Origin of the sequence: Nocardioides okcheonensis (assembly GCF_020991065.1) — a bacterium.
Taxonomy (GTDB): Bacteria; Actinomycetota; Actinomycetes; order Propionibacteriales; family Nocardioidaceae; genus Nocardioides; species Nocardioides okcheonensis.
In genome coordinates this window covers 3,952,511-4,065,006 of sequence record NZ_CP087710.1, presented here as the reverse complement: position 1 = coordinate 4,065,006, position 112,496 = coordinate 3,952,511, and the positions used below count along the sequence as shown (strand labels likewise).

Annotated in this window: 110 protein-coding genes, 1 tRNA gene and 1 pseudogene (2 of these 112 running past the window's edge); 48 read left to right on the top strand and 64 right to left on the bottom strand. The window is 73.5% G+C overall.

What is annotated here, in order from left to right; all coding sequences use genetic code 11:
* The 7 genes from LN652_RS19775 to LN652_RS19745 form a co-directional block, all read left to right on the top strand.
* Positions 1–137 carry the final stretch of a hypothetical protein gene (locus LN652_RS19775; RefSeq protein WP_230442295.1) on the top strand. Its footprint begins 169 nt before the window's first position, so the window shows 137 of its 306 coding nt (coding positions 170–306); its start codon lies off the left edge, out of view; it ends in the stop codon at positions 135–137.
* Positions 138–191: 54 nt separating this feature from the next.
* A complete protein-coding gene (locus LN652_RS19770; protein ID WP_230442294.1) occupies positions 192–722 on the top strand; it encodes a DoxX family membrane protein in 531 nt (176 codons plus the stop codon).
* A gap of 18 nt (positions 723–740) precedes the next feature.
* Positions 741–2,039, top strand: coding sequence for a 3-phosphoshikimate 1-carboxyvinyltransferase (gene aroA / locus LN652_RS19765; protein WP_230442293.1), 1,299 nt, complete (start codon positions 741–743; stop codon positions 2,037–2,039).
* Positions 2,036–3,040, top strand: a complete 1,005-nt coding sequence (gene rsgA / locus LN652_RS19760; protein WP_230442292.1) for a ribosome small subunit-dependent GTPase A — start codon at positions 2,036–2,038, stop codon at positions 3,038–3,040. Before aroA ends, rsgA begins: the two co-directional genes overlap by 4 nt.
* A 19-nt stretch (positions 3,041–3,059) precedes the next feature.
* Positions 3,060–3,959, top strand: coding sequence for an inositol monophosphatase family protein (locus LN652_RS19755; RefSeq protein WP_230442291.1), 900 nt, complete (start codon positions 3,060–3,062; stop codon positions 3,957–3,959).
* 96 nt (positions 3,960–4,055) lie between these two features.
* Positions 4,056–4,487 (top strand): CBS domain-containing protein, encoded by a 432-nt coding sequence (locus tag LN652_RS19750; RefSeq protein ID WP_230442290.1) that lies wholly within the window; start codon positions 4,056–4,058, stop codon positions 4,485–4,487.
* A gap of 76 nt (positions 4,488–4,563) precedes the next feature.
* Positions 4,564–4,905, top strand: a complete 342-nt coding sequence (locus LN652_RS19745; protein ID WP_230444778.1) for an FKBP-type peptidyl-prolyl cis-trans isomerase — start codon at positions 4,564–4,566, stop codon at positions 4,903–4,905.
* Between the two features lie 21 nt (positions 4,906–4,926).
* Here the strand turns inward: LN652_RS19745 and LN652_RS19740 are convergent, their stop codons facing one another.
* Complete coding sequence (locus LN652_RS19740; protein WP_230442289.1) at positions 4,927–5,616, bottom strand: response regulator; 690 nt, start codon at positions 5,614–5,616, stop codon at positions 4,927–4,929.
* Positions 5,613–6,800: a histidine kinase gene (locus LN652_RS19735; RefSeq protein WP_230442288.1), complete on the bottom strand. Its 1,188-nt coding sequence runs from the start codon at positions 6,798–6,800 to the stop codon at positions 5,613–5,615. The genes LN652_RS19740 and LN652_RS19735 overlap by 4 nt, the downstream gene beginning before the upstream one ends.
* A 139-nt stretch (positions 6,801–6,939) precedes the next feature.
* Here LN652_RS19735 and LN652_RS19730 point away from each other — a divergent pair, with 139 nt between their 5' ends.
* Both LN652_RS19730 and LN652_RS19725 read left to right on the top strand, forming a co-directional pair.
* A complete protein-coding gene (locus tag LN652_RS19730; RefSeq protein ID WP_230442287.1) occupies positions 6,940–7,836 on the top strand; it encodes an ABC transporter ATP-binding protein in 897 nt (298 codons plus the stop codon).
* Positions 7,833–8,642, top strand: a complete 810-nt coding sequence (locus tag LN652_RS19725; protein WP_230442286.1) for a hypothetical protein — start codon at positions 7,833–7,835, stop codon at positions 8,640–8,642. The genes LN652_RS19730 and LN652_RS19725 overlap by 4 nt, the downstream gene beginning before the upstream one ends.
* Positions 8,643–8,648: 6 nt before the next feature.
* Here LN652_RS19725 and LN652_RS19720 read toward each other — a convergent pair whose 3' ends face one another.
* Together LN652_RS19720 and LN652_RS19715 are read right to left on the bottom strand one after the other, a co-directional pair.
* A complete protein-coding gene (locus tag LN652_RS19720) occupies positions 8,649–8,894 on the bottom strand; it encodes an RNA-binding S4 domain-containing protein (protein ID WP_230442285.1) in 246 nt (81 codons plus the stop codon).
* Between the two features lie 4 nt (positions 8,895–8,898).
* Positions 8,899–10,197 (bottom strand): DUF445 domain-containing protein, encoded by a 1,299-nt coding sequence (locus tag LN652_RS19715; RefSeq protein ID WP_230442284.1) that lies wholly within the window; start codon positions 10,195–10,197, stop codon positions 8,899–8,901.
* 53 nt (positions 10,198–10,250) lie between these two features.
* Between LN652_RS19715 and LN652_RS19710 the strand changes: the two genes are divergently transcribed.
* Together LN652_RS19710 and LN652_RS19705 are read left to right on the top strand one after the other, a co-directional pair.
* Positions 10,251–10,646: an adenylyltransferase/cytidyltransferase family protein gene (locus LN652_RS19710; RefSeq protein ID WP_230442283.1), complete on the top strand. Its 396-nt coding sequence runs from the start codon at positions 10,251–10,253 to the stop codon at positions 10,644–10,646.
* A 62-nt stretch (positions 10,647–10,708) separates the two neighbouring features.
* Complete coding sequence (locus LN652_RS19705; RefSeq protein ID WP_230442282.1) at positions 10,709–12,295, top strand: MXAN_6640 family putative metalloprotease; 1,587 nt, start codon at positions 10,709–10,711, stop codon at positions 12,293–12,295.
* 12 nt (positions 12,296–12,307) lie between these two features.
* Here LN652_RS19705 and LN652_RS19700 read toward each other — a convergent pair whose 3' ends face one another.
* A complete protein-coding gene (locus LN652_RS19700) occupies positions 12,308–12,913 on the bottom strand; it encodes a TetR/AcrR family transcriptional regulator (RefSeq protein WP_230442281.1) in 606 nt (201 codons plus the stop codon).
* 40 nt (positions 12,914–12,953) lie between these two features.
* Between LN652_RS19700 and LN652_RS19695 the strand changes: the two genes are divergently transcribed.
* From LN652_RS19695 to LN652_RS19675, 5 genes are read left to right on the top strand one after another with little or no spacing between them, the layout of a single operon-like run.
* On the top strand, positions 12,954–14,207 hold the full coding sequence (locus tag LN652_RS19695; protein WP_230442280.1) for an acyl-CoA dehydrogenase family protein: 1,254 nt from the start codon (positions 12,954–12,956) through the stop codon (positions 14,205–14,207).
* Positions 14,204–14,974, top strand: coding sequence for an SDR family NAD(P)-dependent oxidoreductase (locus tag LN652_RS19690; RefSeq protein WP_230442279.1), 771 nt, complete (start codon positions 14,204–14,206; stop codon positions 14,972–14,974). Before LN652_RS19695 ends, LN652_RS19690 begins: the two co-directional genes overlap by 4 nt.
* Entirely contained in the window at positions 14,971–16,041 is a 1,071-nt protein-coding gene (locus tag LN652_RS19685) for a phosphotransferase family protein (RefSeq protein ID WP_230442278.1), read from the top strand. Before LN652_RS19690 ends, LN652_RS19685 begins: the two co-directional genes overlap by 4 nt.
* Positions 16,038–16,706 carry a histidine phosphatase family protein gene (locus LN652_RS19680; protein ID WP_230442277.1) on the top strand — a complete coding sequence of 223 codons (669 nt, stop codon included), beginning with the start codon at positions 16,038–16,040 and terminating at the stop codon, positions 16,704–16,706. The genes LN652_RS19685 and LN652_RS19680 overlap by 4 nt, the downstream gene beginning before the upstream one ends.
* A 9-nt stretch (positions 16,707–16,715) precedes the next feature.
* Entirely contained in the window at positions 16,716–17,459 is a 744-nt protein-coding gene (locus LN652_RS19675) for an SDR family oxidoreductase (RefSeq protein WP_230442276.1), read from the top strand.
* 9 nt (positions 17,460–17,468) lie between these two features.
* Here LN652_RS19675 and LN652_RS19670 read toward each other — a convergent pair whose 3' ends face one another.
* A complete protein-coding gene (locus LN652_RS19670; RefSeq protein WP_230442275.1) occupies positions 17,469–17,690 on the bottom strand; it encodes a hypothetical protein in 222 nt (73 codons plus the stop codon).
* A gap of 91 nt (positions 17,691–17,781) precedes the next feature.
* On the opposite strand from LN652_RS19670, the gene LN652_RS19665 reads away from it, so the two are divergent.
* Both LN652_RS19665 and LN652_RS19660 read left to right on the top strand, forming a co-directional pair.
* A complete protein-coding gene (locus LN652_RS19665) occupies positions 17,782–18,558 on the top strand; it encodes a phosphotransferase enzyme family protein (RefSeq protein WP_230442274.1) in 777 nt (258 codons plus the stop codon).
* A 22-nt stretch (positions 18,559–18,580) separates the two neighbouring features.
* Positions 18,581–19,102: an SGNH/GDSL hydrolase family protein gene (locus tag LN652_RS19660; RefSeq protein WP_230442273.1), complete on the top strand. Its 522-nt coding sequence runs from the start codon at positions 18,581–18,583 to the stop codon at positions 19,100–19,102.
* Positions 19,103–19,285: 183 nt separating this feature from the next.
* Here the strand turns inward: LN652_RS19660 and LN652_RS19655 are convergent, their stop codons facing one another.
* Positions 19,286–20,494, bottom strand: a complete 1,209-nt coding sequence (locus tag LN652_RS19655) for an IS30 family transposase (protein ID WP_230442272.1) — start codon at positions 20,492–20,494, stop codon at positions 19,286–19,288.
* Positions 20,495–20,736: 242 nt separating this feature from the next.
* On the opposite strand from LN652_RS19655, the gene LN652_RS19650 reads away from it, so the two are divergent.
* Positions 20,737–21,015 carry a hypothetical protein gene (locus LN652_RS19650; protein ID WP_230442271.1) on the top strand — a complete coding sequence of 93 codons (279 nt, stop codon included), beginning with the start codon at positions 20,737–20,739 and terminating at the stop codon, positions 21,013–21,015.
* A 47-nt stretch (positions 21,016–21,062) separates the two neighbouring features.
* Here the strand turns inward: LN652_RS19650 and LN652_RS19645 are convergent, their stop codons facing one another.
* From LN652_RS19645 to LN652_RS19635, 3 genes are all read right to left on the bottom strand, one after another.
* Positions 21,063–22,316 (bottom strand): HNH endonuclease signature motif containing protein, encoded by a 1,254-nt coding sequence (locus LN652_RS19645; protein WP_230442270.1) that lies wholly within the window; start codon positions 22,314–22,316, stop codon positions 21,063–21,065.
* A 378-nt stretch (positions 22,317–22,694) separates the two neighbouring features.
* Positions 22,695–23,165 (bottom strand): DUF5709 domain-containing protein, encoded by a 471-nt coding sequence (locus LN652_RS19640; RefSeq protein ID WP_230442269.1) that lies wholly within the window; start codon positions 23,163–23,165, stop codon positions 22,695–22,697.
* 88 nt (positions 23,166–23,253) lie between these two features.
* A complete protein-coding gene (locus LN652_RS19635) occupies positions 23,254–25,368 on the bottom strand; it encodes a DEAD/DEAH box helicase (RefSeq protein WP_230442268.1) in 2,115 nt (704 codons plus the stop codon).
* Positions 25,369–25,594: 226 nt separating this feature from the next.
* On the opposite strand from LN652_RS19635, the gene LN652_RS19630 reads away from it, so the two are divergent.
* The gene (locus tag LN652_RS19630) at positions 25,595–26,224 is read left to right on the top strand and encodes a TetR/AcrR family transcriptional regulator (RefSeq protein ID WP_230442267.1); all 630 of its coding nucleotides are present in this window, start codon (positions 25,595–25,597) and stop codon (positions 26,222–26,224) included.
* Here the strand turns inward: LN652_RS19630 and paaI are convergent.
* From paaI to paaA, 6 genes are read right to left on the bottom strand one after another with little or no spacing between them, the layout of a single operon-like run.
* A complete protein-coding gene (gene paaI / locus LN652_RS19625; protein ID WP_230442266.1) occupies positions 26,193–26,639 on the bottom strand; it encodes a hydroxyphenylacetyl-CoA thioesterase PaaI in 447 nt (148 codons plus the stop codon). The genes LN652_RS19630 and paaI overlap by 32 nt on opposite strands.
* Positions 26,640–26,648: 9 nt before the next feature.
* Positions 26,649–27,698, bottom strand: a complete 1,050-nt coding sequence (gene paaE, locus LN652_RS19620; RefSeq protein WP_230442265.1) for a 1,2-phenylacetyl-CoA epoxidase subunit PaaE — start codon at positions 27,696–27,698, stop codon at positions 26,649–26,651.
* A gap of 2 nt (positions 27,699–27,700) precedes the next feature.
* Entirely contained in the window at positions 27,701–28,204 is a 504-nt protein-coding gene (gene paaD, locus LN652_RS19615) for a 1,2-phenylacetyl-CoA epoxidase subunit PaaD (protein ID WP_230442264.1), read from the bottom strand.
* A gap of 2 nt (positions 28,205–28,206) precedes the next feature.
* A complete protein-coding gene (paaC, locus tag LN652_RS19610; protein WP_230442263.1) occupies positions 28,207–29,145 on the bottom strand; it encodes a 1,2-phenylacetyl-CoA epoxidase subunit PaaC in 939 nt (312 codons plus the stop codon).
* Between the two features lie 8 nt (positions 29,146–29,153).
* Positions 29,154–29,516, bottom strand: a complete 363-nt coding sequence (paaB, locus tag LN652_RS19605) for a 1,2-phenylacetyl-CoA epoxidase subunit PaaB (protein ID WP_456238069.1) — start codon at positions 29,514–29,516, stop codon at positions 29,154–29,156.
* Positions 29,513–30,484, bottom strand: a complete 972-nt coding sequence (gene paaA / locus LN652_RS19600; RefSeq protein WP_230442262.1) for a 1,2-phenylacetyl-CoA epoxidase subunit PaaA — start codon at positions 30,482–30,484, stop codon at positions 29,513–29,515. The genes paaB and paaA overlap by 4 nt, the downstream gene beginning before the upstream one ends.
* Positions 30,485–30,611: 127 nt before the next feature.
* Here paaA and paaZ point away from each other — a divergent pair, with 127 nt between their 5' ends.
* Complete coding sequence (paaZ, locus tag LN652_RS19595) at positions 30,612–32,642, top strand: phenylacetic acid degradation bifunctional protein PaaZ (protein WP_230442261.1); 2,031 nt, start codon at positions 30,612–30,614, stop codon at positions 32,640–32,642.
* Positions 32,643–32,688: 46 nt separating this feature from the next.
* Here the strand turns inward: paaZ and LN652_RS19590 are convergent, their stop codons facing one another.
* Together LN652_RS19590 and LN652_RS19585 are read right to left on the bottom strand one after the other, a co-directional pair.
* Positions 32,689–33,345 (bottom strand): SDR family oxidoreductase, encoded by a 657-nt coding sequence (locus LN652_RS19590; protein WP_230442260.1) that lies wholly within the window; start codon positions 33,343–33,345, stop codon positions 32,689–32,691.
* 21 nt (positions 33,346–33,366) lie between these two features.
* Complete coding sequence (locus LN652_RS19585) at positions 33,367–33,606, bottom strand: hypothetical protein (RefSeq protein WP_230442259.1); 240 nt, start codon at positions 33,604–33,606, stop codon at positions 33,367–33,369.
* 111 nt (positions 33,607–33,717) lie between these two features.
* On the opposite strand from LN652_RS19585, the gene LN652_RS19580 reads away from it, so the two are divergent.
* Positions 33,718–34,704 (top strand): LLM class F420-dependent oxidoreductase, encoded by a 987-nt coding sequence (locus LN652_RS19580; protein WP_230442258.1) that lies wholly within the window; start codon positions 33,718–33,720, stop codon positions 34,702–34,704.
* A gap of 3 nt (positions 34,705–34,707) precedes the next feature.
* Here LN652_RS19580 and LN652_RS19575 read toward each other — a convergent pair whose 3' ends face one another.
* From LN652_RS19575 to LN652_RS19560, 4 genes are all read right to left on the bottom strand, one after another.
* Complete coding sequence (locus tag LN652_RS19575; protein ID WP_230442257.1) at positions 34,708–35,583, bottom strand: AfsR/SARP family transcriptional regulator; 876 nt, start codon at positions 35,581–35,583, stop codon at positions 34,708–34,710.
* Between the two features lie 137 nt (positions 35,584–35,720).
* The gene (locus LN652_RS19570) at positions 35,721–37,067 is read right to left on the bottom strand and encodes a sensor histidine kinase (RefSeq protein ID WP_230442256.1); all 1,347 of its coding nucleotides are present in this window, start codon (positions 37,065–37,067) and stop codon (positions 35,721–35,723) included.
* On the bottom strand, positions 37,064–37,693 hold the full coding sequence (locus LN652_RS19565; RefSeq protein WP_230442255.1) for a response regulator transcription factor: 630 nt from the start codon (positions 37,691–37,693) through the stop codon (positions 37,064–37,066). Before LN652_RS19565 ends, LN652_RS19570 begins: the two co-directional genes overlap by 4 nt.
* A gap of 311 nt (positions 37,694–38,004) precedes the next feature.
* Complete coding sequence (locus tag LN652_RS19560; protein WP_230442254.1) at positions 38,005–43,440, bottom strand: peroxidase family protein; 5,436 nt, start codon at positions 43,438–43,440, stop codon at positions 38,005–38,007.
* Positions 43,441–43,635: 195 nt separating this feature from the next.
* On the opposite strand from LN652_RS19560, the gene LN652_RS19555 reads away from it, so the two are divergent.
* Together LN652_RS19555 and LN652_RS19550 are read left to right on the top strand one after the other, a co-directional pair.
* Positions 43,636–45,192 (top strand): multicopper oxidase family protein, encoded by a 1,557-nt coding sequence (locus LN652_RS19555; RefSeq protein ID WP_230442253.1) that lies wholly within the window; start codon positions 43,636–43,638, stop codon positions 45,190–45,192.
* A gap of 1 nt (position 45,193) precedes the next feature.
* On the top strand, positions 45,194–45,751 hold the full coding sequence (locus LN652_RS19550) for a hypothetical protein (protein ID WP_230442252.1): 558 nt from the start codon (positions 45,194–45,196) through the stop codon (positions 45,749–45,751).
* A 3-nt stretch (positions 45,752–45,754) separates the two neighbouring features.
* Here LN652_RS19550 and LN652_RS19545 read toward each other — a convergent pair whose 3' ends face one another.
* On the bottom strand, positions 45,755–46,777 hold the full coding sequence (locus LN652_RS19545) for an LLM class flavin-dependent oxidoreductase (protein WP_230442251.1): 1,023 nt from the start codon (positions 46,775–46,777) through the stop codon (positions 45,755–45,757).
* Between the two features lie 7 nt (positions 46,778–46,784).
* Positions 46,785–47,732: a cation diffusion facilitator family transporter gene (locus LN652_RS19540; protein WP_230442250.1), complete on the bottom strand. Its 948-nt coding sequence runs from the start codon at positions 47,730–47,732 to the stop codon at positions 46,785–46,787.
* Between the two features lie 180 nt (positions 47,733–47,912).
* Between LN652_RS19540 and LN652_RS19535 the strand changes: the two genes are divergently transcribed.
* Entirely contained in the window at positions 47,913–48,593 is a 681-nt protein-coding gene (locus tag LN652_RS19535) for a GntR family transcriptional regulator (RefSeq protein WP_230442249.1), read from the top strand.
* The gene (locus LN652_RS19530) at positions 48,590–49,630 is read left to right on the top strand and encodes a 1-aminocyclopropane-1-carboxylate deaminase (protein WP_230442248.1); all 1,041 of its coding nucleotides are present in this window, start codon (positions 48,590–48,592) and stop codon (positions 49,628–49,630) included. Before LN652_RS19535 ends, LN652_RS19530 begins: the two co-directional genes overlap by 4 nt.
* A 21-nt stretch (positions 49,631–49,651) precedes the next feature.
* Here LN652_RS19530 and LN652_RS19525 read toward each other — a convergent pair whose 3' ends face one another.
* Positions 49,652–50,341 carry an aspartate/glutamate racemase family protein gene (locus tag LN652_RS19525; protein ID WP_230442247.1) on the bottom strand — a complete coding sequence of 230 codons (690 nt, stop codon included), beginning with the start codon at positions 50,339–50,341 and terminating at the stop codon, positions 49,652–49,654.
* Between the two features lie 60 nt (positions 50,342–50,401).
* On the opposite strand from LN652_RS19525, the gene LN652_RS19520 reads away from it, so the two are divergent.
* The 4 genes from LN652_RS19520 (at position 50,402) to LN652_RS19505 (ending at position 54,250) form a co-directional block, all read left to right on the top strand.
* Positions 50,402–51,004: a GNAT family N-acetyltransferase gene (locus LN652_RS19520; protein WP_230442246.1), complete on the top strand. Its 603-nt coding sequence runs from the start codon at positions 50,402–50,404 to the stop codon at positions 51,002–51,004.
* Positions 51,005–51,085: 81 nt separating this feature from the next.
* Positions 51,086–53,743, top strand: coding sequence for an FAD/NAD(P)-binding protein (locus tag LN652_RS19515; protein WP_230442245.1), 2,658 nt, complete (start codon positions 51,086–51,088; stop codon positions 53,741–53,743).
* The gene (locus LN652_RS19510; RefSeq protein ID WP_230442244.1) at positions 53,740–53,898 is read left to right on the top strand and encodes a hypothetical protein; all 159 of its coding nucleotides are present in this window, start codon (positions 53,740–53,742) and stop codon (positions 53,896–53,898) included. The genes LN652_RS19515 and LN652_RS19510 overlap by 4 nt, the downstream gene beginning before the upstream one ends.
* A 10-nt stretch (positions 53,899–53,908) precedes the next feature.
* The gene (locus LN652_RS19505; protein WP_230442243.1) at positions 53,909–54,250 is read left to right on the top strand and encodes a DUF2200 domain-containing protein; all 342 of its coding nucleotides are present in this window, start codon (positions 53,909–53,911) and stop codon (positions 54,248–54,250) included.
* 10 nt (positions 54,251–54,260) lie between these two features.
* On the opposite strand, the gene LN652_RS19500 is transcribed toward LN652_RS19505, so the two are convergent.
* Together LN652_RS19500 and LN652_RS19495 are read right to left on the bottom strand one after the other, a co-directional pair.
* Positions 54,261–54,791, bottom strand: a complete 531-nt coding sequence (locus tag LN652_RS19500; RefSeq protein ID WP_230442242.1) for a DUF5994 family protein — start codon at positions 54,789–54,791, stop codon at positions 54,261–54,263.
* 67 nt (positions 54,792–54,858) lie between these two features.
* A complete protein-coding gene (locus tag LN652_RS19495) occupies positions 54,859–55,755 on the bottom strand; it encodes a LysR family transcriptional regulator (protein WP_230442241.1) in 897 nt (298 codons plus the stop codon).
* Positions 55,756–55,838: 83 nt separating this feature from the next.
* Between LN652_RS19495 and LN652_RS19490 the strand changes: the two genes are divergently transcribed.
* The 4 genes from LN652_RS19490 to LN652_RS19475 all read left to right on the top strand — a co-directional run bounded on the left by LN652_RS19490 (position 55,839) and on the right by LN652_RS19475 (position 59,053).
* Positions 55,839–56,726 (top strand): EamA family transporter, encoded by an 888-nt coding sequence (locus tag LN652_RS19490; RefSeq protein WP_230442240.1) that lies wholly within the window; start codon positions 55,839–55,841, stop codon positions 56,724–56,726.
* A gap of 98 nt (positions 56,727–56,824) precedes the next feature.
* Complete coding sequence (locus LN652_RS19485) at positions 56,825–57,433, top strand: sulfite oxidase-like oxidoreductase (RefSeq protein ID WP_230442239.1); 609 nt, start codon at positions 56,825–56,827, stop codon at positions 57,431–57,433.
* Between the two features lies 1 nt (position 57,434).
* Complete coding sequence (locus tag LN652_RS19480) at positions 57,435–58,136, top strand: FAD-binding oxidoreductase (protein WP_230442238.1); 702 nt, start codon at positions 57,435–57,437, stop codon at positions 58,134–58,136.
* Positions 58,137–58,144: 8 nt separating this feature from the next.
* A complete protein-coding gene (locus LN652_RS19475; protein WP_230442237.1) occupies positions 58,145–59,053 on the top strand; it encodes a PfkB family carbohydrate kinase in 909 nt (302 codons plus the stop codon).
* A gap of 50 nt (positions 59,054–59,103) precedes the next feature.
* Here the strand turns inward: LN652_RS19475 and LN652_RS19470 are convergent, their stop codons facing one another.
* The gene (locus tag LN652_RS19470) at positions 59,104–62,484 is read right to left on the bottom strand and encodes an AfsR/SARP family transcriptional regulator (RefSeq protein ID WP_230442236.1); all 3,381 of its coding nucleotides are present in this window, start codon (positions 62,482–62,484) and stop codon (positions 59,104–59,106) included.
* 131 nt (positions 62,485–62,615) lie between these two features.
* Here LN652_RS19470 and LN652_RS19465 point away from each other — a divergent pair, with 131 nt between their 5' ends.
* Complete coding sequence (locus tag LN652_RS19465; RefSeq protein ID WP_230442235.1) at positions 62,616–63,296, top strand: hemerythrin domain-containing protein; 681 nt, start codon at positions 62,616–62,618, stop codon at positions 63,294–63,296.
* 68 nt (positions 63,297–63,364) lie between these two features.
* On the opposite strand, the gene LN652_RS19460 is transcribed toward LN652_RS19465, so the two are convergent.
* From LN652_RS19460 to LN652_RS19435, 6 genes are all read right to left on the bottom strand, one after another.
* A tRNA-Met gene (locus tag LN652_RS19460) sits at positions 63,365–63,438 on the bottom strand.
* Positions 63,439–63,504: 66 nt separating this feature from the next.
* The gene (locus LN652_RS19455; protein ID WP_230442234.1) at positions 63,505–66,453 is read right to left on the bottom strand and encodes a UPF0182 family membrane protein; all 2,949 of its coding nucleotides are present in this window, start codon (positions 66,451–66,453) and stop codon (positions 63,505–63,507) included.
* A gap of 11 nt (positions 66,454–66,464) precedes the next feature.
* Positions 66,465–67,034 carry a PPA1309 family protein gene (locus LN652_RS19450; protein WP_230442233.1) on the bottom strand — a complete coding sequence of 190 codons (570 nt, stop codon included), beginning with the start codon at positions 67,032–67,034 and terminating at the stop codon, positions 66,465–66,467.
* Positions 67,034–68,083 (bottom strand): YlbL family protein, encoded by a 1,050-nt coding sequence (locus LN652_RS19445; protein ID WP_230442232.1) that lies wholly within the window; start codon positions 68,081–68,083, stop codon positions 67,034–67,036. The genes LN652_RS19450 and LN652_RS19445 overlap by 1 nt, the downstream gene beginning before the upstream one ends.
* A gap of 27 nt (positions 68,084–68,110) precedes the next feature.
* Positions 68,111–68,371, bottom strand: a complete 261-nt coding sequence (locus LN652_RS19440) for a hypothetical protein (protein WP_230442231.1) — start codon at positions 68,369–68,371, stop codon at positions 68,111–68,113.
* A gap of 42 nt (positions 68,372–68,413) precedes the next feature.
* Positions 68,414–68,839: a molybdenum cofactor biosynthesis protein MoaE gene (locus tag LN652_RS19435; RefSeq protein ID WP_230442230.1), complete on the bottom strand. Its 426-nt coding sequence runs from the start codon at positions 68,837–68,839 to the stop codon at positions 68,414–68,416.
* A gap of 62 nt (positions 68,840–68,901) precedes the next feature.
* On the opposite strand from LN652_RS19435, the gene LN652_RS19430 reads away from it, so the two are divergent.
* Positions 68,902–70,227, top strand: a complete 1,326-nt coding sequence (locus LN652_RS19430; protein WP_230442229.1) for a zinc-dependent metalloprotease — start codon at positions 68,902–68,904, stop codon at positions 70,225–70,227.
* A gap of 17 nt (positions 70,228–70,244) precedes the next feature.
* Complete coding sequence (locus LN652_RS19425) at positions 70,245–70,793, top strand: NUDIX hydrolase (RefSeq protein WP_230442228.1); 549 nt, start codon at positions 70,245–70,247, stop codon at positions 70,791–70,793.
* Here the strand turns inward: LN652_RS19425 and LN652_RS19420 are convergent.
* Genes LN652_RS19420 through LN652_RS19410 form a run of 3 tightly spaced genes read right to left on the bottom strand, consistent with a single transcriptional unit; the run spans position 70,778 to position 73,203 of the window.
* Positions 70,778–71,317 carry a M48 metallopeptidase family protein gene (locus tag LN652_RS19420; protein ID WP_230442227.1) on the bottom strand — a complete coding sequence of 180 codons (540 nt, stop codon included), beginning with the start codon at positions 71,315–71,317 and terminating at the stop codon, positions 70,778–70,780. The two genes, LN652_RS19425 and LN652_RS19420, sit on opposite strands and share 16 nt — an antisense overlap.
* Positions 71,318–71,366: 49 nt before the next feature.
* On the bottom strand, positions 71,367–72,392 hold the full coding sequence (locus LN652_RS19415; protein ID WP_230442226.1) for a PHP domain-containing protein: 1,026 nt from the start codon (positions 72,390–72,392) through the stop codon (positions 71,367–71,369).
* A gap of 4 nt (positions 72,393–72,396) precedes the next feature.
* A complete protein-coding gene (locus tag LN652_RS19410; RefSeq protein WP_230442225.1) occupies positions 72,397–73,203 on the bottom strand; it encodes an enoyl-CoA hydratase/isomerase family protein in 807 nt (268 codons plus the stop codon).
* Positions 73,204–73,394: 191 nt separating this feature from the next.
* On the opposite strand from LN652_RS19410, the gene LN652_RS19405 reads away from it, so the two are divergent.
* Together LN652_RS19405 and LN652_RS19400 are read left to right on the top strand one after the other, a co-directional pair.
* Positions 73,395–73,553 carry a DUF5679 domain-containing protein gene (locus LN652_RS19405; protein ID WP_090969683.1) on the top strand — a complete coding sequence of 53 codons (159 nt, stop codon included), beginning with the start codon at positions 73,395–73,397 and terminating at the stop codon, positions 73,551–73,553.
* Positions 73,554–73,679: 126 nt separating this feature from the next.
* A complete protein-coding gene (locus LN652_RS19400) occupies positions 73,680–74,183 on the top strand; it encodes a hypothetical protein (RefSeq protein ID WP_230442224.1) in 504 nt (167 codons plus the stop codon).
* Positions 74,184–74,202: 19 nt separating this feature from the next.
* Here LN652_RS19400 and LN652_RS19395 read toward each other — a convergent pair whose 3' ends face one another.
* From LN652_RS19395 to LN652_RS19375, 5 genes are all read right to left on the bottom strand, one after another.
* Positions 74,203–74,370, bottom strand: a complete 168-nt coding sequence (locus LN652_RS19395) for a hypothetical protein (protein ID WP_230442223.1) — start codon at positions 74,368–74,370, stop codon at positions 74,203–74,205.
* 130 nt (positions 74,371–74,500) lie between these two features.
* A complete protein-coding gene (locus LN652_RS19390; protein ID WP_230442222.1) occupies positions 74,501–74,695 on the bottom strand; it encodes a hypothetical protein in 195 nt (64 codons plus the stop codon).
* Positions 74,696–74,748: 53 nt separating this feature from the next.
* Complete coding sequence (locus tag LN652_RS19385; RefSeq protein WP_230442221.1) at positions 74,749–75,099, bottom strand: WhiB family transcriptional regulator; 351 nt, start codon at positions 75,097–75,099, stop codon at positions 74,749–74,751.
* Between the two features lie 130 nt (positions 75,100–75,229).
* Positions 75,230–75,412, bottom strand: coding sequence for a hypothetical protein (locus LN652_RS19380; protein ID WP_230442220.1), 183 nt, complete (start codon positions 75,410–75,412; stop codon positions 75,230–75,232).
* Between the two features lie 159 nt (positions 75,413–75,571).
* Positions 75,572–77,614 carry an ATP-dependent DNA helicase UvrD2 gene (locus LN652_RS19375; protein WP_230442219.1) on the bottom strand — a complete coding sequence of 681 codons (2,043 nt, stop codon included), beginning with the start codon at positions 77,612–77,614 and terminating at the stop codon, positions 75,572–75,574.
* A gap of 118 nt (positions 77,615–77,732) precedes the next feature.
* Here LN652_RS19375 and LN652_RS19370 point away from each other — a divergent pair, with 118 nt between their 5' ends.
* A complete protein-coding gene (locus LN652_RS19370; RefSeq protein ID WP_230442218.1) occupies positions 77,733–77,978 on the top strand; it encodes a mycoredoxin in 246 nt (81 codons plus the stop codon).
* Positions 77,979–78,010: 32 nt separating this feature from the next.
* Entirely contained in the window at positions 78,011–78,478 is a 468-nt protein-coding gene (locus LN652_RS19365; RefSeq protein WP_230442217.1) for a hypothetical protein, read from the top strand.
* A 3-nt stretch (positions 78,479–78,481) separates the two neighbouring features.
* Here the strand turns inward: LN652_RS19365 and nudC are convergent, their stop codons facing one another.
* Positions 78,482–79,405, bottom strand: coding sequence for an NAD(+) diphosphatase (nudC, locus tag LN652_RS19360; RefSeq protein WP_230442216.1), 924 nt, complete (start codon positions 79,403–79,405; stop codon positions 78,482–78,484).
* Between the two features lie 62 nt (positions 79,406–79,467).
* On the opposite strand from nudC, the gene aztD reads away from it, so the two are divergent.
* Positions 79,468–80,715, top strand: a complete 1,248-nt coding sequence (gene aztD / locus LN652_RS19355) for a zinc metallochaperone AztD (protein ID WP_230442215.1) — start codon at positions 79,468–79,470, stop codon at positions 80,713–80,715.
* 18 nt (positions 80,716–80,733) lie between these two features.
* Entirely contained in the window at positions 80,734–81,444 is a 711-nt protein-coding gene (gene deoD / locus LN652_RS19350; protein ID WP_230442214.1) for a purine-nucleoside phosphorylase, read from the top strand.
* A 261-nt stretch (positions 81,445–81,705) separates the two neighbouring features.
* On the opposite strand, the gene LN652_RS19345 is transcribed toward deoD, so the two are convergent.
* From LN652_RS19345 to LN652_RS19310, 8 genes and pseudogenes are all read right to left on the bottom strand, one after another.
* Positions 81,706–84,948, bottom strand: a complete 3,243-nt coding sequence (locus LN652_RS19345; RefSeq protein ID WP_230442213.1) for an ATP-dependent DNA helicase — start codon at positions 84,946–84,948, stop codon at positions 81,706–81,708.
* Positions 84,945–88,178 carry an ATP-dependent helicase gene (locus tag LN652_RS19340; RefSeq protein ID WP_230442212.1) on the bottom strand — a complete coding sequence of 1,078 codons (3,234 nt, stop codon included), beginning with the start codon at positions 88,176–88,178 and terminating at the stop codon, positions 84,945–84,947. Before LN652_RS19340 ends, LN652_RS19345 begins: the two co-directional genes overlap by 4 nt.
* Before the next feature lie 77 nt (positions 88,179–88,255).
* Complete coding sequence (bar, locus tag LN652_RS19335) at positions 88,256–89,362, bottom strand: barbiturase (RefSeq protein WP_230442211.1); 1,107 nt, start codon at positions 89,360–89,362, stop codon at positions 88,256–88,258.
* Positions 89,363–89,413: 51 nt separating this feature from the next.
* Entirely contained in the window at positions 89,414–90,361 is a 948-nt protein-coding gene (locus LN652_RS19330) for a carbamate kinase (RefSeq protein ID WP_230442210.1), read from the bottom strand.
* Between the two features lie 85 nt (positions 90,362–90,446).
* A pseudogene (locus LN652_RS19325) lies at positions 90,447–91,141 on the bottom strand (SDR family oxidoreductase).
* 21 nt (positions 91,142–91,162) lie between these two features.
* On the bottom strand, positions 91,163–92,455 hold the full coding sequence (locus LN652_RS19320; protein WP_329958445.1) for an ArsB/NhaD family transporter: 1,293 nt from the start codon (positions 92,453–92,455) through the stop codon (positions 91,163–91,165).
* On the bottom strand, positions 92,452–92,937 hold the full coding sequence (locus LN652_RS19315) for a TrkA C-terminal domain-containing protein (RefSeq protein ID WP_230442209.1): 486 nt from the start codon (positions 92,935–92,937) through the stop codon (positions 92,452–92,454). The genes LN652_RS19320 and LN652_RS19315 overlap by 4 nt, the downstream gene beginning before the upstream one ends.
* Positions 92,934–93,485, bottom strand: coding sequence for a hypothetical protein (locus LN652_RS19310; RefSeq protein ID WP_230442208.1), 552 nt, complete (start codon positions 93,483–93,485; stop codon positions 92,934–92,936). The genes LN652_RS19315 and LN652_RS19310 overlap by 4 nt, the downstream gene beginning before the upstream one ends.
* 86 nt (positions 93,486–93,571) lie before the next feature.
* Between LN652_RS19310 and LN652_RS19305 the strand changes: the two genes are divergently transcribed.
* Together LN652_RS19305 and LN652_RS19300 are read left to right on the top strand one after the other, a co-directional pair.
* Complete coding sequence (locus tag LN652_RS19305; protein WP_230442207.1) at positions 93,572–94,537, top strand: sensor histidine kinase; 966 nt, start codon at positions 93,572–93,574, stop codon at positions 94,535–94,537.
* Positions 94,534–95,178 (top strand): response regulator, encoded by a 645-nt coding sequence (locus tag LN652_RS19300; protein ID WP_230442206.1) that lies wholly within the window; start codon positions 94,534–94,536, stop codon positions 95,176–95,178. The genes LN652_RS19305 and LN652_RS19300 overlap by 4 nt, the downstream gene beginning before the upstream one ends.
* Here the strand turns inward: LN652_RS19300 and LN652_RS19295 are convergent.
* From LN652_RS19295 to LN652_RS19240, 12 genes are all read right to left on the bottom strand, one after another.
* The gene (locus LN652_RS19295) at positions 95,165–96,010 is read right to left on the bottom strand and encodes a hypothetical protein (protein WP_230442205.1); all 846 of its coding nucleotides are present in this window, start codon (positions 96,008–96,010) and stop codon (positions 95,165–95,167) included. The genes LN652_RS19300 and LN652_RS19295 overlap by 14 nt on opposite strands.
* Before the next feature lie 115 nt (positions 96,011–96,125).
* Complete coding sequence (locus tag LN652_RS19290; protein WP_230442204.1) at positions 96,126–96,365, bottom strand: hypothetical protein; 240 nt, start codon at positions 96,363–96,365, stop codon at positions 96,126–96,128.
* A 70-nt stretch (positions 96,366–96,435) separates the two neighbouring features.
* On the bottom strand, positions 96,436–97,116 hold the full coding sequence (locus LN652_RS19285; protein ID WP_230442203.1) for an SDR family oxidoreductase: 681 nt from the start codon (positions 97,114–97,116) through the stop codon (positions 96,436–96,438).
* A gap of 1 nt (position 97,117) precedes the next feature.
* The gene (locus tag LN652_RS19280) at positions 97,118–99,127 is read right to left on the bottom strand and encodes a hydantoinase B/oxoprolinase family protein (RefSeq protein ID WP_230442202.1); all 2,010 of its coding nucleotides are present in this window, start codon (positions 99,125–99,127) and stop codon (positions 97,118–97,120) included.
* Complete coding sequence (locus tag LN652_RS19275) at positions 99,124–101,223, bottom strand: hydantoinase/oxoprolinase family protein (RefSeq protein ID WP_230442201.1); 2,100 nt, start codon at positions 101,221–101,223, stop codon at positions 99,124–99,126. The genes LN652_RS19280 and LN652_RS19275 overlap by 4 nt, the downstream gene beginning before the upstream one ends.
* A gap of 85 nt (positions 101,224–101,308) precedes the next feature.
* Positions 101,309–101,827 (bottom strand): hypothetical protein, encoded by a 519-nt coding sequence (locus tag LN652_RS19270; RefSeq protein WP_230442200.1) that lies wholly within the window; start codon positions 101,825–101,827, stop codon positions 101,309–101,311.
* A gap of 467 nt (positions 101,828–102,294) precedes the next feature.
* Entirely contained in the window at positions 102,295–103,686 is a 1,392-nt protein-coding gene (locus LN652_RS19265) for an amidase (protein WP_230442199.1), read from the bottom strand.
* Positions 103,683–104,324: an SRPBCC family protein gene (locus tag LN652_RS19260; protein WP_230442198.1), complete on the bottom strand. Its 642-nt coding sequence runs from the start codon at positions 104,322–104,324 to the stop codon at positions 103,683–103,685. Before LN652_RS19260 ends, LN652_RS19265 begins: the two co-directional genes overlap by 4 nt.
* A 143-nt stretch (positions 104,325–104,467) precedes the next feature.
* The gene (gene cutA / locus LN652_RS19255; RefSeq protein ID WP_230442197.1) at positions 104,468–106,855 is read right to left on the bottom strand and encodes an aerobic carbon-monoxide dehydrogenase large subunit; all 2,388 of its coding nucleotides are present in this window, start codon (positions 106,853–106,855) and stop codon (positions 104,468–104,470) included.
* A complete protein-coding gene (locus tag LN652_RS19250) occupies positions 106,852–107,376 on the bottom strand; it encodes a (2Fe-2S)-binding protein (RefSeq protein ID WP_230442196.1) in 525 nt (174 codons plus the stop codon). The genes cutA and LN652_RS19250 overlap by 4 nt, the downstream gene beginning before the upstream one ends.
* Positions 107,373–108,239 carry an FAD binding domain-containing protein gene (locus LN652_RS19245; RefSeq protein WP_230442195.1) on the bottom strand — a complete coding sequence of 289 codons (867 nt, stop codon included), beginning with the start codon at positions 108,237–108,239 and terminating at the stop codon, positions 107,373–107,375. The genes LN652_RS19250 and LN652_RS19245 overlap by 4 nt, the downstream gene beginning before the upstream one ends.
* Complete coding sequence (locus LN652_RS19240) at positions 108,236–109,660, bottom strand: uracil-xanthine permease family protein (protein WP_230442194.1); 1,425 nt, start codon at positions 109,658–109,660, stop codon at positions 108,236–108,238. The genes LN652_RS19245 and LN652_RS19240 overlap by 4 nt, the downstream gene beginning before the upstream one ends.
* A gap of 162 nt (positions 109,661–109,822) precedes the next feature.
* On the opposite strand from LN652_RS19240, the gene LN652_RS19235 reads away from it, so the two are divergent.
* Both LN652_RS19235 and LN652_RS19230 read left to right on the top strand, forming a co-directional pair.
* On the top strand, positions 109,823–110,365 hold the full coding sequence (locus LN652_RS19235; RefSeq protein ID WP_230442193.1) for a GNAT family N-acetyltransferase: 543 nt from the start codon (positions 109,823–109,825) through the stop codon (positions 110,363–110,365).
* Entirely contained in the window at positions 110,362–110,811 is a 450-nt protein-coding gene (locus LN652_RS19230; protein WP_230442192.1) for a GNAT family N-acetyltransferase, read from the top strand. The genes LN652_RS19235 and LN652_RS19230 overlap by 4 nt, the downstream gene beginning before the upstream one ends.
* 199 nt (positions 110,812–111,010) lie before the next feature.
* Here LN652_RS19230 and LN652_RS19225 read toward each other — a convergent pair whose 3' ends face one another.
* Positions 111,011–112,267, bottom strand: coding sequence for a PucR family transcriptional regulator (locus LN652_RS19225; protein WP_230442191.1), 1,257 nt, complete (start codon positions 112,265–112,267; stop codon positions 111,011–111,013).
* An 80-nt stretch (positions 112,268–112,347) separates the two neighbouring features.
* On the opposite strand from LN652_RS19225, the gene LN652_RS19220 reads away from it, so the two are divergent.
* Positions 112,348–112,496, top strand: partial view of an oxamate carbamoyltransferase subunit AllH family protein gene (locus LN652_RS19220; protein ID WP_230444775.1) — the beginning only. It continues 625 nt past the right edge of the window; the window shows 149 of its 774 coding nt (coding positions 1–149); it begins with the start codon at positions 112,348–112,350; its stop codon lies off the right edge, out of view.

The following is a 112,496-nucleotide window of genomic DNA, read 5'->3' as shown; positions in this document are numbered from 1 at the left end:
GCGCGGTGGCGGGCGGGTCGGGGCCGGTCGGGTTCAGCATGCTGGCGCTCCCCGGGGCCACCGTCACCGCCACCGTCACGCCGGCCGCCGACGACCCCGACCCGGCCAACAACACCTGGCGCGCGGTCCTCGACTGACCTCTACCCCTGCGGACGGGGCGACCTCCCCCGGCGATCGTGTAGACAAGGGACATGACGATCACCCGGTTGCTCGCCCGTCCCATGCTGGCCTCCACCTTCGTCGTCGGAGGGATCAACGCCCTGCGCAACTCCGAGGCGCACGCCGTCAAGGCGAAGAAGGTGACCGACAAGGTCGTCCCGATGGCCCAGCAGGCCGCGCCCGGCGCCCCGATCCCCACCGACGCCACGACCCTGGTCCGGATCAACGCGGGCGTGCAGATCCTCGCCGCGGCCGCCCTCGCCACGGGCCGCGCACCCCGGGTGAGCGCCACGGTGCTCGCCGCCTCCCTCGTCCCCACCACCCTCGCCGGCCACCGGTTCTGGGAGGAGACCGACCCGAAGGCCAAGGCCGCGCAGCGCCTGCAGTTCATCAAGAACACCTCCATCCTCGGCGGGCTGCTGCTCGCCGGCGTCGACACCGATGGCCAGCCCGGCCTGGCCTGGCGGGCGCGGCGGGCCGCCGCCGACGTGCGCCGTGAGGCCAAGCAGGTCGCCAAGGACGCGCGCCGCGAGGCGAAACTGGCCAAGGCCCAGCTCTCCTGACCTCGATAGGGTGCGCGGGTGAGTGAGCCCGCACCGCCCCTCGACCCCTGGCCGGCCCCCCGGCCCGTCGCGCCGGTCGACCGCGTCGTCTCGCTGCCCGGCAGCAAGTCGCTGACCAACCGGGCGCTGCTGCTCGCCGCGCTCGCCGACGGCCCCAGCGTCGTACGTCGTCCGCTGCGCTCGCGCGACACGCTGCTCATGGCCGCCGCGCTGGGCTCGCTCGGCACCGGCGTCGAGGACCGTGACGGCGACTGGCAGGTCACCCCACAGGCGTGGGACCGCGACGCCGACGTCGACTGCGGCCTGGCCGGCACGGTGATGCGGTTCGTGCCGCCGGTCGTCGGGCTGGCCCGCGGCACGGTGCGCTTCGACGGCGACCCGCACATGCGGCTGCGCCCGGTCGGGCCGATGCTCGCCGCGCTCACCGCGCTCGGGGTCGACGTCGCCGACGGCGGCCGCGGCGCCCTGCCCTTCGACGTCCGCGGTGCGGGGTCCGTCCCCGGCGGCACCGTGACGATCGACGCCAGCGCGTCGTCGCAGTTCGTCTCGGCGCTGCTCCTCGCCGGCGCCCGCTACGACCGCGGCGTCGACGTGCGCCACGTCGGCAAGCCGGTGCCCTCGCTCCCGCACATCGAGATGACGGTGCAGATGCTGCGCCGCCACGGCGTGGAGGTCGACGACGCCGACGCCAACCGCTGGGCGGTCGCCCCGGGGCCCGTGGCCGCCGTGGACCACCACATCGAGCCGGACCTCTCCAACGCCGCACCGTTCCTCGCGCTCGGCGCGGCGACCGGGGGCCGCGTGACGGTCCGGGACTGGCCCGCCGAGACCACCCAGCCCGGCGACGAGCTGCGCGAGGTCCTCACCCTCATGGGGTGCGAGGTCGTGCACCGCGACGGCGACCTCACCGTCTCCGGCCCCGACCGGCTGCAGGGCGTCGACCTCGACCTGCACGACGTCGGCGAGCTCACCCCCGCGATCGCCGCGCTCTGCGCGCTCGCCGACTCCCCGTCACACCTGCGCGGGGTGGCCCACATCCGGGGCCACGAGACCGACCGGCTGACCGCGCTCGCGACCGAGCTGGGCCGGCTGGGGGCGGACGTCACCGAGCACGACGACGGCCTCACGATCCGCCCCGCTCCCCTGCACGGGGCGACGTTCCGCACCTACGCCGACCACCGGATGGCGCACGCCGGGGTGATCCTCGGCCTCGCCGTCGACGACGTGCTGGTCGAGGACGTCGCCACCACCGCCAAGACCTTCCCCGACTTCGCGGCGGCGTGGAGCCTGGCCGTGCACGGTGGTGCGGGGTCGTGAGCGGCCGCTACTCCGAGCACGACCACGAGCACTACGAGCGCCCCCGCCGGCGCACCCGCCCCCGCACCAAGGACCGTCCGACCTACGCCGACGCCGTCGACGCCCGGGTGGTGACCGTCGACCGCGGCCGGTTCACCCTGCTGCTCGAGGGTCGCCGGGTGATGGCGATGAAGTCGCGTCCGCTGGGCCGCAAGGGCGTCGTGGTGGGCGACCGGGTGCGCGTGGTCGGCGACACGAGCGGCGCCGACGGCTCCCTCGCGCGGATCGTCGAGGTGGTCGAGCGGACCACCACCCTGCGCCGCACCGCCGACGACGACGACCCCGTCGAGCGGGTCATCGTCTCCAACGCCGACCAGCTCGTCGTGGTGACCGCGCTCGCCGACCCCGAGCCGCGCCCCCGGCTGATCGACCGCGCGCTCGTCGCGGCCTACGACGCCGGCATGTCGCCGCTGCTCTGCATGACCAAGTCCGACCTCGCCGACCCCGAGACCCTCCTGTCGACCTACCGCTCGCTGGGGGTGCCGTGGGTCGTCACCCGGCTCAGGGGCGAGGGGGCGGGCGACCTCGCCGAGCTCCGCGAGCGGCTCAGCGGTCGCACCAGCGTCATGGTCGGGCACAGCGGCGTCGGCAAGTCCACCCTCGTCAACGCGCTCGTGCCCGACGCGCACCGCGAGGTCGGCATCGTCAACGCCGTCACCGGTCGGGGCCGGCACACCTCCACCAGCGCGTACCTCCTCGAGCTCCCCGGCGCCGACGGGTGGATCATCGACACCCCCGGCATCCGCTCCTTCGGCCTCGCGCACGTGCAGCCGGAGAACCTCATCGAGGCGTTCCCCGACCTCGACGAGATGACCGAGACCTGCCCGCGCGGCTGCACCCACGGCGCCGGCGAGCCCGAGTGCGGACTCGACGAGGCGGTCGCGGCGGGCGAGGCCGATCCCGACCGCGTGGAGTCGTTCCGCCGGCTGCTCGCCGCGCGCGAGGGCGCGACCGACTGGTGACTGCGAATAACCTGTCGCCATGCCCCTCTCCGGTTCGGCTCGATCCGATGACCACACCGACGACCTGAGGCTCGCGCACCTGCTCGCCGACGACGCCGACTCGCTCACCCAGGCACGCTTCAAGGCGCTCGACCTGCACGTGATGAGCAAGCCCGACCTCACCCCCGTCACCGACGCGGACCAGGCCGTCGAGGAGGGCATCCGCCGCACCCTCTCGCGGGTCCGCTCGCGCGACGCCGTCGTCGGCGAGGAGCAGGGCACCACCGGCCACAGCCAGCGGCGCTGGATCGTCGACCCGATCGACGGCACCAAGAACTTCGTCCGCGGCGTCCCGGTGTGGGCCACCCTGATCGCCCTCGCCGTCGACGACGAGGTCGTCCTCGGCGTGGTCTCGGCGCCGCAGCTCCAGCGCCGCTGGTGGGCGTCGGCCGGCAACGGCGCGTGGACCGGCCGCTCGCTGCTCAAGGCGACCCGGTGCGAGGTCTCCGACGTGCGCCGCCTCGAGGACGCCTCCCTCAGCTACTCCTCGCTCTCGGGCTGGGACGAGCGCGACCGGCTCGACGACTTCGTCTCGCTCTCGCGCCGCTGCTGGCGCACCCGCGCCTACGGCGACTTCTGGTCCTACATGCTGCTGGCCGAGGGCGCGGTCGACCTGGCCGCCGAGCCCGAGCTCGCGCTCTACGACATGGCGGCGCTCGACGTCATCGTGCGCGAGGCGGGCGGACGCTTCACCTCCCTCGACGGCACCGACGGGCCCTGGGGCGGCAACGCGCTCGCGTCCAACGGCCACCTCCACGAGGCGGCGCTGTCGTTCCTCGGCACGACCGACGACGACGGCTCCGACCCCGACGTGCCGCGGCGCGGACCCGGGTCGGTGAGCAGCCTGCGCGCCCGGCAGGCGCCGCCCGTCCTCGACTGAGGCCCGCTCCTCCGGCCCCTGTCGCGCCGGCCCACGCCTCGCTACGGTGGGACACCGGCCGGACCGCCGACCGGGACACGGAGGAAGGCGGAGACGATGAAGATCAGCGACGTGATCCACGCCAAGCCCACCCAGGACGTGGTGACCATCAGTCCGGACGCGACCGTGCGCGAGCTGGTCGCCCTGCTGCACGAGCACAACGTCGGCGCCCTCGTGGTGAGCGACGACGGGGCCACCGTCAGCGGCATCGTGAGCGAGCGCGACGTCGTGCGGCGCCTGCACTCCGACGAGGCCGTCCTCGACGCCGCGGTGCGCGACATCATGACCGCCGACGTGCGCACCTGCGCGGCCGGCGACGCGCTCACCGACCTGATGCAGACCATGACCGCCCACCGCATCCGGCACGTCCCGGTGGTGGCCGACGGACGCCTGACCGGCATCATCTCCATCGGGGACGTGGTCAAGAACCGCATCGGCGAGCTCGAGTTCGAGCGCGACCAGCTCGACAGCTACGTCCACCAGACCTGACCGCCCGACCCGATCGCCGGGTCGGCACCCAACGATTGGAGCAAGCGTGAGCGAGAAGCCCGACGTCGACCCGCACATGGGCGAGGTGCCCGCCGACCTCGAGGTCACCGACCTCGTGGAGGGCGACGGCGCCGAGGCCACCTCCGGGTCGACCGTCTCGGTCCACTACGTGGGCGTGGCCCACTCCAGCGGCGAGGAGTTCGACGCCTCCTACAACCGGGGCACCCCGCTGCAGTTCCGCCTCGGCATCGGCCAGGTCATCTCCGGCTGGGACACCGGCGTCCAGGGCATGAAGGTCGGCGGCCGCCGCCGCCTCGTCATCCCGCCGCACCTGGGCTACGGCGACCGCGGCGCCGGCGGCGTGATCAAGCCGGGCGAGACCCTGATCTTCGTGGTCGACCTGCTCGAGGTCCGCTGACCCCGAGCCCGACCCCGCGCCTCACTGCTGGGCGTCGTGGACCAGGATCGCGACCTGCACCCGGTTCTCGACGCCCAGCTTGGTGAACAACCGTCCGACGTGGGTCTTCACCGTCGGCACCCCCATGAACAGCTCCGCGGCGATCTCGGCGTTGCTGAGGCCGCGGGCCACCCCGTCAGCCACCTCGCGCTCGCGCTCGGTGAGCACCGCCAGGACGTCGCGGGCCTCGCTCGCCCGGTCGCGCACGTCCCCGGCCGGCTCGGCGCGGGTCACCGCGGCGATCAGCTGGGCGGTGACGCTGGGCGACAGCATCGGCTGGCCGGACGCGACCGCGCGGATCGCCTCGACCAGTCGGGCCGGCGGCGTGTCCTTGAGCAGGAAGCCGGCGGCGCCCGTGCGCAGCGCACGCAGCACCATGTCGTCGGTGTCGAACGTGGTCAGCACGATGATCTTGAGGTCGGGGTGCGCGGCCAGCAGCTCCTCGGTGGCGCTGAGCCCGTCGCGCACCGGCATCCGGATGTCCATCAGCACGACGTCGGCGCCCGACGCCGGCACGACGGTGAGCGCCTCCTCGCCGTCGCCCGCCTCGGCGACCACCCGGATCCCCGACCCGCCGCCGAGCATCATGCCCAGGGCCGCGCGCACCATCGGGTCGTCGTCGACGACCGCGAGCGAGATCTGCGCCGTGCCGTCTCCCGAGGTGCCGCTCACGAGTCCCACGGTATCCATGCCCGCACGGCGTAGCCGCCGGTGGGCTCGACGCCGTGGCTGATCCGGCCGCCGGCCAGCGCCGCCCGCTCGGCGAGGCCGATCAGGCCCAGGCCCGACGCGGGCAGGCCGGACCCGCGGGGCCGCGCGACGGGCGCCGCGTTGCGCACCTCGATGCTCAACCCGTCGGCGGGCGTGCCCGCGAGGTCGACGGTCACCGTCGTCCCGGCCGCGTGCTTGCGCACGTTGGTGAGGGCCTCCTGCACGATCCGGTAGGCCGTGCGCCCGGTCGCGGCCGGCACCTCCCCCCCGACCCGGTCGGTGAGGCGTACGCGCATCCCGCCGCCCGCCTCCTCGGCCACCAGGCCGGCCACCGCCTCGATGCCCGGCTGCGGTCGCTCGGGCAACCCGTCGGTCGGCCGGGCCGGGTCGCGCAGCACGCCGAGCACCGCGCGCAGGTCCGACAGCGCCCGGTGGGCGTTCTCCTCGATCGAGCGGGCGGCCGTGGCCTGCTCCTCGGCGGACAGGTCGGAGCGATAGCTGAGCGTCCCCGCGTTCATCGCCACCAGCGAGATCCGGTGGGCGAGCACGTCGTGCATCTCCCGGGCGATCCGGGTGCGCTCGGCGGCCTGCGCCTGCGCCACCCGCGCCTGCTGCTCGCGCTCGGCGGTGAGGGCCCGGTCGCGGTAGGACTCCACGAGCTGGCGCTGGGAGCCCATCGCGTTGCCGGTGGCGACGAGGATGCCGTTGACCAGCACCCCGAAGGCGAGGGCCACCCACAGCGGCAGGGCGTCCTCGGAGATGCCGACGCGCTCCTGGACCACGCCGGACAGGATGCTCAGCGGGACGACCAGCGCCAGCAACCGCCAGCGGCGGTGGGAGGCCAACGACCCCACCACCCACGAGGCGGGACCCGCGCTGGCGGCCGAGACGCAGCCGAAGGCGGTCACCACCAGGGCGATCGTCGCGGGGTACCGGTGGCGCCACCGGACGAGCACGAACGACACCAGCCCCAGCGCGGGGTCGCCCCACAGGAACCACGTCATGGCGGCGCCGGAGGCGCGCTCGGTCGCGCTGACCAGCGGCGCGCCCCACACCAGCGCGCTGATCACGAGGGCGAGGACGTAGCGCCAGGTCGAGCCCCACCGGCCGACGCGGGGCGCGAGGTCGTCCTGTCGGCGCGGCATGCCCCGAGCGTAGGACCCGCGTGACCCGGTCGACGTCCGACCCGGGTATCGCGGGGCACCCCGAGGTCGATACCCCGGTCGGACACCGGCGACCCCTGCGCCCGATGTGGTCGACCTCCCGGCCGAGCAGGCTGGAGCCATGATCACAGTCGAGAACCTCACCAAGCGCTACGGCGGGTTCACCGCCGTGGACGGCATCTCGTTCGAGGTGCGACCCGGCAGCGTCGTCGGCTTCCTCGGACCCAACGGAGCCGGCAAGTCCACCGCCATGCGGATGATGACCGGGCTGACCCCGGCGACGTCCGGGCGCTCCACCATCCTGGGCCAGCCCTACCGCGAGCTGCACAACCCGGGCCGGCAGGTCGGCGTCATGCTCGACGCCTCGGCCCAGCACCCCGGCCGCACCGGGCGGGAGGTGCTGCGGGTCGCCGCCGTGTCGGTCGGCGTGGGCAAGCAGCGCGTCGACGAGGTGCTGTCGCTGGTCGGCCTGACCGACGAGGAGGCCGGCCGCCGGGTCCGCAACTACTCCCTCGGCATGCGCCAGCGCCTCGGCCTCGCGGCCGCGCTGCTCGGGGAGCCGCAGGTCCTGATCCTCGACGAGCCGGCCAACGGCCTCGACCCGCAGGGCATCCACTGGATGCGCGGGCTGCTGCGCACCTTCGCCGACGGCGGCGGCACCGTGCTGCTGTCGAGCCACCTCCTGCACGAGGTGCAGATCGTCGCCGACGACCTGGTCATGATCGGCCGCGGCCGGATCGTGGCGATGGGCTCCAAGGAGGAGCTCCTCAGTCGGGGCGGCACCACCGTCCACTCCACCGACGACGCCCGCCTCGCGGGCCTCCTCGAGCAGGCCGGGGTTGCGTTCTCCCGCACCGGCAACGGGCTCGTGGTCGACGCCGAGGCCGCCGTGGTCGGCAAGGTCGCGGCCGCCGAGCAGGTCGTGCTCCTCGAGCTGCGCTCCGGCGGCTCCGAGGGCCTCGAGGAGATGTTCCTGGGCCTCACGGCCGCCACCTCTCGCGAAGGAGACGCAGCATGAGCACCGACGTCACCACCACCACCGCACCCGCCGTCGGCGGCTCCGCCGGCGGCCAGCACACGCCGACGCCCCTCGAGGGCCGCCCGGGCGTGCCGTTCGGCCGCACGCTGCGCGCCGAGCTGCGCAAGATGGTCGACACGCGGGCCGGGTTCTGGATGATCGTCGTGATGACCGCGCTCGCCGCGATCATCCTGGTCGCGGTCGTCCTCTGGGGCTCGGCCGAGGACTCGTCGTTCAACGGTCTGCTCCAGCTCTCCACGCTGCCGCTGGCCATGGTCCTGCCGATCCTCGGCGTGATGGCCGCGACCGCCGAGTGGTCGCAGCGCACCGGCCTGGTGACCTTCACCCTCGAGCCGCGGCGCGGACGCGTCGTGCTGGCCAAGGCGCTCGCGAGCCTCGCGTTCGCGGCCGTCGTGCTCGCGTTCGCCTTCGTCGCCTCGGCCCTCGTCAACGTGGTCGCCGGCACCGGCGAGTGGGACCTCCCCCTCGCGGCCGGCGCGGGCATCACCCTCGCCCTGATGCTCTACGTCCTGCAGGGCGTCGCGTTCGGCCTGCTGTTCCTCAACACGCCGATCGCCATCGTGGCCGTCCTGGTGCTGCCCAGCGTGTGGAGCATCGCCACCACGCTGATCTCGAGCCTCGAGGACGCCGGCGCGTGGCTCAACCTGGACCGCGTCACCGTCCCGCTGTTCGCCGGCGAGATGGGCGGCCAGGACTGGGCGCAGCTCGCCACCGGCGTCGCGGCGTGGGTGCTGCTGCCGCTGGCGGTCGGCACCTACCGGGTGCTCAACCGCGAGGTGAAGTAGCGACTGTCACCAGGGGACGTCGACCTCGACGTCCCCGGTGGCCACCCGGGCCGCCAGCCCGCCCAGCGTGACGACGTCACCGGGGGCGAGCTGGCGGCCCCGGCGCGTCTCGACCTCCCCGTTGACCTGCACCGCCCCGTCGGCGAGCACCGGCTTGGCCTCCGCGCCGGTCTCCACCAGGTTGGCCAGCTTGAGGAACTGGCCGAGCCGGATGGACTCGTCGCGGATCGGGACGTCGATGGGCTCGGGCATGGGATCAGTGAACCAGCAGGCTCAGCGCGTGGATCAGCACGCCCACGAGACCACCGACGATCGTGCCGTTGATCCGGATGAACTGCAGGTCCCGCCCGACGTGCAGCTCGATGCGGCGCGCCGCCTCCTTGCCGTCCCAGCGCTCGATGGTGTGGGTGATCACCGTGGTCAGCTCGGCGCCGTAGCGGCCGATGAGGAAGACGGCGCTGTCGGCGGCGTAGCGGTCCAGCCGCTCGCGCAGCGCCGGCTCCTCGCGCAGCCGCTGGGAGAACGCGTTGAGCTCGGCCAGGAGGCGTACGCGCACCGCGCCGTCGCGGTCGCGGACCGACGCGAGCAGCGCCGCGCGCATCGCCTTCCACAGCGAGATGGCGGTCGTCACCACCTGCGGGTGGTCGAGCAGACGCTCCTTGAGCGCCTCGGCCCGAGCGCGGGTCTGGTCGTCGTGGAGCAGGTCGGTCGCGAGCTGGCCGAGCATCGAGTCGAGGGCCTCGCGCGCGCGGTGGTGCGGGTCGTGGCGGATGTCCTCGAGCCACGCGAGCGCCTGGACGTGCAGCCGCGAGGTGACCGCGTCGTTGAGCTTGGGTGGCGCCCACCACGGCGCGCGCTCCTCCAGGACGCTGGAGAACGTGTCGGGGTTCTCCATCAGCCAGCGGTGCATCTCGTCGAGCGCGAGGTCGACGAGCCCGTGGTGCAGGTCGTCGCGCAGCACCTCCATCAGCATCGTCCCGAGCAGCGGCGAGATCGGCTCCTCGCGGAACCGCGGCACCAGTGCGTGCGTGACCAGGTCGGCGACGTGCTCGTCGCGGACCTTGTCCAGCGCGATCGCTGCGACGTCCGAGGCCTCGTCGACCACCCGGCGGGCGTTGGCGGGGTCGGCGAGCCAGTCGCCGACCCGGGCCGAGATCGTCGCGGCCGCGACCCGCTCGCGGATGATCTCCTCCTGCAGGAAGTTCTCCCCCACGAACTCCTCGAGGCCCTTGCCGAGCTCGTCCTTGCGCTTGGGCACCAGCGCGGTGTGCGGGATCGGCAGCCCCAGCGGGTGCTTGAAGAGCGCGGTCACCGCGAACCAGTCGGCGATGGCGCCCACCATCGACGCCTCCGCGCCGGCGTTGACGAAGCCCCAGAAGCCGTCGCGGCCGAGCGTGGCGACGTAGACGCACGCGGCGAGCACGAGCAGCCCCACGGCGAGCGTGCGCATCTGCCGCAGGCCGCGCCGGCGTGCCTCGTCTGCCCCCGGGTCCGGGGTGAGGAGCGGGACGGGACCGGTGCGGCTCGCGGGAGCGGTGGTCGGGCTGGCGGTCATGCGGGACATCCTCCCCCAGACCACGTGACGCGCCGCGTGCCAGAATGCGCCGCATGCCTCGCACCGTCATCACCTTCGGGACGTTCGACGTGTTCCACGTCGGGCACCTCCGCGTGCTCGAGCGGGCCGCGGCCCTCGGTGACCGGCTGGTCGTGGGCGTCTCCGCCGACGCGCTCAACGAGCGCAAGAAGGGGCGCGTCCCGGTCTTCAGCGAGCGCGAGCGGCTCGCCATCGTCGGCGCGCTCAAGGTGGTCGACGCGGTCTTCGTCGAGGAGAGCCTGGAGCAGAAGCGCGACTACATCGTCGAGCACGGCGCGGACGTGCTCGTCATGGGCGACGACTGGGCCGGGAAGTTCGACGAGTTCGGCGACGTCTGCGAGGTGGTCTACCTCGAGCGGACGCCGGCGATCTCGACCACCGCGATCATCGAGCACATCGCCGATCTCTGAGCGTCCCGGGGCCCGCCCGCTGGGTTAGGGTCTGACGCGAGATGACAACCAAGAGGACACACATGCGCAGAATCGTCACCACCGCCGTGGTCGTCGCCCTGTGGGGCGGTGCGGCGCTGTCTGCGCCGGCCGTGGCAGCCGACCACACCCGCCCCGCCGGCCGCCCCGGTGCGCCCTCGGTGCCGACCCCGGCCGAGGCGCTGGAGCTCACCCCCGAGCGGGCGCTGCCGACCCTCGAGGACGAGGCCACCCCGGGCGAGGCGCTCGCCACCGCCCGCCGGGTGCTCGGCGGCGACGCGCTGCCGCGCGACCCCTCCCCGACGATCGCGCTGCGCGACCTCTGGATGAAGAAGGACCGCCTCAGCGGCCAGCAGCGCCGGGTCGCCGAGAGCATCCTCGCCCGCCCCACCGACGGCGCCGCCGACAACCAGGGCTTCGGCTACACCGTCCCCGAGGCCGCGCCGCTGTGCAACGCCCGCCTGTGCGTCCACTACGTGCCGACCGGCACCGACGCCCCGCCGTCGGTCGACTGGGTCGCCCAGAACCTCGCGGTGATGGACTCCGTCTGGACCCAGGAGGTCGACCAGCTCGGCTACCGCGCCCCGCTGGCCGACGGCGCCCGCGGCGGCTCGCCGCTGTTCGACGTCTACCTCAAGGACCTCGGCGGCGACATCTACGGCTTCTGCGCCGGTGAGTCCAAGGTCAAGCGCCGCACCGCGTCGGGCTACTGCGTGCTCGACAACGACTTCGCCGCCTCCCAGTTCCCCAACGGCACCCCGACCGACAACCTGACGGTCACCGCCGCCCACGAGTTCTTCCACGCCGTCCAGTACGCCTACGACTACGCCGAGGACCCGTGGATGATGGAGTCCACGGCCACCTGGATGGAGGAGCGGATCGCGACGGCGGTCGACGACAACCGCCAGTACCTCCCCTGGAGCCAGATCTACGCGCCGTACCTCCCGCTCGACCTGTTCAGCCGCAACGAGGGCTACCAGTACGGCAACTGGGTCTTCTGGGAGTACCTCTCCACGCTCTACGGCAACGACATCGTGCACAAGGCGTGGTCGCAGGCCGGCTCGCTGAAGTCGGACGGCGGGAAGAACAGCATCGCCGCGCTGCAGAAGGTGCTGAGGAAGAAGGGCGGGCTGACCAAGGTCTACGCCAGGTTCGCCGCCGGCAACCTCACGCCGGCCGCCACCTACCCCGAGGGCGCGGCGTACCCGACCCCGAAGGTCCGCGGCGGCAAGGCGCTGAGCAAGAAGAAGCGCACCAAGCGGTTCAGCACCCGGATCAACCACCTCGCGTCCGCCTCCTACGTCTACGCCCCCGGCAAGGGCCTGGGCGCGAAGAAGTGGCGGCTGCAGGTCGCCGTCAACGGCCCGGTCAAGGCCACCTCGCCGGCCGCGGTCGTCGTCGTGCACCGCACCAACGGCAAGCGCCAGGTCAAGATCGTCAAGCTCAACCGCGCCGGCGACGGCCGGATGAAGGTGAAGTTCGGCGGGAAGCAGGTCGCCGCGGTGTCGGTGACCCTGGTCAACGCCTCCACCCGCTACCGCTGCGGCAGGAACACCGTGCTCGCGTGCAAGGGCCTGCCGCTGGACGACAAGGCGCGCTTCACCGTGACGGGGCGCGTCGTCAAGCGCTGACGCGCACGGCCCTCACGGCCTGAGGGCCAGCAGGGCGTGGAGCGCCGCGACGCACTCCGCGACCAGCACGGACACCGGGACCGGGCGTTCGCCGGTCGGCACTGCCGACCAGGTGAGCGCCCGGTCCTCCGTGTAGGCCCACCAGGCGCGGACGACGTCGCGCTGCCGCTCGGGGACGCCGAGCGCCGCGACGACCCGCTCGGTGCTGACGTCGCGCACCGACTCCATCACCTCGCCCACCCGCGGGTCGGCGACGGCGTGGCCGTGCACCAGCGCGAGGTAGAACCCGCGCCGCCGCTCGATCTGCTCGACCATCCGCCGGGTCGTCGCCACCACCTGCTCCTCGGGCGGGAGCGTCGGGTCGGGCGCCGTGTTGCGCAGCATCCGACGACCGGCCGCGGCGATGCACGCGAGGTAGAAGTCCGTCTTGGTCGGGAAGTAGTGGAACAGCAGCCCGCGGGAGATGCCGGCCTCCGCCGCGACGTCGTCGAGCGAGAGGTCCTGGATCGGCTTCTCGACGATCATCGCCAGGCCGATGCCGACAAGCTGGCGGCGGCGGTCCTGCGCCGAGAGCCGGCGACGGACGGGGACCGCGGGCTCGGCATCGACGTCGGACACACTGTTGAGCATTGCTCAACAGTGTGCCAAGGTCAATGACATGGACTTCTCGCTCTCCCCCCGCGCCGCCGACCTCCGCGACCGCGTGCGCACGTTCGTGACCGACGAGGTCGAGCCGGTCGAGGCCGAGGTGCACGCCCGCACCACCCGGCTGCGCGAGTCCGGCGGCGACCACTGGACCCCCGACCCGGTGATCGCCGAGCTCCAGGCGAAGGCGCGCGCGCAGGGACTGTGGAACCTGTTCCTCCCCGCCGAGCACGCCGGGCGCTACGCCGCCCACTTCGGCACCGACGGCGGCGCGGGGCTCAGCAACGTCGACTACGCCCCGGTCGCCGAGGCGATGGGGCGCTCCTTCCTCGCTCCCCTGGTCTTCAACTCCAACGCCCCCGACACGGGCAACATGGAGGTGCTGCTCCGTTACGGCACCGAGGAGCAGAAGGCGCAGTGGCTCGAGCCGCTGCTGCGCGCTGAGATCCGCAGCGCGTTCTGCATGACCGAGCCGGACGTGGCCTCCTCCGACGCGACCAACATGGCCGCGACCGCCCACCTCGACGGCGACGAGGTCGTCATCAACGGTCGCAAGTGGTGGTCGACGGGCGTCGGCAACCCCGACTGCAAGGTGCTGGTCTTCATGGGGCTCTCCGACCCCGACGCCGACCGGCACTCGCGGCACACGATGGTGCTCGTCCCCCGCGACGCCCCGGGCGTGACGGTCGAGCGGATGCTCACCACGATGGGCTACTACGACGAGCCGCTCGGCCACGGCGAGGTGTCCTTCGACGACGTGCGCGTGCCGGCGTCCCACATCCTGCTCGGCCCCGGTCGGGCGTTCGAGATCGCCCAGGGCCGGCTCGGCCCCGGCCGCGTCCACCACTGCATGCGCGCCATCGGTCTCGCCGAGCGCGCGCTCGAGCTGGCGTGCGCCCGCGCGGTGTCGCGCACCGCGTTCGGCAAGCCGATCGCCAACCTCGGCGGCAACCGCGAGCGGATCGCCGACGCCCGGATCGCGATCAACCGCTCGCGCCTGCTGGTCATGCACGCCGCGTGGCTGCTCGACCAGGGCATGAGCCGGGAGGCGTACTCCGCCGTGAGCGAGATCAAGGTCGAGGTGCCGAACATGGCGCTCGACGTCATCGACACCGCGATCCAGCTGCACGGCGGCGCCGGCGTCTCCGACGACTTCCCGCTCGCCAACGCGTGGGTCGGCGCGCGCACGCTGCGCCTGGCCGACGGGCCGGACGAGGTGCACCGCAACGTGGTCGCCAAGATCGAGCTCGGGAAGCACACCTCGTGAGCCGCCGGGTCCTGGTCACCGGGGCGGCCTCCGGCCTCGGCGCGGCGCTGACCGCGGCGTTCCGCGACCGCGGCGACGAGGTGCTCGCGACCGACCGCGTCGCCGGCGACGGCGTCGACCTCCGCCTCGACATCACGTCCGACGACGACTGGCAGGCGGCGGTCGCCGCGGTGCGCGAGCGCTGGGGCGGCCTCGACGTGCTGGTCAACAACGCCGGCGTGGCCGGCGGCGGGCGGGTCGACGTCTGCACGCTCGACGAGTGGCAGTGGATCACCGACATCAACCTGTTCGGCGCCGTGCGCGGCACGCGCGCCTTCGTGCCGCTGCTCAAGGAGCAGGGCTCCGGCCACCTGGTCAACGTCGCCTCCCTCGCCGGGCTCGTGCACCCGGCCGGGATGGCGTCCTACAACGCCGTCAAGGCGGCGGTGGTCGCCTTCACCGAGACCTGCGGCCACGAGCTCGCGGGCTGGGGCATCCGCGCCAGCGTGGTGTGCCCGTCGTACTTCCGGACCAACCTGATGGACTCGATGCAGGGCTCGGACGCGCTCGTCGGCCAGGTCGTCGGCGGGCTGGTCGAGCGGTCCCGGGTCACCGCCGAGGAGGTCGCGGCGTCCGTGCTCGCCGGGATCGAGGCCGGGGACGCCGTCATCGTGCCCGACGAGGCCGCGCGCCAGGCGTTCCGCCTCAAGTGGGCCGACCGCCCCGGCTACGACGCGGTGATGCGCGACCAGGCCGCCAAGCTGGAGGCCCTCGGGGGCGAGCGGTGACCGCCGTCCCGGGCGCGCGCGAGGTGCGCGAGGAGGACGCCTTCGACGTGGCGCGCGTCGCCGCGTGGCTGCGTACCCACGCCGACGACGCCACCGGCCTCGAGGGCGACCCCGAGGTCCGCCAGTTCACCGGCGGCGCCTCCAACCTGACCTACCTGCTGCGCTATCCGTCCGGGCGCGACCTCATCGTGCGCCGCGCCCCGCGCGGCACCAAGGCCCGCGGCGCGCACGACATGCACCGCGAGCACCTCATCCAGTCCCGGCTGGCGCCGGTCTTCGACTACGTCGCGCCGATGGTCGCGTTCTGCGAGGACCCCGACGTGATGGGGGCGGACTTCTACGCGATGGACCGCGTCGAGGGCGTGATCCCGCGCAGCGAGTGGCCCGACGACGTCCCGCTCACGCCCGAGCAGGCCCGCGCGCTGTGCCTGCACGCCGTCGACGTGCTGGCCGAGCTGCACGGCATCGACCCGGACGCGGCCGGCCTCGCCGACCTCGGCAGGGGGGACGGCTACGTCCGCCGCCAGGTCGAGGGCTGGTCGCGGCGCTACCGCGACGCCCGCACCGAGGACGTGCCCGACCTCGAGCAGGTGATGGCGTGGCTCGACGCGCACCAGCCCGACGACGTCGCGACCTGCGTGATCCACAACGACTTCAAGCTCGACAACCTGGTGCTCGACCCCGACGACGTGACCCGCGTCGTCGGCGTCCTCGACTGGGAGATGGCCACCCTCGGCGACCCGCTGATGGACCTCGCCGGGTCGATGGCCTACTGGGTGCAGGCCGACGACCCGGAGGACTTCCAGATGGTCCGCCGGGTGCCGACCCACCTGCCGGGGATGCTCACCCGCGACGAGCTCGTCGCGGCCTACGCCGAGCGCACCGGCCGGTCGGTCACCCCCGAGCAGTGGCGCTTCTACGAGGTGTTCGGCCTCTTCCGGCTCGCGGTGATCGCCCAGCAGATCTACTACCGGTTCTTCCACGGCCAGACGACGAACGAGATGTACGCGCTCTTCGGCCCGGCCGTCCGGATCGTCGGTCGCCGGCTCGACGGGCTGGTCGGGTGAGCAGCATCCTGCTGGTCCGGCACGGCCAGGCGTCCTTCGGCGCGGCCGACTACGACCAGCTGTCCGACACCGGGCACGAGCAGTCCCGCGTGCTCGGTCGCGCGCTCGCCGCCCGAGGCGTCTCCCCCGACCTGGTCGTGACCGGACGGATGCGCCGCCACGCCCAGACCGCCGACGGCGTCCTCGCGGGAGCCAGCTGGGACGCGGGCGTCGACGTCGACGCCGGGTGGGACGAGTTCGACCACCTGCAGGTGCTCGCCGTCCACGACCGGCCGTCGTCGGCGGAGGGCGAGTCCGAGAAGGCTGCCTTCCAGCGCTGGTTCGAGGAGGCCACGCTGCGGTGGACCTCCGGCGACCACGACGACGCCTACGACGAGTCCTTCGGGGCCTTCACCTCCCGCGTCTCGGCAGCGCTCACCGGGCTCGCCGAGCGGCTCGGCCGGAGGGGGACGGCCGTCGTGCTCACCAGCGGTGGACCGGTCGCCTGGGCGTGCGCGTCGCTGCTCGCCGACGACGCCGACGCCCGCACCGCCCTGTGGCTGCGGCTCAACCCGGTCTCGGTCAACACCGGCACGTCCACCGTCGTGCGCGGCTCCCGCGGGACCACCCTCGTGTCCTTCAACGCCCACGACCACCTCTCCCCCGACCTCGTGACCTACCGCTAGGAACACCCCATGTCGACGACCCTGATCACCGGCGCCAGCAGCGGCCTCGGCGCGGAGATGGCGCGCCAGCTCGCCGCCCGCGGCCACGACCTCGCGCTCTGCGCCCGCCGCACCGACCGCCTCGAGGAGCTCTGCGCCGAGATCCTCGGCGCCCACCCCGACGTGCGCGTCGCCGTGCGCGCGCTCGACGTCACCGACCACGACGCGGTGTTCCGGGTCTTCGACGAGTTCCGCGACGAGCTCGGCGGCCTCGACCGGGTCGTCGTCAACGCCGGCCTCGGCAAGGGCCAGCCGCTCGGCACGGGCCGCTTCGACGCCAACCGGCAGACGGCCGAGACCAACGTGATCGGGGCGCTCGCGCAGACCGAGGCCGCAGCGGCGATCTTCCGCGCCCAGGGGCACGGGCACCTGGTGATGGTGTCGTCGTTCTCCGCGCTGCGTGGCATGCCGCGCAACATCACGACGTACGCCGCCACCAAGGCCGCTGTCGCGCACCTCGCGGAGGGCTTCCGCGCCGACGTGCACGGCACGCCGATCAAGGTGACGGTGCTCTACCCCGGCTACATCGAGTCCGAGATGTCCGGGACGTCGGCCCGTACGCCGCTCATGGTGTCGACCGAGAAGGGCGTGCGGTCAATGGTCGAGGCGATCGAGAAGCAGAAGGCGTCGGCCGTCGTCCCGGCCTGGCCGTGGGTGCCGCTCGGGTTCGTGGTCAAGCGGCTGCCGGTGGGCCTGCTGCGCCGGATGGCCTGAGGCCGGACCTCAGCCCCGGCGCACCAGTCCGGCTGCGGCCGCGGTGATCCACGCGGCGACCGACAGGCACAGCAGCGCGCTGCCGATCGAGAGCCAGCGCCACCCGCCGTCCATGTCGGCGGCCACGGACGCCGAGCTGAGGCCGGACAGCAGCATCGCGGCCGCCAGCACCTTCGCCATCGTGGCGGTCATGCCGCCTCGCGGGTTCACCCTGCTCCAGTCCCAGCTCACGGGCGCGACTCTCGCACACGGGAGCCTGCGACGGGTCGTACTCGCCGGGAACTCGCGTGCCCTGCCGGCGCGGACGGGCTACGTTCCGGACATGGCTCCCACCGACGACGCCGTCAGCCGGGCACTGCGCCCCGTCGACCTCGAGGGCGGTGTGGTCACCCGCCCGGCGTCGGCCTGGACGCCGACGGTGCACGCGTTCCTCCGGCACCTGCGCGGCCGGGGCGTCACCTGCGTGCCCGAGCCGCTGGGGATCTCCGGCGACGTCGAGACGCTGCGCGAGATCGAGGGCGAGTCGGGCGGCGACGGGTGGCGGCACCAGCACTCGGAGGCCGGGCTGCGGTCGGCGGCACGGCTGCTGCGGACGATCCACGACGCGTCGGCGGGCTGGGAGCCGCCAGCGGGCGCGGTCTTCGGCGCACCCCACGTCGACCCGGGGACCGAGCCGACGGTCTGGTGCCACGGCGACGTCGGGCCGTGGAACATGGTGTGGCGCGACGGCGAGGCCGTCGGCCTGATCGACTGGGACTTCCTGCACCGCGGGCCGCGCCTCGACGACGTGGCGTACGCGCTGCAGTGGTTCACGCCGACCCGCGACGACGAGATGGCCCTGACCTGGCACCACTTCCCGTCGGTCCCCGACCGCGCCGACCGGGTCCGCGTCTTCCTCGACGCCTACGGTGACGGCCTGCCCGCCTTCGACGTCGCGGAGACGGTCGCGACCCGGATGGAGGCGACGATGGCGCTGGAGCTCTCGCTGGCCGAGGCCGGCGTCGAGCCGCAGCGCACCTGGGTCGCGGACGGGAGCCAGGAGTGGGCGGCCGGTGAGGTCCGGTGGGTGCGCGAGAACGCCCACCTGCTCCGCCCGTGAGCGGCCCGGTAGCGTGACGCGCGTGCGCATCGTGCTCGTGGGCGACAGCCATCTGGCACGGGTCCGCCGCGACCTCTCGGTGCTGGGCCCCGACGTCCGGAACGCAGCGGTGGGTGGCGCGTCCGTCCGGCACCTCCCCGGCCAGGCGGCCTCAGCCGGTCTCACCGCCGACGACGTGGTCGTCGTCTCGGTCGGCACCAACGACGCCGCGCCGTGGAAGCAGGTCCCGCTGACGTCGTTCGTGGGCGCCCTCGACGACTTCACGCGGTCCGTGCCCTGTCGACGGATCGTGTACGTCGCGCCCCCGGGTGTCGACGAGGCGCGCCTGACCGGGACGCATGACCGGACGAACGCCGTCATCGATGCGTACCGGGACGCCGCCCTGGCCGTCCTCCGCGATGTCGCCGCGCAGGTCGTGCACGCGGAGCGGCTCATCGAGCCCCTCGGCGCGCGTGCGTTCGTCGACGACGGACTGCACCTCAGCGGAGCGGGCTACCGGGTCGTGCTGCCCGCGATCGCCGAGCTCGCCCGCCCGACGGCGTGAGGTGAGGGACCGCGAGCGTCGTGGCTCGCGGTCGCGCTCCACGCGAGCCCCCCGTTCGGTCACACGTGTCCGACTTGATGCCCTCCGTCCAGCAGTTCTAGGGCCAGATCTCGGACACGTGTGCGACGCTCGCCCACCGTTGCCGCACGTGCGGCGGTTCTCGCCCTCGAAGTTGCGGCGGATTCAGCCGGTGGTCGCAACACCAGGCGGTTCGGACTCTCCGGACAGTAGCGCGTCGAGGGTTTCGGCAGGAGTGCGCCACTTCAGGGTCTTGCGTGGTCGGCGGTTCAGTTGAGCGGCGATGTTGTCGAGCATCCCGGGGCCGTAGAAACTCAGGTCGGCGCCCTTGGGCAGGTACTGACGCAGGAGCCCGTTGGTGTTCTCGTTGCTGCCTCGCTGCCAGGGCGAGTGTGGGTCGCAGAAGTAGATGTCGAGTCCGGTCGCCTCGGCGATCTGGACGTGGTTGGCCATCTCGCTGCCCTGGTCCCAGGTCAGCGAGACTCGCAGCTGCTCAGGCAGCGTCGCCATCTTCGCGACCATCGCTTCCTGCACGATGTCGGCGCTGTGGCCGCCAGGCAGGTGGAGCAGCATCACGAACCGGGTTGTCCGTTCGACCAGCGTGCCCACCGCCGACCCCGACTGGGCCGAGCCGAGGATCAGGTCGCCTTCCCAGTGCCCGGGCACAGCGCGGTCCTCGACCTCGGCGGGGCGTTCGCTGATCATCACCATCTCGGCGAACCGTTCGCGCCGCTGGTCACTCTTGCGGTGGGGCTTGCGTACGGTCCTGCCGGTGCGCAGGTGCTTGGCCAGCTCGCGCTTGAGCGCACCGCGGCTCTGGACGTAGAGCGACTGGTAGATCGTCTCGTGCGACACCCACATCTCCGGATCGTCGGGGAAGTCCTCGCGCAGTCGTCGGGCGATCTGCTCGGGACTGTGGTCATCGACCAGTCTGGACTGCACCTCGTCGCGCAGCCGGTCGTTGGTCGCCAGCCGCGCCTGTTTCGGGCGCAGAGCCTGGCGATCGGCATCGGCCTGTGCCGTCGATGCCCGGTACTCCAGCCGACGTCGGGCGGGGCGTTTGCCATGGTGCTGGACGCGTCGCAGCTCGCGACTGATCGTCGAGGGCGAGCGATCGAGCTCTCGCACTCCTGCACCGAGCACGCGTAGCAGCGCGATCTCCTCGCGCTCGGCGAACGACAAGCTCCTCGAGCGACGACCCGAGCCGATCGGGGGCATCACGCCGCCACGCTCGTTGAACCACCTGTTGCCCGTCCTGCGCGTCACATTCACAGCCACCGCAGCATCTTCGTGCGACGAACCTCGACGAATCTCAGCCCAGAACCGGGCAACCGTCTCGGCCGGCGGCCTCGGCCGCCCTCCACGTGCCTGCATACCAACACCTCGATGATCAGGTGTTGCGATCACCCACTGAACCCAAGTGCCGATGCAGGGCCACATCCGCCGCACATGCGCTGAAGGGGGCTGCTCGCCCTGGGACGGCACAGCGGTCGGCCACTCTGCCAACGACCGCACTCACCTCGGCAGATCCGGTCGAGCTGATCGCGGCAGATCCGGGCGAGCGTAGCCGCCCTCAACGCGGCATGTGCGGACGTTCCCTGGCAGGCTGCGGACCTATGGCGAAGCGATGGTTCAAGTGGCGTTGGGACGAGTCCCGGGGTGACGAGAACGACCATCGGGGCTCATCGACGTGGCTGTTCGAGGTCGACGGGGACTCCTGGCCGCTGCGCCAGATCGAGATCTATGACACTGGCCCTACCCTCCGCTACGGCCCCGACCACGACGAGGATGAGTACGGCGGCCTCGGTCAGGCGCGCTTGGACGAGTCTGAGAACTGGCCTCAGCGCGAGATCACGGCTGCGGAGTTCGAGGCGGCGTGGACCGACGTCCAGTAGATGGCCTCATCTCGTCATGAGCGCTTGTTGCTCGATCACACCGTTCCTCACGTCCGCATGGTGAAGCTGACCTGGTTGTCGGCGTGGATGGTCTTGGCGTAGCGCGGGTCGTGGGCCAGGCGGTGGTGGCGCGGGCACAGCAACCGCCCGTTCGCCAGATCGGTCGCGCCACCGTTGGACCACGGATCGTCGTGGTGGGCATGACACCCCGACGCGGTCGTCTCACACCCCTTCGCGGTGCACCCGCCGTCCCGCAACCCCAGCGCGATCCGCTGCGCCTTGCTGAAGAGCCGCCGCGACCGTCCCAGGTCCAGCACCTGCCCGTCACCGCCGAGCACCACCGGGACGATCCCGGCCTCGCACGCCAGCCGGCGGGCCTGGGCCGCCGACATCCGCGTGCCGTCGTCCAGCAGCGCGACCGCGTGCTCACCCAGCAGCTGCTCCAGCGTCATCGTGATGACGACGGTGGCGTTGACGCCCGCGGTCTGCGGGGCCGCGTCCAGCGGGTACCGCTCGACGTACTCCACGAACGCCTCACCCATCCGCCGCCGCGACGGCTTCCACACACCGTTCTCGTCGCGCAGGTCCCCCTCGGTGTGGTGGCGGGCCGGGTTCGCCAACGCCTGCAGGATCCGCCGCAGAATCGCACCCACGTGCGAGGGGACCGTGAACCGGCCGTGGCAGCGGCCCTCACCGTCGTCCGACATCGAGAACGACACCGACTCCGCCGCCCGGCGCTCCTCCTCGGCCAGCGCGTCGGCCTCGGCCGACTCCCCCACCTCGGGTGCCACCACGTCCAGGATCCGCTTCCCGATCTGCCGCAACGCCCTCGCATCATGCAGCCGCGCGTAGGCCAGCAGCCTCGCCTCGGCCTCCTCCCGCACGGCGACGTCGACACGGTCCGGCAGCGCATCCACCGCCTCGACGATCGCCCGCGCCTGCTCCGAGCGCAGGTCACCACAGTGCAGCGCTGCGGCCACGTCCGGATGCCGCTCGAGCCCACGCCCCAGCGCCAGGTCGCGGCGTACCTCACGCCGCGTGGACCGCGTCTCGGCCGCGACCCACGGAACCGCGTCCCGAGAACCCTCCACCGTCCCGACGTCGTCCGAGGCCGCCAGCACCCGCGAGAGCAGCCCGTCCAGCTGCGACCGCGCCGCCACCAGCTCCACCAGCGCCGCCCGCTTCTCCCCCACCGACATGAACACCGGCTCCACCGGCGCCACACCCTTCAACGACGCACGCAGGTCCACGGCGCACTCCACGATCGGATGCAGCTGCTCCACCGGATCCACCAGGGCCATCCAGAGCCACCTCCTCGCACGCACGTCACTGACAACCGCCCGGGTCCGGGGCGGAGCGGTGAGGCATGGGGTGGCATCGAAGGCCTGGCGTCACCTGTGAGCCCTACGGCATCCCGTGAGCACCACCACGGGTTCTATGGGTGACTGACCCGGTCCCGGGCCCTCCGTCACCTCAGACGAGAGAACCGTTCCGGACCGGCGTGCTACGCACGATCGTACACCTGTTCGAATGCGTGAGCAAGGGGTACCGACACCCGTGGAGGATCTGCTGTCCATGGTCGAGGGGTCTCGTGCCGGGACCTCGTCACTCCTCGAACAGAGTGCCAGCATGGCGAACGGCCGCCCCGGACAACCCGGAGCGGCCGTTCGACGGAGGGCTCAGTAGTCCTCGCGCGCGTCGGGGTCCGGACCCCGCGTGATGTGCATGGCGGCCTCCTCGGCGGAGGCTCCAGCACCGTCGATGCCGACGTCCATGGCGAGCTCCTGCTTGTCGGTGTCCTCCCCCAGCCCCTCGTCGGGCTGGACCAGGCGACCGGCACGGGCGTCTGCCTCGTCGAGCCCGAGCTTCTCGTCGAGGGCGTTCTCGTCCTCGTGGTCGGAGTCGTCGTCCTCCTCGGCGTAGGGGTCGACGTCGGGCTCCTCCTCGGCCAGCTTCTCGTCGAGCGACTCCCCGCGCAGGCGCTCGGCCTCGGTCGGGTAGTCGTCGTAGCCCTTCGGGGCGCGGTCCGGCGGGGAGTACCCGCGGTCCAGCACGTCCTCCAGGTCGCCGTCCGCGAGGGTGTCCTCGGGCTGCAGCTGGTCCTCGTCGTCGACGGACATGTCGAGGTAGTTCTCGCGATCCTCACTCATGCCACGAGCATGTCCAACCGCGCAGAGCCGGACAAGGCCCACCAGGGTGAAGTGGTCTCGACGCTTCGACCACCGAGCAGACGCGGGGTCAGCCGAGCTCGCGCTCCAGCGCGTCGGTGAGCAGCGCGACCAGGGCCTCGGTCTGGATGTTGGCCGAGGACGAGACCTCCTCGTCGGAGCCGTCGAGCGCCCGGGCGGCGAGGCCGGCCTTGGAGTCGATCAGCTCGGCGATGCGGGTGTCGATGGTCTGCGCCGCGATGATCCGCCACGCCGTCACGGGGTCGCTCTGGCCGATGCGGTGGACCCGGTCGATGGCCTGGGTCTGCTCGGCGTCGGTCCAGGAGAGCTCGGAGAGCACCACGTTGGAGGCGACCTGGAGGTTCACGCCGACGCCGGCCGCGGCCAGCGAGCAGACGATGACCTGGACGCTGGGGTCGTTGACGAAGGCCTCGATGGCCTTCTCGCGCGCCTTCGGCGTCTGGTCGCCACGGATCGAGGTGTGCTTGAGCCCGCGGCGGGTGAAGGTGTCCTCGGCGATGTCCATGACGTCGACGTGGCGGGCGAAGAAGACCACCTTGCCGACGTTGCGGGCCAGCTGGGCGGCGTAGTCGGCGGCGAGCCCGGCCTTGGCGCGGCCGATCCGGCGGAACATCGAGAACACGTTCTCGCCGCCGGTGCCCTGGTCCATCTCCTCGCGCTCCCACGTCGCGACGCGGCGCACCAGCTCGTGGTCGATGCCCTCGACCACCGAGCCCGTGCGGCGGGTCTCCAGCGCGGCCCTGTAGCGCTGGACGAGGCGGCGGGCGAGGTCCTCCTCGGCGGCGCGGATCGAGCGGGTGTCCTCGTCGTCGAGCTCGACCGGGATGTCGGCGATCCGGCGGGCCGGGATGTCCTCGGCGACGTCGACCTTGCGGCGGCGGACGATGCCCATGTCGATGACGGCCTTGCGGGCGGCGGGGTAGAACGCGTGGTCGGCCGGCGTCAGCTCGGTCTCCTCGAGCGACTCCATCAGCCGTGCCATCGGCTTGGTCCCGTCGATCCAGCCGAGGAACTCCCAGATCGCCCGGAAGTCCTCGATGTCGTTGATCAGCGGGGTGCCGGTCAGCGCCATCAGCAGCGGGCGGGCGGTGCGCGCGCGCAGCCGGTCGGAGAGCTCGAGCACGTGCCGCGAGCGCTGCGACGTCTTGTTCTTGATGAAGTGGGCCTCGTCGACGACCATCCCGCGGAAGCCGAACTGGCCGAGCCAGCCGACGTGCCGGTCGAGGATCTCGTAGTTGACGACGATGACGTCGGCGAACGCGTCGACCCGGTCGCCGTCGCCGTGGATCACGGTGGCGCGACGGCGCGGGGTCCAGCGCTCGGTCTCGCGGGCCCAGTTGGTCTTGACGACGTTGGGGCAGACCACGAGCAGCGGGTACGCGTCGGCGGCCTGCGCGGCGAGCAGCGCCTGCGCGGTCTTGCCGAGGCCCGGCTCGTCGGCCAGCAGGAAGGTGCGGTGGCCCTCGGCGGCCGAGGCGATCATCCGGGCCTGGTGGGGCATCAGCTCGAGCTTGCCGGGGGCGCTCAGCGAGGTGGGCTCGGGGAGGTCCATGCACGACGAGGACCCGCCGAGCTCGAACGAGCGGAACAGCGGCCCGAGCAGCTCCCACGTCGAGAGCCGGCCGTGGACGCTGCGCTTCTCCCGGCCGATCCCGAAGTCGGGGACGAGGAAGGGGTTCGCGAGCTGGTGCTGCACGACCGAGCGCGGGACCACGCGCCGCTCGCCGAGGCCGGGGCCGGCCTCGTCGTCGGGCTTGGGCTCCTCCACGACCGGCTCGATGCCGGCCCGGTGGAGCATCTCCAGGCGCAGGTCGCGCGCGCTGTCGGTGACCACCGCCTCCTCCGAGAGCAGCCCGAACAGGGAGGGGTCGCGGGTCGCGGTCTTGGCCAGGATCGTGGCGATCCCGTCGAGCCGCTTGAGCTCGTCGGCCTTCTGCGCGTCGGTGAGGTCCGAGGAGCCCTTGACGTCGCCGCGGTGCTCGCGCACCAGCAGCGCGACGACCTGGAACCGGACCCGCTGGCCGGGGGCGAGCGGGCCCCGCTGCACGGCCGACTCGAGCTCGCGCACGGCGCGGGCGAGCACGGGCACGATGCCCTCGTTGTCCTTGTGGCGGGCGTGCGCAGGGGTGCGTCGTCCGCCGCGTGAGCGCTGGCGCTGGGCCAAGGTGTCCTCCCGGACTGGGTACGCGTCGCGGAGCAGGCGAGCCACGGACGGCGCTGACCTGCACACCACGGCGTGGAGGTTGGAGCGAGTGCGTCGCAGACGGGCCGGTGGATCCGGGGTGATCAGTGCGGCACGGCGCGGGACGCTGCCTCCACTGTATCCCCCGCCGGTCGCGCACCGACAACTCTTGGCCACATCGGCGCGGCCGATGTGGGAGCGTGTCCCCATGGAGGGCAGTCCCGGGACCACCACCCGCCGCGGCCGGCCGGGACACGACCAGCAGGCCGTGCTCCGCACGGCGGTCGAGCTGTTCAACCGGCAGGGCTACGACGCGACCAGCGTGGGCGACGTCGCGCGCGAGCTCGGGCTGACCAAGTCGGCGATCTACCACCACGTGCCCAGCAAGGAGCACCTGCTGCGCACCGCGATCGACGAGGCCCTCGACGCGCTCGTCGGCGCCCTCGACGACATCGCGGCGACCGACGATCTCGACGCCGGCGCCCGCCTGCGCATCGCCGTGCGCCGCAGCGTGACGGTGCTGGTCGAGCACCTGCCGGCCGTCACCCTGCTGCTGCGGGTGCACGGCAACACCCCCGTGCAGAAGGCCGCCCTCGCCCGGCGCCGCACCATCGACGAGCGGCTCGCCGACATGGTCCGCGCCGCGGTCGCGGAGGGCGCCGTGCGCGACGACCTCGACCCCCTGCTGATCAGCCGGCTGCTGTTCGGCACGGTCAACTCGCTGACCGAGTGGGTGCACGGCGGTGCGGACGAGGTGGGCGCCGAGGCGCTCGCCGACGCGATCACCACCCTCGCCTTCGACGGCCTCAGCCGTCGGCCGGCCGATCCGGCTCGATAGGCCTGCCGAGCGACCGGCTGCGCCCGCGGAACTCGGCCACGACCTCGCCGGCCTCGGGGTCGTCCGCCCGCACGGTCACGTCGTAGAGCCCCGAGCGGCCGCGCAGGAACACCTCGCGCGCCTCGGCGTGCAGCGTCTGGCCCAGCCGGCTCGGGGCCAGCAGGTCGATGGTGAACGACGCGGCGACCGTCACCGTGCCGTGGGAGTTGCAGGCCAGCCCGAACGCCGAGTCGGCCAGGCTGGCGACCAGCCCGCCGTGGCAGATGTCGTAGCCGTTGACCATGTCGGGACGCACCACCATCGAGACGCGCGCGCGTCCGGGGCCGACGTCGTCGACGACCATGCCGAGGGCGGCGCTCGCGCGGTCGGCCGCCCACATGGTCAGCGCGGGCGAGGTCGGTCCGGTGTCCGTCACCCCGGCAGCCTAGGCGTCGAAGTCGACGGTGACGGCCTCGCTGACCGGGTAGGTCTGGCAGGTCAGCACGAACTGCTGCTCGACCTCCTCCGGCTCGAGGGCGTAGTTGCGGACCATCTCGACGTCGCCGTCGACCACCTTCGCGCGGCAGGTGCCGCACACCCCGCCCTTGCACGCGAACGGCAGGTCGCTGCGGACCGCCTGGGCGGAGTCGAGCACGGTCTGGTCGCGCGGGACGGCGTGGGTCGTCGTGCGGCCGTCGAGGACGACGGTGACGTCGCTGGTCACGCCCTCGACGACGCGGTCGGGGTGGCGCAGCTGCGGCGGCGGCTCGTCGACGAAGAACAGCTCGAAGTGGACCTTCTCCCGCGGGACGCCGAGCTCCTCGAGCACCGCGCGGGCGTCCTGCACCAGCCCGAGCGGCCCGCAGAGCCACACGTGGTCGACCGAGGCGAGCGGCACCTTGAGCGGCAGCAGCCGACGCAGCCGGTCGGCGTCGAGCCGGCCGGAGAAGAGCTCGACGTCGCGCGGCTCGCGCGACAGCACGTGGACGAGGTCGAAGCGGGGGCCGTGGAGGTTCTTCAGGTCGCCGAGCTCCTCGGCGAACATCACGGACGTCGTCTCGCGGTTGCCGTAGAGCAGGGTGACGGTGCTGTCGGGGTGGGCCAGGACCGACGCGGCGATGGAGAGCATCGGCGTGATGCCGGAGCCGGCCGCGATGCAGAGGTGCCGCCCGGGCTGGCTGGGGTCGGCGCGGAACCCGCCGGACGGCGCGGCCACCTCGACCGTCTCCCCGGGCGCGAGCTCGTCGAGCAGCCACGTCGAGAACAGCCCGCCCGGGATCGCCCGCACGCCGATGCGCGGCGCGGCGCCGGCGGGCGCGCAGATCGAGTACGTCCGGCGGTGCTCGACGCCGTCGACGGTGCGGCGCAGGGTCAGCGACTCCCCCGGCGCGAAGTCGAAGACCTCGCGCAGGTCGTCGGGCACGTCGAAGGTCACGGCGGCCGCGTCGTCGGTCAGCCGCTCGACGTCGCGCACCCGCAGCGCGTGGAAGGCCATGCTCAGATCTCCTTGAGGTGGTCGAACGGCTCGAGGCAGGTCGTGCAGCGGTACTGCGCCTTGCAGGCCGTCGACCCGAACTCCGAGACCAGCTCGGTCGCGGGCGAGTCGCACCGGGGGCAGCGCACCTGGCGCGCCGTGGGCAGCAGCGTGAGCGGGACGGGGCCGTCGGCGCGCGGCGCCGGGCCCGGGGGCGAGATGCCGGCGGCGGCGAGCGCCTCGCGCCCGGCCGGGGTGATCCAGTCGGTCGTCCAGGCGGGGTCGAGGCTGACCCGCACCTCGACCCGGTCGAACCCCGCCGACGACAGCTCACGCACCAGGTCGTCGCGCATCGCGGCCATCGCGGGGCACCCGGAGTAGGTCGGGGTGATGTCGACGACCACGTGCGCGTCGGCCACCACGTCGACGTCCCGCAGCACGCCGAGGTCGGCCAGCGTCAGCATCGGCAGCTCGGGGTCGGTGACCCGCCCGGCCACGGCGCGGGCGCGCTCGAGCGTGCGGGCCACGCTCACCACTGCCCCAGCGGGTGGGCCCGTGCGACCGACTGCATCTCGGCGAGCAGCCGGCTCAGCGGCTCGCCGTGCATCCCGTCACGACCGGTGCGTCCGAGCACCCCGGCGCGACGGGGCACCTGCGGGCGCTCGAGGCCGGACGCGTCGAGGACCTGGTCGAGCACCGCCTCGGCCGCGTCGCGGATCGTGCCCGGGTCGACGCCGACGCCGGCCTCGGCCGCCGCCGCCTCGACGGGGTGGGTGTCGAACAGCTCGGGCCACAGCGGCCACAGCTGCTCCAGCGCCGCGACCAGCCGGCGCCGCGACTCGTCGGTGCCGCCGGCGAGGGTGACGAACCAGCGCGCGGCGTAGTCGCGGTGGTAGGTGACCTCCTTGACCCCCTTGGCGGCGACCGCGGCGAGCACGTGGTCACGGCTCCCCCGGAGCTGCTCGAGGATCGCGAGCCGCCACACCGAGAAGAGCAGCACCCGGACGGTCGCCTCGGCGAAGTCGCCGTTGACGAGCTCGGCGAACCGCACGTTGCGGAGCTGGTGGGCGTCGCGGAAGAACGCGAGCGCGTCCTCGGGAGGGGTGGGCGCCCCGTCGGGCAGCGCCGGCAGGAGCGACTCGTCTGCCCGCGCGGCGCGGGCGAGCAGCAGCCGCGCCTGGCCGAGCAGGTCGAGCGCGATGTTGGACAGCGCGATGTCGTCCTCGAGGTCGGGCGCGTTGCTGGTCCACTCGGAGATCCGGTGCGACATCACGAGGGCGTCGTCGCCGAGCATCAGCGCGTAGGTCGCGAGCGTCGCGGCGTCGACCCCGTCGGGGATCGTCGTGTCGACCCCGGCCAGCGGGTCCTCGAAGTCGGTGCCGAAGGCCCAGTGGGCGTCGTTGACGAGCAGCCCGGCGTAGGCGCTGTCGTGCTCGTCCTCGGGCGGGGTGTCGATGTGGGAGTCCATGGGACCTCTTACATGTGGGGGACGTCGGCGGCGATCTCGTAGAACGTCGGGTGGCGGTAGACCTTGTCGCCGCTGGGGGCGAACATCGGGTCCTTCTCGTCGGGGCTCGACGCGGTGATCGCGTCGGCCCGGACCACCCAGATGCTGACGCCCTCGTTGCGGCGGGTGTAGACGTCGCGGGCGTGGAGGACGGCCATCCGGTCGTCGGCGGCGTGCAGGGAGCCGACGTGGACGTGGTTGAGGCCGCGCTTGCCCCGGACGAACACCTCGTAGAGCGGCCACTCGGGCTCGGGCGGGGTCACGCCCTCACCGGTCGGGACGCCCTGCAGCGGGACGGCGCCGTGGCCGCCCTCGGCGGACAGGTCGCTCATGCCGACACCTGCCCGGCGGCGCGCGAGCGGGCGGCGTACGCGGTCGCGGCCTCGCGCACCCAGGCGCCGTCCTCGTGGGCGCGGCGGCGGTGGGCCATCCGCTGCGCGTTGCACGGGCCGTTGCCCTTGACGCCCTCCATGAACTCCTCCCAGTCGGGCTGGCCGAAGTCGTGGTGGCCGCGCTCGGCGTTCCAGCGCAGCTCCGGGTCGGGCAGCGTGACACCGAGGGCCTCGGCCTGCGGCACGGACATGTCGACGAACTTCTGGCGCAGCTCGTCGTTGGTGTGGCGCTTGATGCCCCAGGCCATCGACTGCGCGGTGTTGGGCGAGGCGTCGTCGGGCGGGCCGAACATCATCAGCGCCGGCCACCAGAAGCGGTCGACCGACTCCTGCACCATCGCGCGCTGGGCGTCGGTGCCGCGCATCATCGTGGCGAGCAGCTCGTAGCCCTGGCGCTGGTGGAACGACTCCTCCTTGCAGACCCGGATCATCGCGCGGCCGTAGGGGCCGTAGGAGGTGCGGCACAGCGGGACCTGGTTGCAGATCGCGGCGCCGTCGACCAGCCAGCCGATGGTGCCGACGTCGGCGTAGGACAGCGTCGGGTAGTTGAAGATCGAGGAGTACTTCTGCTTGCCCGCGATCAGCAGCTCGGTGAGCTCGAGCCGCGAGACGCCGAGGGTCTCGGCCGCGGAGTAGAGGTAGAGCCCGTGCCCGGCCTCGTCCTGCACCTTGGCGAGCAGGATCGCCTTGCGGCGCAGGCTGGGTGCCCGGGTGATCCAGTTGCCCTCCGGCTGCATGCCGATGATCTCGCTGTGGGCGTGCTGGGCGATCTGGCGCACCAGCGTCTTCCGGTAGCCCTCGGGCATCCAGTCGCGCGGCTCGATCCGGTCGTTGCGCGCGACCGTGGCCTCGAAGTGGCTCTGCAGCTCGGACTCGGCGGGTCCGGGCGCGGTCTCGGTGAGGGTCATCGGTCCTCCGCGGTGGTGGTCTCCGAGGTCAGGATCTGGACATTTACTGACCGATCGGTCTGGTATTAGTGTGTCACCCGTCACCCCGGCGCGCAACAACCCGGAACGTACCGACGAAGGGACCCCCGTGACCCGTCTGCTCGAGAGCTACGCCGCCGGCCGCTGGTGGTCCTCCTCCTCCGAGGGCGACCCCCTCCTCGACGCGGCCACGGGCGAGGAGGTCGCCCGGATCTCCAGCGCCGGGCTCGACATCGCTGCGATGACCCACCACGCCCGCACCGTGGGCGGGCCGGCGATCCGGTCGATGACCTTCCACGAGCGGGCGCTGCTGCTCAAGGAGCTCGCCGCCCACCTCACCGGGCTCAAGGACGAGCTCTACGAGGTCTCGCTGCGCACCGGCGCCACGCGCCGCGACTCGATGATCGACATCGACGGCGGCTTCGGCACGATGTTCAGCTATTCGTCCAAGAGCCGGCGCGAGCTGCCCAACGACACCGTGGTGTGCGACGGGGACCTCGAGCAGCTCGGCCGGACCGGCGTCTTCGTGGGCCAGCACGTCTACACCTCGCGCCCCGGTGTCGCGGTGCAGGTCAACGCGTTCAACTTCCCGGTCTGGGGCATGCTCGAGAAGCTCGCCCCGGCCTTCGTCGCGGGCCTCCCCTCGATCGTGAAGCCGGCCAGCCAGACCGCCTACCTCACCGAGCTGGTCGTGCGCCGGATCATCGAGTCCGGCATCCTCCCGGAGGGCTCGCTGCAGCTGCTGTCCGGCTCGGCCGGCGACCTGCTCGACCACCTCGGCGTCCAGGACTCGGTCGCCTTCACCGGCTCGGCCCACACCGCCGGGGTCCTGCGCCAGCACCCGTCGGTGCTGCACGGCGGCGTCACCCTGCAGGTCGAGGCCGACTCGCTCAACTGCTCGGTGCTCGGCCCCGACGTCGCCGCCGGCGACCCGGAGTGGGACCTCTTCGTCACGGGCGTCGTCACCGAGATGACCGCCAAGGCCGGCCAGAAGTGCACCGCCATCCGGCGCGTGATCGTGCCCGCCGCGGTGGCCGACGACATGACCGAGGCGATCCGGGCCAGTCTGGCGACGATCACCGTCGGCGACCCCGGCGACGAGGCGGTCCGGATGGGTCCGCTGGCCTCGCTGGGCCAGCGCGAGGAGGTCCGCAAGGCCGTCGAGGCGCTGCGCAGCTCGGCCGACCTCCTGCTCGGCGACCCGGCGTCCACCACCGGCTTCCTCGGCGACGGCGAGCGCGGCGCGTTCATGGCTCCGGTCCTGCTGCGCGCCCGCGCCGGTGCCGTCGAGCCGCACGACGTGGAGCCGTTCGGGCCGGTCTCGACGGTCCTGTCCTACGACACGCTCGACGAGGCGGTGACGCTGGCCGCGCGCGGCAAGGGCTCGCTCGTCGGGTCGGTCGTCACCCACGACCCGGCCGTCGCCCGCACCCTCGTCCTCGGCCTCGCGCCGTGGCACGGCCGCATCCTGGTGCTCGACCGCGACGCCGCACCCGAGTCCACCGGCCACGGCTCGCCGCTGCCGATGCTCGTCCACGGCGGCCCCGGGCGCGCCGGCGGCGGCGAGGAGCTCGGCGGCGTCCGCGGCGTGCTGCACCACATGCAGCGCTCGGCGATCCAGGGCTCGCCCGACATGCTGACCGCCGTCACGGGCCGCTGGACCCGCGGGTCGCAGCGCACCCCGACGCCCGAGCACCCGTTCCGGCACTCCCTCGCCACGCTCCGCGTCGGCGACACCGTCGCCACCGAGCCGCGGGTGATCACGCTGGAGGACATCGAGCACTTCGCCGAGTTCACCGGCGACACCTTCTACGCCCACACCGACCCCGAGGCCGCGGCGCGCAACCCGCTCTTCGGCGGGATCGTCGCCCACGGCTACCTCATCGTGTCGATGGCCGCCGGCCTGTTCGTCGACCCCGCCCCGGGCCCGGTGCTCGCCAACTTCGGCGTCGACCACCTGCGGTTCCTGACCCCCGTCAAGGCCGGGGACTCGATCCGGGTCACGCTGACCGTCAAGCAGATCACGCCGCGCTCCTCGGCCGACTACGGCGAGGTGCGCTGGGACGCGCTGGTCACCAACGCCGACGACGAGCCCGTCGCGACCTACGACGTGCTGACGCTGGTCGCCAAGGAGGCGTGAGCGCCAGCCCGGTCGGCGCACGTGCCGGTCGGGCGCCGCTGACCACTCACCCCGCGTACGGGACCTCGCTGGTCCAAGCGTCGTCGTCGCGGGTGACCGCGGCGAAGACCGCCTCGGCCACGCGGTCGGGGGCGAACGCGCCCTCCCGGGCCAGGGCGCCGCGCACCGTCACGGACACGGCGCGGATGCCGTCCGGGGCCAGCGTCTTGTCGAGGCTGTGCACGAGGTTGCGCACGCCCGCCTTCTGCACGCCCAGCGACGCCGCGCCCTCCCACGGCTCGTCGGCGGCCATGCTGCCGGTGACGCTGACCCGCCCGCCCGCGGACATGTACGGCCGGGCGGCCTGCACGACCGTGAGCAGCGCCCCGACGCCGAGCGCGACGTCCTCGAGCAGCTCGGGCACCGACAGCGTGAGCGGGTCCTTCTCGCGGTAGGCGCTGGGGTTGAAGTGCAGCACGTCGATCCGACCCGTGTGCTCGCCGAAGCGGCGCACGGCGGCGGTCGCAGCCGCCGCGTCGGTCACGTCGGCGACCGCGTGCCCCACCGCGACGCCGCGCGGCTCGAGGTCCGCGACCAGGTCGTCGAGCACCTGCTGGTCCTGGCCGAGCAGGGCGACGTCGTGGCCCGCGTCGGCGAACCTGCGGGCCACCGACCCGCTCACGCCCGGGCCGGCACCCACGACGAGGATCACTGGCTTTCCCATGGGACCGTTCTACCCCACGGCTCAGGTGGTGTGCGGGTGCTTGCCGGTCGGGTCGTCGGGGATCGCGTTGGGACCCTGGGTCCCCTCCTCGACCTCGCCGGACTCCTGGTCCGGCTGCCCGGCCACGGAGTCGCCCGCGCTGATCGGCTGCGGCGCTCCCCCGGCCTCGGCGAGCTCGGAGACCTGGCCGCCCTGGTCCTCCCGGTCCTCCTGGTCCTGCGTGCGGTCCTGCTCGGCGTCGGTGGCGTGCGCGTCCGTCATGTCGTCCTCCTGCGTGGGTGGTCGTGGCTCCAAGCCAAGCAGGCGCGAGCACGCCGCCGCCCACCTGCGAGGGTGATGGGCGGCGCTGGACGCGTGGCTACCGTCGAGACCATGACGCGCTTCGGGTACACGCTGATGACCGAGCAGAGCGGACCGCGCGAGCTGGTCTCCTACGCCGTCGCCGCGGAGGAGGTGGGCTTCGACTTCGAGGTGATGAGCGACCACTACTCCCCGTGGCTCACCACGCAGGGGCACGCGCCCCACGCCTGGACGACGCTGGGCGCCGTGGCCCACGCGACCTCGCGGGTCGACCTGATGACCTACGTGACCTGCCCGACGCTGCGCTACCACCCGGCCGTCGTCGCCCAGAAGGCCGCGACGCTGCAGCTGCTCGCCGAGGGGCGCTTCACCCTCGGCCTCGGCAGCGGCGAGAACCTCAACGAGCACGTCGTCGGCGAGGGCTGGCCCGCACTGGCCGAGCGGCAGGACATGCTCGCCGAGGCGATCGAGGTGATCCGGGCGCTGCACACCGGCGAGCTGGTCGACCACCGCGGTGACTTCTTCCAGGTCGACTCCGCCCGGATCTGGGACCTGCCCGACGACGGCGTCGAGATCGCCGTGGCGGTCGCCGGCGACCGCGCGATCGGCCGCTTCGCCCCGCTCGCCGACCACCTCGTCGCGGTCGAGCCGAAGGCGGAGATCGTCGAGTCGTGGAACGCCACCGAGGGCGCGCCGCGCATCGGTGGCCCCGCCCGCGCCGTCGGCCAGATCCCGATCTGCTGGGACCCCGACCGCGACGCCGCCGTCGCCCGCGCGCACGAGCAGTTCCGCTGGTTCGCCGGGGGCTGGTCGGTCAACGCCGACCTCCCCACCCCGGCAGGGTTCTCCGGCGCGACGCAGTTCGTGCGCCCCGAGGACGTCGCCGGCTCGATCCCCTGCGGCCCCGACCTCGACGCGATCGTGGAGGCCGTCTCCGCCTACTGGGAGGCCGGCTTCACCGACGTCGCGCTGGTGCAGGTCGGCGACGAGGGGCAGGATCGCTTCCTCGCCGAGGCGGCCGGCCCGCTCCTGGAGAAGCTGCGGTCGGCCGCCCCGTGACGCTCAGCCCGCCTGCGGGACCGGCACGGGCACCGGCTTCGGCATCAACAACCGGCTGACGTCGCGGACCACCGGGTCGTCGAGGTCGAGGGCGGCCTGGTCCTGCAGCGCCTCGCGCAGCAGCCGGATCAGGGCCGGCACGGTGCTGGCCGAGCGGGTCGCCTGCGGCCGCAGCAGGTGGAGGTAGAGCTGCTCGGTCTCCGCGCCGAGCCCCACTCCCAGATCGGCCTCGTAGCGCTCCCGCGCCTCCTCGAAGGCCTGGACCGCACGCCCGGTCTGGCCGCTCGCCGCCAGCGCCGACATCAGCTCGCGCAGCGCTCCTTCGCAGTAGGGCGAGGCGCGCAGGGCGGCGCGGGCGAGGCGTACGGCCGTGGGCGGCTCCCCCTGCTCGAGCGCGACCCCGGCGGCCCGGGTCGCGGCCAGCGCGACCGCGTCGTCCCACTCGCTGCGCGCACGCGCTGCCCACTCCGCGTAGGGCACGTCGACCAGCAGGCCACGCGCCGCGAGGTCCAGCGCGTCGAGCACCGCGTCCGGGTCACCGCTCGCCAGCAGCGCGTGCCCGCGGTGCAGGTCGACGGTGACGAGGTCCGGGTCGATGAGGTAGCCGTGGGCAGAGGTCACCAGCACCGGGCCTGCCCCGATCATCGACAGGGCCCGTCGCAGCAGGCTGACGTAGCCGTGCAGCGTGGCGACGTAGCCGCGGGGCGGCCTCCCTTCCCACAGCACCTCCGCGATCTCGTCGCGGGTGCGTGGCGTGCCGGGGGCCAGCGCCAGGAGCGCCAGCACGCCCACGGGCTTGCGCCCCCCGAAGTCGGGACCGCGGGCCACGAGTCCGCCGTGCTCCACCCCCACCGGACCGAACAGACTGATCGTGCTCATGCGTTTTCCTCCCACCCAGCGGTCCCGACCCTCGGCCCCACGCCGAGAGGACCTGCCCCACGCCGAAGCATCGCAGCGCCGTCCGGTCACCGGAACCGCCATGCGAGGGTGGACCACACCCCCAACGTGAGGGGTGGTCAGGCCAGCGTCGGCTGGGTCCGCACGAACGGGATCACGGCCGCCAGCCGGGTGCCGCCCCCGGGCGCGCGACCGAGGGTGAGCGACCCTCCCACGTCCTCGATCGTCTCGGCGAGCAGCCGCAGGCCCTGGCCCGATGCGAGGGCACCCTCGGCGGGCGGGACGGCGCCGTCGTCGAGGACCTCCACCTCGATCGTGTCCGCCTGCGCCCCGGCGCGGACGTCGACGAGCACCGCACCGGCGGCCGCGTGCTTGACCACGTTGCGCAGCCCCTCACGGATGACGCGGAAGGCGAGGATCCCGCTGCCGTCGGGCACGCGTACGTCGCGGGAGTACGACACCGTGATGTCGAGGTCCTGGGCGCGGTGCTGCCGGGCCAGGTCGACCACCGCCTCGGCGAGCCCGCGCGTCTCCAGCTGTCGCGGCGCGAGGTCCACCACGAGCGAGCGCAGCGAGGCCTCACCCCTCCGCGCGGAGCCCACGACGCGGGTGAGGACCTCGCGGGACGCGTCGTCGTCGAGCGAGCGCCCCTCCAGCAGCGACATTCCCATGCTGATCGCCGCCATGTCCTGGATCACCCCGTCGTGCAGGTCCTGGGCCAGCAGCAGCCGCTGGTGGCGCCAGGACTCCACGCTCCGCCCCAGCGCCCGGGTCCGTCGCCGCTGGGCGTCGTCGACGCGGCCGGCGAGGCGGAGCGCGAGCGGCACGAACAGCGCGAGCAGGAGCGCCACCGATCCGATCCCCATCGCGAGCAGCTTGGGCAGCACGCTCGCGCGATCCGCGGCGATCCGGTCGGCCGGCATGTAGGCCTCGAAGAGGAAGGGCTCCCCGTCGGCGCCCACGGCGCCGACGAAGACCTCGAGCTGGTCGGGCTCGGCGAAGAGGTCGGCGTCGTGCGGTGCGGTCGAGCCGGGCAGGTGGGCGACCGCCCGCTGCGTGGTGAGCGCGGTCATCGCGTCCTGGGAGAGGTCGTAGGACTGCCCGGCGAGGTCGCCCCGCGACATCCACAGGATCCTGCCGTCCCCGTCCCACAGCACGATGTGCGACACCCGGCCCTCCGCGATGCGCGCGTGCAGCACCTCACCGATCCGGTCGAGGCTCTGCGGGTCGCCCCGCCTCACGCCGCCGGTGACCAGCGGACCGGCGACACCCCACGCGATGCCGCGCGCGCGGGACGAGGCGTCACGCAGCGCCTCGCGCTCGGCGATCTGCTGGCTCACGACCCAGGCCGCCACCGACATCACGACGAGGCAGCCCACCCCGATCAGCGCACAGCGCACCGCCACCCGCCGGAACGTCGAGGAGGGTGCGGCGCCGGCAGCGGCGCGACGGTCGAGCCCGGTCACGACGCCCGCTCGAGGAGTCCGAGCGACTGAGCCTTGACCACCGCCTCCAGCTGGGTGTGGGCGTCGAGCTTGTGCAGCAACGCCTTCACGTAGCCCCGGCAGGTGGCGGTGGTGATGCCGAGCTCGCGGGCGATCCGCACGACGTCCTTGCCCTGCCCCATCAGCCGCAGCACGTCGCCCTCGCGCGGGCTGAGCGACACCGCGGCCATCGGCGGGCGCGAGAGCATCCGCAGCACGGACGGGTCGACCACGAGCTGGTCGCGGCGGGCGTCGCGCACCGTCGCCAGCAGCACCGGCAGGTCGCCGTCCTTGGCCAGCAGCCCGCTGGCCCCGCACTGGTGCAGGGTGTCGAGCCGCATCCCCGTCGCGTCGCCGGTCAGCAGGATGGTGGCGCCGGTCCCCGCGGCGTGGACCGCCCGCGCGACCTCGACCCCCGACATCCGCTCCGCGCCGAGGTGCAGGTCGCAGAGCACGACCTCGGGCTGCAGCTCCTCGACCAGGCGGACAGCGGACCGGCAGTCGTAGGCGACGCCCACGCACCGCAGGCCCGGCGCCGCGTCGAGCGCCAGGCGAAGCAGCTCGGCCACGGTCCGGTGGTCGTCGACCACCAGCACCCGGCGGGTCACCTGGCCATCAGGCCCGTCGTCCCCCGGTGTCAACGCTCGTCGACCGCCCTCCGCGAGCCCGGAGGAGGTGTTGCCCACAGGGCATTCTGAGTCGGTCGCCGCGGCGGCGCCCAGCGAATGACCACCGGTCCAGACCAGTTCCCCGCGCGCGCCGCAGCGATATACGCCAACGAGGGGACGCACCGGGCGGTGCGTCCCCCCGCCGCACACCGAGCGGCAGGCCTCCCCGTGGGGTGGGGGTCTGGGGGAACCCTGGCCTCGGTGGTCCCCCGGCCGGTCGGGACGTACCCGCCGGGGTGACCGGTGTCGGCTCAGGGTCTGGTGCGGAAGGTGATGGTCGTCGTGGTCAGCGGGTTGCCGAACGCGTCCCTGATCGCGCCCGCCCCGCCGGTCAACGTGATCCGGTAGAGCGTGTTGCGGGCCAGCGTGGGCGTCGGGTTGATCGTCACCCTGGTGCCGGCGGCGTTGACGCTCACCGCCGAGGCGACGGTGGCTCCGGTCCCGTCCACGGTCAGGGCGACCGTGCTGCCACTCGCCCCGACCACGCGCTCGCTGAAGTCGACGAGCAGGTTGGCCGTGAGGCTCGCCCCCGTCGCACCGTTGGCCGGCGTCGACGTGGTGACGACGGGCGGCGTGGCGTCCGAGGCCGTGGTGAAGGTGATCGCCGTGGTGGCCAGCCGGGTGCCGGCCGCGTCCCTGATGCCGTTGGCGCCCGTGCCGAGGAAGGTCAGCGTGTAGGACGTGCCGGCCGCCAGGTTGGCGTTCGGGTTGACGGTCACCGTGCGCGTGGCGTCGACGTAGGTCACGACCCGGCCCACAAGCGTCCCGGTCACGTTGTTGCGCAGCTGGACCGCGTTGGTCCAGTTGGGGCTGGTCACGGACCGGTCGAACACCCCGACCTGGTCGGCGGACACGGAGACCCCGCTGGCGTTCGCCGTGGGCGTGGTCGACAGCAGCTGCGGGACCGGGTCCACCGGGGTGACCGCGTTGGACTCCGTCGACGGCGCGCTCTCGCCGACGGCGTTCACGGAGATCACGGAGAACGTGTACGTCGTGCCGTTGGTGAGGCCGGTGACCACCGCCGACCGTGCACCACCCGTGATCTGGCCGACGATCCGCTGGACGCTGCCACCGACGACAACCTGGATCCGGTGCTCGGAGACCGGGAACAGGCTGGTCGAGGCCGGGTCGGTCCACGACACCGTGGCGGAGGCGTTGCCGGCCACGGCCGTCACACCGGTCGGGCTGGGCGCGGTCGTCAGCTGGACCGTCCGGTCGGAGAACCGCAGCTGCTCGACGTTGCGGACCGTGTCCGTGCCGTCGTTGACCGCGGCGGTCCGGTTGTCGGCGACGGTGATCGAGCCGTTGGCGTTCGGCACGATCGTGTAGTCGCTGCGGACGCTGCTGAACACCGCGGTGTCCACCGCCCCCTGGTTGGCCGGGATCGTGATCCGTCGCCCGATCCGGAGGGTGCCCGGGTCGACCAGTCCGGCGAAGACCGCCTGCTGCAGGGTCTTGCCGGCGGTGCCGGGGCCGAAGGTGCCGGTCAGCGCCTGGTGCTCCAGCAGGTCGGTGCTGCCGATCTCGGTGCTGGCGGCGCTGGACGCGGGTCCGTCGAGCACGCTGATCCGCACCTCGAGGGCCCGGTCGCCGTCGACGACGTCGTTGCCGGCTCGGCCCTCGAGGGTGTCGGACCCGGCACCGCCGACGAGGATGTTGCCGTCGCCCCAGATGTCGCCCTCCAGCGGGCAGGTCCCGGTGAAGGCGCCGGCGCCGAGGTCCGCCCCGGTCAGCCGGGCCGGCACTCCCCCGCCGCCCGGCAACGTCACCGCGGCCACGTCGAGGTCGCTCAGCGGGGGGACGATCGCGGCCAGGCCGGGGACCCGCGCCAGGCCTGCGGCGTCGAGCGCGTCGCACCCGGTGAAGCCGCCACCCTGGACCGCCGCGGGGAACTCGTCGTCGCCGCGGATCACGTCGTCGAAGGCGGACCCGGAGTTCGCCTCCATCTCGGCCCACCGGTCGCGGTTGACCACGACCGGGAGCGGCTGCCCGGCGAGGACCTGGTTGATCTTCATGTCGTCGTCGGCGCCCACGGTGTCGTACTGGTGGGTGGCCCAGTCGAAGCCGCCGGCCCCGGCATTCCGGTCGATCGCCGCGTTCTGCGACATGATGTCGTCTCCGCCCTCGGCGTCGTAGTCGTTCTCGCCGGGCTGGCCGACGAAGACGTCGTGGCCGGGCTGGGGCTCGCCCGGGTCGTCGAAGAACGGCGCGGCGTGGTCGCCGATGAGCAGGTCCTGGCCGTTGCCTCCCTGGATCCAGTCGTCGCCGCCGTCGCCGAAGACCGCGTCGGCGCCGTTGCCGGCGATGATGAAGTCGTCACCCTCGCCACCGAACGCCTCGTTGTCGTTGAGGCCTCCGTTGACCACGTCCTGCCCGTCGCCGGCGAAGGAGAGGTCGTCGCCCGGGCCGGAGTCGATGGCGTCGTCACCGGGCCCGCCGCGGTGCATGTCCGCGCCGTCGAGGTCGGTGATGATGTCGTCGCCGAGTCCGCCCAGCGCCACGTCGTCGCCGCCGTTGCCCTCGATCCGGTCGTTGCCCTCGCCGCCCCAGAAGGTGTCGTTGTCGTTGCCGCCGTTGACGCGGTCGACGCCGGGCGTTCCCTCGTAGACCGACTGGCTGTTGATGCCGGACGGGTCGACCGTGTTGCGGGTCCTGTAGGCGATCGTGCCGTCGGGGTTGCGGACCAGCAGCAGGTTCTCCTTGCAGTCGGGCGTCGCCGGGTCGTCCGCGACCGTCGACCCGTTCTGGGCGAACCCGGCCGGCGTGCCGGCGAGGTCGGCGAGCAGGAAGTGGCAGTCGGCGGTGCCGAACGCGTCGGACTTCAGCGCGCTCGTGCCGTCGGTGTTGCGCTGGATGATCTCGGTGAACGAGTTGCCCTCGAGCTGCGCGCGGAGGTTGAGGCCCGGCGTACGGGCCAGGTAGTAGAGCCGGTCGTTGTCCTGGAGCTTCTCCATCTGGGTCTGGAAGACGTAGTTGAAGGTGCTGCCGAGCAGGCCGCCGAAGAGGTTGGTCACCTCGGCGAGGCCACCGACCCAGAGGTCGACGTCGTCGACGCCGGTCGAGGTCCGGCCGACCCCGTCGCTGGACCAGTCGCCGCAGCCCGCGTCGGGCTCCTGGCAGGCGGTCAGCTCGGTGCTGTCGGTCCCGAACATGAACGACGCCGCGTCCGGGGGCGGGGTGTCGCCGGGCTGGGGGTCGACGAGCGCACGCGCGGCGGCCCGCTTGCCGGCGAGGGTCGTCGCCTCCGTGATGGACGGGTGCGTGCCGTAGGCGGCGACGAAGTTGACCAGCGACTCCGGGTGCTTGAGGTGGTTGCCGAGGTCGGCCCAGCTCTCGTAGGGCGCCAGGGAGGGGTCGTTGGTCCGGGCGTGGAGCGTGCGCCGCACCTCGTTGAGCCGCGGCACGCCCGCGTCGCGGGCGCGGGCCATGTTGAGTGCGGCCAGGTCGAGCGGCAGGCCGAGCAGGTTGCTGCGTAGCGTCTTCGTCACGAACTCGTCGATCTCGTTGCCGACCTGGTCGGCCGAGCCCATCGCGATCGCGCCGGCCGCCTGCTCGGGCGTCCACGGGTGCGCCGGGTCCCCGCTGTCGAAGTACATCGGCGGGTTGAGGAACGCGTCGAGCAGGAACTCGTCGTGGTCCACGCCGTTGTAGCGGCGCGCCACCACGTCGTCGAGCATCGAGTGCCCGAAGCGGTAGACCGCGTGCGCGAACTCGGCGTCCACCGCCGGGTTGACGTCCGGGGAGTAGACGTGGAACGGGTGGATGGCCGGGACCATCTTGCGCGCGAACTCCTCGAAGACGAGGTGCTGGTACTCCATCTCGTTGACGAAGCGGGCGGCCTGGAAGAGGCGGTCGCCGTAGGACCACGCCCGGGCGCCGGCGCCGGACCCCTCGGGGGGCGTGGTCGTCGCGAACCCGGCCAGCAGCGACTCGTTGCCGGGCTGGTGGAGGGTCGCGTCGATGTCGGCCGCGAGCCGGTCGTGCTCGGAGTGGAAGATCTGGTGCACGAAGCTCAGCGCGATGTTCTCGTTGACGCGGCCGTCGCCGGCGATGAAGTGCGAGGCGAGCAGCTCGTCGTCGTACTCCCCGGGCGCGACCGGGTCGGTCGAGCGACCGGCGGTGTCGTCGGCGTCGGGGACGGCCGGCACGGCGGGGGTGCCGGGGTTGTGGTCGGTGTCGACCGGCGAGGGGTCGGCGGCGTGGGCGATGTCGGTCAGGAACGGCGTCTGGAAGTGGCGGACGCTGCTCGGTGGACGCACGCCCCTGCCGCCGTCGGCGGTCGGGTCGCCCTCGACGAGACCGGTCGCGGGGCAGTCGTCGCCGTTGGGCGTGCAGACGTACTGCGGGAAGCCTCCGACGGGACCCGGGATGAACTGGCCGTAGGGGTCGGTGAGGAGCGCCGGGACGTCGAGCACGTCGGTGTCGACGAGCTGGAGGCCGAGCTCGCGGGCCGCCTGCTGCTTCGTCGACGCCCACGAGGCCATGCCGGTGCGACCGTCGGGCGAGCCGGCGTAGGTGCCGCCGGCGCCCAGTCCGCCCAGCAGGCGGCCGGTCGCGACCGGGTCGGTGTCGTCGGCGCCCTCGTCCACGCCGTCGGTGGCCGGGTCGTCGTGCAGCACGCCGTCGGGGCCGGAGTCGGTCAGCTCGTACTCGCGCAGGAAGACCTGGTGCGCGGCGTGGGAGGAGTAGGTCTGGCTCTGGTCCACCCACGGGCTGTCGGTGTTCTCGGCCTCCTGCACGTCGTCGGCCGTGCCCATCTGACCGTCGGGACCGGGCTGGTTCTTGGCGCGGGTGATCGCCATGAACTGCGGACCGTTGCCGAGCTCGTCGCCGGTGCCGGCCTTGCCGTCGGGACCGAGGGTGCGCAGCGGGTCGTCGGCCGTCAGCGGGATGAAGACGGTCGCGCCACCCTTCACCGTCTGGTCGACGCCGTGGTCGAAGAACTGCCCGAAGAAGGTGAAGGTCGAGTTGTACGGCGGGGACAGGCCCACGTCGGTCGTGACGTTCGGGATGAAGAGGGTGCCGCCCGCCCCGACGCAGCCGTCGGGAGTGCCGTCGGGGTCACCCTCCCTGGGGTCCCCGCCGGGCTGGCAGGGCACCACGCCGCTGTTGCCCTGGGTGCGGACCGGGTTGCCGGCAGCCGCGACGGCGGCCGGGTTGGTGGCGGTCTGGTCGACGACCAGGTTGCTCACCAGCCGGGGCTGGGAGTCGTAGACCGACCCGGTCCTCTGGGTGTAGCTGCTGGCGTCGTCGGCCGGGCTCCCAGGGAACAGGGCGCCGGCGTCGATGCCCTCGGCCTCGCGAAAGGTCGGGTCGACCAGCCGCGGGAAGACCTGGTCCGCCGAGCCCCAGCGGGACCGTCCCTGGAACAGGTTGTTGCACGACCCGTCGACGGTGCGCAGGCCGTAGGACGTGAGCCGGTCGGGGATCTGGTTGGGCCCGGCGCCCACGAGCGTGCCGCACGGGTCGGCGGCCGTGAGCGTGTTGGCGTGCCGCTCGGAGATCCGGATCTGGCGCAGGATGAAGGTCAGGTCCCCCTTGCTCACGGTGAACCCGGCGCCGACCACCCCGGCGGCACCGGCCGGGGGCGCCGCCGGCAGCAGCGCGCCGAGTGCGGCGACCACCGAGAGGGCGGCCAGGCGCGCGGTGCGGCGGTACGAGCGGGTGTGCTGCGGCGTGCGGTCCATGGTCGTGCCCCGTCGAACGGCTCGCCCCGGGCAGGCGTGCGAGGGGGTCAGGGTGCGCCGGGACACCTTGGGCTGCCCTTGGGCCGGCCCCAAGGGCAGCCCAAGGGGTCGACCCGCACGATGCGGAGGCCGCGCAGGGGACGCGCGACAGGGACACGAAGGGGTGGTGGGGTCGTGGAGCTCAGCAGACGCGACATGATCAAGCTCTCGGCGATGGGGGGCGCGGCGCTCGCGCTGCCGCTGCAGCGGGCGCTGGCCGCGCCGCTGGTGCTGGCCAACCGGATCGCCGAGAGCGCGCTGCCCGCGCCGTTCACGCTGCCGTTCCGGATCCCGCCGACCATCCTGCCCACCCGGTCGGACGCCACGACCGACTACTACCGCATCGAGATGCAGCCCACGACCGTGGAGATGATCCCGGGGCTGCAGACGCCGGTGTGGGGCTACAACGGCTCGGTGCCGGGGCCCACGTTCCACGTCGAGCGCGGACGCCAGGTCGTCGTGCGCCAGCTCAACAACCTGCCGACCATCCACCCGCAGCTCGGCTACACCCCCTGGACGTCGGTGCACCTGCACGGCTCGGCCTCGCTGCCGGAGTACGACGGCTATGCCAGCGACATCACCAACCCCGGCTTCTGGAAGGACTACCGGTACCCGAACTGGCAGCCGTCGCGGACCCTCTGGTACCACGACCACGGCCTGCACCACACGGCCGAGAACGTCTACATGGGCCTGGCCGGCATGTACCAGCTGCACGACAGCCTGGAGCGCTCGCTCAAGATCCCGACCGGCATCTACGACGTGCCGCTGATCGTGTCGGACAAGATGTTCAACGCCGACGGGTCGCTGCTGTTCGACAACAGCGACGAGAAGGGCCTCTACGGCGACGTGATCACCGTCAACGGAGTGCCGTGGCCGGTGATGCGGGTGGCGCGCCGCAAGTACCGCTTCCGCATCCTCAACGCCTCGGTCTCGCGCTCCTACGCGTGGTACCTCGACAACGGGGCGTCGATGTCGGTCATCGCCACGGACGCCGGGCTCATCCCGGCCCCGCAGAAGGTCAAGTCGTTCCGGCACGGCAGCGCCGAGCGCTACGAGGTGGTGATCGACTTCTCCAAGTACGCCCCCGGCACCCGCTTCGCGCTGCGCAACCGCTCGCCGAAGAACAACACCGACTACGTCAACACCGACAAGGTGATGATGTTCGAGGTCACCGACGAGGCCTTCTCGAAGAACAGCAACGCGCTGCCCGCCCAGCTCTACCCCGCCCAGCCGACGATGGCGCTGGCCGAGAGCCAGGCGGTGCGCACCCGCACCTTCGACCTCGTCCGCACCAACGGCAAGTGGACGGTCAACGGCACCACCTGGGACGACGTCGTGGCCAGCGACTTCGCCAAGGTCCTCGCCGACCCGCTGCGCGACGACGTGGAGATCTGGGAGATCCGCAACCCCTCGGGCGGCTGGCACCACCCGTTCCACATCCACTTCATCGACTTCAAGGTGCTCTCCCGGAACGGCAAGCCGCCCCTGCCGCACGAGCGGGGCGCCAAGGACGTGGTGTTCGTCGGCGAGAACGAGACCGTGCGGCTGCTCATCCGCTTCGACTCGGGCGAGGGGAAGTACATGATGCACTGCCACAACCTGGTCCACGAGGACCACGACATGATGGCGCAGTTCGAGATCCGCAACCCGCAGTCGGCCGGCAACGACCCGCTCGGCGATCCCTGCCACCCGCTGCCCGAGTGGGACCTGTGACATGACCGCCGTCCTGCACCCGACCGACCTCGATGCCGAGGTCGACGACGTCGACCCGCGCGGCGTGGCCGTGCCGGTGGCGATGGTGTGGAGCGTCGCCGCGGGCGTCATCCACCTGCTGGTGGCGCCCGCCCACCTCGCCGAGGCGCGCTGGCTGGGCGTCGCGTTCGTCGTCGTCGGCCTGGCCCAGCTCACGCTGGCGGTGCTGCTGCGGTGGGCGCTCCCGGTGTGGCTGACGGTAGCGGCCGTGGCCGGCAACACCGCCGTCGTGGCGGCGTACGTCGCGACCCGCACCGTCGACGTGTGGTTCATGCCGGCCCACGGGCCGGGGCACGAGGTCGACCACCTGCCGGTCGCCGGCGGCCGGGGCAACGGCATCCCGATCTACCCCGGCGACCGGATCGAGGCGGTCGGCCCGCTCGACCTCACCTGCCTCGTCGCCGAGCTCGTGGTGGTCGCGATGCTGCTCGTGGTGCTGCCCGCGCGGGTGCGCTCGCGGGTCGGCTCGGCGCTGGCCGCGACCGCTGTGCTGGGCGCCCTGGCCGTCGTCCTGGCGTGAGCCTCAGCGCCAGCCGAGGTCGGGCGCCACCTGGGTGAGCACGGTCTCCAGCACGTGGGCGTTGTAGTCCACGCCGAGCTGGTTGGGCACCGTCAGCAGCAGGGTGTCGGCCGCCGCGACCGCCTCGTCGTCGGCGAGCTCCTTGACGAGGACGTCGGGCTCGGCGGCGTAGGTCCGGCCGAAGACCGCCCGCAGGTTCGCCTCGATCTGGCCGAACTGGTCGGTGCTGGTGCCCTCACGCCCGAAGTACATCCGGTCGAGGTCGGTGGTGATCGGCATGATCGAGCGGCTCACCGAGACGCGCGGCTCACCCGCGTGGCCGGCCTCCTTCCACGCCTCGCGGAACACCTCGATCTGCTTGCGCTGCTGGACGTGGAACGGCTCGCCGGTCTCGTCCTTCTTCAGCGTCGAGCTCATCAGGTGCATGCCCTTCGCCGCGGCCCAGCGGGCCGTGTCGTCGGACGCCGCGCCCCACCAGATCCGCTCGCGCAGGCCCTCGGAGTGGGGCTCCACGCGCAGCAGGCCGGGCGGGTTGGGGAACATCGGGCGCGGGTTGGGCTGGGCGAAGCCCTCGCCCTCGAGCACCTGGAGGAACACCTCGGTGTGCCGGCGTGCCATGTCGGCCTGGTCCTCGCCGTCCGCGGGCTGGTAGCCGAAGTAGCGCCAGCCGTCGATCACCTGCTCCGGTGATCCCCGGCTGATGCCGAGCTGGAGCCGGCCGCCGGAGATCAGGTCGGCGGACCCCGCGTCCTCGGCCATGTAGAGCGGGTTCTCGTAGCGCATGTCGATCACGCCGGTGCCGATCTCGATCCGGCTGGTGCGGGCGCCGACGGCGGCGAGCAGGGGGAACGGGGAGGCGAGCTGGCGGGCGAAGTGGTGGACGCGGAAGTACGCCCCGTCCGCGCCGAGCTCCTCGGCAGCGACCGCGAGGTCGATCGACTGCAGGAGCGTGTCCGAGGCGCTGCGCACGGCCGACTGCGGGGAGTCGGTCCAGTGGCCGAAGTTGAGGAACCCGATCGTCTTCATGACTGGTTCAACGCTCAACCACCTCGGTTGTTCCCGACCCGTTGCTCCCGATCCGCGGCTCCCGGCCCGGGGCGGCCAGCGACAGGACCGCGCGGGCGATGCCCTCGCGCTCCTCGAGGTGGTCCTCGAGGCGCTGCAGCTCCTCGGCCGCCTCGCTCTCGGGGTCGTCGCCGACGAGGTCCACCGACCCGACGAGGAAGACCCTGCCCGGTCCGACGTACTCGAGGTGCAGCGTGCTGACCGACTCGACCTCGGGCCGCTCGCGCAGCCACTCCAGCACCGTGTCGTAGGCGCGCGGCTCGGCGACCTGCCCGACGAGGAACGCCATGTTGCGGCGCAGCAGGTAGATCGCGACGAAGCCCAGCAGCAGGCCGACGAGGATCGAGCCGACCGCGTCCCACACCGGCTGCCCGGTCATCTCGTGCAGGCCGAGCCCGGCGACCGCGATGAGGATGCCGACCAGGGCCGCCGCGTCCTCGAAGAACACCGCGCGCAGGGTCGGGTTGGAGGTGATGTCGAGGAACTTCGCCCGGCTCACGTCGGCGCGGCGCGCACCGCGGCGCACCTCGCGGCGGGCCTGGGCGAAGGAGATGCTTTCCAGCACGAACGCCGCGCCGAGCACGACGTAGGCCCACAGGTAGTCGGTCTCATCCTCGGCCGCGCCGAGGGACTGCACGCCGTGGATCACCGACACGGCCGCGCCGACCGCGAAGAGGCCGAAGGCGGCGATCATCGACCAGACGTAGGCCTCGCGGCCGAAGCCCAGCGGGTGGGTGCGGTCGGCGGGCTTCTCCGCGCGCTTCTCGGCGACGAGGAGGAACACCTCGTTGCCGGCGTCGGCCCACGAGTGGGCCGCCTCCGCGACCATCGACGCCGAGCCGGTGAGCACCGCGACGATGCTCTTCAGGACGGCGATGGCGACGTTGGCGGCCAGCGCGATGACGACGGTGAGCACGACCCCAGCCTGCCGCACCCCGGGGGCCCACCGGCAGCCCCCGCCGGGGTAGTCCAGTGAGGGATGGCTGCCCGCCCGCGGTAGTCCAGTGAGGGATGGCTGGCCGGGGGCCGGTTTCACGACCGTCCGTCACTGGACTACACCTTGACGGGCCGCGCCGAGCGATGTGCAATATATTGCATGCCGGTGCCCACCCAGCCCCTCCACGTCCGGCCCGCGCTGCTGCGCTACACCGTCCACGACCGGCTGCGTGACGCGATCGTCGACGGCACCCTCGCCCCCGGCGAGGTGGTCCGTGACGCCGAGCTCGCGACCTGGCTCGGGGTCAGCCGCACGCCGGTGCGCGAGGCGCTGCTGCGGCTCGCCGACGCGGGGCTCGTACGCGCCGCTCCCGGCAGGTCCACCGTCGTCGCGGAGATCGACCCGGCCGAGGTCCGCGACGCCCAGGCGGTCGTCGCGGGCATGCACCGCCTGGCGGTCGCCGAGGCGGTCGAGCGGATGACGGCCGACGACCTCGACCTGATGCGCGACGCCAACGAGCGGTTCGCGGCGGCCGTCGCCGCGGGTGACACCGACGCGGCGCTGGCCGCCGACGACGACTTCCACGCCGTGCCGGTCGCCACCAGCGGCAACCGGGCGATCGCCGCCGTCCTCGACCAGTTCAGCCCGGTGGTGCGGCGCCTGGAGCGGCTGCGCTTCGCCTCCGAGGAGGCGGTGGAGTCCGTCCGGCTGCACGAGCGCCTGCTCGAGGCCTGCGCCCGTGGCGACGCCGCGGCCGCCGCCGACGTGTCCTTCCGGACCTGGCAGAACCTCGCCGACCTCATCCCCGAGCCCGAGCCCGAGCAGCAGGAGACCCCGTGATCCTCGACCAGTTCCCCCGCCACCCCCTGACCTTCGGCCCCTCCCCCGTCCACCACCTGCGCCGGCTCACCGAGCACCTCGCCGCGCGCGGCGGCGGCGCCCAGGTCTGGGCCAAGCGCGAGGACGTCAACAGCGGCCTGGCGTTCGGCGGCAACAAGGTCCGCAAGCTGGAGTACATCGTCCCCGACGTGCTCGCCAGCGGAGCCGACACGCTCGTCTCCATCGGGGGCTTCCAGTCCAACCACACGCGGCAGGTCGCGGCGGTGGCCGCCCACCTCGGGCTGAAGTGCCGGCTGGTGCAGGAGAAGTGGGTGCCGTGGGACGACCCGACCAACACCCAGGTCGGCAACATCCTGCTCAGCCGGATGATGGGCGCCGACTCCCGGCTCGACGACAGCGGCTTCGACATCGGCATCCGCGACTCGTGGAAGGACGCGATCCGCGAGGTCGAGGAGGCCGGCGGGACGCCGTACGCCATCCCGGCCGGCGCCAGCGAGCACCGGCTCGGCGGGCTCGGCTTCGCCGGCTGGGCCTTCGAGGTCGCCGAGCAGGAGAAGGCGCTCGGCGTCACCTTCGACACGATCGTCGTGTGCACCGTCACCGGCTCCACGCACGCCGGGATGATCGCCGGCTTCGCCGCCCTCGAGGACCTCACCGGCGTACGCCGCCGGGTGCTCGGCATCGACGCGAGCGCCACCCTGGCGAAGACCCGCGACCAGGTCGAGCGGATCGCCCGGCACACCGCCGACCTGATCGAGCTCGGGCGGGACCTGCGCGACGACGAGATCACCGTGCTCGAGGGCTGGGCGGGCGACCTCTACGGCATCCCGGTCGAGTCGACCATGGAGGCGATGGCCCTCGGCGCCCGGCTCGAGGCGATGATCACCGACCCGGTCTACGAGGGGAAGTCGCTCGCCGGCCTCGTCGACCTCGTCACCGCCGGCGACATCCCCCGCGACTCCCACGTGCTCTACGCCCACCTCGGCGGCCAGCCCGCGATCAACGCCTACCACTCCCTCTGGCCCGCGCAGGGCTGAGCGCGCCCGGGACGGTCGCCGTCAGCCGAGCGCGAGGTCGACCGCGGCCAGCGCGTGCAGCCGGGTCGTGGCGAAGACCGGGACGTCGACGTCGGTCGGGCGCAGCAGCAGCTCGATCTCGGTGCAGCCCAGCACGACCCCCTGCGCCCCGCGGTCGACCAGCGCGCGCACCACGTCGACGTACGCCGCCCGCGACTCCTCGCGCACGACCCCGTGGACCAGCTCGCCGTAGATCACGTCGTGCACGACCGTGCGCCCGGCCGCGTCCGGCACGAGCACGTCGAGGCCGTGGGAGCCGAGCCGGTCGCGCAGGAAGTCCTGCTCCATGGTGAACCGGGTGCCGAGCAGCGCGACCCGCTCGACGCCTGCGGCCCGCACCGCACGCGCGGTGACGTCGCCGATGTGCAGCAGCGGGACCGTGGTGGCCGCCCCGATCGCGTCGGCCACCTTGTGCATGGTGTTGGTGCAGAGCACGATGCACTCCGCGCCCGCGGCCTCGAGGGCGGCAGCCTCGGCGGCGAGCAGCGCGCCGGCCGCGTCCCACTCCCCCGCCGCCTGCATCGCCTCGACCTCGGCGAAGTCCACCGACGCCATCACCACCCGGGCCGAGTGGAAGCCGCCGAGCCGCTCGCGGACCGCCTCGTTGACGACCTCGTAGTAGAGCGCCGAGCTCTCCCAGCTCATCCCGCCGATCAGCCCGATCCTGCGCATCGCCGCACCCATGTACGCCATTCAACAGGGGTTGTCGGCGGCGCCGTCTAGCGTGCTCGCATGCCCACCACGCCGCTGGCCGAGCGCGACGGGATCACCGTCCACCCCGCCACCCATGCCCGCTTCGACGACGTGCGCACGATGGTCGGGCCGAAGAAGCCGACCTCGAACGTGTGCTGGTGCCTGAGCCACCGCATCCCGGCGAAGGACAACCGGGCCCTCGCCGGGGCCGAGCGGGCGGCCTACGTCGAGGGCCTGACCCGTCGGCCCACCAAGCCCGGGGTGCTCGCCTACGACGGTGACGAGGTGGTCGGGTGGGCCGCCGTCGCGCCGCGCTCCGAGCTGCCCTTCGCCCGGTCGACGAAGATCCCCCACGTCGACGACCTGCCGGTCTGGTCGGCCTGGTGCATCCGGGTGCGGCCGGGCCACCGCGGCCGCGGCATCTCCCACGCCCTGCTCGCCGGCGCAGTCGCCTACGCCGTCGAGCGCGGTGCGCCTGCGGCCGAGGGCTACCCCGTCGACAACCAGGGCGCGAAGGTCGACCTCACGATGGCCTACGTCGGCACCCGAGCGCTGTTCGAGCAGGCCGGCTTCACGCTCGCCGCGCGCACCGACGCCACGTCGGCGGGGTTCCCGCGCGTCGTGATGCGCCTCGCCACCTGACACGCCGACCGCCGGCTCGCGCCGAGGGACCCCGCTTGGTACCTTTGTCGAGTAAGTCAGTTGATTATGGAAGGTGGGGTCATGGGGAGCAACGAGGGCGACTGTCGGGTCGTGGTGGTCGGCGCCGGAGCGGGCGGCACGCTGGTCGCCACCCATCTCGTCACCGCCCTGTCCTCCCGGTTCAAGGTCGAGCTGGTCGACCCCGCCCCGACCACCGGTCGCGGCCAGGCCTACTCCACCACGGACGAGCGCCACCTCCTCAACGTCCCCGCCTCCGGCATGAGCGCCTTCCCGCGCGACCCCGAGCACTTCCTGCGCTGGCTGCGCAACCACCACGACCCGACCTTCCAGCCGCACGACTTCGCCCCCCGCGCCGTCTTCGGGCGCTACATCGAGAGCCTGCTCACCACTGCGGCGGAGTTCCCCGGCAACGCCCGTCTCGTGCGCCGCCGCGCCGACGTCGTCGACGTGACCCCCGCCGGCACCGGCTTCGTCGTCGAGCTCGGAGACGGCGAGCGGCTCGACGCGCGCGCCGTGGTGCTCGCGACGGGCAGCCGCCCCGGCACCCACTGGGCGCCGCGCGAGCTCGCCGACGACCCGCGCCTGGTCGCCGACCCGTGGACCCAGGCCATCCCGGACGAGGGCGACGTGCTGATGCTCGGGTCGGGCCTGACCATGGTCGACCTGGCGATCAGCGCCGACCGCCCCGGCCGCACCGTCCACGTGGTGTCGCGCAACGACGTGGTGCCCGAGCGGCACGTGCTGCCCACCACCCCGCCGGTCCCCCCGCCGCCAGGGATCACCCGGCTGCAGGGCCTGGACGCCCTGCGCGACACCCTGACGACGCACGTGCGCACGACCGTGGAGGCCACCGGCGACTGGCGTCCGGCGATCGACGGCCTGCGCCCGGTCACCGCCCAGCTGTGGCGCGGGCTCTCCGACGCCGACAAGCGGCGCTTCCTCGCCGGCGACGCCCGCACCTGGGACGTGCACCGGCACCGGATGGCGCCCGTCACCCACGAGCGGCTCACGGCGGTCGCCGACGCGGGTCGCCTGGCCCGCCACCGCGGCACCATCGCCGCGGTCAGTCCCGAGCCCGACGCGCTGCACGTCACCCTCGACGACGGCACCGAGCTCGCCGTGGCGGCGGTGGTCAACTGCACCGGGCCCGTCGGCACCATCGCGGCCGACCCGCTGCTCACCCGCCTGGCGCGCACCGGCCTGGTCCGTCCCGGCCCCGCCGGCATCGGCATCGACACCGCCGACGACGGCCGGATCGTGGGCACGCTGCCCGAGACGCGGCCGTTCCTGGCCGTGGGCTCGCTGCGCCGTGGCAACCTCTGGGAGTCCACCGCGATGCCGGAGATCCGCGAGCAGGCCTACGACGTCGCCCGCGTGGTCAGCCGCTCCCTCCACGGCGAGGCCCGCCGCCGCCCGACCGACCCGTACGGCCTGACCCTGTCGACCAACCGCCGTGCCGCCAAGCGCTACAACGCCGCCCTCGGTCGGCTGCTGCGCCTGCAGGACGGGGTCGAGGAGGGCCTGACCGCAGCGGTCGCCGCCGACCCCGACTTCGTCCAGGCCCACGCCGCCCTCGCGCTGCTCGGCCACGAGTGGGGCGTGGGCACCCACTGGCGCTCCTCGCTGCGCGCCGCCCACGGCGCCGCGGCCGGGCGCCACCTCGACGACCGCGAGTGCAGCTTCCTCGACGCGGTCACCACCCGCCTCCGCTCCGACGAGGCGACCGGCGCCGCGGCCCTGCTCCGCCACGTGCGGCTGTTCCCGCGCGACGCGCTCGCGGTCAGCGTCGCCGTGCCGACGGTCGCCTTCGGGGGCCTCACCAGCGGCACCCAGACCGCCGAGCTGGTCGAGTCGCTCGGCCGCTCCTACGGCGACGACTGGTGGTACGCCGGCCAGCTGGCGTTCGTCCGGCAGGACCAGGAGCGCTGGAGCGAGGCCGAGGACCTCGCGTCCTACGCGCTCTCCGTGGAGCCGTCCTCCGGCCACGCCGTGCACGCCCGCGCCCACGTGTTCTACGAGACCGGCCAGCACACCGCCGGGCTGGCCTGGCTCGACGAGTGGATCCGCAGCCGCGGCCCGGAGGCCAACCACCGCTCCCACTTCTCCTGGCACGCCGCCCTCCACGAGCTCATGCAGGACGACGTCGAGGCCGTGCGCCGGCGCTACGCCCGCGAGCTCGCGCCGTCCGTCGTCGGGGGCAGCCGCGTCGTCGTCGACAGCGGCGCGCTGCTGTGGCGCGGCCGGGTGACCGGTGCCTGGACCGACGACCTGCCGGTCCGTGAGGTCCGGTCCGCCGCGCCGCGCGAGTGGCTGACCGCTCCCCCGACCGGGTTCGCGGCGATGCACGGTGCGGTCCTGCTGGCCGCCGACGGCGACGCCGCCGCGCTCGCCACGCTCGGAGCGACCGCGGCCACGAGCGAGGACCCCGTCTTCCGCGACGTGGTGGCCCCGCTGTGCGACGGCCTGGTGTCGGTGGTCGAGGAGCGGTGGAACGCCGCGTGCGCGACGCTCACCGGAGTCGTGGCCACCATGGCCCCGCTCGGCGGCAGCAAGGCCCAGCGCGAGGTCGTCGAGGACACCCTCGTCCACGCCCTCGCCATGGCCGGGCGCACCACCGAGGCCGCCACGCTGCTCGACGAGCGGCTCTCGAGGCGCAGCTCGGCGCTCGACGCGCGACGACGCGCGGTCGTCACCGGGACCGGGACGTCGGTCCGATGACGCCGCGCGACGTCCTCGCTGCGGTCGCGGCCGGCACCCTCGTCGTGCTGGCTCTGGCCGACCTGTACGCCGACGCGCTGGTGGCGGCGGTGGCGTTCGCCGCGGCGTGGTGGCTGCTGCGCGAGGCCTCGACCGACGACGGCGGTCGCGTCTAGCCTTGGAAGGGTGCACCGGATCTTCACCACCAGCGTCGCCTCGGTCTACCCGCACTACGTGGCGAAGGCCGAGCGCAAGGGCCGCACGCAGGCCGAGGTGGACCGGGTCATCGAGTGGCTGACCGGCTTCGACGACGCCGCGCTGCGCCGCCACCTCGACGACGGCACGACCTTCGCCGACTTCTTCGACGCCGCCACCCTCAACCCCGCGGCCGACCAGATCACCGGATCGGTGTGCGGGGTCAAGGTGCAGGAGGTGGAGGACCCGCTGATGCGGCGGATCCGCTACCTCGACAAGCTCGTCGACGAGCTGGCGAAGGGCCGACCGATGGAGAAGGTGCTGCGGAGCTGAGCCGCCGTCCCTAGCGGGTCGCCAGCGGTGCGTCGTCGTCCCAGGTCGCGCGCCACGCCCGGGTGAGGTCGTGGCCGGGGAGCCCGAGCAGCGAGCGCGGTGACCTGGTGTTGGTGGCGTCGGCCGCGAGGGCCATCACGCGCGGGGCGAGCTCCGCGTCGAGGTCGGCGGGGACGACCAGCAGGCGCAGCGGCTCGCCGGTCGACATCTTCAGCACCACGACGTGCGTGTCGTCGTCGGGGAACGACCCGACCTTGACCATGCCGCGCCCGGCGCGGACCGCGTGCACGCTCTCCCCGTCGTCCCCAGGCTCCCAGTCGGGGCGCGAGAACAGCAGCCGCGAGATCCGGCCGACGTCGGACGGGAAGTGGTCCACCAGGTCCGCGACCTCGACGGCGAGGTCGCGCGAGCGCGGCCACCACGCGCCGTCGACGGCACGGGAACGGGGGCCGTCGCGCAGGGCCAGCCGGAGCGGCTCGTCGCGGCGGGCGCCGGGGTCCGAGGCGGGAACAGGAGCAGGACTGGTCGGTGACGTCGCCATGACGCTCATCCTTCGCGCTGCCCCCGCGGGCTCGACGAGCCCGGCTCGGCAACCGGTTGTCCCCAGCCTACGTCGACTCCCCTGACCCACCCGTCCCCCGCTCGCGCGGGACGAGCCGGTCGGTGACCGCCCGCAGCGGCGGCCACCCGGCGCGCCCACGTCGGGTCACGGCGTACGCCCGCAGCGCGACGGCCGGGTCGCGCAGCCGCAGCACGCTCACGCCCCGTCGTGTGGTCCGGCCGCGCGGCAGCAGCCCCACCCCGCGGCCGGCCAGCACCAGCTCGTCGACCAGCTCGAGGGAGTCGATGCGGTGCACGACCCTCGGCGCGAAGCCGGCGCGCGAGGCGAGGGTGCGCAGGGCCTGCTCGTCGGCGGTGTGGCGCGAGTTGACGATCCAGTCGCGGTCGGCGAGGTCGGCGAGCCCGAGGCGGCGGTCGCGGGTCGGGACGCCGACTCCCCACTCGACCTGCCAGAGCGGCGCGACCACGTGGTCGTCGCGCCACTGGGCGGGCGCGAGGTCGTAGTCGTAGACCAGCGCCAGGTCGACCTCGTCGCGGGCGAGCAGGTCGAAGGCCTCGAGCGGCTCGTACTCGTGGATCCGCACCTCGATGCCCGGGTGGGCGCCTCGGAGCTCGTCGACGACGGGCAGCAGGGAGCGACGGATGGCGGACGCGAAGCCCGCGACCCGGAGCACCCCCGCGGGCTCGGAGGTGGGGTCCAGGTCGAGGCGGGCGGCCTCCACGGCCGCGAGGATCGTCACGGCGTGGTCGGCGAGGCGCCGCCCGGCCGGCGTGAGCCGCACGCGGCGGCCGTCCGGCTCCACGAGGGGGGTGCCGACCTCCCGCGCCAGCGCGGCGATCGCCTGCGAGACGCCCGACGTGGTGGTCCCGGTGACGTCCGCGACCGCGCGCATCGAGCCCGCGCGCGACAGCTCCAGCAAGACCTCGAGGCGACGCACGTCCATGCCGGTCATTGTGCAGTGGCGCTTCACGATGTGTCCACGATCCTCACGTGGACGTGAACGGTGTGGTCGCCTTCACTGGGAGCATGCCCCGCCTCTCCCCCGCCCGCACCGGTGCGTCGATGGCCGTCACCTCGATGCTCTGCGTCCAGCTCGGCCTCGCCGCGTCCGTCGGCCTGATCGACGACCTCGGCTCGTCGGGCGCGGCGTGGCTGCGCCTGGCCTGGGCCGCGGTGCTCCTGGTCGCGATCGTGCGCCCGCGCCCGTCGCTCTACACCCGCGAGGCGGTCGTGGCCGGCGTCGCGCTGGGCCTGGCCACTGGTGGGGTCACGCTCCTGTTCATGGCCGCGGTCGCGCGCCTGCCGCTCGGGACCGCGAGCGCGCTGGAGTTCCTCGGGCCGCTGGGCGTCGCGGTCGTGCGCAGCCGCGGAACGGGGCGGCTGTGGGCCCTGCTCGCCGCAGCCGGCGTGCTGCTGCTCACGCAGCCCTGGAGCGGCCACGCCGACCCGGTCGGGGTCGGCTTCGCCCTGGGGGCGGCGTGCTGCTGGGCGGCCTACATCCTGCTCACCCAGCGCGTCGGCGACGCGGTCGCCGGGCTCGGCGGGCTGACGATCTCGATGCCGGTCGCGGCGCTCCTCGCCACCGCGGTCGCCGGACCGTCGGTCGCCGGCCGGCTCACCCCGGAGCTGCTGCTGCTCGGCCTCGGGCTCGCGATCCTGCTGCCCGTCGTGCCCTTCGCCCTCGAGCTGGTCGCGCTGCGCCGCCTCACCACAGCCGCGTTCGGCACCCTCATGGCGCTCGAGCCGGCCTTCGCCCTCGTCATCGGCCTGCTCGCGCTGGCGCAGGTGCCGAACCCGCTGTCGGTCCTCGGCGTCGGGCTGGTCGTGGCCGCCGGGATCGGAGCCGAGCGCAGCGGGGCGCGGGGCGGCGAGCCGGTCGACGAGGCGGTCGAGCCCGTCCGCTCGACCGTCTGAGCCGGGCGGCGCACGTCCGAGAGCAGCTGCAGCACCCCGCCTGGCCTAGGCTGGCCCGCGTCGCAGTGCCTGCGCGACCACCGCCCGAGGAGGACCCGATGCCCGTCACCCGAGGATTCCAGCGGCGACGCCCCGAGCCCGACCGCAGTCGGCTCCCACCCGGGCAGTACGACACCGGCTCGTCCTGGCCGGTGCTGACCGCCGAGGCGACGCCGCACCAGCCGGCCGAGGCGTGGCAGCTGAGCGTCGACGGCCTCGTGGAGGCACCACACACGTGGAGCTGGTCGGAGCTGCACGCGTTCGAGGGCTCGTCCTACTTCGGCGACATCCACTGCGTGACGACGTGGTCGAAGTTCGACATGACCTTCACCGGGATCAGCGTCGACGACCTGCTCGCCGTCGCGCGGCCGACCTCGGAGGCGGCGTACGTGATGGCCCACTCCGTGACCGGCTACACCACCAACCTGCCGCTCGCCGACGTCACCGGCGGGCGGGCGTGGATCGTGTGGAGCGTGGACGGCAAGCCGCTGCCGCGCCAGCACGGCGGTCCGGTCCGGCTGCTGGTGCCCCACCTCTACTTCTGGAAGTCCGCCAAGTGGGTCTCGCGGCTCGAGCTGATGGCCGAGGACCGCCCGGGCTTCTGGGAGCAGAACGGCTACCACGACCGCGGCGACCCGTGGCTCGAGCAGCGCTACCAGGGCGACTGAAGTGCCGCCCGCGCCCCTCGCGGCCTGGACCGACGGCCGCATCATCGAGCTCGACCACCCCACCGCGACGACCGTCCGGCTGCGCATGCACGTCGAGGACCGCCCCCGGCACCTGCCGGGCCAGCACTACCTGATCCGGCTGCGCGCCCCCGACGACTACACCGCCCAGCGGTCGTACTCCCTCGCCTCCGACAGCGACGACCCGCTGCTGGAGTTCCTCGTCGAGCGCCAGCCCGACGGCGAGGTCTCGGAGTTCCTCGCCGACGTCGCCGAGGTCGGCGACGTGCTCGAGCTGCGCGGCCCCATCGGCCGCTGGTTCGTGTGGGACACCACGACGCCCGTCCTGTGCCTCGTCGGCGGCACCGGCGTCGTGCCGGCCGTGGCGATGGCGCGCACCGCGCGTCGCCTCGGTCGCGCGGACCTGGTCCGCGTCGCCGCGGTCGGCCGCGGCCCCGACGAGCTGCCCTACGCGCGCGAGCTCGAGAAGCACGGCGCCACGTTCGCCTGGACGCGCTCCGAGAGCGACGGACGACCGGCCGGGGCGTTCACCCGCGACGAGCTCGCACCGCTGCTCGACGGCGTCGAGCTGGCCTTCGCCTGCGGCTCGGCCCGCTTCGCGTCCTACGCCGAGGAGCTGCTGCTCGACGCGAGCGTCGACGCCGGGTCGATCCGGGTGGAGCGCTTCGGGCCCACCGGCGGCTGACCCCGCCCATGACGAGACCGTCCGACCCGTCCGACCCGCCCCCGCCGGTCGACGTGGTCGTCGTCGGCGGCATCAACCAGGACGTGTTCGTCCACGTCGACCGGCGACCCGGTCCCGGCGAGACTGTGGTGGGCCGAGGCCCTCGGACGGGCAACGGCGGCAAGGGCGCCAACATGGCGGTCGCCGCCGCTCGGGCCGGCGCCGCCACCGCGATGTGCGGGGCAGTCGGCGACGACGGTGCCGGGCGCGAGCAGCTGACGGCCCTGACGGGGGCAGGGGTGGACGTCGCGCACGTGGTGACCCGGGCGGGCCTCGGCACCGGGGTCGCCCTCATCTCGATCACCCCGGACGGCGAGAACGCGATCGTCGTGGGCCCCGGCGCCAACGCGAGCCTCGCGCACGACGACGTCGTCGCCGCCTCCGCGGGGGCGCGGGTGGTGCTCGCCCAGACCGAGGTGGGCGCGGAGCCGGTCGTGTGGGCCGCCGAGGCGGCCGCGGCATCGGGCGCCCGGCTCGTGCTCAGCACGGCGCCGGTCGTCCCCCTCCCCGCTGCCGTGCTGGAGGCGGCGGACCCGCTCGTGGTCAACGCGTCGGAGGCCATCGAGGTCCTCCACGGCCCCGGCGCCGCGGCCGAGCCCGGCTCGGCGGTCCCGTCGGCCGCGGACCTCGTCCGGCACACCGGCGCCCGGTCCGTCGTGGTGACCCTCGGCGGCGCGGGGGCCGACGTCGCCGACCGGCACGGCTCGACCCGGGTCCCGGCCCCCGAGGTCCAGGTCGTCGACACGACCGGGGCGGGCGACGTGTTCGCCGGCGCGCTGGCGGCCCGCCTGGCAGGGCCTGACTCCACCCTCATGGGCGCCGCCGCAGCAGCGTTGGCTGCCGCGTCCGAGTCCGTCACCCGGCTCGGCGCCCGCTGACGAGATGCGACCGCTCCGCCGCCGTCCAGGGCCTCCCGGACGGGCAGTGCTCACCGGGGCAGGACCAGGCCGATGCGGCTCGCCCGGGCTGCTGCCTCCGCGGCGAGCTGCGCAGACGCGGTCGCGTCACCGGGGCGACCGCGCTGTGCCCTGGTCCGAGCCAGCTCGTGGGTGCTCAGCACCTCGAACGCCGCCATGCCCTCCCGCGCGGCCCGGTCGCGCGCTGCCTCGAGATCGACCACCGCCGCGTCGAGGTCCCCCTGCGAGCGGGCGAGCAGCCCGAGGTAGTGGTCGGTGAAGCCGGCGAGCCCGACCCCCGTGCCGACCCACACCGGCAGCCCGCGGAAGGGCAGCAGCTGGTCGCGCAGCTCGGCCACCGCCACGGGGTCGCCGAGCCGTGACCAGACCTCGGCGCGGTGGGCGGTGGTGTAGAGCCACAGGAAGTCGTCGTCCACGGGTCGCTGGTCGGCCCAGGCCCCGACGAGGGCTGGCACCTCGTCAGCCCGGCCGGCGCGCTGGAGCACCACGGCGCGCAGCTCGACCCTCGGCCCGGGCGGCATGTGAGCGACCAGCCGCTCGGCACGTGCCCACCGCTCCGGTCCGCCGTGGACGAGGTCGATGGTGAGCTGGAAGAGGGACGCCAGCACGTCCCCCGACACGATCGTCGTACGCCGGTGCAGCGCGACGACCTCGGCGAGCATCTCCTCGGCGTCGCCGGCGCGCCCCTCCGCCAGCGGGCGCAGCACCTCGGCGTACCGCACGATGACGTCGACGATGGGCTGGCCCTGGGCGGTTGCCAGCTCGCGGGCGTCGGCGTAGTCGCTCCACCCGTCCGCGAAGTGGCCGAGGGCGGCCCGGTCCGACCCGCGCATCAGCAGGGCGCGCGCCTCGAGCTCGCGGTCGCCACGGGCCCGTGCCTGGCCGAGCAACCGCTCGGCGACGTCGAGCCGGTCCCGCGCCCGGTCGACGTGCATGAGGCTGGCGTGGGCGACCTCGAGCACCTCGGACACCTCGGACGCCTCGGGCAGCTCGGGTCGGTCGAGCGCGTCGGTCGGCACCAGGACGAGCGCAGCCGCGGTGAGCTCGCGGGACCGCGGCGCGTCCACCCAGTAGAGCTCGAGAGCGAGCGTGGCGATGACGCGGGCGCGGAGCACGGGACGTTCCTCGGGAAGCTCGTGGCGGAGCCGCTCGAGGAGGGCGACCGCACGGCTGTCGACGGAGCCGTAGGGACGCCAGTTCCACACGGTGGTGGTCACCGAGACCGCGAGCTCGGCGCTCGCGACGGCGTCACCCTCGTCGAGGACCTCCCCGGCACGGACCACCGCTCGCTCCCACGCCTCGGCGACCTGTCCGGCCCGGATCAGCGCGCTGACGTGGGCGACCACGAGCCCGTGCCGTTCGGCGGCGGTGGCGGTCCGGTCGCGGTCGACGGCGACAGCAGCGAGCCCGAGCCAGCGGGCGGCCTCCTCGGGCGCACCTCCCCGGCGCGCCTGCGCCGCCGCCCGTGCCGCCCACTCCCAGCTGGGGCGGGCGTGACCGGCTCCCGCCCGCGCGTGGTGCTCGGCGATCTCCGCCGCGCGGGTGCTCGCCGCACCCGGGCGCAGCGCAGCCAGGGCGTGGGCGACTGCTGCGTGGCGCCGTGCCCGTCGCGGTCCCGGGATACCGGCGTACACCGCCTCCTGCACCAGGGCGTGCGCGAAGCGGTACGAGCCCGAGGGCTCCTCGATCACCAGCCCTGACGACAGCGCGGCCTCGAGGCCCTCCTCCACCGCCAGCGGGTCGTCCAGGTCGCCGGCGCTCTCGACGACGTCGGCGTCGAACGAGCGGCCCACGACGGCAGCCGTCTCCAACAGCGACCGGGTGTGGTCGGGCAGCTGGGCGAGCCGACGCCGCACGACGTCACGCACACCGTCCGGCACCTCGAGCTCGTCCACCGCGGCCGCCTCACGGAGCCGGTCCTCGCGAGCCAGCAGGTCGACGAGCTGGCCGATGTAGAAGGGATTGCCCTCGGTGCGGTCCCGCAACGCGCGGGCCACGTCGTCGGGGACGTCGGCGTCCGACCGTCCTCGGAGATAGGTGCCGACCTCCTCGGTGGTGAGGCCCACCAGGGGCAGCCGGAGGGGGTCGACCCGAGCCAGGTCACCGAGGGCGTCGCCCACGGCCGGCCCCCAGTCTGCCTCGGCGTCGCGCAGCGTGGCCAGCACGACGACGGGCAGGTCGGGGAGCGCGGGAGCGATGCGTCGCAGCAGGCGCAGGGAGTCGGCGTCGGCCCAGTGCAGGTCGTCGAGCACGATCAGCATCGGTCCGGCGTCCCGCAGCACCGACAGCGCCCGCTCCGCGAGGGCGAACGTCTCCCGGCCCTCCTCGACCACGTCCGGCAGGACCTGCGTCCACGGCCACAGGGCGGGCGCCGTGCCACCCTCGTCGCAGCGGCCCCAGTGCGCCCCCAGCCCGAGCGCCTCCGCCGTCGAGGCGACGGCCTGCGCCATCCGGGTCTTGCCGATGCCCGCCTCTCCGGTGAGGAGGACGAGGCGACCACGGCCCTCGACCGCCTCCACGATCGCGCCGGTCACGATGGCGAGCGCGTCGATCCGACCGACGAGACCGCGAGGTGCCGGTGTCGCGGTCGGACGCCCGGCCGTGGCGACCGTCGCCCGAGCACGGGTCGGCACGGCCACCGAGGGGTCCTGGCGCAGCAGCGCCGACTCGAGGTCGCGCAGCTGCGGGCTCGGGTCGACACCCAGCTCGTCGAGCAGCACCGCACGGGCCCTGGCCAGCGCCTGCAGCGCCTCGCCCTGGCGCTGGCACCGATAGAGCGCCAGTGCGAGCAGGCCCCACGCCCGCTCACGCAGCGGGTGGGTCGACACCATCATCTCCAGCGGCGCGACGGCGACCGCGTGGCCTCCCCTGTCGATCTCCGCCTGCCAGCGGTCCTCGGTCGCCAGCAGCCGCACCGCGTCGAGCCGGCGCGCCTCGGCGACGACGGACGGCGCCGGGGGGCAGTCGGCGTACGCCTCCCCCCGCCACAGGCCGAGTGCCGCCTCGAGCTCGACCGCAGCGCCATCGGGATCCGTGCCGAGAAGGGCATGGCCGGCCGCCGCCCGACGCTCGAAGACGGCCGCGTCGACCTCCCCCGGCTGGGCCAGGAGCGCGTAGCCGGGGGGTCGTGTGACGAGGAGCCTGGCCGGCGAGCGCGCCGCCCGGTCCGCCTCGAGGGTGCGGCGCAGGTTGGCCACGTAGCTCTGCAGCGAGGCCATCACCTTCGGCGGAGGCTGCTCGCCCCAGACCTCGTCCAGCAACCGGTCCACCGAGACGGTCCTGCCACCGGCGGCGAGCAGGACGGCGAGCACGGCCCGCGGCTTGGCGCCGCCGAGGTCGAGCCGCGCGGACCCGGCGCTGACCTCCAGCGGCCCGAGCACCCTCCACTCCATGGCGCACACCCTAGAGGCCGATCGCGCCGCACGGGTGGTGGTCCGGTGGCCCTCCAAGACGGTTCCAAGAGCCGACCAAGCACGGCGTCCCACAGTGGTGACGTCGACAGAACCGACCCGAAGGAGCACTGATGAGCACCACCGACGCCGCCCTGCACGGCCCCGGCCTCACGGACGTGCGCGGCATGATCATGGCCCACGACGCCTTTCGCTGGAGCCTGCTGCCCGCACCGAACCTCGTACGGGAGGTCCCGCCCGGCGACGTCGGCCGCGCGAGGGTCGTGGCCGGACACGTCGAGACGATCCTGCTGGTCCTGGAGGGCCACCACACCAGCGAGGACGAGCTGCTGTGGCCCAGGCTGCTGGAGCGGGTGCCGGAGCAGCTGGCCCCCGTGGTGCACCTGATGGAGAACCAGCACGCGCACATCCACGACCACCTCGAGCAGACGGCTGCGCTGCTCCCCCGCTGGCGCGCTGGCGCGACGGCCGTCGAGCGCGACCGGTTGGCTGCAGCGGTGGAGGCGCTCGTCGACGCACTGGTCGAGCACATGGCTGCCGAGGAGCGGCACCTGCTGCCGCTGGCTGCGCGCTCGGTCAGCGAGACGGAGTGGGCGGAGCTCGGCGAGCGCGGGCTGCGCAAGATCCCGTTCCGCTTCCTGCCCACGGCGTTCGGGATCATGCGCCACGTCGGCGACCCCGCGGTCGTCGCGGCCGACCTGGCCAAGGCTCCCCTGCCGGTCCGCCTCTGGTTGCGGCTCACGGCCGACCGCGCGTTCCGGCGGTACGCCGCGACGGTGGGCATCACCGCCTGAGCGCGGCGGGTCGGCCGCACACGAACGAAGGGCCCTCACAGTCAGACTGTGAGGGCCCTTCTCCTTTGTAGCGGGGGCAGGATTTGAACCTGCGACCTCTGGGTTATGAGCCCAGCGAGCTACCGAGCTGCTCCACCCCGCGTCGGTGAACAGAACATTACCCTGCCCGTCCGCGGCGCCCAAATCGGGGGTGGGTGGAGCCCGTCGGTCAGCCGCCCAGCTGGCTCGCGGCCTGCTCGACGAGGGTGCGTCCCTCCTCCATCAGGCGCGCCCAGCGGACCGTGTCGCCGGCCTGCTGCGCCGCGTCGGCCTGGGCGAACTTCTGCTCGGCCTGCCGCAGCAGCTCGGCCACGGTCGCCTGGCCGCCGCCGGTCTCGCCCGGCGTCGGGGTCGGCTCCTCGGTCGGGGTCGGCTCCTCGGTCGGCGTGGGCTCCTCGGTCGGGGTCTCCCCCGACCCGTCGGTCGAGCCGTCCGAGGTGAGGGCGTCCTCGATCGCGCCGACCAGCGTGGTGCCGATGCCGACCCGGTTCTCGTAGGAGACCAGCACGAAGCGCAGGATCGGGAAGTTCGACTCGCCCGCGCGGCGCGTGTAGACCGGCTGGACGTACATGAAGGAGTCGCCGATCGGCACCGTCAGCAGGTTGCCGGGCACCCGGTCCGCGTCACCGGTCGTGTAGGGCAGCAGCGCGGCGCTGACGTCCTCGTTGGTGGAGAACGTGTTCGCGATCTGCAGCGGGCCGCCCGTGGGCTCGTTCGGCAGCTGCAGCACCGACACCTTGCCGTAGTCGTCGCTCGTCGCGTCGCTGTTGACCGCCATGTAGGCCGCGAGGTTGTTCTCCTTGTCCCGCGGCACGTAGACCGACGTCAGCGACCAGGTCTCCCCCGCACCGGTGTCGGTGAAAAGGCGGTACGGCGGCTGCAGGCGGTTGGCGCTCTGCGGGTCGCTCGGCACCTCCCACCGGCTCGACCCCTCGAACCATGCCGACGCCGAGGTCTCGTGGTAGCGCTGGAACTGGAAGCGCTGGGCCTTGAACAGGTCCTCGGGGTAGCGCAGGTGCTCGAGCAGGGAGTCGGGGATGTCGTCCTTCGGCTGCACCACCCCGGGGAAGACGTCCTCCCAGGCCTGCAGGATCGGGTCGTCCTCGTCCCACTCGTAGAGCCGGACGGTGCCGTCGTAGGCGTCGACCGTCGCCTTGACCGAGTTGCGCAGGTAGTTGATCTCGTCGGTCGGCAGCGTCTGGAAGCCGGTGTTCTGCTGCAGCGCGTCGTCGGTCATCTCCTCGAGCGACTCGCGCTGGGAGAGCGGGTACTTGTCGGTGACCGTGTAGCCGTCGAGGATCCACTGGATCTTGCCGTCCACCACGACCGGGTAGGGGTCGGAGTCGACGGTGAGCCACGGCGCGACCTTCTCCACCATGGTGCGCGGGTTGCGGTCGTAGAGGATCTTCGAGTTCGCGTGCACCCGGCTGGAGAGCAGCAGGTTGGGCTCGCTGAACTTCACCGCGTAGAGCAGCTGGTCGAAGAGGTTGCCGATCGGCACGCCCGCGTCGCCGTCGTAGGTCGTCGCGACGTCCTCGTCGGTGCGCTCGCCGCGCGGCAGGTCGAACTCGACCGCCTTGCCGTTGGGGTCGAGCCCGACGATGCTGTAGTCCGGGCTCTGCTCGCCGAAGTAGACGCGCGTCTCGTAGCCCTCGTCGCCCGACAGCCGGGTCAGGGTGTCCTCGTCCGGCTCGGCGCCCTCGGCCCACTGGATGCTGGTGTCCTGGCGCGAGTCGTCCTCGGGCCGCTGGTTGGCGAACGCCGCGATGACGCCGTTGCCGTGGGTGTAGGCGGTGTGCAGGTTGGACCAGTTCTGGTCGCTCTCGGCCAGGCCGCTCTGGTCCAGCTCGCGCACGCCGAGGACCACGGCGCGGTCCGTGCCGTCGATCTCGTAACGGTCGACGTCGAGCACGTCGGGCACCGAGTAGTAGGCCCGCACCTGCTGCTGCTGCTCGAAGATCTCGCTGACGATCTGCGGGTCGACGAGCGGGATGCCGGCCGTCAGGCCGTCGAGCGCCTCGAGCCGGCCGTCGTCGGCGGCCACCGGCGTGCCGGCCACGTTGCGCACGTCGATCTGGTCGAGCTGGTAGGCCGCGCGCGTGGCGTCGATGTTGGCCTTGATGTAGGGGCCCTCACGGTCCGGGACGTTGGGGTTGACCCGGATCGACTGCACGATCGACGGGACGACGAGGCCGAGGATGATCGCCGAGAGGGCGAACAGCGCGACTCCCACGGACGGCAGCAGCCAGGTGCGGCGCAGCACGTTGGCGAGGAACAGCACGGCGCACACGACCGCGATCCCGGCGAGGATCTCCTTCGCGGGCAGCACCGCCTTGTCGTCGGTGTAGCCCATGCCGGTGAAGATCGAGCCCGAGTTGGTGACCAGGTCGTAGCGGTCGAGCCAGTAGTCGACGGCCTTGGCGAGCACGAAGACCGCCAGCAGCACCGACACCTGGATCTGCGCGGCGCTGGTGAGCCGCTCCCCCACACGCCCCGAGAGCCGGATCCCGCCGAAGAGGTAGTTGACGACGACCGTCGCCAGCAGCCCGACGACGGCCAGCGCCATCACGAAGTCGACGACGTAGTGCCAGAAGGGCAGGTCGAAGACGTAGAAGCCGACGTCCTTGTTGAAGTACGGGTCCTCCGTGCCGAACGACTTGCTGTGCCGCCACAGCGAGAAGCTGCGCCACTGCCCGGTGGCGGAGGCGCCGGCGAAGAGCCCCATCACGATCGCGACGGCGGCGATCACCTTGCCCATGCGCGGCGCGAGGAGCTCGCGGTAGCGGTCCATCCCGTCGTCGGGCATCCCGGGCATGCCGGGCCACAGGACCGGGCGGAACCGGTAGGCCACCGCCATCGCCGCGGCCACGGTCGCGGCCATCAGCCCGGCGAAGACCAGGAACAGCCCCACCCGGGTGAGCAGCAGCGTCGTGAAGACCTCGCTGTAGCCGGTCGAGCGGAACCACAGCCGCTCGGTCCAGAACGACGCGAAGCCGCTCAGCAGCATGAAGCCGACCACCAGCACGATCGCGGTGATCACCAGCGCGCCGGGACGGCGCGACGAGGACGGAGGCCGCGGCGGCGTGGCGGGTCGGGGAGTGTCGAAGGGAGCGCTCATACCGGCACCTGTCAGGGATTGTCGAGGGGAGAGTCGTGCAACGTCGCGTGGAGCAGGTCCAGCAGGCCGGGCACCAGCTCGGTGCCGTCGACCACGGACTGGTCGTCGTCGTGGGCCCGCAGCCGCAGGGCGCAGTAGGAGGCGCCCGCGCGGGTCACCCCGGCCACCATCCGGACCTCCTGGCGGTCCGGGTGCTCGCGGGCGAAGAGCTCCGCGGCCGTCGGGTCGTCGGGGATGTCGTCGTCGGCCTCGGGCGGCAGCACCAGGCGCTCGATGACCGCCGCGCAGCCGCTCACGCTGTCCGGCCAGGCGATCGACTGGAGCGCCTCCTCCAGCGCCTGGCCCGGCGGCAGCCCGTCCTGCTCGATCGGGGTGAACGAGCCGTCGTCGCCCGGGCCGTCGATCGCCATCGCCGCGGCGAGGGCGGGCTCCTGGGCGACCAGCTCGGCGGTGTCGACGAGGGCGTAGAGCCGCGCGGGCTGGTCCCAGCCGTCACCGGCCACGTGCGCCTCGATCTCGAGCACCGCGGCGGCGAGCGCCGGGTCCTCGGGCAGTGCGATCGGCTGGTCGGGGTCGGTCATCAGGAGGCGTCCTCGCAGGTCGGCAGGTCGGTGTCGGGGTCGGCGGTCCAGGCGGCCAGGGTCTCGACGGCGGCGTGCAGCGTGGTGGCCCTCGCCAGGCGCATGTCGCCGGTGTCGACGCCCCCGATGCCGTCGCAGTTGTCGGCGGGGACGAGGAACAGGCGGGCTCCGGCGTCGCGGGCGGCGGCGATCTTCTGCTGGATCCCGCCGATCGGCCCGACCTTGCCGTCGGGGGTGATGGTGCCGGTGCCGGCGACGTCGGCGCCGCCGGTCAGCGATCCGGGCGTCAGTGTGTCGACGATCGCCAGCGACATCATCAGCCCGGCGCTGGGACCTCCGATGTTGTCGGCGATCCGGACGCTCACCTGGAAGGGGAAGTCGTAGCCCGTGCCGGGCGTGATGCCGACCCGCGGCGTCCCGTCGACCTGCTCGGGGGTGACCTCGACGCTCACGTCCTCGCCGTCGCGGCGCACGCGGAACTCGATCGGCTCGCCGGCCGGCGCCGCGGTGACGGCGTCGACGACGTCCTGGGCCCGGGTCACCTCGGTCCCGCCGACCTCCAGCAGCCGGTCACGCACCTCCAGCTTGCCCTCCGCGGGCAGGCCGGGGGTCACGTCGAGCACCTCGACGATCGGCGTGACGTCCTCGCCGATCTCGGTCAGCGCGGCGGCGACGGCGGTGTCCTGCGACGACACCATCTCCACCGCGGACTCGCGGTCGCTGGACTCGTCGGTGTCCTCGGGCGCGTAGACCGAGGAGCGCGGCCAGACCGCCGCGTCGGGGTCGAGGTAGGCGCGCAGCAGCTCGGGGAGGCTGACGTCGTCCTCGGGCTGGGAGACGTAGACGGTGGTCATCCGGAGCTCGCCGTCGTCGTGGTAGGCCCGGTGGCCGGTGACCTGCACCGTCTCCTGGCCGTCGTTCTCACCGAGGATGTCGACGGTCGGCCCGGGGTAGTAGGTGACGTAGGGCAGCGGGAGGAACGCCGCGGCCGCCCAGAGCACGGCCAGCAGGGTCAGCGCGACCAACCCCGCCCTGGTCCGCTGACTCATGGGCGCAACTCTCTCAAATGGGTGCAACTACGACGCGCGACGGGTGTCGCCGCCGGGGCGGCCGTGCGCGTGGCTGGGTCGCACCGCGATGCCGGTGTTGCGGTCGCGGGAGGACGCGGGCGTGGGCCGGGTCCCTGCGGGCAGGTCCTTGGCGAGGGCCTTGCCGAGGCGCTCGACCGCGACCTCGCGGTCGACCTCGCCGTGGCCGTCGCGGCCCACCCACGACACCCACAGCATGGCGACGACCGTCGTCAGGCCGGCCGGCACGAGCCACAGCAGGATCTCCACGCCCCGAGCGTAGGCGGGCGCGGGGGCGTGCGGCGGCAGGCGCTACGGCGTGCCGACCCACTCCTCGCTCGCGTCGTCGAAGACCTGGTGCTTCCAGATCGGCACCTCGGCCTTGAGCGTGTCGATCAGGTCGCGCGACGCGGCGAAGGCGTCGCCGCGGTGGGAGGCCGTCGTGGCGACGACGACCGCGAGGTCGCCGACCTGCAGCGGGCCGACCCGGTGGACGGCGGCGACACCGCGTACGTCGTGGGCGGCCGCGACCCGCCGGCAGACGTCCTCGAGGCGGGCCAGCGCGGTCGGGTGGGCGGAGTAGCCGAGCGCGGCCACGCCCTTGCCGCCGTCGTGGTCGCGCACCCGGCCGACGAACAGGGTGAGGCCTCCCGCGGCGTCGTCGTCGAGGGAGTCCACCACCTCGGTCACGTCGAGGGGCGTGTCGCGGATGTCGACGAGTCGCAGGGGGTCGGTCACGCGGTCGAGTCTAGGGCCCGCGGCCCCTCGCGGTCTGGGTGGCGGTGAGTACCGTGGGACCCATGAGTGACACCCCTGGAGGCGCCTCCGGCGACGACAGCAACCCGTTCAAGGGCACGCCCTTCGAGCAGATCTTCTCCCAGCTCGGCGGCTTCGCCGGCGGCCCCGGCGCGCCCGGCGGCATGCCGGACCTGAACTCGCTGATGGCCCAGGTGCAGGGCCTCTTCGCCCCGCACGACGGCCCGGTCAACTGGGACACCGTCACCGACCTGGCCCGCCGCGCGGCCGCGCAGGAGCCCGACCCGACGGTGACCGCCGCGCAGTCCGGCGCCGTCGCCGACGCCGTGCGCCTCGCCGACCACTGGCTCGACACCACCACCGGGTTCCCGTCGGGCGTCACGACCACCGCCGCGTGGTCCCGCGCGGAGTGGATCGTCGAGACCATCGACGTCTGGAAGGTGCTGGTCGAGCCGATCGCCGGGTCCGCCACCGCCGCGCTCGGCCAGGCGATGCCCGAGGAGATGCGCCAGCTGGTCGGTCCGCTCGTCGCGATGCTCGGCAAGGCCAGCGGCGCGATGGTCGCGTCCCAGGTCGGCAGCGGCCTCGGCGCGCTCGCCGGTGACGTGCTCAGCGCCTCCGACATCGGGCTGCCGCTCGGCCCGATCGGCAAGGCCGCGCTGCTCCCCACCAACGTCGCCGCGTTCGCCGCGGAGATCCCCGACGTCACCGGCGACGACGTCCTGCTCTACCTCGCGCTGCGCGAGGCCGCCCACCAGCGCCTCTTCGCGGGCGTGCCGTGGCTGCGCGACCACCTGATCAGCGCGGTCGCCGAGTACGGCGCCGGGATGGACTTCGACACCTCCGGGATGGAGGAGAAGCTGCGCGGCATCGACATGAGCAACCCCGCGGCGATGCAGGACGCAATGTCGGGCGGCCTGTTCGACCCCGAGCCGTCCGCCGCCCAGAAGGCCGCGCTGGAGAAGCTCGAGGTCACCCTCGCGCTCGTCGAGGGCTGGGTCGACGAGGTCGTCGGCCAGGCGACCGCCGACCGGATGCCCGCCGCGGCCAAGCTGCAGGAGACCGTGCGACGCCGGCGCGCCGCGGGCGGTCCCGCCGAGCAGACGTTCGCCACCCTCGTCGGCCTCGAGCTGCGGCCGCGGCGGCTGCGCGACGCCTCCACGCTGTGGGGCTCGCTGCGCACCCGCCAGGGCACCGAGGCCCGCGACGGCGTGTGGATGTCGCCGCACCTGCTGCCGACCGCCGCCGACCTCGACGACCCGCTGGGCTTCCGCGAGGACTCCGTGGCCCCCGAGGAGCTCTCCGCCGAGGAGTTCGAGGCCGGGCTCCGCGGGCTGCTCGACGGCGACGACGACCGGCCCACCGAGTGACGCTCCACGCGAGCGCGGTGGCGACGCTGCGCGACTGGCGTGCGCCCTCCCCCGGGCAGGAGGCGCTGCGCGAGCGCTACCTCGCGCACCTCGCCGCGCACCCCGACGGCCTGGCCAAGCCCTGCTTCCCCGACCACCTGACCGCCGGGGCGATCGTCGTGTCGCCGCGCGGCGACGCGGTCCTGCTCAACCACCACCGCAAGGCCGGCGCGTGGCTGGCCTTCGGCGGGCACCTCGAGGCCGACGACGCCTCGCTCGTCGACGGCGCCCGCCGCGAGCTGGTGGAGGAGTCCGGGCTCGACCGGTTCGACCTCGACCCGGAGCCGTTGTCCCTCGACGAGCACGAGGTCGGGTTCTGCTCCGACCGGGGCACCGTCCACCACCTCGACGTGCGCTTCCTCGCCGTCGCCGAGCCCGACGGGAGCCACGCCACCAGCGAGGAGTCCCTCGACGTGCGGTGGTGGCCGGTCGACGACCTGCCGCAGACCTTCGACGACATGTACGTCCTCATCGACGCCGCCGTCACCCGGGTGCGCGAGCGGCTGGCGGGTCAGGTCGGGTCGTAGCCCTCGGGCAGCTCGAGGCGGGCCGCGGTGGACCAGCCGGCGAGGTAGCCCTTGGCCCGCTCGGCCTTCGGGTACCGGTCGACCCAGGCCCAGAACTCCTCGGTGTGGCCCGGCACCAGCAGGTGGGCGAGCTCGTGCACGAGCACGTAGTCGACGACCCAGGCCGGCATCTGCTGGAGCCGCTCGGAGAGCCGGATCGTGCGGTCGCCGGGCGTGCAGGACCCCCAGCGGGACTGCTGGTTCGTCACCCACCGCACGCTCGACGGCGTCGCCATGCCGCCGAGCCAGGCGTCGTTGAGCGCGTGCGCCCGGGTCAGCAGCTGCTCGTCGGAGGGCTTGCGGCGCTGCTCCTTGCGCTCGATCCGGGCGACCATGTCGGCCACCCAGGTCGCCTCGTCCCGCTTGCTCATCGTCGCGGGGATCAGCACGACGATCCGCTCGCCCTCCCGGTAGGCCGAGACCGTGCGGCGGCGCTTGCGCGAGCGACGCACCTCCACCTGCGGAGCCGGGGTCGGGGTGGGCATGGGTCGAACCTAACCCTCGCCACCCCCGCCCGTCCCGCGCACGCGCGGGTCACAGGCGCGCGGCGGCCCACTCCAGCAGCCGCGGACGCTCCCACGTGGTGACGATCCGGTCGGGGTCGATGCCGGCCTCCGTGGCCCGCGCGGCACCGTGGTCGAGCATGTCGAGCTGGCCCGGCGCGTGGGCGTCGGAGTCGATCGAGAACAGGCAGCCGAGGTCGCGGGCGAGCTCGATGAGCCGGGTGGGCGGGTCACGGCGCTCGGGCCGGGAGTTGATCTCCACCGCGACGCCCTCCTCCGCGCACGCGGTGAAGACCGCCCGGGCGTCGAACTGGCTCTGGCCCCGCGTGCCGCGGTTGCCCGTGACCAGCCGCCCGGTGCAGTGGCCCAGGACGTTGGTGTGCGGGTTGCGCACCGCCGCCACCATCCGGCGCGTCATCGCGTCGTGGTCCATCTTCAGCTTGGAGTGGACCGATGCGACCCGCACCTCGAGGCGTCCCAGCATCTCGTCGGTCTGGTCGAGGGAGCCGTCGTCGAGGATGTCGACCTCGATCCCCTTCAGCAGCGTGAACGCGCCGTCGAGGTGGGCGTTGACCGCGTCGACCACGTCGAGCTGGCGGGCGAGGCGGGCGGCGCTGAGCCCGTGGGCGATGGTGAGCCGCGGGCTGTGGTCGGTCAGCACGAGGTAGTCGTGCCCGAGCTCCATCGCCGTCATCGCCATCTCCTCCAGCGGCGAGCCTCCGTCGGACCAGTCCGAGTGGGAGTGCAGGTCGCCGCGCAGCCGCGCGCGGAGCTCCTCGCCGCCCGTCGCGAGCGGGCCGGCCGTCTCCTCCAGCGCGACCAGACGCTCCGGCACGATGCCGCGGCAGGCGTCGGTGATGACCGCGGCCGTGCTCTTGCCGATGCCGGGGAGCTCGGTGAGGGTGCCGGCCTCGGCACGGGCGCGCACGTCCTCCTCCGGCAGCGGGAGGATGGTGCGCGCCGCCCTGCGGAACGCCTCGATGCGGCGCGTCTCCTCGCGCTGGCGCTCCATCAGGAACGCGATCCGGCGAAGCGTGGCCACCGGCCCGAGGGTCATCGGGTCACTCCCCCCGGAACCGCGGCGACCGCTTCTCGCGCGCCGCGGCGATCCCCTCCTGGAGGTCGGCGGTCGCGAGCGTCATCGGCTGCGCGAGCGCCTCCCACTGCAGCGCCGCCTCGAAGTCGGCGTGCCCGCCCCCGGCGAGCGCGACCTTGGTGAGGCGGGCCGCGATCGGCGCCGTCGCCGCGACCCCGGCGGCGGTCTCCAGCACCTCGTCGAGGAAGGCGGCCGGGTCCACGACCCGCGAGACCAGGCCCAGGCGCAGCGCCTCGTCGGCGTCGACGACCCGGCCGGTGAGCAGCAGGTCGCGCGCGTGGGCCGGACCGACGACGTTCGGGAGCAGGTACGTGCCGGCCATCCCCGCGTGCATGCCGAGCTTGTTGAACGGGACGCCGAGCCGCGCGCCCGCGGCGGCGTAACGGATGTCGCAGGCGAGCGCGAGGCACAGCCCCGCCCCGATCGCCGGCCCGTTGACCGCCGCGATCGTCGGCACCTCCAGGCGTCGCACGGACAGCCAGGCCCGGTAGAACGGCAGCATCCGCGAGCGCAGGTGGTCGACCGAGGCGTCGGGCTCGCTGGCGATCCACGAGGTGTTGCCGCCGGAGCAGAACGCGCTCCCCTCCCCCGTCACCACGACCACCCGCACCGTGGGGTCCGCGGCCAGGTGGTCGATCGCGGTGACCCACGAGGCGGTCATCTCGTCGCTCATCGCGTTGCGCATGCCGGGGTTGTCGAGGGTCAGCAGCGCGACCCCCTCCGAGGGACGGTCGAGGCGCAGGTGCGTGAGGTCTGGGGTCTGGTCGGCCATGGCCCGAGGGTACTGAGCGCGTCGGACACCCCCGCAGCGGGATTCACGCTCACGCGCGTGGTTGCGTGAGCGTGGGCCACGCGTGGCGTAGGGTCCGCCTTGGAGCGTGGGCGGCCGCCTGCGCACCCCGGCGGGCTTCCCCACCCAACCCCCGTCGCGACGACCAATGAGTAACGAGCAAGGAGGCCGTCATGGCGGAGACCTGGAGCGGTGAGTTCTACTGCGTCAAGTGCAAGGAGAAGCGCGAGGCGGAGGGCGAGATCAAGGTCAACGACAAGGGCACCAAGATGGCCAAGGGCGTCTGCCCGGTCTGCGGTACCAACCTGAACCGCATCCTCGGCAAGGCGTGACTCCGCGCCCCACGAGCTGACACGACGGCGCCGCCCCACCGGGGTGGCGCCGTCGCTGCGTCCCGGCCCCTGATCGGCCTGTGGAGCACCGCCCACGGCCACGCGCGGGATGGGACCGTGGCGACCATGAGTGCCACCCCGCTCCGCGCGCAGCTCGACTGCCCACCGCCGTGGCGCCACCGCGTGGCCGTCGCGCTGGACGTCGCCGGTGTCACCGTGGCCGCCGACGCACCCGTCGGGATCGCGGTCGCCCCGGGCCGGCTGGTGTCGCGCACCGTCGACGACTGGTGCGTGGCCTCGCTGCCGCACCTGCTGGTCGGGGTGTGGCCGTGGGCGGTCGACGTCGGGCCGTGGGTCGCGCCGGGCGTGGGGCCGTGCGCGCGGTGCGTGGGCGCCGCCGTGCTCGACGACGGCAGCCGTCCGCACCCGGAGGCGACCCCGGGCGCGCTGCCCGGCGCCTGGCTGGCGGTCGCGGCCGGGGTCGTCGCCCGCGACCTCGACGCGTGGCGGCGCGACGAGCCGCCCCACACATGGGCCGCGTCGTGGCGCTTCGACCACCGCCCGGTGCCGGAGGAGCGCCGCTGGCAGCGCCACCCCTACTGCGGCTGCGCCTGGTTCGACACGGCCTGAGCCCGCGGCCGCGGCGCGGTCACCACCACTCGCTGTCGAGCTTGCTCTCCATCGCACGCAGGTGGGTGCGCGAGCAGGTGTCGCAGAAGGTGCGCCGCCGACCGTTCTCGACCGCCGTCGTCCACGTCAGCGTCTGCTCGTCCGACGCCTGGGTCCCGCAGAAGTCACAGGTGATCAGCTCGCCCATGGCCCGAGGGTAGCCCGGCCGCACCGCCCCCGGACACGGCACGAGCCGGCACGACGTCACCGTGACGTCGTACCGGCTCGTGTCCTGCTCACCCGCGATCAGGGTGGCACCCGGGGGGCCGTGGCCCCTCTCAGATCGCGCGGGCGAGCGCGAGACGCGCCTGCTGCGCGGCCTGCTCGGCCTTGCGGCTCATGCGGCGGGCCAGGGCCAGACGGTGGCCGCGCCGGAGCTCGAGCGCCTCTCCCAGGCGCGCGGACATTTGCGCGCGTGCGAGTTCTTCGTGCATGAGATTCATGTCGTTCGTTCCGTTCAGGTAGGTCTTCATGGTGGGTGTCTTTCCTGTGTTTCCTCGGAGGGGCGGGAGCGGTGCTGTCCGGGCTAGGCGACCTGGATGGTCTGCTCGGACTTGCGGGGCCTGCCTCGCGGACGCTTGCGCGGGATCACCACGCCCTGGAGGAAGAGCTCGCCTCCCCAGACGCCCCACGGCTCGCGCCGCTCACGGGCTCCGTCGAGGCACAGCGCCTGCACGGGGCAGCCGATGCAGAGTGCCTTGGCCGCCTCGACGTCCGCGGGGGACTCGGCAAACCACAGCTCGGCGTCGTTGACGCGGCAGGGCAGCAGCTCGTCATCCACTCCGGCAGCTGCGTCGTGCAGGGCACCGAGGGGAGCCTGGGGCTCCGACCCGGTCGCGTCGGCAGCTCGGTTGCGGTCGAGAACGCTGATGGTCATGTGTTTCACCTCCTCATCGGTGACCTGATCGCGGGTTGTTCACTGGACGAACGGTGCGGGACAAACAGAAAGGCCGCGGATCCCGGGTGTCGGGTTCCGCGGCCTGGAGGCTGCCGATGAGGTGCGTGACCTATGTCGACGGACTCCAGACCGAAGTGCCCGGGAAATCGCCCTTGATGCGAACGATGGCGGCGTCGCCCTGGACGGCCACCACGCCGGCGCCGAAGGCGCGGGTGTGCGCGCAGGGGCGGCCGAGGGTGGACATGCCGAAGGACGGCGTCCAAGCCGTCATCGTCTTCGTGTAGTTCTCCATCAGGGCCACCTCCTTCGGGGCATCGGGCGCGGATCGTCGTCAGCGATCCCAGTGCGCGTGGGTTGTTGTCGAGAACGCTAGACCCTCGACGACGTCAGGGGCAAACGATTTTGTGGGTATTACCGAAATTCTTTCCCGGGATCCCTCCGGGAGCCCGGATCAGGCCTCTCGGCCCGCCACCAGGGCGAGGACGTCGTCGCCGTACTTGGCGATCTTGCCGGGGCCGACGCCGCTGATCGCGCGCAGCCCCGACTCGTCGGTCGGGACGTGCTCGGCGATCAGCTGGAGGGTGGCGTCGGTGAACACCACGAACGCCGGCACGCTGTCGGCGGACGCCCGGGCCAGGCGCCACTCGCGCAGCCGCTCGAAGAGGGCCTCGTCGTAGGAGGCGGGACAGTCGGCGCAGCGCCCGGTCTTCTTCTCGCTGGCGCTGGACAGCGCCTTGCCGCACTCGCGGCAGTGGAGCGCGGCGCGGTTGCGGCGGCTGCGCTCGCGGCGCTGGCCGGACGCGCTCGGCACCCCCTCGACGAGGCCGGACAGGAACGGCGAGGCGCCGCGGTTGGCGCGGCCCCCGGGCTCGCGGGCCACGGCCCACGACACGGCGAGCTCGTCGCGCGCGCGGGTCATCGCGACGTAGAGCAGGCGTCGCTCCTCCTCGACCTCGGCAGGGGTCTGGGCCTGCGAGATCGGCATCATCTTCTCGTGCATGCCGGCCACGAAGACGGCGTCCCACTCGAGTCCCTTGGCGGAGTGGATCGTGGCCAGCGTGACGGCGTCGGCGACGGGCGCGTGCTGCTCGCTGGCGCGCCGGTCGAGGTCGTCGACCAGGTCGCCGACGCTCGCGCCCGGACGCTCGCGCCCGAAGTCGGCGGCGAGGTCGACGAGCGCCTGGAGCGACTCCCAGCGGTTGCGGACCTCTCCCCTGCCCTCGGGCGGCTCGGTGGAGTGGCCCATCTGCGACAGCACCGCCAGCACGGCGTCGGCCACCGGTCCCGACGCCTCGCCGCTGCGGGCGGCGCCGCGGACCAGGGTGATCGCCTGGCGGACCTCGGGCCGGTCGAAGAACCGGGCGGCCCCGCGGACGACGTACGGCACCCCGCGGGCGGCCAGCGCCTCCTCGAAGCGCTCGGACTGGGCGTTGATGCGCAGCAGCACCGCCATCCTGCTCGCGGGGGTGCCGTCGGCGCGCAGCGCCGCGATCCGGTCGGCCACCGCGTCGGCCTCGGCGACCTCGTCGCTGGCCTCGCGGTAGGTGATCCGTGCGCCCGAGGGGCGTTGGGCGACGAGGTCGACACCCTTGCTCGGGGTGCCGGCGAGCAGCGCGTTGGCGGCGTGGACGACCTCGGGGGTGGAGCGGTAGTTGCGGACCAGCTCGACGCTGGTGGCCGAGGGGTGGGCCTTGGTGAACTCGCGGAGGTAGCGCGCGTCGGCGCCGGCGAAGGAGTAGATCGTCTGGGCCGGGTCGCCGACGACGCAGAGCTCGTCGCGCCCGCCGAGCCAGAGGTCGAGCAGCGCGTGCTGGAGCGGGGAGACGTCCTGGAACTCGTCGACGACGAACCACTTGTACTGCCGGCGCACCTGCGCGGCCACCGCCTCGTTGTCGGCGAGCAGGCCGGCGGCGAAGAGGAGGACGTCCTCCATGTCCATCCGCCCCTGGCCGCGCTTGACCTCCTCGTAGGCGTCGAACGCGCGGGCCACCGTCTCCGGGTCGAGGCCGGACACGGCCCGCCCGCGCGAGCGCGCGACGGCGGGGTAGGAGTCGGGGCCGACGTTGGACACCTTCGCCCACTCGACCTCGCTCGCGAGGTCGCGCAGGGTGGCCTGGTCGACGCCGAGGCGCTGGCGCCGGGCGGCGAGGGCGAGCATCGACAGCTTGGACTCGGTGAGCTCGGGGAGGTCGCGCTGGTGGACCCGCGGCCAGAAGAAGCGGAGCTGGCGCAGCGCCGCGGAGTGGAAGGTGCGCGCCTGCACGCCCGGGGCGCCGAGCGAGCGCAGCCGCTCGCGCATCTCCCCCGCCGCGCGGGTGGTGAACGACAGGGCGAGCACCTCGGTCGGCGCGTAGACCCCGGTCGCGACGCCGTGGGCGATGCGGTGCGTGACGGCGCGGGTCTTGCCGGTGCCGGCGCCGGCGAGCACGCGGACCGGGCCACGCAACGCCTCGGCGACCTGTCGCTGCTCGGGGTCGAGCGCGTCGAGCACCATCGGCTCCTGGGGGACGTCGGGGAACGGGGGGACGGAAGGGGTGGCTGGTGGCGCCACCCTAGACGCCGGCTCCGACACCGGCGGGAATGCCCGGCAGCGAGCGGTCGTTGAGCCGGGCATGTCCCAGTTCACGATGTTCACCACGCCCTGGTGCGGCTACTGCCACCGCCTCAAGAGCCAGCTCGACCGCGAGGGGATCGCGTTCGACATCGTCGACATCGAGCAGCAGCCCGACGCCGCGCTCACCGTCGAGCAGGCCAACGGCGGCAACCAGACGGTCCCGACGCTGCTCTTCAGCGACGGCAGCACGCTCACCAACCCGTCGGTGGCGCAGGTCAAGGACAAGCTGGCCGCCCTGGCGTGAGCCGGGGCGCCGGCCGGGGATAACCTGACGTCGTGTCACTGCTGAACTCGATCGACCGCGACCACGTCCTCACCGCGATGGAGACCTGGGACGCGGCGGGCGGTGCGAACTACATGCTCGTGCGCGGCGGCGTCTCGACCCACGTGCTCCTCCACCGCGGCCGCGAGTACGACGCCGCGGCGATCGCCGGCATCGCGCACGGCCTGGCCACCGGCCGCACCCTGACCCCCGCCGACGTCCCCGGCGGGGGCGCCGGCGCGAGCAAGGCGCTGACCCGGCTCGGCTTCCAGATCCGCGACGACTCGCCGCCCAGCGAGCGCGTCCCGGGCACGCGGGCGCGCACCCCGCGCTCGTCGACGTCGTCCACCAGGTCGTCCTCGACCCCGCGCACGCCGACGACGCGTCCCAAGCGGGTCGCCGAGGTCGACCGTCCGGTGAACCTGTGCCCGCGGTGCTTCATCGCCCTGCCGGCGACGGGCATCTGCGACACCTGCGACTGAGGATCAGCCCCAGCCGGGGCCGGTGAGCGGTCGCCCGAACCAGCTCTCGATCAGCGACGACGAGATCGAGACGCTGCGCGGCACGACGATCTCGCCCGACGTCGCGGCCGCCTCGAACTCGGTCCGCGTCCACCAGCGCGCCTCCTCGATCTCGGCGCCGTCGACGTCGATGTCGGTGCTCACCGCACGTCCGGTGAAGCCCAGCATCAGGCTGGCCGGCAGCGGCCACGGCTGGCTGCCGAAGTAGCGCACCTCGCCGACCCGGACCCCGACCTCCTCGTCGACCTCACGGCGTACGGCGTCCTCGAGGGTCTCCCCCGGCTCGCAGAAGCCGGCCAGGGTCGACCACCGCCCGGCCGGCCACGAGGCGTTGCGGCCCAGGAGGATCGCCTCGTCGTCGCCCTCGCCGTGGGTGATCGCCATGATCACCGCGGGGTCGGTGCGGGGGAACTGCGCGCGGCCGCACGCGGTGCAGCGCAGCTCGTGACCCGCCGCCCTGCTCACCAGCGTGCCACCGCAGCGCGGGCAGAACTTCGTCGCGTGGTGCCACTCGGCCAGCCCGATGGCATGCATCAGCAGCGGCGCCTGCGGCAGGTCGTCGTCGTCCAGCAGGCCCAGCACCGAGCGCAGCGGGACCCACTCCTCCGGCGGGCCGGGCGCCTGCTCCGGCGCGACGACCACCGCGAGGTGGACCACGCCGTCGGTCTCGCCGAGGAGGACCGGGAGTCCCTCGGGCGCCTCGTCGGGCGACAGCCAGGTGACGGCTCCGTCCACGGGGCGCAGCCGGTTGCCGGCGACGACCAGCACCCGCGTCGACGGATCCGCGGTGCGTGCCGCGAGCCAGTCGTCGTCGGTGCGTCGCAGCCCGAGCCGGTTGTGCGCGTGGGCGGACAGGGCGACGTGCGGGAGGGTGCGCTCGGTGGACACCCGCTCAGGTTAGCCACCGATCTTTTTGACAATCGTTCTCAACTACAATGAGAATGATTCTCATGAAGATCCGACGTGTCCCTGTCCTGCTCGCCACCCTCGTGGCCCTCGCCTCCTCCGCCTGCGCCGCCTCCGACCCTCGCCGCCCGGAGGCCGGGTCCGGCACTCCCGCCGAACCCACCGACACCCCGTCCGCGGCGGCAGGGACCGAGGTCGCCTCGGCCGCTCCCCGGCTGGCCGTGACCCACGACGGCGGCGTGTCGGTCGTCGACGCCCGCACCGGCGAGGTGCTCGCCGAGGAGGCGCTCGAGGGCTACCTCCGGGTCAGCCCGGCCGGGGACGGACGCCACGCGCTGGTGAGCACCACGGGCGGCTGGGAGGTGCTCGACCTCGGGTCGTGGACCGACGAGCACGGCGACCACGGCCACCACTGGACCAGCACCCCCGGGCTGACGGGCGCCCGGTTCGAGGCCGCCGAGCCGGGTCACGTCGTGGCCCACGACGGGCTCACCACCCTGTTCGACGACGGCACGGGGACGATCACGTCGTTCGACACCACCGCACTGGGGTCTGACGGCCCCGAGGTCACCACGACGAGCACCGAGGAGGCGCACCACGGGGTCGCCGTCCGCCTCGCGAACGGCAACCTGCTGACCACCGACGGCGACGAGGAGTCACGTTCGGGGGTCCGGCTGCTCGGCCCGTCCGGGGTCGTGATGGCGCAGACCGACGCGTGCCCGGGCGTGCACGGCGAGGCGTTCGCCCAGGACGTCGCCGTCCTCGGGTGCGAGGACGGCGCGGTCGTCGTCGACGGCCGCGAGATCACCAAGGTCACCAGCCCGGACCCGTACGGCCGGATCGGCAACCAGGCGGGCTCGGAGGTCTCCCCGATCCTGCTCGGCGACTACAAGACCGACCCCGACGCCGAGCTCGAGCGACCCACCCGGGTCTCGCTCATCGACACCCGCACCGGCACCCTGCGGCTGGTCGACCTCGGCACGAGCTACAGCTTCCGCTCCCTTGGCCGCGGCCCCGACGGCGAGGCGCTCGTCCTCGGCACCGACGGTGCCCTCCACGTCCTCGACGAGCGCACCGGCGCGGTGGAGCGCCGCATCGACGTCGTCGGCCGCTGGAAGGAGCCGCTCGACTGGCAGCAGCCGCGCCCCACGCTGCACGTCGTGGGCACCACGGCGTACGTCACCGAGCCGCGCCGGGACCGGCTGCACGTCGTCGACCTCGACCGCGGGCGCGTGACGTCGACCCTGGACCTGCCGCACACGCCCGACGAGGTCGTCGCCAACGCGGGCTGAGTCCCTAGGCTGGGCGCCGTGAGCACGCACATCGGCGCCCAGCCCGGCGACATCGCCCCCACCGTCCTCCTGCCCGGCGACCCGCTGCGGGCGCGCTGGATCGCCGAGACGTTCCTCGACGACGCCCGCTGCTACAGCGAGGTCCGCGGGATGTACGGCTACACCGGCACCTGGCGCGGGCAGCGCGTGTCGGTGCAGGGCTCGGGCATGGGCCAGCCGTCGATGGCGATCTACGTCAACGAGCTCTTCACCGACTACGACGTCCAGTCGGTCGTCCGGGTCGGGTCGTGCGGCGCCCTGACCGAGGACGTCGGCGTGCGCGACGTGATCATCGCGTCGGGTGCCTGCACCGACTCCTCGATGAACCGGATCGCCTTCCACGGCCTCGACTACGCGCCGGTCGCCGACTTCGGCCTGCTGCGCGGCGCGGTCGAGGCGGCCGAGGCCCGCGAGGGCGGGTCGCCGTTCCACGTCGGGCTGATCTTCTCCAGCGACTCGTTCTACGCCGCCCGCCCCGAGCTGCTCGGCGAGATGGTGAAGTACGGCGTGCTGGCCGTCGAGATGGAGGCCAGCGCGCTCTACACCCTGGCCGCCAAGCACCGCCGGCGCGCGCTGGCGATCTGCACCGTCTCCGACCACATCGTCACCGGCGAGGAGACCACCTCGCAGGAGCGCGAGCAGACCTTCGGCGAGATGGTCGAGATCGCGCTCACTGCCGCCCTGGCCTGAGCCCCGTCCCGCCGGTCCGCGCGTCGGCGTACGCCGCTCCCGCGAGCGGTGCGTGAGGGGGATTTCCGGGCGCAGGAATCCTCGCCACGCACCGCCCGAGGTGGTGCGGCGGTGCGTGAGCCACAGTCCTGCGGCTCGGACTGTGGGTGGGACACCGCCGGACCGCGTGTCGGCGTACGCCGCGCCCGCCAGCGGTGCGTGAGCCACAGTCCTGCGGCTCGGACTGTGGGTGGGACACCGCCCCGGGGCGTCCGCCGGCGGTCAGAGGTCGAGCAGGCGCTCGAGCTCTTCGCGGCCGGGGAGGTCGGGGGGCTCGACGGTGCGGCCGGAGCGGACGTAGTGGAAGGCGGCGCGCACCTGCTCGAGCGGGGTGCCGGTGAGCTCGGACCACGCGAGGCGGTAGAGCGCCAGCTGGAGCGGGTCGGACGACTCGTGGTGACCGGTCTTCCAGTCGACGACGAGGAAGCCGCCGCCGGCGGAGGCGGGCTCGGCGTAGACCGCGTCGATCCGCCCGCGGACGACCTGGCCGGCGAGCACCAGGGCGAACGGCGCCTCCACGGCGTGGGGCGCGCGGTCGCCGAAGGGCCCGTCCTCGAACCGCTTCACCACCTCGCCGAGGTCGGCCTCGTCGTCGATGCCGGCGTCGGCGCGTCCGGGGAGCTCGTCGGGCTCGATGAGCGCCTGCTGGCCGAACCTGTCCTCGACCCAGGCGTGGAAGGCCGTGCCGAAGCGCGCGGCCGGAGCCGGCGGGCGCGGCATCGGCCGGGCGAGGTCGCGGGCGAACGCGTCGGGGTCGTCGCGCAGGCGCGCGACCGAGGTCGCCGACAGGCTGCTCGGCAGCGGCAGGTCGATCGAGGTGGACCGCTCCGCACGGGCCTCGGTGATCAGCTGGGCTAGGTCCTCGTCCCACTCCGCGACCCGGGCGGCCTCGACCATGTCGAGGCCCTCGTCGGGCGCCGTCGGGTCGACCGAGCGGACCAGGTCGGCGGCGGCGAGGCGACGCGCGGCCTCCTCGCCCGGCCCCGGGACGGGCCACGGCTTCGAGGGGTCGACGTCGTCGTTGGGGTTCGGCGACCGCGGCGGCGGCTTCTCGATCCAGTGCTCGACGTGCTCGCCCCACTCCTCGAGCTGGTCGCGGACGACGCGCTGGTAGTCGGACGGGCCGAACGGGGTGGCGCGCTGGCCCCACACGTAGGACGTGACGGCGAGATGGTGGGCGGCGCGCGTGTAGGCGACGTAGCCCAGGCGCAGCTCCTCCTCCGCGTCGTGCGCGCGCGTGGCCGCGCGGTAGGCCTCCAGCGCGGCCTTGTCGTGGCCGACGAGCTGGGGCTGGTCGGCCCGGTCGCCGCGCAGCGGGGCCGGCAGCACCGCGGGCGAGGAGGTCCACAGGGTGCGCGACCGGTTGCTCGGGAAGCGGGTCTCCCCCACCCCCACGCAGAAGACCGACGACCACTCGAGGCCCTTGGCCCGGTGGACGGTGAGCAGCTTGACCGAGTCGGCGGCCGTGGGCGTCGCGACGTCGAGCCCGTTGCCCTGGTCGTCCTCGGCGGTGAGGTAGGCCAGCAGGGCCGGGAGGGTGACGTCGCCGTCGACGGACTGGAACTCCGCGACCGCCTTGACGAAGAGGTCGAGGTTGTCGCGTCGCGCGGCTGCCGCCGGCGAGGTCGCGGAGGCCAGCTCGACGTCGACACCGGTGGTGTCGATGATCCGGCGGACCACGTCGAGCAGCGGGTCGCCGACGTGGGTGCGCAGGCGGCGCAGCTCGGCGGCGAGGAGGGCGAACCGGTCGAGGGCCTCGGGCGAGTACGCCGCGTCGCCGGGCGCCTCGACGGCGTCGCTCAGCGCGGGCAGCTCGGCGGCGTCGATGCCGTCGGCGATCTGGAGCAGCTGGTCGGCGACGGTGGCGGCCTCGGTGCGGCCGCGGACCCCGGCGATCTCCGCGGCGCGCAGCGCGAGCAGGCGCAGGTCGCGCGGGCCGATCGCCCACCTCGGTCCGGTGAGCAGGGTCAGCATCGAGGTGTTGGCGGTGACGTCGTGGAGCAGGGTCAGCGTGGCGACGACCTCGGCGACCTCGGGCAGGCGGACCAGGCCCGAGAGGCCGACGATCTCGACCGGGATGCCGGCGGAGGTGAGGGCGTCGTAGACCTCCTCGCCCTGCGCGTTGTCGCGGCTGAGCACGCCGATGTCGGACCAGTCGGTGCCGGAGGCGTGGGTCCGCGCCACCGCCTCGACCAGCCAGGAGAGCTCGTCGACGGCCCGCTCGTGGACCCGCGTCTCGACGCGGCCCTCGCCGGCGATCTCGGCGGGGCGGAGCCGGGCGACCTTGTCGCCGTAGGCCTCGAGCAGCGGCTGGGCGAGGCGGTTGGCGACCTCGAGGATCCGGCGGTCGGAGCGCCGGTTGACCGTCAGCGGCAGCCGGCCGGGCTCGCCGTCGGCGGCCGGGAAGGTCTCGGCGAAGTTGAGGATGTTGGACACCGAGGCCCCGCGCCAGCCGTAGATCGCCTGGTTGGGGTCGCCGACCGCCATCACCGGGTGGCCGAGGCCGTGGTCGTCGTCGGGTCCGGAGAACAGCCGCGCGAGCATCGTGGCCTGCGCGACCGAGGTGTCCTGGTACTCGTCGAGGAGGACCACCTTGAAGCGCGCCCGCTCGATCTCCCCGACCTCCGGCTGGTCCTCGACGAGCCGCGCGGCCAGGGCGATCTGGTCGCCGAAGTCCATCAGGCCGAGGTCTGCCTTGAGCCTGCGGTAGCCCGCGACCAGCTGGAGCAGCTCGGCGCGCCGGTCGATCGCGTGGATCGCCTTCGCCGGCGGGTCGAGGTAGGTCTTGCGGGCCTTGCCGGCCTCCTCCTCCGCGATCGCCCGCTCGAACCCGCGGCGCGCCTCGGCGTCCACGCGTCGTACGTCGTCCTCGTCGACGAGGTGCTCGCTCATCGCGCCGTCGAGGGCGAGGAGGTTCTGGATGGCGGTCGCGGGGTGGTCGGTGAGGAGCTCGATCTGGCCGGTGAACCGCTCGATGACCCGGGCGCCGAGCTGGTAGCGGGAGGCGTCGGAGACGACCCGGGTGTCGGGCTCGTGGCCGATGCGCAGGCCGTGGTCGGTGAGCAGGTTGGCGGCGTAGGCGTGGTAGGTGGCGACGGTGGGCTCGAGGACGTCCTCGCCCTCCGCGACGACCGAGCGGTCGAGCAGGCCGGCGGCGCCGAGCGCGGCGCTGACCCGCTGGCGGAGCTCGGCGGCTGCCTTGGTGGTGAAGGTGAGGCCGAGCACCTCCTCCGGGCGGACCCGGCCGGTGGCGACCAGCCACACGACCCGCTGGGCCATGAGGGTGGTCTTGCCGCTGCCCGCGCCCGCGACCACGACGGTCGGTCGCAGCGGCGCGGTGATCGCCGCCCACTGCTCGTCGCTGGCGGCGTGCTGGGCCTTCATCAGGACGCGGAGGTCCTCGGGGGTGTCGAGCCGGACCGGCTCGGGCGCCGGCCGGGGCTGGGGTGGGGCCTGCTCGGTCACTGGACGGTCACGCTCCCTGCGCCCTTGGCCGGGCAGATGGCGACGAACGGGCAGTCGCGGCAGTGCGCGCCGGCCGTCGCGGGGAAGTTCTCGGCGCGGACCAGGGCGGCTGCGCGGGCCAGGCCGTCGCGCAGCGCCGTCCGCTCCGGTCCGTCGGCCGCGTGGGCCGGCTGGCCCTGGACCTTCGCGCTCGTGGAGTCGTCGTCGATGCCGAGCTGGACGAGCTCGGCGCCGCCGGAGGCGACGGACCGGCCGGCCGCCTCGTCGAGGGCGCCCGCGTCGACGGCGTACTGGTAGAGGGCGAGCTGGAGGTTGCCGGCGACCGCGGGGCCGGACGGGGCCGTGCGGGCGCTCTTGAAGTCGACGACGACCACGCGGCCGGAGTCGTCGACCTCGAGGCGGTCGGCGAACCCGGTGAGCAGCACCGGGCGGCCGTCGACGTCGACGGTGGTCCGGAAGCGCTGCTCGGCGCCGAGCACCTCGCGCGGGTTGTCGAGGTGCCAGCGGACGAAGCGGCCGACGGCCTTGCGGATCCGGGCGAGCTCGCGCTGGCGCGACCACGGGGTGCGGAAGGCGAGCCGGTCCCAGACGGCCTCGACCTCGGCCATCAGCGGGTCGACCTCGGCGGGCAGCTCGCCGACGGCGACCCGCTCGGCGAGGGCGTGGAGGATCTGGCCGAGGTTGGCGGACTGGTGGACCGCCGAGACGCCACCGGCCTCGCGCTCGAAGAACCACTGCGCGGGGCACAGCAGGATGGAGTCGAGCATGCTGGCCGAGACCGGGACCGGCCGCTCGGGGTCGCGGATCGGCTCGACCGAGCGGGTGGCGCTGCGGGTGCCCCACCAGGTCGAGGGGTCGGCGGAGGGGACGAGCTGGCGGCCGTCGACCTCCTCGCGCGCGAGCGCGGCCAGGCGCCGGGCGGCGGCCTCGCGGAGCGCCGGTGACACCGACGGGTCGGCGGCGTGGCGGCGCAGCTCGGCGACGAGCCCGCCGAGGGAGAGCGGCCGCGGCGGCCGCCCGTCCTGGTGGTCGATGCTGACGCCGAGCTCCTCGAGGAACCGCGACGGCTGCTCGCCGTCGTCGTCGGGCGAGCGCACCGCGGTCACCACCAGGCGCCGGCGGGCGCGGGTGCAGGCGACGTAGAACAGGCGGCGCTCCTCCATCAGCAGCGCGCGCGGGCTGACCGGCGGGACCAGGTCGGGGTGACCGGCCGCGTCGACCCCGATCCGGTCGGCGCCGAGCAGCGTCGTGCGGCGGCGCAGGTCGGGCCAGCCCTCCTGCTGGACGTGGGCGACCACGACGAGGTCCCACTCCAGGCCCTTCGAGCGGTGGGCGGTGAGCAGCCGGACGGCCTTGCCGCGCACGCCCTGCTCGGCGAGCGTGTCGGCCGGGAGCTGCTGCTCGACCACGTTGGCGAAGAACGCCTGGACGCCGATGTGCTCACGCTGGTCGACCACGCGCGAGGCGAGGTCGAACAGCGCGACGATCGCGTCGAGGTCGCGGTGGGCGCGCCGGGCGCCCGCTCCCCCGAGGTCGACCTGCCGGCGCAGCCGCTGCGGCCAGCTGGTCTCGGACCAGAAGTGCCAGAGCACGTCCTCGACGCTGGCCCGGTCGGCGAGCATCCTCGCGCCGGAGCGCAGCAGCCGGGCCAGGGCGACGGCGCGGTCGACGTCGGGGCCCTCGAGGCCGTCGAGGAACCCCTCCTCCACGACGGCGAGGCGGAGCAGCTCGCGGCTGGTGCGACGGGCCGTCGCGTCGGACAACCCCTTCTCGCGGGCCCGCAGCCGCCGCACGAGCGCGCGCAGGTCGGAGGCGTCCAGCCCGCCGAGCGGCGAGAGCAGCAGCGACTCGATCCGGCCGGGGTCGAGGTAGGCCGGGGAGTCGGGGTCGTCGTTGTCGAGGTTGGCCACCGCCCGCAGCGCGTCGAGCAGCGGCACCACCGCGGGGTCGTGGACCAGCGGCAGGTCGTCGGTCGCCACCTCGACGGGCACGCCCGCCGCGGCCAGGGCGCGGCGCAGCGGCGGGATGCTGGCGCGGCCGGAGCGGACCAGGACCGCCATCCGGTCCCAGGCGATGTCGTCCTCGAGGTGCGCGCGGCGCAGCAGGTCGGCCAGCCGCTCGGCCTCGGCGCGCTCGGTGTCGTAGGTGTGGACCTCGACGCGTCCCTCGCCCTGCGGGCCGGGCACGGCCTCGGGCGAGAGGAAGGCGTCGCGGGCCTCCGGCGAGATGCTGCCGGTCAGCGTGAGCCGGCCCGCGACCCGTCCGGCGCCCAGCAGGATCCGGGACCCGAACCGGCGGGTGCGCCGGAGCACGACCACCGGGGCCGGGTCGCCGGCGGCGGTCGGGAAGCTCGCCGGGAAGTCGAGGATGCCGCGCACGTCGGCGCCGCGGAAGCCGTAGATCGACTGGTGCGGGTCACCGACGACCGTGAGGTTGCGACCGTCGCCCGCGATCGCCCGCAGCAGCGCGACCTGGCCGGGATCGGTGTCCTGGTACTCGTCGACGAACACGTGGGAGTAGCGCGCGCGGAGCTCGTCGCGGTGGGCCTCGGCCTCGATGACGGCACGTCGGATGAGGTCGGAGTAGTCGGTGGCGCCGAGGTTGTCGAGGACCGTGAGGTACTGCTCGAGGAACAGCCCGGCCGCGATCAGCTCGGGCAGGTCGTGCTCGATGCCGAGCGCGCGCAGGCCGGCCGGGTCGAGGCCCTTCTCCCGGGCGCGGGCCAGCACCGCCTGCACCTCGCGGACGAACCCGCGGGTGCCGACCGCGCGGCGCAGCGCGTCGGGCCAGGTGACCGACTCGGGGTTGTCACGCAGCAGCTCGCGGAGCACGACGTCGGCCTCGGGGGCCGACAGCAGCCGGATCGCGCCCTCGTAGAGCTCGGCGGGTGCGTAGGCCCGCACCAGCGCGTAGGCGAAGGAGTGGAAGGTCGAGCACGCGGCCGCCGACGTCGTCCGGGCGACCCGCGCGGTGACCCGGTCGCGGAGCTGCTCGGCGGCCTTGCGGGAGAAGGTGAGGGCCAGCACCGAGTCGGGCGACGCGCCGCGGTGCTCGATCCGGTCGACGATCGCCTCGACCAGCGTGGTGGTCTTGCCGGTGCCGGGACCGGCGAGCACGAGCAGCGGCCCGCCGGCGTGGTCGACCACGCGCTGCTGGTGCTCGTCGAGCTCGGGCACCACGACCTCGCGGTCGGGGGCGACGAGCCGGTAGCGGGTGGTCGGGGTGCTCACGCAGGACACCCCATCACGCGGGACCGACAACGCGCTGCCGGCCCCGCGGACGGGGTGTCGTGGAGGAGCTGGATCGCTCAGCCGAGGTCGACGATGGCCGCGACCGGGCCGCCGCCCTCGGGGCCCTGGTGGGCGGCCGAGACGGAGACGAACACGGCGGGGTCGCCGGTGACGGCCGCGGTCACGCCGCCGACGCACGACTTGATCTGGCGGTGCCAGTGCACGTCGGAGTCGTCGAGCATGGCGTTGCGGCGACCGCGGACCATGCCGTCCTGGCTGGCCTCGCACTTGAGGAAGACGTTGACCAGCTTGCCGTCGAGGTCGTCGGTGCGGGGCCGCTCGGGCAGGTCGAGGCCGGCGGAGCGGATGGCCTCCCAGATGCCGTCGGAGTCGAGCGCGTCCTTCATCACCGAGTGGCCGATGCGGTAGCGACCGCCGACGCCCTTGGCGTTGCCGACCACGACGATCTGGGCCTGGTCGAGCTCGACGCCCGAGGAGCAGGACGCCACCGAGGAGTAGAGCTCGCGGTTGTGCATCACGTCGGCGTCGGTGGGCATCTCGATCTCGCCGAGTGCGACCGCGATGCCGAGGCCGGTGACGCCGTTGGACAGGTCCATCGACTCGTGGGTGTGCTCGGTCCACACGGTCTTGCCGCGCGACTTGGCGTCGCGGATGGTGTGGATGGTCAGCAGCGGGGTCTTGGTCTGGACGTAGTGGACGTCGGCCGGGTCGGTGATGCCGGCGCGCTCCATCGCGACCTTCACGCCCGCGGCGACCTTCTCGATCATCGCGGTGTAGCCGATCTCCTCGGGCAGGATCGCCTCGCTCATCGCGAAGCCCGCGGTGAGCCGCATCTCCTCGCGCGACGGGTCGTCCTCGGGTACGTCGGTGGTGGCGAAGATCGTGGCGTGGGGGCTGATCACGCCGTCGGTGCCGCCGGACCACACGATCGGCACGCCCTTGACCTGCTCGGGGTCGGCCCCCTTGGCGACCAGCGCCTCACGGAACGCACGGTCGGCGATGATGCGCGTGTAGTCGTTGACGCCGCCGTTGCCCTCGGTCTTGCCGATGATCGCGAAGACGCGGTCGGCGGCGATGACGCCCTCGTCGATGAGCTTGGTCAGCTCCGAGGCGTCGGCCACGGAGTGGATGGGCACCTTGCGGACTTCGATCGCACTGGGCATGCGGGTTCCTTTCAGTGGGCGTGGTTTCGAGACGGTCGCTGCGCGACCTCCTCAACCACCGGAGGGGGTGGGGAGGACGACGGTGCCGGCCTCGCCGGCGACCGCTGCGGTGATCTGGTCGAGGCTGGTGATGATGCCCCGCCGGCCGGTCTGCTCGACGAAGCGGCAGACGGCGTCGACCTTGGGGCCCATCGAGCCGGAGGCGAAGTGGCCCTCGGCGGCGTAGGCCCGCATCTCGTCGAGCGTCACGGTGCCGACGTCGCGGGCCTCCGGGGTGCCCCAGCCGACGACGGCGTGGGCCACGTCGGTGGCGATGACGAGCGCGTCGGCCTCGGTGGTGCGGGCGAGCAGCGCGGCGCCGAGGTCCTTGTCGATGACGGCCTCGACGCCGTGGAGCGTGCCGTCCTCGCGGCGCACGACGGGGATGCCGCCGCCGCCGTTGGCGACCACGACGAACCCGGCCTCGATGAGCGCGAGGGCGGCGGGCGCGTCGAGGATCTCGAGGGGCTCGGGCGAGGCCACGACCCGGCGCCAGCCCTTCTCGCCGCGGTCCTGCCAGGTCTCGCCGTGCTCGACGAGCAGGCGGGCCTCGGCCTCGGGGAGGTGGCGTCCGATCGGCTTGGTCGGGGTGGTGAAGCCGGGGTCGTCGCCGTCGACGAGCGTGCGGGTGACCAGGGCGGCGCTGCGACGCGCGACGCCGCGGCGGGCAAGCTCGTCGTCGAGGGCGTCCATGAGGACGAAGCCGAGGGTGCCCTGGGTCTGGGCGCCGCACCAGTCGAGCGGCACCGGCGGGACGACGGCTGCGGCGAGCTCGTTCTTGACCAGCAGGTTGCCGACCTGGGGGCCGTTGCCGTGGGTGACGACGACCTCGTGGTCGTGCTCGATCAGGCCCGCGACCGCGGCCATCGCGACCTGCGCGGCGGCGATCTGGTCCTCGGGCCGGGCACGGCCGTCGGCGTTCGTCATGGCGTTTCCGCCGAGTGCGAGCAGGACCCTCATGCCCGCAACCGTAGTGGCGGCGCTCACAGCCTCCCCACGGCACTATCGGCCAACAACGGCGCGATCCACTGGCAATGTCTGCCAGTCAGCGGCCGCCCGCGACGCGCAGCGTCGTACCGGTGACGTAGGCCGCCTCCGGCGACATCAGCCACGCGACGGCGTCGGCCACCTCCTCGACGCGTCCGGCGCGTCCCAGCGGGACGAGGGGCCCCACCCGGTCGACCCGGCCGGGCTCGCCGGCGTCGGCGTGGATCGTCGTGTCGATGATGCCGGGCGCCACGCCGACGACCCGGATGCCGTCGCCGGCGACCTCCTGGGCGAGCCCGAGGGTGAGCGCGTCGACGCCCGCCTTGGCGGCGGCGTAGTGGACGTACTCCCCCGGCGAGCCGAGGGTCGCCGCGCCGGAGCCGACGTTGACCAGCACCCCGCCGGCGCCCCCGCGCGAGCGGGCCATCACCCGGACCGCGGCGCGCGCGACGAGGATGGCCGCGGTGAGGTTGAGCCCGACCGACGCACGGACGACGTCGACGGGCGTGTCGGCGAGCGGGGCGATGTGCAGCGTCGCCCCGGCGTTGTTGACCACGCCCGTCAGCCCGCCGGCGCCGCCGACCACGGCGTCGATGCCCGCGTCGGTCGTGACGTCGGCGCGCACCGTCGTGACGTCGACTCCGCGGCGTCGTCGCGGGCGTAGCCGAGCACGAGGTCGTGGCCGTCGGAGGCCAGGCGGCGCGCGACGGCGGCGCCGATGCCGCGGGTGCCGCCGGTGACGAGGGTGCGCATGCAGCCCTGTCTACCCGATGCTCACGCCAGCGCGAAGTAGCGCAGGTAGACCCAGAGCCACGCCACGAGCAGGGTCGCGACGGTGACCACGACGCCGTAGCGGGTGAACTGCCAGAAACTGATCGGCTCGCCCGCCTTGGCCGCGATGCCGAGCACCACGACGTTGGCGCCGGCGGCCACGGCGGTGGCGTTGCCGCCGAGGTCGGCGCCGAAGACGAACGCCCACCACAGCGGGCTGTCCGCACCGGAGACCGAGGTGGTCGCGACCATCTCCTCGACGACCGGGACCGTCGCGGTCGTGTAGGGGATGTTGTCGACGAAGGCCCCGATCACGCCCGACCCGAAGAGCAGCGCGGTGGCGCCGAGCAGCTGGCGGTCGCCCATCGCCTCGGCGGCCCACTCGCTGATCGCGCCGATCACGCCGACCTGCACGAGGGCGCCGACCAGGACGAAGAGCGCCATGAAGAACGCCAGGGTGTCCCACTCGACCTCGCCGAGGAACTCCTCGGGCTCGGTCCGCGAGACCAGCACGGTCGCGCCGGCGCCCATCATCGCGACGACGGACGGATCGAGGTGGAGCAGGGTGTGCAGGCTGAAGGCGACCATCACCAGGAACAGCACGACCAGGCAGCGCACCAGCATCCGCCTGTTGGTGATCGCGTCGGCCGGGCGGACGTCGTCGAGGCCGTGGACGTTGCCCATCTGCTGGAGGTCGGCCCGGAACAGCCAGCGTGCCATCACCACGAACAGCACCAGCAGCACGACGGTGAGCGGGAGGGAGTGGACGAGGAAGTCGGTGAAGCTCAGCCCGGCCCGGCTGCCGATGATGATGTTGGGCGGGTCGCCGATGAGCGTGGACATGCCGCCGATGTTGGAGGCGAGGATCAGCGAGATCAGGTAGGGCGCCGACGGCAGGTCGAGCTGCCGGCAGACCGACAGCGTGACCGGGGCGACCAGCAGCACGCAGGTGACGTTGTCGAGGATCGGCGCGACCGCGGCGCCGACGAGCACGAGCAGCACGAGCAGCTTGTAGGGGTGGCCACCGGACTTCTTGGCGGCCCAGAGCGCGAGGAACTCGAACAGCCCGGTCTGCTTGAGCACGCCGACGATGACCATCATCCCGAAGAGCAGGAAGATGACGTTCCAGTCGATGCCGGTGTGCTCGTGGAAGAACGCGGTCTCGGCGTCGACCAGCCCGATGACGACCATGCCGGCGACACCGCCGAGCGCCGCCGCGACGCGGTGGACGCGCTCGGTCGCGATGAGGGCGTAGGCGACGATGAAGACCGCGATCGCGGCCGAAATGAGGATCACGCGGTCCTCCGCGGCACGCCCAGGGCGTGGACGGACGCGGAACCGCCCGCGAGGGGCTCGGCCCAGCCGGCCAGGCGGCCGTGCCGGCTCACCGAGCGCAGCCGCTCCTCGACGCGCGACACCTGGCCCAGCGCGGACACGACGAGCACCTGGTCGCCGCGACGCAGCGCGCTGCGACCCTCCGGGACCAGCACCTCGCGGTCGCGGGTGACCAGCGCGACGCGCGACCCCGCGGGCAGGCGCAGCTCGGCGACCTCGACGCCGGCCAGGCGCGAGCCCGGCTCCACCTCGAAGCGCAGCAGCACCGCGTCGAGCCGGTCGAGCGTGGCGAAGCCGATCGACACCTTGTGCACGAAGCTGCCCTTCTCCTTCCAGCGCGGCTGCCGGCCGCGCCCGATCGCGAGACCGACCGCGAAGCCGACGGCCGAGGCCAGCAGCGCGACCGACACCGCCACCTCGACGAGGTGCTCGACGGGGCTCACGAGGGGTCCCGCGGGGTCAGCCGCGCCTCGACCTCGGTGACCCGCACCGCGCTCGCGCGCGTCCCCGCCGGCAGCGACCGGCTCACCTCCCCGGGCCAGTCCGCCTCGCGGCGGTCGAGGTCGTCGACCAGCGTGGCCACGTCGGCCTGCGCGACCGCCGCCGCGACCGTTCCCTCGGCGAGGCGTACGGCGCGCGCCGCCGGCTGCCACGGCGTGCCCGGCTCGACGTCCTCGACCACCAGGTCCAGGTCGGCGAGCACGACGACCTCGACGCCGTCGCGCGTCCGGGCCCGCACGACCATCGGCAGCACGCGGGGGCCGGTCGGGACGACCTCGAAGCGCTCGGCCACCGGCCGGCGGGCGACCAGGCCGGCGCGGCGGGCGCGGACCACGCGATCGCCACGGACCACCACCACCAGCTCGCCCGGCCCGGCGCGCCGGACGCTGGTGAGCGTGAGCAGCAGCAGCCCGGGGACCGCGACGACCAGCCACACCACCCACGCCGCACCGGTGGGGTCGGCGGTGGTGTTCTCGTCCGGCGGCGGCATGCGTCCAGTCTTCGGGGCCGGCTCGGGGGCGGGTATGGGGTCGCGACCCCATCTGGCACGGCCGTGCGGGGATGGGAAGGTGGGGCATGCGCGCGCCCGGGCCCTTGCCGCTCCACTGGACGATCTTCGCCATCAACGGCGCCGTCCTGGTCGTGGCGGCGCTGCTGCTCGTGCTCACGCCGGCCCGCGTGTCGACCGACCCGGTGCGCGCCGAGGTGCTGGTGATCGGCGTCGGGCTGGCCGTGGTGCTGCTGACCAACGCGTTGCTCGTGCGGTGGGCGCTCGCCCCGCTGCACCGGCTGATCCGGCGCCTCGACGACATCGAGCGCCTCGCGCCGGCCGACCTGCCCGAGGAGGGGTCGGGCCCGGTGCTCGGCATCGCCCGGACCGTCAACGCGCTGCTCGCCCGGCTGAGCGAGGAGCGACGCGCGGGTGACGCACGCGCCCTCGCCGCCCAGGAGTCCGAGCGGCACCGGATCGCGCAGGAGCTCCACGACGAGGTCGGCCAGAGCCTGACCGTGGTGCTGCTCGGCCTCAAGCAGCTCGAGGCCTCCGCACCGGCCTCTTTGGTGCCCGAGCTGGCCGCGGTGCGCGAGAGCGCCCGCGCCGGCCTCGACGACGTACGCCGGGTGGCCCGCCGGCTGCGGCCCGGGGTGCTGGAGGACCTCGGGCTCACCAGCGCGCTCGCCGCCCTCGCCACCGACTTCGCCGACCACAGCACCGCCTCGGTGCGCCGGTCCTTCGCGCCCGGGCTGCCGGCGCTCAGCCCCGAGGCCGAGGTGGTGGTCTACCGCGTGGCGCAGGAGGCGCTCACCAACGCCGCCCGCCACGCCGACGCCCGGGAGGTCGAGCTGTCGCTCGGCCGCCAGGGGGCGTCGGTCGTGCTGGAGGTGCGCGACGACGGGCGCGGCTTCGAGGGGCTCGCCGAGGGCTCGGGGCTGATGGGGATGCGCGAGCGTGCGGCGCTGGTCCGGGCGGAGCTGTCCGTGGTGGGCCGGCCACGGCACGGCACCACCGTGCGGCTGCGGGTCCCGGTGGAGGAGGCGCCGTGATCCGGATCCTGCTGGCCGACGACCACACGCTGGTGCGCCGCGGGGTGCGGCTGATCCTGGAGCAGGAGCCCGACCTCACCGTGGTCGCGGAGGCCGCCGACGGCACCGAGGCGGTGGCCGCGCTGCGGACCACGGAGGTCGACCTGGTGGTGCTCGACATCGCGATGCCGCGGATGACCGGGCTCCAGGCGGCGGCGGAGATCGCCCGGCGGCGGCAGCCGCCGAAGATCCTCATGCTGTCGATGCACGACAACGAGCAGTACTTCTTCGGCGCGCTCAAGGCGGGCGCGAGCGGCTACGTCCTCAAGTCGGTGGCCGACGAGGACCTGGTCGGCGCGTGCCGGGCCGCGATGCGCGGCGAGACGTTCCTCTACCCCGGCGCGGAGAGCACCCTGGTCCGCGACTACCTCGACCGGCTGCGCCGCGGCGAGCGGGTGCCGGCGTCCGTGCTCACCGCCCGCGAGGACCAGGTCATCAAGCTCATCGCCGAGGGCCGCTCCTCGCGCGAGATCGCCCGTGACCTGCACATCGCGCCGAAGACGGTCGAGGGGCACCGCGCCAACATCCTGGCCAAGCTCGGCATGCGCGACCGCGTCGAGCTCACCCGCTACGCGATCCGCGCGGGGCTCATCGAGCCCTGAGGGTGCGGCGCTCGAGCCGGCGTCCCGGGGCCCGGGAGCTGGCCCGGCACTCGACGACGGTCAGCACCTTGGTCGGGCTCATCCAGCCCTGGGACGGCTTGTGCAGCGCCCAGCCGCTCCCGAGCGTGACGGCGGCGTGCTGCACCAGGCCGTCGGGCGAGCGCCACACCAGCACCGTGCCGGGCTCGTCGTCGCGACCGCCGGGGCGGGTCGCCGTCGCCAGCCACTCCTCGAAGGGCTCGCGCACCATCCAGACGTCCTCGGCCCCGTCGACCCCGGCGGCGGCCATCACCGCGCCGAAGCAGTTGGGGCCGCTGGCCGGCGGGAAGGTGCCGGCGAGGCGCCGGGCGCCCGGCAGCACGTCGGTCGCCGCGGACCAGACGGATGCGGGCACCTCCTCGTGGCGGCTCGGCCGGCGCCCCTCCTCGACGTAGGCGGTGAGCACGTCCTGCTCGTGGCCGGCGAGCAGCGAGGGCCACCAGACGAAGCGGTGCCCGTCGACCTGCTCGCGCACCCGCGGGACCACGTCCACCCATCCACGGACGCTCGGCACCAGCTCGCGCTCGTGGGCGAGCTGCTCGCGCACCAGGCGTACGCGCAGCACCCGCGGCAGGTCGAGGAGCTGCTGCTCGTCGAGCCACACGTGCCGCAGCCCCTCGGGCGGGCCGTAGAGGCAGAAGGTGTCGCGGACCTCGTCGGTGAGCTCCTCCTCGCGCCCGCCGACGGCGGCGGCGAGTGCGTCGTCGGCGAGGAACGGCTGGGCCTCGGGGGCGAACCACCCCACCCACCGCTCGAGGAGGTCGGGGCTCACGTCGATGCCGAGGACTCGCACGCCCGGGACCCTAGCGGTTGCGGTGACGGTCGCGTGGTGTCACAGCGCTGGTCAGATCCCGCGGTGCGGTCGACCGCGATGTGGCACAGGCCGTGACACAACAGGGACCACTCGGTCAGGGCGTGGGCCGCGCGAGGCGTACGCGCCGGTGGAGCTCCGCGACCACGCCCGATGCCCAGACCTCAGGGTGCATGTGCTGCCACGGGTCCGGTTCGTCGCCGCCCAGCCACCGCAGAAGCGCCTGCGGGCCTGGGTGGAGCCCGACCAGGCGGTCGGCCACGAGCACGTCGTCGGACTCGCGGGCATCGGCGAACCGGAGCCAACCCAGCCCGTCGGCGCCGACGGAGTGGACCACCCAGGTCTCCCACGCGTCCGGCGTCTCGCAGGCGCAGAACCACACCGCGACGCGTGGTCACGGCGCCACCCTAGGCCCGGGCGAGCAGGGCCTCCAGCACCCTCGTGCCGACGGGGAGCCCGTGGTCGTCGTAGTAGGCGAACATCGCCGAGAGCCACGGGTGGGTGCCGGGGTCGGGCACCCGCCGCACCGGCACACCGGCCTCGTCGGCGAGCTCGCGGACGGTCGCGACGCGGGTAGCGAGCTCGTAGGTCGCACCTTCGTGGCCCGGCTCGGTCAGCACGAGCGCCGCGGCCCGGCCGAGGTCGGCGAGGTCGAGGAACCCGAAGGGCACGTCGGGCGAGTACGGCAGGTCGAGCGGACCGGAGAGGTCGAGGTTCTGCAGGTACGCCCCCGGCTGGAGCACCGTCCAGGCCAGCCCGCTGCGGCGGACCAGGTCCTCGGCGGCGGCCTTGCCGAGGTGGTGCGGCATCGCGGGGACGTAGGGCGACGCGACGGAGTGGTAGGCCACCCGTCCGACCCCGGCGTCCCGCAGGGCGGAGAGGACCGAGGCGACGTACGCCGGCTCGTCGGGGTGGAGGTTCGGGGCGATGACGTACGCCGCGTCGCACCCGGCGACGCCCGACGCCAGGTCGGGCCAGTCGGCCCGGCCCAGCGGGGCCGTGCCCACGCCGAGGGCGTCCAGCGCGGCGGTGACCGCGCGGCCGGTCTTGCCGTGGCCGCCGATCACCGCGACGCGCTGGACGGACACCTCAGACCCGGTCGACCTCGGCGGACGCCGCGCCGGCGGCGAGGGTGGCGTAGCCCGGGCCGCGGTCGAAGAAGGCGTCGTCGGCCTTGCTCCACGCCGCCCGCGAGCCGCGCTCGGCGCTCGTCGCGTCGGCGTCGAAGCCGAGGTCGTCGCTCTCCCGGGCACCGGTCAGCACGACGCCGTAGTCGCGCAGCGCCGCCTCGGCCGAGACCTTGCCCCACACCACGTCGCGCACGACGAGCTCGGGGTCGCGGGCGAGCGGGTCGCCCCAGCCGCCGCCACCGGTGGTGCGGATCCGCACGACCTGCCCGGCCCGGATCACCTCGGCGTCGGCGAGGGCGTCGACCTCGCGCTCGTCGGGGCCGCCCGGGTCGATGACGACCTGGAACGGCGCGCCGGCCTTGCCGCCGCGCACGCCCCAGCAGGCGAGGATCGAGCGGTCGGCGATGGACATGAAGTGGGCGTCCTTGAGCATCCGGATCTGCTTCTCGTAGCCCAGGCCGCCGCGGAACTCGCCCGCGCCGCCGGAGTCGACGGCGAGGCCGAGGCGCTCGACGATGAACGGGAAGCGCGACTCGGTGAACTCGGTCGGCAGGTTCCGGGAGTCGGGCACGACGTGGATCGTGTCCTCGCCGTCGGCGTAGTAGCGACCGCCGGAGCCGCCGCCGAGGACCTCGCGCATGAGGTAGTCGTTGCCCTCGAGGTCCTTGCCGTAGACGCCGGTGTAGCGGATGGTCTCCTGGTCGGCGGGCATCTTGCCGTCGACCGCCTTGGCGACCACGCCCGCGAGCACGCCGAGCAGGCGCAGGATGACGAAGGTGCGGGCGTTGGTCGGGCCGGGGTGGATCGGCGTGAGCAGCGTGCCCTTCTCGGGGAAGCGCATCTCGATGAGCGGCACGATGCCCTCGTTGACGTCGAGCTCGGCCATCCGCTCCGGGGTGTCGGCGAGGTTGCGCAGGATCGGTGCGAGCCACTTCTTGAGGAAGTTGCCACCCACGTAGTCGCCGCAGTGGTTGATCGGGCCCTTGGCCTGCGCGCTGGTGCCGGTGAAGTCGATGATCAGCCGGGGTCCGGCGGGGCGGCCGTTCTCGGGGTCGGCCGGGGCGTCGCTGACCTTGGTCAGGGTGATCCGCTGGGTGTGCAGCTGGGGGTCGTCGACGCCGTCGTGCTCGGCGTAGTCCTCCCAGACGTAGGTGCCGTCGGGGATCTTGGACAGGATCTCGCGGCGGTAGGTCTCGGTCGTGGCGTCGAGGATCGCGTCGAACGACGTCTCGATCGCCTCGCGGCCGTAGCGCTCGAAGAGCTCGCTGAGCCGGCGCGCGCCCATCAGGCAGGCGGAGCACTCGGCGTCGAGGTCGGCGGCGAGGCTGTCGGGCATCCGCGAGTTGCGGGTCATGATCCGCAGCGCGGCCTTGTTGGGGACGCCGGCGTCCCACAGCTTGATCGGCGGGACGGCCAAGCCCTCCTCGTACACCGTCGTCGCGCCGCTGGGCATCGAGCCCGGGCAGGCGCCGCCGATGTCGTCGTGGTGGCCGAAGGCCTGCACGAACGCCACGACCTCGCCCTGGTGGAAGACCGGCACGGTGACGCAGAGGTCGGGCAGGTGGCCGATGCCGCCCTCCGACTCGTAGACGTCGTTGTGGAAGAAGACGTCGCCCTCGCGCATCTCCTCCAGCGGGAAGTCGCGCACGATGGGGTGCACGAGCGCGCTGTAGGAGCGACCCGTGAGCTTGCGCAGCTGGCGGTCGTGGATGCCGGCGCGGAAGTCGTGGGCGTCGCGGATCATCGGCGAGCGGCTGGTGCGACCGATCGCGGTCTCGACCTCCATCTCGACGCTGGCCAGGGTGCCCTGGACGATCTCGACGAGGATCGGGTCGACGCTCGAGCCCTCGGCGGTGAGGCGTCCACCGTGGGAGTACGCCGTGGGCAGGCCGGCCGGGTTGACCGGCTTCGCGGTGACGTAGGCGGGGTCGACGGGGCGGGTGCTGACGTCGGTGCTCAGGGTGGTCATCGGCCCGACTCCTTCCGGATCACGAGGTTGGCCCAGTCGTCGACCACGACCTCGAAGCCGGGGTGGACGGGGATGGTGGAGCCGAACTCCTCGACGATGGCGGGACCGCTGAACGTGTCCCCCGCGCCGAGGTCGCCGCGCCAGATGACGGGTGTGTCGACGTAGCCGTGGTCGGCGTCGAAGCAGACCGGACGGCGACCGCGCACCGCGCGCTCCTCGACGCTGCCGTCGGCCTTGTCGAGGGTCGGGATCTCCGGGCGGGTGATCGGGCCGATGCCGGTCACGCGGAGGTTGACCCACTCGACCTGCTGGGTGGCGTCGCCGCGGAAGTCGTAGCCGTAGAGCTGGCGGTGCTCGGCGTGGAAGGTGTCGGCGACCTGCGCGACGTAGGCCGCGTCGACGCTCTGCCCGTCGCTGGCCTCAGGGGCGGCGACGCGGACCTCGAAGGCCTGGCCGACGTAGCGCACGTCGATGGTGCGCTGGAAGCGGTGCTGCTCGGGCGTGAAGCCCTCCTTGGCGAGCGCCTCGCGGGCCCGGTCGGTGAGGTCGTCGAGGATGCCCTGCACGGCCGCGTGGTCCAGCGCGGACTCCTTGGCGACGTGGGTCTGGACGTAGTCGTTCTTCACGTCGACGGTCAGCAGGCCGAAGGCGCTGACGTTGCCCGGGTTGGGCGGCACGACGACGCCGGCGAGGTCGAGGATGTCGACCAGGCGGCAGGCCAGCAGCGAGCCGGAGCCGCCGAAGGTCGTCAGCATGAAGTCGCGCACGTCGAGGCCGCGCTTCACGCTGACCTGGCGCAGCGCGTTGGCCTGGTTCCAGGCGGAGATCTCGAGGATGCCCGTCGCGCAGCGCTCGAAGTCGACGCCGAGCTTGCCCGCGAGGTCGGCGATGCCGGCGCGCGCCGCGTCGACGTCGAGCGGGATCTCCCCGCCCAGCAGGTGGGGAGGGATCCGGCCGAGCGTCACGTGGGCGTCGGTGATCGTCGGCTGGGTGCCGCCCTTGGCGTAGCAGAGCGGGCCGGGGTCGGCGCCGGCCGAGTGCGGCCCGACCTTGAGGGTGCCCTCGGGCGAGAGCCAGGCGATCGAGCCGCCGCCGGCCCCCACGGTGACCACGTCGATCATCGGGATCTTGCTCGGGTACGCCCCGACGGTGCCCTCGGTGGTGAGGGTCGGCTCGCCGTCGAGGACGACGGACACGTCCGTCGAGGTGCCGCCGCCGTCGCACGTGAGGATCTTCGGGAAGCCGGCGACCTTGGCGATCAGCGCGGCGCCGAGGGCGCCGGCGGCCGGGCCGGAGAGCACGGTCGTGATGGGTTGGTGGACGACCTCGTCGGCCGACAGCACGCCACCGTTGGACTTCATGACGTAGAACGGGATCTCGTTGCCGGTGAACCCCACCAGGCGCTCGGAGATGTTGTTCACGTAGCGGCTGACGTTGGGCTTGACGGCCGCGTCGACCAGCGTGGTCATCGACCGCTCGTACTCGCGGTACTCGCGCAGCACCTCGCTCGAGATCGACACGACGGCCTCGGGGTGCTCGCGGCGCAGGATCTCGCGCAGCCGCAGCTCGTGCTCGTCGTTGGCGTAGGCGTGGAGCAGGCACACGCCGATGGTGGTGATGCCGCGGTCGCGGAACCACCGGGCCGCGGCGACCGCGGACTCCTCGTCGAACGGGCGGACCTCGGCGCCGGTGAAGTCGAGCCGGCCGCCGACGGTGCGGACGCGGTCGGCCGGGACGATCCGGTCGGGCTTGACCCAGAAGTAGGAGTTGCCGTAGCCGTCGGGCACCGACTGGCGGGCGATCTCGAGCATGAACTCGTAGCCCTCGGTGGTGATGAAGCCGAGCGCCTCGACCTTGCCCTCGAGGAGCTTGTTGGTGGCGACCGTGGTGCCGTGGGAGACCGCGGTGATGTCCTCGCCCGCGGCGCCGACGATCCCGAGGATCTTCTCGATGCCGGCGATGAACCCGTCGGCCGGGTTGCCGGGCGTCGAGGGGGTCTTGGTCGTGACCAGCTCCCCCGAGTCCTCGTCGAAGGCGACCACGTCGGTGAACGTGCCTCCGGTGTCGATGCCGATCCTGATCCGCCGGTTGCTCATGGGGACGATTCAACTCGCGGCGCCGTGGCGACGGCCACGGCAGGATCTGCCGATGGAACCGTGATCCTTGGGCAGAGGTTGCCGGTCAGTGCGGGGTGCCGGCGACGGACAGGTTGACGGTGAAGCCCGGCTGCGGCTCCTGGGTGACCGTGAGCCCGCCCAGCACGCCCGCCAGCACGGCGACGGCGAGGATCGGGGCGAGCGACGGGCCGCCGGTCGGCATCGTCCGCTGCCACGCGAACCACGGCGTCCGGGTGTAGCGCCACAGCAACCAGGCCTGCAGGCCGGACACGAGGGCCTCGAGCGCGCCGAGCGCCGTCGGGTCGTACACCAGCGCCACCACGGCGAGCACCGGCAGGAGACCGACCAGGGTCGCCACCACCCCCAGCCGGACCCCGCGCGCACGCACGACTCCCGCGGCGAAGAACGCGACGACCAGCGCGCTGAGGCCCATGGACACGACCGCCGACACCACGTCGTCCTTGGCACCCTGGACGAGCAGCTGCACCAGGCCGATCCCCACGAAGGACCAGCCGAACCACCACAGCTCCGGTGGCACCTCCTGCTCGTCGAGGACCGGTCCCACCGGGGGCGTCGCGCTCATGGACGCATCGTGGCAGGCCGGGGACCCGGTGCGGGGCATCCCCACGCCGCGACAGGCGAAGGGCCCCTGCCGGTATGAGCGGCAAGGGCCCTTCGGGTGATGTCGGTCCGCCTGGGCGGACGGTCATCGGGGTGACCGGTCGTGGTGATGCTCGCGGTCGATCGCTCCCTCGTGCGGGTCCTCAGCCATCGCATCACCCGGTGCCTGCGCCGCTTCCCCGGCGAACCGGTTCCGCGTCGTGCTGGACCCTCCTTCCGGAGCCATCCCGCCTCCCCTTGCGGGGCTGCGTAGGGAGAGTTCTACGCCGCCTGTGACCGTCGCCACAAGGGGTTCGGGAGAGCTCGTCGGACATACCGCGGGTTCCGGCGCGTCGTGCACAGGACGGGGCCGGTCGTCCCCAGCCACCGGACTGTTTCCACACCTCTGTCCACAGCTGTGTGCACAGCCCGGTCTGGACCGCCGCGAGCTCAGCCGAGCAGCTCCTCGACCGCCGCGGCGACCTCGAGCAGCCGGCGGTCGGCGCCGTGGCGGGCGACCAGCTGGACGCCCACCGGGAGGCCGTCGGGCGTCGTGCCGGCCGGGACCGAGATGGCCGGGCAGCCGGTGACGGAGATGAAGTAGGCCGAGCGCATCCACGCGAGGTAGTCGGGCATCCCCTGGCCGTTGATCGTCGCCGGGAACTCCTGGTCAGCCGGGAACGGCGGGACCTGCGAGGTCGGGAGCAGCAGCACGTCGTGGTCGCCGAAGAACAGCCGCATCGTCTCCGAGAGCGCGGTGCGCTGGGCGTAGCCGCGGGCCACGTCGGCGCCGGTGAGCGGCTCACCGGCGCGGATGTTGGCCTCCAGCGACGGCTTGAACGACGTCGGGTGCTCGGCGAGCAGCCGGCCGAGCTTGGCCTGGAAGTGCCACGCCCGCAGGGTGCGGAAGGTGTCGTCGGCGAGCGACAGGTCGGGGTGCGCGTCGCCCACCGCGGCGCCCGCGTCGGAGAGCCGCGCGGCGGTGGCGCGTACGACGTCGGCGACCGCGTGGTCGACCGCGAAGGCGCCGCCGAGGTCCACCGACGCCGCGACCCGCAGCCCGGCGAGCGGGGCGGGGTCCAGCGGCGGCGCGAAGGACGAGCCCGGGTCGCCGAGCGCGAGCGGGGCGCGCGGGTCGGGGCCGGCGAGCACGGAGAGCAGCAGGGCAAGGTCGCCGACGTTGCGGGCCATCGGGCCGCCCACCGACGTGGTCTCCCACTGGTTGTAGAGCGGCCACTCCGGCACCCGCCCGAGCGAGGGCCGCATCCCGACCACGCCGCAGAACGACGCCGGGTTGCGCAGCGAGCCGCCCATGTCGGAGCCGTCGGCCAGCGGCACCATGCCGGCCGCGAGCGCGCAGGCCGCTCCCCCGCTGGAGCCGCCCGCGGACCGCGAGGGGTCGACCGGGTTGCGGGTGACGCCGAAGACGGTGTTGAAGGTGTGCGAGCCGGCGGCGAACTCCGGCACGTTGGTCTTGCCGACGAAGACCGCGCCCGCACGGCGTACGCGCTCGACGAGCAGCTCGTCGTGGTCGGCGACGTGGTCGCGGAAGACCGGCGAGCCGAACGTGTGCGGCCACCCCTCGAGCGCGTGGGTGTCCTTCACGGCGAACGGCAGCCCGTGCAGCGGACCGGTCAGCTCCCCCGACGCCTGCGCCTGGTCAGCGACGGCGGCAGCCGACCGCGCGCGCTCGGCGTCGAGCGACACGATCGCGTTGAGCTCGGGGTTGCGCTCCTCGATCCGGTCGAGGTGCAGCTCGAGCAGCTCCGCGGCCGAGATCGCCCCCGACCGGACCGCCGCGGCCTGGTCGCGGGCCGTGGAGTCGACGGTGACGTCGGTCATCGGCGACGACCGAGCAGGCCGCCGACCACGGCGCCGAGCAGGACCAGGCCCGCGCCGACGGCGACGCCGGTGAGGAAGTCCTGCTGGGAGCCGACCGGCGACGACGCCTTGGCCGGGGCGGTGAAGACGGCGCCGGCCGGGGCGGGCGCACCGGGCTCGACCGTCGCACCGGCGGGGGCGGTGACGGTCGCGGTGACCGGACCGCCGGCGATCGCCGCGTCGACGTTGCCGAAGAACTCGCCCGCCATCCGCCGCGAGACGCTGGTCAGCATCCGCTGCCCGACGCCGCCGATCATCCCGCCGACGGTCGCGTCGGCGTCGTAGGAGACCCGGGTGGTGTCGCCCTCGGGGGTGAAGCGCACGTGGACCGTCGCGCCGATGGTGCCGGGCGCGCCCGCGCCGTCGAGCTTCATGACCAGCGACTCGTGCTGCTCGAGGTCGCCGAGCTGGCACGAGCCGGCGTAGGTGCCCTTGATCGACGCGACGCCCGCGGTGACCGTCATGGCGTAGGCGTTCTCGCCGGTCGCCTCGAGCTTCTCGCAGCCCGGGATGGTGCGCACGAGCACGGCGGGGTCGAGCAGGGCGTCCCACGCCTTCTCGACGGGGGCGTTCAGGACGTTCTCTCCGGTGAACTTCACGGGGTGTCTCCTCAGACGGGTGGCTGGTATCTAGGGACGTTCTGGTGGGCAAGAGGGGGTTCTGGCCCACCAGAACGTCCCTAGATACCGGGGTCAGCTCAAGGTCGGGGGCAGCTCGAGGTCGGTCGGTCGGTCGGGGTCGGTCAGGGGGTGTCGGCGTGCTCGAGGCGCAGCTCGAACAGCTCGGACGGCGAGATGGGCATGGCGGTGATCGGGAAGCCCTCGGCGTCCTCGATCGCGGCGGCGAAGACGGCGGCCGACGGGATCACGCCCGCCTCGCCCGCGCCCTTGATGCCGAGCGGGTTGAGCGGCGACGGCGTCTCGAGGTGGTCGATGTCGATCGTGGTCGGCACCTCGGTGACGTAGGGCATGAGGAAGTCCATGAACGACGCGTTGAGCAGCTGGCCCGACTCGTCATAGGCCATCCGCTCGTAGAGCGCGCCGCCCACGCCCTGCGCGACGCCGCCGTGGATCTGGCCCTCGACGATCATCGGGTTGATCAGGTGGCCGCAGTCGTGGACGACGGCGTACTTGAGGATGGTGATCTCGGCGGTGTCGGGGTCGGTCTCCACGATCACGGCGTGCATGCCGTTGGCGAAGGTGGAGCGCGGCGGGGAGTAGAAGTCCTTGCCCTCCAGGCCCGGCTCGTCGTCCTCGGCGACCGGCGGCTTGCCGGGGTCGCCGACGGAGAACTGCGTGGCGGCCTTGGACGCCTCGTCGAAGGCGTAGCGCAGCGGGTTGGACAGCACCGCGACGGTGCCGAGGTCGATGGTCGCGTCGGTGCCCTTCACCGACACCACGCCGTCGACGATCTCGAGGTCGGCCTCGTCGGCCTCCAGCGCCTCGGCGGCGATCCGCAGCGCCTTCTCCTTGGCGCGCAGCGCGGCGAGGTGGATCGCCGAGCCGCTCATCACCGCGGCCCGCGACGCGAAGGTGCCGACCGCGTAGGGCATCTTGCGGGTGTCGCCGGTGGTGATCTCGACGTCCTCGAACCGCACGCCGAGGGTGTCGGCGACGATCTGCGCGAACGCCGTCTGGTGGCCCTGGCCCTGGGTGGTGAGGCCGGTGGCGACCTTGACCTTGCCGGAGGTCTCGACGTGCACGTGGGCGCCCTCGTAGGGGCCGACGCCGGTGCCCTCGACGTAGCAGGCCAGGCCGATGCCGACCCGGCGGCCCTGGGCGGCCATCTCGGCGCGGAAGTCCTCGAACTCGTCCCAGCCGACCAGCTCCTTGAGCTTGGTCAGCGACGCCGGGTAGTCGCCGGAGTCGTAGGTCAGCTCGCGCCCGTCCTGGAAGACCAGGCCGTGCTCGTAGGGGAACTCGTCGGGCTGGATGAAGTTGGCGCTGCGGACCTCGGTGCGGTCCTTGCCGAGGTAGGCGGCGATCGCGTCCATCGTCCGCTCCATCACGAAGCAGCCCTGCGGCCGCCCGGCCCCGCGGTAGGGGGTGACGATGACCGTGTTGGTGTAGAGCGACTCGAAGACCACGCGGTAGCTCTGCGGCTTGTAGGGGCCGAGCAGCTGCGTGGAGGTGATGATCGGGACGATCAGGCCGTACGGCGTGTAGGCGCCGTGGTCGTGCCAGAACTCCACGTTGAGCCCGAGGACCCGACCGTCGTCGTCGAAGCCGACGTCGACCACGTGCTGCTGGGCGCGCTCGTGCGCGGAGGAGATGAAGTGCTCGCGCCGGTCCTCGGTGAACTTCACCGGCCGGCCGAGGGTCTTCGCGGCGAGCGGGACCAGCAGCTCCTCCGGCCACGGGTGGACCACCTTGACGCCGAAGCCGCCGCCCACGTCGGGGGTGACGACGTCGACCTGGACCAGGTCGAGGCCGAGCTTGGCGGCCACGCAGCCGCGGACGCCGGTGGAGGTCTGGGTCGACGACCACACGGTCAGCCGGCTGGTGTCGGGGTCCCAGCGCGCGACGGTGCCGCGGCCCTCCATCGGCGTGCAGGCCGAGCGCTCGATGTCGAGGTCGAGGTGGAGCGTGTGCGGGGCGGCGGCGATGGCCGCGCGGGCGTCGCCGTTCTCCTGCTCCATCCGCGCCGCGACGTTGTCGGGCACGTCGTCGTGGACGGTCCGCTCGGCGGCCCGCGCCGCGGCGATGCCCACGACCGGCGGGAGGTGCTCGTAGTCGACGCGGATCCGCGACACGGCGTCCTCGGCGACGTAGCGGTCGACGGCGACGACGAAGGCGATCGCCTCGCCGACGTAGTTGACCTCGTCCTTCGCCAGGGCGTACTGGGTGCGGCCGTGGGTCAGCGTCGGGTGCGGGATCAGCAGCGGCAGCGGCTCGGCCATCGCGTCGGTGAGGTCGTCCCACGTCCAGACCGCGACGACGCCCTCGACGTCGAGCACGCCGGAGACGTCGATGTCGACGATCCGGGCGTGGGCGTGCGGCGAGCGCAGCACGGCGGAGTGGAGCAGCCGCGGGTCGTCGGTGAGCAGGTCGTCGACGTAGCGCCCCTGGCCGCGCAGGAAGCGCTGGTCCTCGACGCGGGCGACCTTGGTGCCGAAGAGCTTGGTGGTCACGCGGACCCCTCCTCGCGCTCGGCGGTGATCTCGGCTGCCCGCAGCACCGACTTCACGATGTTCTGGTAGCCGGTGCAGCGGCACAGGTTGCCGGCGATCATCTCGCGGGCCTCGTCCTCGGTGGGCTCGGGGTTCTCGCGCAGGCCGGCGGTGATGGTGGTCAGGAAGCCGGGGGTGCAGAAGCCGCACTGGAGGCCGTGGCAGTCGGAGAACGCCTGCTGGACCGGGCTCAGCCGGCCGCGGTCGGTGCCGTCGTCCTCGGTGAGGCCCTCGACCGTCGTGATCTCGGCGTCGACCGCCGAGACCGCGAACATCAGGCACGAGCGCACCGGCGCGCCGTCGACGAGGACGGTGCACGCGCCGCAGACGCCGTGCTCGCAGCCGACGTGGGTGCCGGTGAGGCCGCAGTCGTGGCGGATCGCGTCGGACAGCAGGCGCCGCGCGGGCACCCGGACCTCGTGGACCGCGCCGTTGACGTGCAGGCGCACGTCGTGGAGCTGCTCCGTGGTCTCGGTGGTCATGCGGGGGTCACCTCTCCTGCCCGGGTGCGGGCGTGGTCGGTCGCGGCCGCCAGGACACGGGGGGCGAGCACCTTCACCAGGTGCGCGCGGTAGGCGGCGGTCGCATGGATGTCCTCGGCCGGCTCGAGCTCGGCCAGCGCCTTCGCGGCGGGGTCGTCGAGGGCGTCGGTGACGTCGACGACGACCGGCACGTCACTGACCGACACGAAGCCCATCCGGGCCCGGGCGACGGTGTCGCCGTCGAGCTCGACGACCGCGGCCACCCCGACGAGGGCGTAGTCGCCGTGGCGGCGGGCGATCTCCTGGAAGGCCACGCCCGCGGTGGCGGGCAGGGCCGGGAAGAACGCCTCGACGGCGATCTCGTCGTGGGCCAGCGTCGACTCGAGCGGGCCGGCGAAGAGCTCGGCGGCCGGGATCGTACGACGTCCGCGCACCGACGCGACGTCGACCGAGCCCTCCAGCAGGCGCAGCACCATCGGCATCTCGGCGGCAGCGTCGGCGTGCACCAGCGAGCCGACGGTGGTGCCGCGGTTGCGGATCGTCGGGTGCGCGACGTGGGACAGGGCCAGCGCGAGCAGCGGCTGGACCTCGCCCGCCGCGGTGTCGGCGAGCACGTGGGCGTGCCGGGCGAGGGCCCCGACCCGGACCCCGGCCCCGTCCCCCTCGCGGGAGGCGGTGACGTGGCCGAGGTCCGGCAGGGCGTTGATGTCGATGAGCATCGAGGGCGCGGCCAGCCGCATGGAGAGCAGCGGGACCAGGGACTGACCGCCGGCCAGCACCTTCGCCCCCGGCTCCTTCGCGAGGGCCGCGAGGGCTTCCTCGAGACCGGTCGGTCGCAGGTAGGCGAAGGGTGCGGGCTTCATCGGGTGGTGGTGCCTCCAGAGGCCGCGTCGTCGACGCCGCCGTCGTAGTCGGGGTGGCTCAGGTTGCGGGTCACGGTGCCGGCACCGTGCCCCCCGCGGCCCTTGACCATGTGGAAGAAGGCGATGACCAGGATCGTGCCGAGGGCGATGCCGCCGAGCTCGAAGTCGTCGCCGAAGGTGAGCGTGACGCCGCCGATGCCGGCGATCAGGCCGGCGGCCAGGCCGACCATGTTGACCGGGTTGCCGAAGTCGATGCCGTTCTCCACCCAGATCTTCGCACCCACCAGTCCGATCATCCCGTAGAGGACCACCGTGATGCCGCCGAGGACGCCTCCGGGGGTGGCGTTGACGATGGCGCCGAACTTCGGGCACAGGCCCAGCAGGATCGCCACGAGCGCGGCGACGTAGTAGGCGGCGGACGAGTAGACGCGGGTGGCGCCCATGACGCCGATGTTCTCGGCGTAGGTCGTCGTGGGCGAGCCGCCGAACGCGCTGGCGAAGGCGGTGGCGATGCCGTCGGCACCGATGGCGCGGCCCATGTAGGGGTCGAGGTTCTCCCCGGTCATCTCCGCGACGGCCTTGACGTGGCCGGTGTTCTCCGCGACGAGCGCGATGACGCCGGGCAGGACGAGGAGGATCGCGGTCAGCGAGAACGACGGGGCGTGCACGACGGAGACGCCGTCCGCGAGGGTGCCGCTCGGGAGCCCGATCCAGTCGGCCGCCTGGACGCCGGCCCAGGAGACGCGGTCGTGCTCGGTGGCCTCGGTGGCGCCGCCGAGGACGGAGGTGATCGGGCCGAACACCTTGTCGGCCACGAAGGACAGGACGTAGCCGAAGATCAGCGCCAGGAAGACCGCGATCCGCGACCAGAAGCCGGGCAGCGCGACGGACGCGAAGACCATGAAGGCCGCGGTGAGCAGCGCGATCCACTGGTCCTGGGGCCAGTAGACGCCCGCCACGACCGGGGCCAGGTTGAAGCCGATCAGCATGACGACCGCGCCGGTGACGGCGGGCGGCAGCAGGCGGTGGATCAGCTGGGCGCCGGCGAAGTGGACCAGCACGCCGACCGCGGCGAGCACGAGGCCGCCGACGAGGATCGCGCCGGTGACGTAGGAGGAGTCGTTGCCCGAGTCGAGGGCGCGGATCGCCGCGACGGACGCCACGAACGACGCGCTGGTGCCGAGGTAGCTCGGCACGCGGTTCTGGACGATGAGCAGGAACAGGATCGTGCACAGGCCCGAGAACATGATCGCCAGGTTGGCGTCGAGCCCCATGACGAGGGGGAACACGAAGGTGGCGCCGAACATGGCGACCACGTGCTGGGCGCCGAGCCCGATCGTCTTGCCCCACGGCAGCCGCTGGTGCGGGAGCACCGCCTCGCCGGGAGCGGGATCGACCACGTCCCACTTGAACATCGACATGCAGGCCTCCAGGTTTCGCAGCGGATTCGCAGGGGTGTGTGCCCGAGATCCCTCAAACTAGTGCGCCACATCACACACCCTCACTGGCGACATCCGCCGAAGGAACGCCGGTTGTGATGGCAACTTCTCGGGCGGTTCGACCGCGTGGCTACCCTCCCCTGCATGGCGCTGCCTCTCACGGTCGACGACTGGCCGCCGGCCCCGATCCGCACCGAGCGGCTGCTGCTGCGCCCACCGGCGCCGCGCGACCGCGACGCGTTCCTCGACCTCGGCAGCGACCCGGTGGTCAACCGCTTCACCGGCGGCGGCCGCGACCGCGCCACGCTCGACGCGGAGATGCCCGGGACGCCCGCCGACCGGCCGGGCCAGTTCGTCGTCGAGCACGACGGACGCGTCGCGGGCTGGTTCGGCATCTCCCGTCGCGACCCGGCGCGGCCGGGGCGGGTCACGCCCGACGGGGGCGAGCTCGAGCTCAGCTACGTCACACCGACCTCGGCCTGGGGACAGGGCTTCGCGACCGAGGCCGGCACGGCGGTCCTCGCCTGGGCGGACGCGCGCTTCGACGAGCCGGTCGTGCTGTGCACCCAGACCGCCAACGCGGCCTCGCGGCGGCTGGCCGCCCGGCTCGGCTTCGTCGAGGCCGACCGGTTCGAGGAGTTCGGCGCCGAGCAGTGGTTCGGCGTGCGGCACCCGGGCGCGCGATGACCGACCTGCGCCGGGCGACGCCGGCCGACGTCGCGGCGCTCGAGCGGGTCGCCGCCGCGGCCTACACGCCGTACCTCCCCCGGATGGCCGGGCAGCGCCCCGGCCCGCTGGACGCCGACTACGCCGCGGCCGTCGCGACCACCGAGGCCTGGGTGGCGCTCGACGCCGGCGAGGTCGTCGGCTTCCTGCTGCTCGTCGCCGAGGACGACGCGGTGCTGCTCGACAACGTCGCGGTGCACCCGTCGCACCACGGCCGCGGGATCGGGCGGGCACTCCTGTCGCACGCCGAGGACCGCGCGCACGCGCTCGACCTGCCGCGCCTGCGGCTCTACACGCACGTGAGCATGGTCGAGAACCAGCGGCTCTACGAGCGGATCGGCTACGTCGAGACGCACCGCGCGACCGACCACGGGCTGACCCGGGTCTTCTACGAGAAGCGCCTCTGACCCGCCGCGCCGTCCCGCCACCCCGTCTCGTCGCGCTGCCCCGCGAGCGGTGCGTGAGGAGGATCCCGGGAGCTCGAAAGCCTCCTCAGCCACCGCTGCCGGGCGCGTCGCCGCAGCGACACACCAGTGGCGGTGCGTGAGGGGGATGACGGGGCCGGGAAATCCCCCTCACGCACCGCCCGGGGGAGGATGCCGGACCTCACTCCGCGATCTCCAGCGCCCGCAGCGCGACGGCGACGTCGAGGCGCAGGTGCGGGTCGGAGGCGACGGGGCCGAGGATCCGCTGCAGCTTGCCGACGCGGTAGCGCATGGTGTTGTAGTGGAAGAACTGCGCCCGCGCGGCCTCGGCCACGTTGAAGTTCGTGTCGAGCAGCACCTGCAGGGTCTCGCGCAGGTCGGCGGCCTCCGGCGTCCGCTCGGCGAGCGGGCCGAGCACGTCGGCGGCGAAGGCCGACAGCTCGGCGCTGTCCGGCACCAGCGCCAGCAGGCGGTGCAGGCCGAGCTGGTCGAAGCGGGTCACCGAGCCGCCGCCGTGCACCCGTCGACCGATCTCGACCGAGCGCTGCGCCTGGCGGAACGCCTCGGGCAGCTCACCGACGTCGCGGGCGACGCGGCTGACACCGGCGGAGAACGAGATCCGCCCGCCACCGCGGTCGCCGCGCACCCCCTCGATCATCCGGTCCACCGCGGCCCGCGCGGCCGCCGGCCCGGCGTCGGGGTCGACCGGCACGAGCGTGACCACCTCGCGGCTGAAGGCGACCGACGCGACCGTCGGGTCGGCACCCACCGCGACCTGCCGCCACGCCTGGGCGAACCGGTCGTGCCACGCGCGGCGGTCGTCGGCGGCGCCCTGGGCGGCGAGCGCGTCGGGGTCGAGCACGGCGACGACGACCACGACGGGTCGGTCGAGCACCCAGCCGAACGCCTGCGCGTGCTCGGCGACGTAGTCCTCCTCGCCCGCGCGCCCGAGGAACACGTCGCGCAGGAAGTCGCCCTGGTACTTGTTCTCGACGGCCGTGATCGCCTCGACGCGGGTCACCAGCAGGGCCGCCACGATCGCCGCGCGCTCGAGCGCGTGCACGTCGGAGGAGTGGATCGTGCCGTCCGTGCGCAGCGCCACCAGCCGCGCGAGGTCGACGCCGGCGGCGACGACCCGGCGCAGCAGCGCCTGCCCCTCGCCCACGGCCGTCCCGCCCGGGTCGATCCGCTCGACGCGCACCCGACCGGTGGGGTCGAGCAGTCCCGCGCTGGCCAGCGCCGCCCGGTCCCCGTCGCCGAGGTGGGCGGCGCGCTCGCGCCCGTCGGTCGAGGTGAACGCGACGCCGCAGCCGAGCGCGTCGCCCACGGCCTCGGCGATGGCCGCGAGGTCACCGCCCTCCAGCACGATGTGCGTGAGGGCGGTGTGCAGCGCGTCCGCCCGCTCCAGCGCGGCGACGGCCTCCGGGTCGCTTATCAAGTCTTGGCCCACTTGCTGTCCTTCGTTGTCAGGAACTCACATTCGCGAGTGTGCCACGAGCCGTTAGCGTCTGTCCGGTGATGTTCGCCGGCTCGGTCTCCACCCCCCTCCCGGTGGCGGCGCCCGCCCGCGTCCTGGTGCACCTGTCCGCGGTCCCCGACGGCCCCCTCGAGGTGGTCCACGCCAGCGGCTCCGCGGTCTACGTCGACGTCGACGGCTGGTGCCTCGG

Excerpts from the sequence above, each read along its gene's own strand:
- LN652_RS19770 (WP_230442294.1), top strand. The coding sequence starts at position 192 with ATGACGATCACCCGGTTGCTCGCCCGTCCCATGCTGGCCTCCACCTTC.
- LN652_RS19755 (WP_230442291.1), top strand. The coding sequence starts at position 3,060 with ATGCCCCTCTCCGGTTCGGCTCGATCCGATGACCACACCGACGACCTG.
- LN652_RS19750 (WP_230442290.1), top strand. The coding sequence starts at position 4,056 with ATGAAGATCAGCGACGTGATCCACGCCAAGCCCACCCAGGACGTGGTG.
- LN652_RS19745 (WP_230444778.1), top strand. The coding sequence starts at position 4,564 with ATGGGCGAGGTGCCCGCCGACCTCGAGGTCACCGACCTCGTGGAGGGC.
- LN652_RS19735 (WP_230442288.1), bottom strand. The coding sequence starts at position 6,800 with ATGCCGCGCCGACAGGACGACCTCGCGCCCCGCGTCGGCCGGTGGGGC.
- LN652_RS19730 (WP_230442287.1), top strand. The coding sequence starts at position 6,940 with ATGATCACAGTCGAGAACCTCACCAAGCGCTACGGCGGGTTCACCGCC.
- LN652_RS19725 (WP_230442286.1), top strand. The coding sequence starts at position 7,833 with ATGAGCACCGACGTCACCACCACCACCGCACCCGCCGTCGGCGGCTCC.
- LN652_RS19720 (WP_230442285.1), bottom strand. The coding sequence starts at position 8,894 with ATGCCCGAGCCCATCGACGTCCCGATCCGCGACGAGTCCATCCGGCTC.
- LN652_RS19715 (WP_230442284.1), bottom strand. The coding sequence starts at position 10,197 with ATGACCGCCAGCCCGACCACCGCTCCCGCGAGCCGCACCGGTCCCGTC.
- LN652_RS19710 (WP_230442283.1), top strand. The coding sequence starts at position 10,251 with ATGCCTCGCACCGTCATCACCTTCGGGACGTTCGACGTGTTCCACGTC.
- LN652_RS19705 (WP_230442282.1), top strand. The coding sequence starts at position 10,709 with ATGCGCAGAATCGTCACCACCGCCGTGGTCGTCGCCCTGTGGGGCGGT.
- LN652_RS19695 (WP_230442280.1), top strand. The coding sequence starts at position 12,954 with ATGGACTTCTCGCTCTCCCCCCGCGCCGCCGACCTCCGCGACCGCGTG.
- LN652_RS19675 (WP_230442276.1), top strand. The coding sequence starts at position 16,716 with ATGTCGACGACCCTGATCACCGGCGCCAGCAGCGGCCTCGGCGCGGAG.
- LN652_RS19665 (WP_230442274.1), top strand. The coding sequence starts at position 17,782 with ATGGCTCCCACCGACGACGCCGTCAGCCGGGCACTGCGCCCCGTCGAC.
- LN652_RS19655 (WP_230442272.1), bottom strand. The coding sequence starts at position 20,494 with ATGCAGGCACGTGGAGGGCGGCCGAGGCCGCCGGCCGAGACGGTTGCC.
- LN652_RS19650 (WP_230442271.1), top strand. The coding sequence starts at position 20,737 with ATGGCGAAGCGATGGTTCAAGTGGCGTTGGGACGAGTCCCGGGGTGAC.
- LN652_RS19645 (WP_230442270.1), bottom strand. The coding sequence starts at position 22,316 with ATGGCCCTGGTGGATCCGGTGGAGCAGCTGCATCCGATCGTGGAGTGC.
- LN652_RS19640 (WP_230442269.1), bottom strand. The coding sequence starts at position 23,165 with ATGAGTGAGGATCGCGAGAACTACCTCGACATGTCCGTCGACGACGAG.
- LN652_RS19630 (WP_230442267.1), top strand. The coding sequence starts at position 25,595 with ATGGAGGGCAGTCCCGGGACCACCACCCGCCGCGGCCGGCCGGGACAC.
- paaE (WP_230442265.1), bottom strand. The coding sequence starts at position 27,698 with ATGGCCTTCCACGCGCTGCGGGTGCGCGACGTCGAGCGGCTGACCGAC.
- paaC (WP_230442263.1), bottom strand. The coding sequence starts at position 29,145 with ATGGACTCCCACATCGACACCCCGCCCGAGGACGAGCACGACAGCGCC.
- paaB (WP_456238069.1), bottom strand. The coding sequence starts at position 29,516 with ATGAGCGACCTGTCCGCCGAGGGCGGCCACGGCGCCGTCCCGCTGCAG.
- paaA (WP_230442262.1), bottom strand. The coding sequence starts at position 30,484 with ATGACCCTCACCGAGACCGCGCCCGGACCCGCCGAGTCCGAGCTGCAG.
- LN652_RS19590 (WP_230442260.1), bottom strand. The coding sequence starts at position 33,345 with ATGGGAAAGCCAGTGATCCTCGTCGTGGGTGCCGGCCCGGGCGTGAGC.
- LN652_RS19585 (WP_230442259.1), bottom strand. The coding sequence starts at position 33,606 with ATGACGGACGCGCACGCCACCGACGCCGAGCAGGACCGCACGCAGGAC.
- LN652_RS19580 (WP_230442258.1), top strand. The coding sequence starts at position 33,718 with ATGACGCGCTTCGGGTACACGCTGATGACCGAGCAGAGCGGACCGCGC.
- LN652_RS19575 (WP_230442257.1), bottom strand. The coding sequence starts at position 35,583 with ATGAGCACGATCAGTCTGTTCGGTCCGGTGGGGGTGGAGCACGGCGGA.
- LN652_RS19560 (WP_230442254.1), bottom strand. The coding sequence starts at position 43,440 with ATGGACCGCACGCCGCAGCACACCCGCTCGTACCGCCGCACCGCGCGC.
- LN652_RS19555 (WP_230442253.1), top strand. The coding sequence starts at position 43,636 with ATGATCAAGCTCTCGGCGATGGGGGGCGCGGCGCTCGCGCTGCCGCTG.
- LN652_RS19550 (WP_230442252.1), top strand. The coding sequence starts at position 45,194 with ATGACCGCCGTCCTGCACCCGACCGACCTCGATGCCGAGGTCGACGAC.
- LN652_RS19545 (WP_230442251.1), bottom strand. The coding sequence starts at position 46,777 with ATGAAGACGATCGGGTTCCTCAACTTCGGCCACTGGACCGACTCCCCG.
- LN652_RS19535 (WP_230442249.1), top strand. The coding sequence starts at position 47,913 with ATGCCGGTGCCCACCCAGCCCCTCCACGTCCGGCCCGCGCTGCTGCGC.
- LN652_RS19525 (WP_230442247.1), bottom strand. The coding sequence starts at position 50,341 with ATGCGCAGGATCGGGCTGATCGGCGGGATGAGCTGGGAGAGCTCGGCG.
- LN652_RS19520 (WP_230442246.1), top strand. The coding sequence starts at position 50,402 with ATGCCCACCACGCCGCTGGCCGAGCGCGACGGGATCACCGTCCACCCC.
- LN652_RS19515 (WP_230442245.1), top strand. The coding sequence starts at position 51,086 with ATGGGGAGCAACGAGGGCGACTGTCGGGTCGTGGTGGTCGGCGCCGGA.
- LN652_RS19510 (WP_230442244.1), top strand. The coding sequence starts at position 53,740 with ATGACGCCGCGCGACGTCCTCGCTGCGGTCGCGGCCGGCACCCTCGTC.
- LN652_RS19500 (WP_230442242.1), bottom strand. The coding sequence starts at position 54,791 with ATGGCGACGTCACCGACCAGTCCTGCTCCTGTTCCCGCCTCGGACCCC.
- LN652_RS19495 (WP_230442241.1), bottom strand. The coding sequence starts at position 55,755 with ATGGACGTGCGTCGCCTCGAGGTCTTGCTGGAGCTGTCGCGCGCGGGC.
- LN652_RS19490 (WP_230442240.1), top strand. The coding sequence starts at position 55,839 with ATGCCCCGCCTCTCCCCCGCCCGCACCGGTGCGTCGATGGCCGTCACC.
- LN652_RS19485 (WP_230442239.1), top strand. The coding sequence starts at position 56,825 with ATGCCCGTCACCCGAGGATTCCAGCGGCGACGCCCCGAGCCCGACCGC.
- LN652_RS19475 (WP_230442237.1), top strand. The coding sequence starts at position 58,145 with ATGACGAGACCGTCCGACCCGTCCGACCCGCCCCCGCCGGTCGACGTG.
- LN652_RS19470 (WP_230442236.1), bottom strand. The coding sequence starts at position 62,484 with ATGGAGTGGAGGGTGCTCGGGCCGCTGGAGGTCAGCGCCGGGTCCGCG.
- LN652_RS19465 (WP_230442235.1), top strand. The coding sequence starts at position 62,616 with ATGAGCACCACCGACGCCGCCCTGCACGGCCCCGGCCTCACGGACGTG.
- LN652_RS19455 (WP_230442234.1), bottom strand. The coding sequence starts at position 66,453 with ATGAGCGCTCCCTTCGACACTCCCCGACCCGCCACGCCGCCGCGGCCT.
- LN652_RS19450 (WP_230442233.1), bottom strand. The coding sequence starts at position 67,034 with ATGACCGACCCCGACCAGCCGATCGCACTGCCCGAGGACCCGGCGCTC.
- LN652_RS19445 (WP_230442232.1), bottom strand. The coding sequence starts at position 68,083 with ATGAGTCAGCGGACCAGGGCGGGGTTGGTCGCGCTGACCCTGCTGGCC.
- LN652_RS19430 (WP_230442229.1), top strand. The coding sequence starts at position 68,902 with ATGAGTGACACCCCTGGAGGCGCCTCCGGCGACGACAGCAACCCGTTC.
- LN652_RS19420 (WP_230442227.1), bottom strand. The coding sequence starts at position 71,317 with ATGCCCACCCCGACCCCGGCTCCGCAGGTGGAGGTGCGTCGCTCGCGC.
- LN652_RS19415 (WP_230442226.1), bottom strand. The coding sequence starts at position 72,392 with ATGACCCTCGGGCCGGTGGCCACGCTTCGCCGGATCGCGTTCCTGATG.
- LN652_RS19410 (WP_230442225.1), bottom strand. The coding sequence starts at position 73,203 with ATGGCCGACCAGACCCCAGACCTCACGCACCTGCGCCTCGACCGTCCC.
- LN652_RS19405 (WP_090969683.1), top strand. The coding sequence starts at position 73,395 with ATGGCGGAGACCTGGAGCGGTGAGTTCTACTGCGTCAAGTGCAAGGAG.
- LN652_RS19400 (WP_230442224.1), top strand. The coding sequence starts at position 73,680 with ATGAGTGCCACCCCGCTCCGCGCGCAGCTCGACTGCCCACCGCCGTGG.
- LN652_RS19395 (WP_230442223.1), bottom strand. The coding sequence starts at position 74,370 with ATGGGCGAGCTGATCACCTGTGACTTCTGCGGGACCCAGGCGTCGGAC.
- LN652_RS19390 (WP_230442222.1), bottom strand. The coding sequence starts at position 74,695 with ATGAAGACCTACCTGAACGGAACGAACGACATGAATCTCATGCACGAA.
- LN652_RS19385 (WP_230442221.1), bottom strand. The coding sequence starts at position 75,099 with ATGACCATCAGCGTTCTCGACCGCAACCGAGCTGCCGACGCGACCGGG.
- LN652_RS19380 (WP_230442220.1), bottom strand. The coding sequence starts at position 75,412 with ATGGAGAACTACACGAAGACGATGACGGCTTGGACGCCGTCCTTCGGC.
- LN652_RS19375 (WP_230442219.1), bottom strand. The coding sequence starts at position 77,614 with ATGGTGCTCGACGCGCTCGACCCCGAGCAGCGACAGGTCGCCGAGGCG.
- LN652_RS19370 (WP_230442218.1), top strand. The coding sequence starts at position 77,733 with ATGTCCCAGTTCACGATGTTCACCACGCCCTGGTGCGGCTACTGCCAC.
- aztD (WP_230442215.1), top strand. The coding sequence starts at position 79,468 with ATGAAGATCCGACGTGTCCCTGTCCTGCTCGCCACCCTCGTGGCCCTC.
- bar (WP_230442211.1), bottom strand. The coding sequence starts at position 89,362 with ATGCCCAGTGCGATCGAAGTCCGCAAGGTGCCCATCCACTCCGTGGCC.
- LN652_RS19330 (WP_230442210.1), bottom strand. The coding sequence starts at position 90,361 with ATGAGGGTCCTGCTCGCACTCGGCGGAAACGCCATGACGAACGCCGAC.
- LN652_RS19310 (WP_230442208.1), bottom strand. The coding sequence starts at position 93,485 with ATGCCGCCGCCGGACGAGAACACCACCGCCGACCCCACCGGTGCGGCG.
- LN652_RS19305 (WP_230442207.1), top strand. The coding sequence starts at position 93,572 with ATGCGCGCGCCCGGGCCCTTGCCGCTCCACTGGACGATCTTCGCCATC.
- LN652_RS19280 (WP_230442202.1), bottom strand. The coding sequence starts at position 99,127 with ATGACCACCCTGAGCACCGACGTCAGCACCCGCCCCGTCGACCCCGCC.
- LN652_RS19275 (WP_230442201.1), bottom strand. The coding sequence starts at position 101,223 with ATGAGCAACCGGCGGATCAGGATCGGCATCGACACCGGAGGCACGTTC.
- LN652_RS19270 (WP_230442200.1), bottom strand. The coding sequence starts at position 101,827 with ATGAGCGCGACGCCCCCGGTGGGACCGGTCCTCGACGAGCAGGAGGTG.
- LN652_RS19265 (WP_230442199.1), bottom strand. The coding sequence starts at position 103,686 with ATGACCGACGTCACCGTCGACTCCACGGCCCGCGACCAGGCCGCGGCG.
- LN652_RS19250 (WP_230442196.1), bottom strand. The coding sequence starts at position 107,376 with ATGACCACCGAGACCACGGAGCAGCTCCACGACGTGCGCCTGCACGTC.
- LN652_RS19245 (WP_230442195.1), bottom strand. The coding sequence starts at position 108,239 with ATGAAGCCCGCACCCTTCGCCTACCTGCGACCGACCGGTCTCGAGGAA.
- LN652_RS19240 (WP_230442194.1), bottom strand. The coding sequence starts at position 109,660 with ATGTCGATGTTCAAGTGGGACGTGGTCGATCCCGCTCCCGGCGAGGCG.
- LN652_RS19235 (WP_230442193.1), top strand. The coding sequence starts at position 109,823 with ATGGCGCTGCCTCTCACGGTCGACGACTGGCCGCCGGCCCCGATCCGC.
- LN652_RS19230 (WP_230442192.1), top strand. The coding sequence starts at position 110,362 with ATGACCGACCTGCGCCGGGCGACGCCGGCCGACGTCGCGGCGCTCGAG.